At 72.4% G+C, this 111,568-nt stretch carries 105 protein-coding genes and 3 tRNA genes (2 of these 108 running past the window's edge); 42 read left to right on the top strand and 66 right to left on the bottom strand.

Annotated elements, in window-relative coordinates; genetic code table 11:
- Positions 1 to 677, bottom strand: partial view of a LacI family DNA-binding transcriptional regulator gene (locus tag ACWDXC_RS06235; RefSeq protein ID WP_449978621.1) — the 5' portion only. It extends 310 nt beyond the left edge of the window; the window shows 677 of its 987 coding nt (coding positions 1-677); the start codon lies at positions 675 to 677; its stop codon lies beyond the left edge, outside the window.
- Positions 678 to 761: 84 nt separating this feature from the next.
- Between ACWDXC_RS06235 and ACWDXC_RS06230 the strand changes: the two genes are divergently transcribed.
- Positions 762 to 1,622 (top strand): amidohydrolase, encoded by an 861-nt coding sequence (locus ACWDXC_RS06230; RefSeq protein ID WP_449978619.1) that lies wholly within the window; start codon positions 762 to 764, stop codon positions 1,620 to 1,622.
- Positions 1,619 to 2,137, top strand: coding sequence for a cysteine dioxygenase (locus ACWDXC_RS06225; protein WP_308125826.1), 519 nt, complete (start codon positions 1,619 to 1,621; stop codon positions 2,135 to 2,137). The genes ACWDXC_RS06230 and ACWDXC_RS06225 overlap by 4 nt, the downstream gene beginning before the upstream one ends.
- Here the strand turns inward: ACWDXC_RS06225 and ACWDXC_RS06220 are convergent.
- A complete protein-coding gene (locus ACWDXC_RS06220; protein ID WP_219506928.1) occupies positions 2,121 to 2,783 on the bottom strand; it encodes a (2Fe-2S)-binding protein in 663 nt (220 codons plus the stop codon). The genes ACWDXC_RS06225 and ACWDXC_RS06220 overlap by 17 nt on opposite strands.
- A 16-nt stretch (positions 2,784 to 2,799) precedes the next feature.
- Positions 2,800 to 3,966 carry a CynX/NimT family MFS transporter gene (locus ACWDXC_RS06215; RefSeq protein WP_449978614.1) on the bottom strand — a complete coding sequence of 389 codons (1,167 nt, stop codon included), beginning with the start codon at positions 3,964 to 3,966 and terminating at the stop codon, positions 2,800 to 2,802.
- Positions 3,967 to 4,034: 68 nt separating this feature from the next.
- Here ACWDXC_RS06215 and ACWDXC_RS06210 point away from each other — a divergent pair, with 68 nt between their 5' ends.
- A complete protein-coding gene (locus ACWDXC_RS06210; RefSeq protein WP_449978611.1) occupies positions 4,035 to 5,015 on the top strand; it encodes a LacI family DNA-binding transcriptional regulator in 981 nt (326 codons plus the stop codon).
- Here ACWDXC_RS06210 and ACWDXC_RS06205 read toward each other — a convergent pair.
- Together ACWDXC_RS06205 and ACWDXC_RS06200 are read right to left on the bottom strand one after the other, a co-directional pair.
- Positions 5,004 to 5,411: an ACT domain-containing protein gene (locus ACWDXC_RS06205; RefSeq protein ID WP_449978609.1), complete on the bottom strand. Its 408-nt coding sequence runs from the start codon at positions 5,409 to 5,411 to the stop codon at positions 5,004 to 5,006. The genes ACWDXC_RS06210 and ACWDXC_RS06205 overlap by 12 nt on opposite strands.
- A gap of 54 nt (positions 5,412 to 5,465) precedes the next feature.
- Complete coding sequence (locus ACWDXC_RS06200; RefSeq protein ID WP_449978607.1) at positions 5,466 to 7,244, bottom strand: MFS transporter; 1,779 nt, start codon at positions 7,242 to 7,244, stop codon at positions 5,466 to 5,468.
- A 117-nt stretch (positions 7,245 to 7,361) separates the two neighbouring features.
- Here ACWDXC_RS06200 and ACWDXC_RS06195 point away from each other — a divergent pair, with 117 nt between their 5' ends.
- The 9 genes from ACWDXC_RS06195 (at position 7,362) to ACWDXC_RS06155 (ending at position 17,205) form a co-directional block, all read left to right on the top strand.
- Positions 7,362 to 8,339, top strand: coding sequence for an ArsR family transcriptional regulator (locus ACWDXC_RS06195; protein ID WP_449978604.1), 978 nt, complete (start codon positions 7,362 to 7,364; stop codon positions 8,337 to 8,339).
- A gap of 80 nt (positions 8,340 to 8,419) precedes the next feature.
- A complete protein-coding gene (locus ACWDXC_RS06190) occupies positions 8,420 to 9,370 on the top strand; it encodes a sugar-binding transcriptional regulator (RefSeq protein WP_219506943.1) in 951 nt (316 codons plus the stop codon).
- A gap of 196 nt (positions 9,371 to 9,566) precedes the next feature.
- Positions 9,567 to 10,646, top strand: a complete 1,080-nt coding sequence (locus ACWDXC_RS06185) for an ABC transporter substrate-binding protein (RefSeq protein WP_449978601.1) — start codon at positions 9,567 to 9,569, stop codon at positions 10,644 to 10,646.
- Between the two features lie 9 nt (positions 10,647 to 10,655).
- Entirely contained in the window at positions 10,656 to 11,426 is a 771-nt protein-coding gene (locus ACWDXC_RS06180) for an ATP-binding cassette domain-containing protein (RefSeq protein WP_219506947.1), read from the top strand.
- On the top strand, positions 11,423 to 12,652 hold the full coding sequence (locus ACWDXC_RS06175; protein ID WP_449978598.1) for a sugar ABC transporter permease: 1,230 nt from the start codon (positions 11,423 to 11,425) through the stop codon (positions 12,650 to 12,652). The genes ACWDXC_RS06180 and ACWDXC_RS06175 overlap by 4 nt, the downstream gene beginning before the upstream one ends.
- The gene (locus ACWDXC_RS06170) at positions 12,652 to 14,121 is read left to right on the top strand and encodes an FGGY family carbohydrate kinase (RefSeq protein WP_449978596.1); all 1,470 of its coding nucleotides are present in this window, start codon (positions 12,652 to 12,654) and stop codon (positions 14,119 to 14,121) included. The genes ACWDXC_RS06175 and ACWDXC_RS06170 overlap by 1 nt, the downstream gene beginning before the upstream one ends.
- Positions 14,118 to 15,554 (top strand): FGGY-family carbohydrate kinase, encoded by a 1,437-nt coding sequence (locus ACWDXC_RS06165; protein WP_449978594.1) that lies wholly within the window; start codon positions 14,118 to 14,120, stop codon positions 15,552 to 15,554. The genes ACWDXC_RS06170 and ACWDXC_RS06165 overlap by 4 nt, the downstream gene beginning before the upstream one ends.
- On the top strand, positions 15,551 to 16,165 hold the full coding sequence (locus ACWDXC_RS06160) for a histidine phosphatase family protein (protein ID WP_219506953.1): 615 nt from the start codon (positions 15,551 to 15,553) through the stop codon (positions 16,163 to 16,165). The genes ACWDXC_RS06165 and ACWDXC_RS06160 overlap by 4 nt, the downstream gene beginning before the upstream one ends.
- Positions 16,162 to 17,205, top strand: a complete 1,044-nt coding sequence (locus ACWDXC_RS06155; protein ID WP_219506954.1) for a 2-hydroxyacid dehydrogenase — start codon at positions 16,162 to 16,164, stop codon at positions 17,203 to 17,205. The genes ACWDXC_RS06160 and ACWDXC_RS06155 overlap by 4 nt, the downstream gene beginning before the upstream one ends.
- On the opposite strand, the gene ACWDXC_RS06150 is transcribed toward ACWDXC_RS06155, so the two are convergent.
- The 3 genes from ACWDXC_RS06150 to ACWDXC_RS06140 form a co-directional block, all read right to left on the bottom strand.
- Positions 17,168 to 18,007: a carbohydrate ABC transporter permease gene (locus ACWDXC_RS06150; RefSeq protein ID WP_364176201.1), complete on the bottom strand. Its 840-nt coding sequence runs from the start codon at positions 18,005 to 18,007 to the stop codon at positions 17,168 to 17,170. The two genes, ACWDXC_RS06155 and ACWDXC_RS06150, sit on opposite strands and share 38 nt — an antisense overlap.
- The gene (locus ACWDXC_RS06145) at positions 18,004 to 18,876 is read right to left on the bottom strand and encodes a carbohydrate ABC transporter permease (protein WP_449979802.1); all 873 of its coding nucleotides are present in this window, start codon (positions 18,874 to 18,876) and stop codon (positions 18,004 to 18,006) included. Before ACWDXC_RS06145 ends, ACWDXC_RS06150 begins: the two co-directional genes overlap by 4 nt.
- Before the next feature lie 64 nt (positions 18,877 to 18,940).
- Complete coding sequence (locus ACWDXC_RS06140; protein WP_449978589.1) at positions 18,941 to 20,239, bottom strand: ABC transporter substrate-binding protein; 1,299 nt, start codon at positions 20,237 to 20,239, stop codon at positions 18,941 to 18,943.
- Between the two features lie 157 nt (positions 20,240 to 20,396).
- Here ACWDXC_RS06140 and ACWDXC_RS06135 point away from each other — a divergent pair, with 157 nt between their 5' ends.
- Positions 20,397 to 22,259, top strand: coding sequence for an ABC transporter ATP-binding protein (locus ACWDXC_RS06135; protein WP_449978587.1), 1,863 nt, complete (start codon positions 20,397 to 20,399; stop codon positions 22,257 to 22,259).
- Here ACWDXC_RS06135 and ACWDXC_RS06130 read toward each other — a convergent pair whose 3' ends face one another.
- The 3 genes from ACWDXC_RS06130 to ACWDXC_RS06120 form a co-directional block, all read right to left on the bottom strand.
- Positions 22,260 to 22,982 carry a CAP domain-containing protein gene (locus ACWDXC_RS06130; RefSeq protein WP_449978585.1) on the bottom strand — a complete coding sequence of 241 codons (723 nt, stop codon included), beginning with the start codon at positions 22,980 to 22,982 and terminating at the stop codon, positions 22,260 to 22,262.
- Positions 22,983 to 23,059: 77 nt separating this feature from the next.
- Positions 23,060 to 24,484 carry a peptidoglycan D,D-transpeptidase FtsI family protein gene (locus tag ACWDXC_RS06125; RefSeq protein ID WP_449978583.1) on the bottom strand — a complete coding sequence of 475 codons (1,425 nt, stop codon included), beginning with the start codon at positions 24,482 to 24,484 and terminating at the stop codon, positions 23,060 to 23,062.
- A gap of 37 nt (positions 24,485 to 24,521) precedes the next feature.
- Positions 24,522 to 24,881, bottom strand: coding sequence for a MerR family transcriptional regulator (locus ACWDXC_RS06120; RefSeq protein WP_219506967.1), 360 nt, complete (start codon positions 24,879 to 24,881; stop codon positions 24,522 to 24,524).
- A gap of 81 nt (positions 24,882 to 24,962) precedes the next feature.
- On the opposite strand from ACWDXC_RS06120, the gene ACWDXC_RS06115 reads away from it, so the two are divergent.
- Positions 24,963 to 25,883: an aldo/keto reductase gene (locus ACWDXC_RS06115; protein ID WP_449978580.1), complete on the top strand. Its 921-nt coding sequence runs from the start codon at positions 24,963 to 24,965 to the stop codon at positions 25,881 to 25,883.
- Here the strand turns inward: ACWDXC_RS06115 and ACWDXC_RS06110 are convergent, their stop codons facing one another.
- Positions 25,884 to 26,522 (bottom strand): TetR/AcrR family transcriptional regulator, encoded by a 639-nt coding sequence (locus ACWDXC_RS06110; protein WP_219506969.1) that lies wholly within the window; start codon positions 26,520 to 26,522, stop codon positions 25,884 to 25,886.
- Between the two features lie 73 nt (positions 26,523 to 26,595).
- On the opposite strand from ACWDXC_RS06110, the gene ACWDXC_RS06105 reads away from it, so the two are divergent.
- Positions 26,596 to 27,900 (top strand): GH1 family beta-glucosidase, encoded by a 1,305-nt coding sequence (locus tag ACWDXC_RS06105; protein ID WP_449978577.1) that lies wholly within the window; start codon positions 26,596 to 26,598, stop codon positions 27,898 to 27,900.
- On the opposite strand, the gene ACWDXC_RS06100 is transcribed toward ACWDXC_RS06105, so the two are convergent.
- A complete protein-coding gene (locus ACWDXC_RS06100) occupies positions 27,897 to 28,778 on the bottom strand; it encodes a coiled-coil domain-containing protein (RefSeq protein WP_449978574.1) in 882 nt (293 codons plus the stop codon). The genes ACWDXC_RS06105 and ACWDXC_RS06100 overlap by 4 nt on opposite strands.
- Before the next feature lie 200 nt (positions 28,779 to 28,978).
- Between ACWDXC_RS06100 and ACWDXC_RS06095 the strand changes: the two genes are divergently transcribed.
- On the top strand, positions 28,979 to 31,990 hold the full coding sequence (locus ACWDXC_RS06095; RefSeq protein ID WP_449978571.1) for a M14 family zinc carboxypeptidase: 3,012 nt from the start codon (positions 28,979 to 28,981) through the stop codon (positions 31,988 to 31,990).
- A 105-nt stretch (positions 31,991 to 32,095) separates the two neighbouring features.
- A complete protein-coding gene (locus tag ACWDXC_RS06090) occupies positions 32,096 to 33,529 on the top strand; it encodes an aldehyde dehydrogenase (protein WP_219506973.1) in 1,434 nt (477 codons plus the stop codon).
- A 153-nt stretch (positions 33,530 to 33,682) separates the two neighbouring features.
- Here the strand turns inward: ACWDXC_RS06090 and ACWDXC_RS06085 are convergent, their stop codons facing one another.
- The 4 genes from ACWDXC_RS06085 to ACWDXC_RS06070 all read right to left on the bottom strand — a co-directional run bounded on the left by ACWDXC_RS06085 (position 33,683) and on the right by ACWDXC_RS06070 (position 38,200).
- Positions 33,683 to 34,447, bottom strand: coding sequence for an alpha/beta hydrolase (locus ACWDXC_RS06085; protein WP_449978567.1), 765 nt, complete (start codon positions 34,445 to 34,447; stop codon positions 33,683 to 33,685).
- Between the two features lie 10 nt (positions 34,448 to 34,457).
- Positions 34,458 to 34,820 carry an AMP-binding protein gene (locus ACWDXC_RS06080; RefSeq protein WP_219506974.1) on the bottom strand — a complete coding sequence of 121 codons (363 nt, stop codon included), beginning with the start codon at positions 34,818 to 34,820 and terminating at the stop codon, positions 34,458 to 34,460.
- 58 nt (positions 34,821 to 34,878) lie between these two features.
- Positions 34,879 to 37,344 (bottom strand): ATP-binding protein, encoded by a 2,466-nt coding sequence (locus ACWDXC_RS06075; protein ID WP_449978564.1) that lies wholly within the window; start codon positions 37,342 to 37,344, stop codon positions 34,879 to 34,881.
- A 112-nt stretch (positions 37,345 to 37,456) separates the two neighbouring features.
- Entirely contained in the window at positions 37,457 to 38,200 is a 744-nt protein-coding gene (locus ACWDXC_RS06070; RefSeq protein ID WP_449978561.1) for an AMP-binding protein, read from the bottom strand.
- A 192-nt stretch (positions 38,201 to 38,392) separates the two neighbouring features.
- Between ACWDXC_RS06070 and typA the strand changes: the two genes are divergently transcribed.
- Together typA and ACWDXC_RS06060 are read left to right on the top strand one after the other, a co-directional pair.
- On the top strand, positions 38,393 to 40,243 hold the full coding sequence (gene typA / locus ACWDXC_RS06065; protein ID WP_219506987.1) for a translational GTPase TypA: 1,851 nt from the start codon (positions 38,393 to 38,395) through the stop codon (positions 40,241 to 40,243).
- 211 nt (positions 40,244 to 40,454) lie between these two features.
- Positions 40,455 to 42,977 (top strand): hypothetical protein, encoded by a 2,523-nt coding sequence (locus tag ACWDXC_RS06060; protein WP_449978557.1) that lies wholly within the window; start codon positions 40,455 to 40,457, stop codon positions 42,975 to 42,977.
- A gap of 433 nt (positions 42,978 to 43,410) precedes the next feature.
- On the opposite strand, the gene ACWDXC_RS06055 is transcribed toward ACWDXC_RS06060, so the two are convergent.
- The 3 genes from ACWDXC_RS06055 to ACWDXC_RS06045 form a co-directional block, all read right to left on the bottom strand.
- Positions 43,411 to 44,061, bottom strand: coding sequence for a DUF2461 domain-containing protein (locus ACWDXC_RS06055; protein ID WP_449978554.1), 651 nt, complete (start codon positions 44,059 to 44,061; stop codon positions 43,411 to 43,413).
- A gap of 31 nt (positions 44,062 to 44,092) precedes the next feature.
- Positions 44,093 to 44,860 (bottom strand): polysaccharide deacetylase family protein, encoded by a 768-nt coding sequence (locus tag ACWDXC_RS06050; protein ID WP_449978552.1) that lies wholly within the window; start codon positions 44,858 to 44,860, stop codon positions 44,093 to 44,095.
- Positions 44,861 to 45,066: 206 nt separating this feature from the next.
- A complete protein-coding gene (locus ACWDXC_RS06045) occupies positions 45,067 to 45,642 on the bottom strand; it encodes a helix-turn-helix domain-containing protein (protein ID WP_219506993.1) in 576 nt (191 codons plus the stop codon).
- Between the two features lie 93 nt (positions 45,643 to 45,735).
- Here ACWDXC_RS06045 and ACWDXC_RS06040 point away from each other — a divergent pair, with 93 nt between their 5' ends.
- Both ACWDXC_RS06040 and ACWDXC_RS06035 read left to right on the top strand, forming a co-directional pair.
- Positions 45,736 to 46,569: an EamA family transporter gene (locus ACWDXC_RS06040; protein ID WP_449978549.1), complete on the top strand. Its 834-nt coding sequence runs from the start codon at positions 45,736 to 45,738 to the stop codon at positions 46,567 to 46,569.
- A 27-nt stretch (positions 46,570 to 46,596) separates the two neighbouring features.
- On the top strand, positions 46,597 to 47,541 hold the full coding sequence (locus ACWDXC_RS06035) for an anti-sigma factor RsbA family regulatory protein (RefSeq protein WP_449978546.1): 945 nt from the start codon (positions 46,597 to 46,599) through the stop codon (positions 47,539 to 47,541).
- 3 nt (positions 47,542 to 47,544) lie between these two features.
- On the opposite strand, the gene ACWDXC_RS06030 is transcribed toward ACWDXC_RS06035, so the two are convergent.
- Positions 47,545 to 48,129 (bottom strand): sigma-70 family RNA polymerase sigma factor, encoded by a 585-nt coding sequence (locus ACWDXC_RS06030; RefSeq protein ID WP_449978543.1) that lies wholly within the window; start codon positions 48,127 to 48,129, stop codon positions 47,545 to 47,547.
- A 246-nt stretch (positions 48,130 to 48,375) separates the two neighbouring features.
- Here ACWDXC_RS06030 and ACWDXC_RS06025 point away from each other — a divergent pair, with 246 nt between their 5' ends.
- The gene (locus tag ACWDXC_RS06025; protein ID WP_449978540.1) at positions 48,376 to 49,449 is read left to right on the top strand and encodes a PLP-dependent cysteine synthase family protein; all 1,074 of its coding nucleotides are present in this window, start codon (positions 48,376 to 48,378) and stop codon (positions 49,447 to 49,449) included.
- Between the two features lie 4 nt (positions 49,450 to 49,453).
- On the opposite strand, the gene ACWDXC_RS06020 is transcribed toward ACWDXC_RS06025, so the two are convergent.
- A complete protein-coding gene (locus ACWDXC_RS06020; protein ID WP_449978537.1) occupies positions 49,454 to 50,419 on the bottom strand; it encodes an ABC transporter substrate-binding protein in 966 nt (321 codons plus the stop codon).
- 100 nt (positions 50,420 to 50,519) lie between these two features.
- Here ACWDXC_RS06020 and ACWDXC_RS06015 point away from each other — a divergent pair, with 100 nt between their 5' ends.
- From ACWDXC_RS06015 to ACWDXC_RS06005, 3 genes are read left to right on the top strand one after another with little or no spacing between them, the layout of a single operon-like run.
- Positions 50,520 to 51,554 (top strand): FecCD family ABC transporter permease, encoded by a 1,035-nt coding sequence (locus ACWDXC_RS06015; protein WP_449978534.1) that lies wholly within the window; start codon positions 50,520 to 50,522, stop codon positions 51,552 to 51,554.
- Positions 51,551 to 52,594 (top strand): FecCD family ABC transporter permease, encoded by a 1,044-nt coding sequence (locus ACWDXC_RS06010; protein ID WP_308125828.1) that lies wholly within the window; start codon positions 51,551 to 51,553, stop codon positions 52,592 to 52,594. The genes ACWDXC_RS06015 and ACWDXC_RS06010 overlap by 4 nt, the downstream gene beginning before the upstream one ends.
- Positions 52,591 to 53,382, top strand: coding sequence for an ABC transporter ATP-binding protein (locus ACWDXC_RS06005; protein WP_219507001.1), 792 nt, complete (start codon positions 52,591 to 52,593; stop codon positions 53,380 to 53,382). The genes ACWDXC_RS06010 and ACWDXC_RS06005 overlap by 4 nt, the downstream gene beginning before the upstream one ends.
- Positions 53,383 to 53,385: 3 nt before the next feature.
- Here ACWDXC_RS06005 and ACWDXC_RS06000 read toward each other — a convergent pair whose 3' ends face one another.
- The 6 genes from ACWDXC_RS06000 to ACWDXC_RS05975 form a co-directional block, all read right to left on the bottom strand.
- A complete protein-coding gene (locus tag ACWDXC_RS06000; protein WP_449978529.1) occupies positions 53,386 to 55,047 on the bottom strand; it encodes a tetratricopeptide repeat protein in 1,662 nt (553 codons plus the stop codon).
- Positions 55,048 to 55,298: 251 nt separating this feature from the next.
- Entirely contained in the window at positions 55,299 to 56,477 is a 1,179-nt protein-coding gene (ftsY, locus tag ACWDXC_RS05995) for a signal recognition particle-docking protein FtsY (protein WP_449978526.1), read from the bottom strand.
- A gap of 53 nt (positions 56,478 to 56,530) precedes the next feature.
- Entirely contained in the window at positions 56,531 to 60,214 is a 3,684-nt protein-coding gene (smc, locus tag ACWDXC_RS05990; protein WP_449978523.1) for a chromosome segregation protein SMC, read from the bottom strand.
- A gap of 174 nt (positions 60,215 to 60,388) precedes the next feature.
- Positions 60,389 to 60,583, bottom strand: a complete 195-nt coding sequence (locus tag ACWDXC_RS05985; protein ID WP_049556952.1) for a hypothetical protein — start codon at positions 60,581 to 60,583, stop codon at positions 60,389 to 60,391.
- Positions 60,584 to 60,773: 190 nt separating this feature from the next.
- Positions 60,774 to 61,049 (bottom strand): acylphosphatase, encoded by a 276-nt coding sequence (locus ACWDXC_RS05980; RefSeq protein WP_219507004.1) that lies wholly within the window; start codon positions 61,047 to 61,049, stop codon positions 60,774 to 60,776.
- An 18-nt stretch (positions 61,050 to 61,067) separates the two neighbouring features.
- Entirely contained in the window at positions 61,068 to 61,964 is an 897-nt protein-coding gene (locus ACWDXC_RS05975) for a LysR family transcriptional regulator (RefSeq protein ID WP_449978519.1), read from the bottom strand.
- Between the two features lie 89 nt (positions 61,965 to 62,053).
- Here ACWDXC_RS05975 and ACWDXC_RS05970 point away from each other — a divergent pair, with 89 nt between their 5' ends.
- On the top strand, positions 62,054 to 63,232 hold the full coding sequence (locus ACWDXC_RS05970) for an MFS transporter (protein WP_364176122.1): 1,179 nt from the start codon (positions 62,054 to 62,056) through the stop codon (positions 63,230 to 63,232).
- Here ACWDXC_RS05970 and ACWDXC_RS05965 read toward each other — a convergent pair.
- The 9 genes from ACWDXC_RS05965 to ACWDXC_RS05925 form a co-directional block, all read right to left on the bottom strand.
- Positions 63,185 to 64,705, bottom strand: a complete 1,521-nt coding sequence (locus ACWDXC_RS05965; RefSeq protein WP_449978515.1) for an N-acyl-D-amino-acid deacylase family protein — start codon at positions 64,703 to 64,705, stop codon at positions 63,185 to 63,187. The genes ACWDXC_RS05970 and ACWDXC_RS05965 overlap by 48 nt on opposite strands.
- A gap of 106 nt (positions 64,706 to 64,811) precedes the next feature.
- On the bottom strand, positions 64,812 to 65,657 hold the full coding sequence (mutM, locus tag ACWDXC_RS05960; RefSeq protein ID WP_449978512.1) for a bifunctional DNA-formamidopyrimidine glycosylase/DNA-(apurinic or apyrimidinic site) lyase: 846 nt from the start codon (positions 65,655 to 65,657) through the stop codon (positions 64,812 to 64,814).
- A gap of 1 nt (position 65,658) precedes the next feature.
- Positions 65,659 to 66,372, bottom strand: a complete 714-nt coding sequence (gene rnc, locus ACWDXC_RS05955; protein ID WP_364176469.1) for a ribonuclease III — start codon at positions 66,370 to 66,372, stop codon at positions 65,659 to 65,661.
- Positions 66,373 to 66,593: 221 nt separating this feature from the next.
- Positions 66,594 to 66,773 (bottom strand): 50S ribosomal protein L32, encoded by a 180-nt coding sequence (rpmF, locus tag ACWDXC_RS05950; protein WP_033409409.1) that lies wholly within the window; start codon positions 66,771 to 66,773, stop codon positions 66,594 to 66,596.
- Position 66,774: 1 nt separating this feature from the next.
- Positions 66,775 to 67,326, bottom strand: a complete 552-nt coding sequence (locus tag ACWDXC_RS05945; protein WP_219507014.1) for a YceD family protein — start codon at positions 67,324 to 67,326, stop codon at positions 66,775 to 66,777.
- 68 nt (positions 67,327 to 67,394) lie between these two features.
- Positions 67,395 to 67,871 carry a pantetheine-phosphate adenylyltransferase gene (gene coaD, locus ACWDXC_RS05940; RefSeq protein ID WP_219507015.1) on the bottom strand — a complete coding sequence of 159 codons (477 nt, stop codon included), beginning with the start codon at positions 67,869 to 67,871 and terminating at the stop codon, positions 67,395 to 67,397.
- A 14-nt stretch (positions 67,872 to 67,885) separates the two neighbouring features.
- Entirely contained in the window at positions 67,886 to 68,464 is a 579-nt protein-coding gene (gene rsmD / locus ACWDXC_RS05935; RefSeq protein WP_219507016.1) for a 16S rRNA (guanine(966)-N(2))-methyltransferase RsmD, read from the bottom strand.
- 674 nt (positions 68,465 to 69,138) lie between these two features.
- A complete protein-coding gene (recG, locus tag ACWDXC_RS05930) occupies positions 69,139 to 71,343 on the bottom strand; it encodes an ATP-dependent DNA helicase RecG (RefSeq protein ID WP_449978508.1) in 2,205 nt (734 codons plus the stop codon).
- A gap of 34 nt (positions 71,344 to 71,377) precedes the next feature.
- Positions 71,378 to 72,922: a DAK2 domain-containing protein gene (locus ACWDXC_RS05925; protein WP_449978505.1), complete on the bottom strand. Its 1,545-nt coding sequence runs from the start codon at positions 72,920 to 72,922 to the stop codon at positions 71,378 to 71,380.
- Between the two features lie 201 nt (positions 72,923 to 73,123).
- On the opposite strand from ACWDXC_RS05925, the gene rpmB reads away from it, so the two are divergent.
- Entirely contained in the window at positions 73,124 to 73,309 is a 186-nt protein-coding gene (gene rpmB / locus ACWDXC_RS05920; RefSeq protein ID WP_183656410.1) for a 50S ribosomal protein L28, read from the top strand.
- 123 nt (positions 73,310 to 73,432) lie between these two features.
- On the opposite strand, the gene thiD is transcribed toward rpmB, so the two are convergent.
- From thiD to ACWDXC_RS05905, 3 genes are all read right to left on the bottom strand, one after another.
- A complete protein-coding gene (gene thiD / locus ACWDXC_RS05915) occupies positions 73,433 to 74,245 on the bottom strand; it encodes a bifunctional hydroxymethylpyrimidine kinase/phosphomethylpyrimidine kinase (protein ID WP_357586928.1) in 813 nt (270 codons plus the stop codon).
- 8 nt (positions 74,246 to 74,253) lie between these two features.
- Positions 74,254 to 75,963 carry a hypothetical protein gene (locus tag ACWDXC_RS05910; RefSeq protein WP_449978501.1) on the bottom strand — a complete coding sequence of 570 codons (1,710 nt, stop codon included), beginning with the start codon at positions 75,961 to 75,963 and terminating at the stop codon, positions 74,254 to 74,256.
- Positions 75,964 to 76,089: 126 nt separating this feature from the next.
- The gene (locus ACWDXC_RS05905; protein ID WP_449979799.1) at positions 76,090 to 77,055 is read right to left on the bottom strand and encodes a thiamine-phosphate kinase; all 966 of its coding nucleotides are present in this window, start codon (positions 77,053 to 77,055) and stop codon (positions 76,090 to 76,092) included.
- A gap of 68 nt (positions 77,056 to 77,123) precedes the next feature.
- On the opposite strand from ACWDXC_RS05905, the gene ACWDXC_RS05900 reads away from it, so the two are divergent.
- Both ACWDXC_RS05900 and ACWDXC_RS05895 read left to right on the top strand, forming a co-directional pair.
- On the top strand, positions 77,124 to 77,357 hold the full coding sequence (locus tag ACWDXC_RS05900) for an Lrp/AsnC family transcriptional regulator (protein WP_449978498.1): 234 nt from the start codon (positions 77,124 to 77,126) through the stop codon (positions 77,355 to 77,357).
- A 13-nt stretch (positions 77,358 to 77,370) separates the two neighbouring features.
- A complete protein-coding gene (locus tag ACWDXC_RS05895) occupies positions 77,371 to 77,802 on the top strand; it encodes a DUF3515 family protein (RefSeq protein WP_219507022.1) in 432 nt (143 codons plus the stop codon).
- On the opposite strand, the gene ACWDXC_RS05890 is transcribed toward ACWDXC_RS05895, so the two are convergent.
- The 3 genes from ACWDXC_RS05890 to ACWDXC_RS05880 form a co-directional block, all read right to left on the bottom strand.
- On the bottom strand, positions 77,785 to 78,882 hold the full coding sequence (locus ACWDXC_RS05890) for a D-alanine--D-alanine ligase family protein (RefSeq protein WP_219507024.1): 1,098 nt from the start codon (positions 78,880 to 78,882) through the stop codon (positions 77,785 to 77,787). The genes ACWDXC_RS05895 and ACWDXC_RS05890 overlap by 18 nt on opposite strands.
- A gap of 61 nt (positions 78,883 to 78,943) precedes the next feature.
- Positions 78,944 to 79,954, bottom strand: a complete 1,011-nt coding sequence (locus ACWDXC_RS05885; RefSeq protein ID WP_449978493.1) for an NAD(P)H-dependent glycerol-3-phosphate dehydrogenase — start codon at positions 79,952 to 79,954, stop codon at positions 78,944 to 78,946.
- Positions 79,955 to 79,958: 4 nt separating this feature from the next.
- Positions 79,959 to 80,669, bottom strand: coding sequence for a lysophospholipid acyltransferase family protein (locus ACWDXC_RS05880; protein WP_449978490.1), 711 nt, complete (start codon positions 80,667 to 80,669; stop codon positions 79,959 to 79,961).
- Positions 80,670 to 80,748: 79 nt separating this feature from the next.
- Between ACWDXC_RS05880 and cofC the strand changes: the two genes are divergently transcribed.
- Positions 80,749 to 81,396: a 2-phospho-L-lactate guanylyltransferase gene (cofC, locus tag ACWDXC_RS05875; RefSeq protein ID WP_449978487.1), complete on the top strand. Its 648-nt coding sequence runs from the start codon at positions 80,749 to 80,751 to the stop codon at positions 81,394 to 81,396.
- Positions 81,397 to 81,406: 10 nt separating this feature from the next.
- Positions 81,407 to 81,607: a hypothetical protein gene (locus tag ACWDXC_RS05870; RefSeq protein ID WP_449978484.1), complete on the top strand. Its 201-nt coding sequence runs from the start codon at positions 81,407 to 81,409 to the stop codon at positions 81,605 to 81,607.
- Positions 81,608 to 81,658: 51 nt separating this feature from the next.
- Here ACWDXC_RS05870 and ACWDXC_RS05865 read toward each other — a convergent pair whose 3' ends face one another.
- The 4 genes from ACWDXC_RS05865 to leuC all read right to left on the bottom strand — a co-directional run bounded on the left by ACWDXC_RS05865 (position 81,659) and on the right by leuC (position 84,270).
- Positions 81,659 to 81,958: an HU family DNA-binding protein gene (locus tag ACWDXC_RS05865; RefSeq protein ID WP_219507033.1), complete on the bottom strand. Its 300-nt coding sequence runs from the start codon at positions 81,956 to 81,958 to the stop codon at positions 81,659 to 81,661.
- Between the two features lie 100 nt (positions 81,959 to 82,058).
- Positions 82,059 to 82,307 (bottom strand): SCO5555 family protein, encoded by a 249-nt coding sequence (locus ACWDXC_RS05860; protein ID WP_375071605.1) that lies wholly within the window; start codon positions 82,305 to 82,307, stop codon positions 82,059 to 82,061.
- Positions 82,286 to 82,873: a 3-isopropylmalate dehydratase small subunit gene (gene leuD, locus ACWDXC_RS05855; protein ID WP_449978479.1), complete on the bottom strand. Its 588-nt coding sequence runs from the start codon at positions 82,871 to 82,873 to the stop codon at positions 82,286 to 82,288. The genes ACWDXC_RS05860 and leuD overlap by 22 nt, the downstream gene beginning before the upstream one ends.
- A gap of 11 nt (positions 82,874 to 82,884) precedes the next feature.
- Complete coding sequence (gene leuC / locus ACWDXC_RS05850) at positions 82,885 to 84,270, bottom strand: 3-isopropylmalate dehydratase large subunit (RefSeq protein WP_449978476.1); 1,386 nt, start codon at positions 84,268 to 84,270, stop codon at positions 82,885 to 82,887.
- Between the two features lie 66 nt (positions 84,271 to 84,336).
- On the opposite strand from leuC, the gene ACWDXC_RS05845 reads away from it, so the two are divergent.
- Both ACWDXC_RS05845 and ACWDXC_RS05840 read left to right on the top strand, forming a co-directional pair.
- On the top strand, positions 84,337 to 85,053 hold the full coding sequence (locus ACWDXC_RS05845; protein WP_049556902.1) for an IclR family transcriptional regulator: 717 nt from the start codon (positions 84,337 to 84,339) through the stop codon (positions 85,051 to 85,053).
- A gap of 58 nt (positions 85,054 to 85,111) precedes the next feature.
- Entirely contained in the window at positions 85,112 to 86,818 is a 1,707-nt protein-coding gene (locus tag ACWDXC_RS05840; protein ID WP_219517255.1) for a hypothetical protein, read from the top strand.
- A gap of 112 nt (positions 86,819 to 86,930) precedes the next feature.
- Here ACWDXC_RS05840 and ACWDXC_RS05835 read toward each other — a convergent pair.
- The 4 genes from ACWDXC_RS05835 to ACWDXC_RS05820 form a co-directional block, all read right to left on the bottom strand.
- Positions 86,931 to 87,003: transfer RNA gene (locus ACWDXC_RS05835), tRNA-Glu, on the bottom strand.
- 18 nt (positions 87,004 to 87,021) lie between these two features.
- Positions 87,022 to 87,097, bottom strand: a tRNA-Glu gene (locus ACWDXC_RS05830).
- 76 nt (positions 87,098 to 87,173) lie between these two features.
- The gene (locus tag ACWDXC_RS05825) at positions 87,174 to 87,755 is read right to left on the bottom strand and encodes a hypothetical protein (RefSeq protein WP_364176079.1); all 582 of its coding nucleotides are present in this window, start codon (positions 87,753 to 87,755) and stop codon (positions 87,174 to 87,176) included.
- Positions 87,756 to 87,811: 56 nt separating this feature from the next.
- Positions 87,812 to 87,883 (bottom strand) — tRNA-Gln (locus ACWDXC_RS05820).
- 154 nt (positions 87,884 to 88,037) lie between these two features.
- Between ACWDXC_RS05820 and ACWDXC_RS05815 the strand changes: the two genes are divergently transcribed.
- Positions 88,038 to 90,005: a M3 family metallopeptidase gene (locus ACWDXC_RS05815; protein ID WP_449978471.1), complete on the top strand. Its 1,968-nt coding sequence runs from the start codon at positions 88,038 to 88,040 to the stop codon at positions 90,003 to 90,005.
- A 39-nt stretch (positions 90,006 to 90,044) separates the two neighbouring features.
- Here ACWDXC_RS05815 and ACWDXC_RS05810 read toward each other — a convergent pair whose 3' ends face one another.
- Positions 90,045 to 90,605: a PadR family transcriptional regulator gene (locus ACWDXC_RS05810; RefSeq protein WP_449978469.1), complete on the bottom strand. Its 561-nt coding sequence runs from the start codon at positions 90,603 to 90,605 to the stop codon at positions 90,045 to 90,047.
- A 54-nt stretch (positions 90,606 to 90,659) separates the two neighbouring features.
- On the opposite strand from ACWDXC_RS05810, the gene ACWDXC_RS05805 reads away from it, so the two are divergent.
- Positions 90,660 to 91,853, top strand: a complete 1,194-nt coding sequence (locus ACWDXC_RS05805) for an MATE family efflux transporter (RefSeq protein WP_449978466.1) — start codon at positions 90,660 to 90,662, stop codon at positions 91,851 to 91,853.
- Positions 91,854 to 91,895: 42 nt separating this feature from the next.
- Here ACWDXC_RS05805 and gltX read toward each other — a convergent pair whose 3' ends face one another.
- The gene (gene gltX, locus ACWDXC_RS05800; protein ID WP_364176067.1) at positions 91,896 to 93,269 is read right to left on the bottom strand and encodes a glutamate--tRNA ligase; all 1,374 of its coding nucleotides are present in this window, start codon (positions 93,267 to 93,269) and stop codon (positions 91,896 to 91,898) included.
- On the bottom strand, positions 93,262 to 94,038 hold the full coding sequence (locus ACWDXC_RS05795) for a fumarylacetoacetate hydrolase family protein (RefSeq protein WP_219517264.1): 777 nt from the start codon (positions 94,036 to 94,038) through the stop codon (positions 93,262 to 93,264). Before ACWDXC_RS05795 ends, gltX begins: the two co-directional genes overlap by 8 nt.
- A gap of 93 nt (positions 94,039 to 94,131) precedes the next feature.
- Here ACWDXC_RS05795 and ACWDXC_RS05790 point away from each other — a divergent pair, with 93 nt between their 5' ends.
- Positions 94,132 to 94,539: an antibiotic biosynthesis monooxygenase family protein gene (locus ACWDXC_RS05790; RefSeq protein WP_449978461.1), complete on the top strand. Its 408-nt coding sequence runs from the start codon at positions 94,132 to 94,134 to the stop codon at positions 94,537 to 94,539.
- 4 nt (positions 94,540 to 94,543) lie between these two features.
- On the opposite strand, the gene ACWDXC_RS05785 is transcribed toward ACWDXC_RS05790, so the two are convergent.
- Entirely contained in the window at positions 94,544 to 95,140 is a 597-nt protein-coding gene (locus ACWDXC_RS05785; RefSeq protein WP_449978458.1) for an HD domain-containing protein, read from the bottom strand.
- Between the two features lie 113 nt (positions 95,141 to 95,253).
- On the opposite strand from ACWDXC_RS05785, the gene ACWDXC_RS05780 reads away from it, so the two are divergent.
- Both ACWDXC_RS05780 and ACWDXC_RS05775 read left to right on the top strand, forming a co-directional pair.
- Positions 95,254 to 96,885: a heparinase II/III family protein gene (locus tag ACWDXC_RS05780; RefSeq protein ID WP_449978455.1), complete on the top strand. Its 1,632-nt coding sequence runs from the start codon at positions 95,254 to 95,256 to the stop codon at positions 96,883 to 96,885.
- 205 nt (positions 96,886 to 97,090) lie between these two features.
- Positions 97,091 to 97,519: a DoxX family protein gene (locus tag ACWDXC_RS05775; protein ID WP_219517272.1), complete on the top strand. Its 429-nt coding sequence runs from the start codon at positions 97,091 to 97,093 to the stop codon at positions 97,517 to 97,519.
- Here the strand turns inward: ACWDXC_RS05775 and cimA are convergent.
- Positions 97,516 to 99,093 (bottom strand): citramalate synthase, encoded by a 1,578-nt coding sequence (gene cimA / locus ACWDXC_RS05770; protein ID WP_449978451.1) that lies wholly within the window; start codon positions 99,091 to 99,093, stop codon positions 97,516 to 97,518. The genes ACWDXC_RS05775 and cimA overlap by 4 nt on opposite strands.
- Before the next feature lie 193 nt (positions 99,094 to 99,286).
- Positions 99,287 to 99,940 carry a DsbA family protein gene (locus ACWDXC_RS05765; RefSeq protein ID WP_219517276.1) on the bottom strand — a complete coding sequence of 218 codons (654 nt, stop codon included), beginning with the start codon at positions 99,938 to 99,940 and terminating at the stop codon, positions 99,287 to 99,289.
- 55 nt (positions 99,941 to 99,995) lie between these two features.
- On the opposite strand from ACWDXC_RS05765, the gene ACWDXC_RS05760 reads away from it, so the two are divergent.
- Positions 99,996 to 100,640, top strand: coding sequence for an O-methyltransferase (locus tag ACWDXC_RS05760; protein ID WP_449978447.1), 645 nt, complete (start codon positions 99,996 to 99,998; stop codon positions 100,638 to 100,640).
- Here ACWDXC_RS05760 and ACWDXC_RS05755 read toward each other — a convergent pair.
- From ACWDXC_RS05755 to ACWDXC_RS05740, 4 genes are all read right to left on the bottom strand, one after another.
- A complete protein-coding gene (locus ACWDXC_RS05755; RefSeq protein ID WP_449978444.1) occupies positions 100,618 to 101,496 on the bottom strand; it encodes a hypothetical protein in 879 nt (292 codons plus the stop codon). The two genes, ACWDXC_RS05760 and ACWDXC_RS05755, sit on opposite strands and share 23 nt — an antisense overlap.
- A 78-nt stretch (positions 101,497 to 101,574) precedes the next feature.
- Entirely contained in the window at positions 101,575 to 102,120 is a 546-nt protein-coding gene (locus tag ACWDXC_RS05750; protein ID WP_219517281.1) for a Uma2 family endonuclease, read from the bottom strand.
- An 88-nt stretch (positions 102,121 to 102,208) separates the two neighbouring features.
- Positions 102,209 to 104,545 (bottom strand): FtsX-like permease family protein, encoded by a 2,337-nt coding sequence (locus tag ACWDXC_RS05745; protein WP_449979797.1) that lies wholly within the window; start codon positions 104,543 to 104,545, stop codon positions 102,209 to 102,211.
- A complete protein-coding gene (locus ACWDXC_RS05740) occupies positions 104,545 to 105,276 on the bottom strand; it encodes an ABC transporter ATP-binding protein (RefSeq protein ID WP_357586905.1) in 732 nt (243 codons plus the stop codon). Before ACWDXC_RS05740 ends, ACWDXC_RS05745 begins: the two co-directional genes overlap by 1 nt.
- Positions 105,277 to 105,376: 100 nt before the next feature.
- On the opposite strand from ACWDXC_RS05740, the gene ACWDXC_RS05735 reads away from it, so the two are divergent.
- Positions 105,377 to 105,985, top strand: a complete 609-nt coding sequence (locus ACWDXC_RS05735) for a response regulator transcription factor (RefSeq protein WP_357586903.1) — start codon at positions 105,377 to 105,379, stop codon at positions 105,983 to 105,985.
- A 21-nt stretch (positions 105,986 to 106,006) separates the two neighbouring features.
- Here ACWDXC_RS05735 and ACWDXC_RS05730 read toward each other — a convergent pair whose 3' ends face one another.
- Entirely contained in the window at positions 106,007 to 107,995 is a 1,989-nt protein-coding gene (locus ACWDXC_RS05730) for a histidine kinase (protein WP_449978438.1), read from the bottom strand.
- 133 nt (positions 107,996 to 108,128) lie between these two features.
- Here ACWDXC_RS05730 and ACWDXC_RS05725 point away from each other — a divergent pair, with 133 nt between their 5' ends.
- Together ACWDXC_RS05725 and ACWDXC_RS05720 are read left to right on the top strand one after the other, a co-directional pair.
- The gene (locus tag ACWDXC_RS05725) at positions 108,129 to 109,022 is read left to right on the top strand and encodes a MerR family transcriptional regulator (RefSeq protein ID WP_449978435.1); all 894 of its coding nucleotides are present in this window, start codon (positions 108,129 to 108,131) and stop codon (positions 109,020 to 109,022) included.
- Between the two features lie 19 nt (positions 109,023 to 109,041).
- A complete protein-coding gene (locus ACWDXC_RS05720) occupies positions 109,042 to 109,641 on the top strand; it encodes a DUF4232 domain-containing protein (protein WP_449978432.1) in 600 nt (199 codons plus the stop codon).
- A 1-nt stretch (position 109,642) separates the two neighbouring features.
- Here ACWDXC_RS05720 and ACWDXC_RS05715 read toward each other — a convergent pair whose 3' ends face one another.
- The 4 genes from ACWDXC_RS05715 to ACWDXC_RS05700 all read right to left on the bottom strand — a co-directional run.
- Complete coding sequence (locus ACWDXC_RS05715; protein WP_449978429.1) at positions 109,643 to 109,828, bottom strand: hypothetical protein; 186 nt, start codon at positions 109,826 to 109,828, stop codon at positions 109,643 to 109,645.
- Positions 109,829 to 109,839: 11 nt separating this feature from the next.
- Complete coding sequence (locus tag ACWDXC_RS05710) at positions 109,840 to 110,091, bottom strand: hypothetical protein (protein ID WP_449978426.1); 252 nt, start codon at positions 110,089 to 110,091, stop codon at positions 109,840 to 109,842.
- A gap of 37 nt (positions 110,092 to 110,128) precedes the next feature.
- Positions 110,129 to 111,226: a branched-chain amino acid aminotransferase gene (locus ACWDXC_RS05705; RefSeq protein ID WP_364176034.1), complete on the bottom strand. Its 1,098-nt coding sequence runs from the start codon at positions 111,224 to 111,226 to the stop codon at positions 110,129 to 110,131.
- Positions 111,227 to 111,399: 173 nt separating this feature from the next.
- On the bottom strand, positions 111,400 to 111,568 hold the 3' end of the coding sequence (locus ACWDXC_RS05700) for a 3-isopropylmalate dehydrogenase (protein WP_449978422.1). It continues 878 nt past the right edge of the window; only the last 169 of its 1,047 coding nucleotides appear in the window; its start codon lies beyond the right edge, outside the window — the gene reads right to left on this strand; it ends in the stop codon at positions 111,400 to 111,402.

The raw sequence follows: 111,568 nt of genomic DNA, 5'->3' as shown, positions 1-111,568 counted from the left end.
GCGGCGGCGGTGGCGGCGGCCAGGTCGTGCGGTGCGGTGGCGACCTCGATGTCGAGGCCCAGCCGGTCGCCCTCGGCGGTGACGTGCACGTCGGCGGGGCGGTCGGGGGTGCTGGGCCGGGTCGGGGTGAGCACGCCGACGCGGCGGTGGCCGAGAGCGCGCAGGTGCTCCAGGGCGAGCGTGACGCCGCGCCGGTTGTCGAAGACGACCTCGCCGGCCGTGCCCGCCAGCGAGTCGCCGATCGCCACGACGGGCAGCGACTCGCACAGCTCGGGCCAGAACTCCGCCGCCGGGTCGAGCGGCTGCACGATCATGCCGTCGACGCGCTGGTCGCGGAGCTGCTGGGCGAGGGCGCGCTCGCGGCCCGGGTCGCCGACGGCGTCGAGGATGAGCGCGTAGCGGTCCTTCTCGCGCAGGCCGCGGCTGATGCCGACGGCCAGCGACTGCTGCCACAGGTCCTCCAGCGAGGCGCAGAGCAGCCCGATCATGCCGGTGCGACCGCTGGCCAGGGCCCTGGCGATGGGGTCGGCCTCGTAGCCGAGCCGGTCGGCGGCGGCGCGCACGCGCTGCATGGTCTCCTCGGAGACCTGGAGGCCGCGCAGTGCGTAGGAGACCGCGGCGGGCGACAGACCGGTCGCCTGGGCCACTTCCCGGAGCGTCGCTCGCTTGCGGGGCATCCTGACACCCTAAACGGTGCCGGTGACAGAAGCTCCCCTGATTTCATGTATTGTCAGTCGGAAATACAGGAAGGAGCCGTTCCGGTGAGCATCGACGTGCACCAGCATGTCTGGACGCCCGCGTTCGTCCGCGCGCTGCGCGCCCGCGCGACCCCGCCGCGCCTCGACGGCTGGACGCTGCTCCTGGACGGCGAGCCGCCCTACGAGGTGGATCCGGCGGTCCACGAGCATCGCGACACCACCGGCCTGGAGCTGGCGCTGGTCTCGCTGTCGAGCCCGCTCGGCATCGAGTCGCTGCCGCCCGGCGAGGCGTGGCCGCTGCTCGACGCCTACCACGAGGGCGCGCTGGCGCTGCCGCCGCCGTTCGGCGCCTGGGCCGCCACCTGCCACAGCGCCCCCGACCCCGACCGGCTGGCCGCCGACCTCGACCGCGGCTTCGCCGGCCTGCAGATCCCGGCCACCGCCGGGTTCGACGACGCCCTGCTGGAGGTCCTCACCGACCGCGACCTGCCGCTGTTCGTGCACCCGGGCCCCGCCCGCGGCCCGGCGGACGGGCCCGGCTGGTGGCCCGCGGTCGTCCCGTACGTGCAGCAGATGCACGCCGCCTGGCACCGCTTCCACGCCGAGGTACGGCCCCGGCACCCGCGCCTGCGGGTGTGTTTCGCGCTGCTCGCCGGCCTCGCCCCGCTGCACACCGAACGGCTCATCGCCCGGGGCGGCGGCGGCCGGGGCCTGGTCGACCCCGACAGCTACGTGGAGACCTCCTCCTACGGGCCGCGCGCCATCGACGCCGTGGTCCGCGAACTCGGCGTCGACGTCGTCGTCAACGGCTCAGACGCCCCCTACGGCACCGCGCCCGACCTCGGGCTGGGCGCGGCGGCCGCACATGCCGTCCATGTCACCAACCCGCGCCGCCTGCTCGGCGGAAAGGAGTCATCAACGTGAGCGAGCACCTCGGCACCCCGATCCCCGAACGCACCCTGGACCGGCGGGAGCTGCGCGACCTGGTCGACCGGCTGGCCGCCGACCCCGCCGGCTGGCAGGACCAGGTCGACTTCCCGGCCGACGGCCGCAGGCACTACGCCTCGCTCTACCGGGACGCGTACGTGGACGTGTGGCTGCTGTGCTGGCGGCCGGAGGACGACACGGGCTGGCACGACCACGACGTGTCCTCGGGCGCGGTGCACGTGGTGGAGGGCGCGCTGCTGGAGTGCAACCCGCGCATCGGCGGCGAGCACCTGGAGACCGTGGTGCCCGAGGGGCGCTCGTTCTCCTTCGGCCCCGACCACATCCACCGGCTCACCGGCGCGACCGAGCGCAGCGTCTCGATCCACGCCTACTCGCCGCCGCTGTGGCGGCTCGGCCAGTACTCGATCGACGACAGCGGCGTCATGCGGCGCGTCTCGGTCAGCTACGCCGACGAGCTGCGGCCCCTCGACGGCGTCAGCGCTGTGGCCTGAGCACGCAGCAGCTTCCGCAGGCCTCCACGTCCGGCAGCGTGATCCACAGGCAGCACGTCCTGCGGAAGTAGCCGTCACCGGCGGGCTCGACGAGCCCGTCGACCGGCTTGCCGATCTCCTTGAGCAGCCCCATGTAGTCGGCCCGCTCGATCTGCGTCAGCGGGTGCGCGATCGCCTCGGCGGTCGAGCCCCACAGCGTCCGCTCGCCCACCTTGGCCATCGCGCTGAGCGCCCGGACGAGCGGGCGCTGCGACTCGGCGAGCGCGCCGCCGATCGCGGCGGGCGCGGAGTCGCCCGAGGCCCAGGTCACGCCGGTGGCGGCGATCGTCACCCCGGCGTCGGACACCTTGAAGTACGTGTCGGCCAGCCGCATGATCGGCACCCGCCCGTCCAGCGCCCAGCCGAGCGCCATCGGCAGCGTGTGCCAGTAGCCGTAGGTCTTCCAGAACAGCGCCGCGCCGACGTGCCGTGGCGCGTTCCAGCGGGCCGCAGTCTGGTCGACCAGCTCGCCCAGCAGCGTGTGGGGCTCGCGGGCCAGCTCGGCGGCGGGGGTCCAGCTCTCGTCGGGATCGATGACCAGGCCCGGCTCGACACCGATCACGCCGCCGCGCGCGTCGGCCATCCGGGTGAGCACCTCGGTCAGCACGTTCGATCCCTTCGCCTTATAGGTAAGCCTTGCCTAAGGTATCAGGGCGTCCGGCGAACCAGCCAGCGACCAGTTGCAGCCCCACCATCGCCAGCCCGAACACCAGCGGCGCCGTCCACCCGCCCGACTCCTGCCGCAGCAGCCCGAACACCAGCGGCCCCACCGCCGCCAGCAGGTAGCCCGCCGACTGGGCCACGGCCGACAGCGCCGTCACCTCGGCCGGATCGGCCGGCCGCATCGCGATGATCAGCAGCGCCAGCGCGAACGACGCGCCCTGCCCCACCCCCAGCACGATCATCGACAGCCACGGCAACGTCGCCGGCGCCACCAGCACCGCCACGTAACCCGCCGCCGTCAGCAGCGTCGCCGCCATCACGTACGGCACCTGCGACGGCCGCCGCCCGGCCAGCACCGGCACCGCCAGCGTCGCGCCCACCTGCACCAGCGTCGTCAGGCTGAGCAGATAGCCGGCCTGGTCCGCGGGCAGCCCGGCGTCCAGGAAGATCTTCGGCAGCCAGGCCAGCATCACGTAGAAGGTGAGCGACTGCAGGCCCATCCAGGCGGTCACGTACCAGGTCACCCGGCTGCGCACCACGGCGCGGAACGGGCGCGGGCCCTGCCTCGGCGCCGCCCGCCCGCCGAACGCCTGCGGCAGCCACAGCAGCGCCGCCACCAGCGCGGGCACCGCCACCAGCGCCGACACGCCGCGCCAGCCGTAGCCGGTGACCTGCTCCAGCGGCACCACCAGCGCCGACGACGCGGCGGCCCCGCCCACGATGCCGGCGCTGTAGACGCCCGTCAGCAGGTTGACCCGGCCCGGGAAGTGCTGCTTGACGAGGCCCGGCATGGCGACGTTCATCACCGCGATGGCCGTGGCCGCGACGGCGGCGCCCGCGTACAGCACGAGCGGGCCGTCGAGGCCGCGCACCGCCACGCCGCCCGCCAGCACCAGCAGGCCCGCCAGCAGCGTGCGGTCCAGCCCGATCCGCCCGGCCAGCACCGGCGCCACCGGCCCGAACACGCCCAGGCACACCACCATGACCGTCGTGATGCCCCCGCCGCCCGCGGGCGTCAGGCCGGTGTCGGTCATGATCTCGTCGAGGAGGGGGGAGATGCCGGCGATGGCCGGGCGCAGGTTCAACGCGGCCAGCACGAGCCCGGCCACGAGGAGAGCAGCTCTCATAGCGGATCTACCTTCCCATATCCGTTGACAACGTTGTCTGCGCCGGATCGGTGCGGCAGTATCCAGTCGTGAGACCGACGATGAAGGACGTCGCCTCGGCGGCCGGCGTGGCCCTCAAGACCGTGTCCCGCGTGGTCAACGGCGAGCCCGGCGTCCACCCCGCCACCGCCGACCGCGTGCGCGCCGCCATCGACACGCTCGGCTACAGCCGCAACGAGAGCGCCCGCGTCCTGCGCCGGGGCCGCACCGCCACGATCGGGCTCGTCATCGAGGACGTCGCCGACCCGTTCTACTCCTCACTCGGCCGCGCCGTCGAAGACGTCTCCGCCGCCCACGGCTGCCTCCTGCTCAGCGGCTCCTCCAGCGAGGAACCCGCCAGAGAACGCGAGCTCGTGCGCACCTTCTGCGCCCGCCGCGTCGACGGGCTCATCATCGTCCCCGCCGGCTCCGACCACACCTACCTGCGGCCCGAACTCGACGCCGGCACCCCCGCCGTCTTCGCCGACCGGCCCCCCGGGCCCGGCGTGGACGCCGACACCGTGCTCAGCGACAACACCGGCGGCGCCGCCCTCGCCACCCGTCACCTGCTGGCCCACGGCCACACCAGGATCGCCTTCCTCGGCGACGACCCCGCCATCTTCACCGCCGACCGGCGGCTGCACGGCTACCGCGCCGCCCTCGGCGACCGCTACGACGAACGGCTCGTCGCCATGCGCGCCCCCGACCTCGATTCCGTACGGGCCGACCTGCGCCGCATGCTGGCCCTCGACCAGCCGCCCACGGCGGTGTTCACCGGCAACGGCCGCCTCACCGTCACCGCCCTGCGCGCCCTCGCCGGGCAGCCGATGGCGCTCGTCGGGTTCGACGACTTCGAGCTGGCCGACCTGCTCGTCCCCGGCGTGACCGTCGTCGCCCAGGACCCCGCCGGCATGGGCCGCACCGCGGCCGACCTGCTGTTCCGCCGCATGGCCGGTGACACCGGGCCCTCCGAGCACCCGCTGCTGCCCGTCCGCCTCATCCCCCGCGGCTCCGGCGAGCTAGTGCTGTGACCAGAAAGGTTCACGGGCCTGGCCGTCCCCCGTCTCCACGTGGTGTCCCGCCTCCTCCAGAGCGATGACGGCCTCCCGCTCGCTTCGCTCGGGAACCAGAACCAGGTCGGCGTCGAAGGTCGAGGCGACGAACACCGGAACCGCCGCCTCCGCCAGTGGCCTGACGACCGCCGCCAGCATTCCGGGAACGTCCAGGCCGTGGGCTGTGGCCCCACCGTAGAAACCGATCCACCGCTCCCCCGGCTCCAGAGGCTCGGCCGCACGGACCACGGTCAGCCCTTCCGGCCCGCGGACGAGCACGACCCAGTCGTCCCCGGGCGACGCCGGATGCGGCAGCCGTTCGATGACGAACACCGGGGAAACGATGCGCAGGCGCTGAGCCGTGGGTGCGTTCATGGACGCATGCCTACCACCTGTTCGGCCAGTGGCGCCCGGTGAGCGCGCACCAGTTCACCCGACCGGCGTCGCCACCCGGCGCGGCGGGCGCAGCGAACCCGCCAGGGCGAAGGCCACGGCCACACCCGCGGCGCCCGCGGCCACGATCGCCACCTGCGGCGAGAACACCTCGCCCAGCACCCCCACCAGCGCCGCGCCCGCCGCCTGACCCGTCATCAGACCCGCCGACAGCAGGCCGAACGCCTGACCGCGCACCTCCTCCGGGACCGCCTCCAGGAAGCGGCGCTGCAGGCCCAGCTGGTACGACAGGCCCGCCGCCGCCACCGCCGCCAGGACCGCCGCCCAGCCGGCACCCGGACCCGCCACGAACCCCAGCCACGGCACCCCGAGCAGCACCGCGAGCGGCAACGACAACCGCTCCCGCAGCGACGGCGCCGCGAACCTGCCCACGGCGAACTCCCCCACCGCCATGCCGCCGGCCGCCGCCGCCAGCACCACGCCCGCCTCCCCCTGGCCGCCCAGATACGGCACGATCATCGCCTCCGCCCCGGCCAGCCACAACGTCGGCACCCACGACGCCAGCAACAGCCCCCGCACCCGGGGATCGGCCACGAGCATCCGATTCACCCGCAACGTCTCCCCCACCGCCCCCGCCGAACCCCCACCGAAGCGGACCCGCCTTTCGGAGGCAACCCGCCCGCCCGAGGCGGCACGCCCCTCAGAGACAGCGGCCGGCCCCTCAGGAGTGGCTAGCCCCCCGAGAGTGGCTGGCTCCTCAGGGGCAGCCCTCTCCCCAGGGACGGCGGCCGGCCCCTCGGGCTCGGGGCGAACGCCGGAGGCGGCGTGTTCGGCGGACGCAGCGCCCACCCCGGAGGCGCCACCGCCCCCAGGGGCAGCCGACGCTTCGGGGTTCGTCCGCCCGTCGTGGGTGGCCCGCTCCCCGGGGACGGCGGCCGGCCCCTCGGGCTCGGGGCGAGCGGCGGAGACGGCCTGATCGTCGGACGCAACGCCCACCCGGGAGGGGGCGCCCCCGCCCTCCGGGGCGGCCGGCCCCTTGGGGGTGGCCCGCCCGCCGAGAATGGCCGGCTCCTCGGGGACGGCCCGCCCGTCGGAGGTGGCGCGCCCTCCAGGGGCGGCGGCCAGGCCCTTGGGCTTGAGGTGGGCGGGAGAGGTGGCGGGGTCGGCCGACGCGGCCCCGGAGAGGGTGACGGGCTCCGGGAGGAGGGTGCGGCGGGGGGTGTGGTGGGGGAGGCCGAGGCGGAGGATGAGGGCGGCGACGGCGGAGAGGCCTGCCGTGGCGGCGAGGGCCGTGTGGGGCCCGGCGGCGGCGAGGAAGGCGCCGCCGACGGCGAGGCCGGCGATCTGGGCCGAGGCGGAGGTGACGCCGAGGAGGGAGCGCCCGAGGACGAAGGCGTCGCCGGGCAGCACCTCGGGCAGCAGGGCGCTGCGCGCGGCGCCGAAGACGGGCGAGAACAGCCCGGTGACGAGGACGAGCGCGAGCATCGCCCAGACGGGCAGTCCGGCGTAGGCGAGCAGCAGGCAGACGACGACGCGGACGAGCTCGCCGGCGATCATGAGGCCGCGGGCGGGGAGCCGGTCGGCGAGGGAGAGCAGGAAGAGCCCGCCGAAGATGTAGGGCAGCCAGCCGGCCATGTAGGCGGCGGCGGACAGCCCGGGTGAGCCGGTCTGGGCGAAGACGAGCACGGACAGGGCGAGCATCTTGATGGAGTCGCCGGCCACGAGCAGCGCGAAGCTGCCGAACAGGACCCGGAACTCGCCTACCGCGAACACCTCCCGGAAGGTGGCACCGCGTTCGGTGGACTCGGTGGACAACGTACGACTCCTTCACAGGCTGGGGGCGGCCCCGAGGGAGGGTGGGGCCGCCGGGTTCGATGGTGGCGGCCGCCGGCGTGCGGAGGCGATGCTTTCGGATATAACCGAAAGGTGGGTGTGAGCATTGAGGTGACCCCGCAGGACGTGGCGGCGAGCAGGTTCGCGATCTCGCCGCTGATCGAGACGATGCACGCGCAGTGGGTGCTGAGCGGCCGGATCGGCCCGGGCCCGCATCGGCGCTGGCTGGAGCGGTGGCGGGGGGCGTACGAGGAGCTGGAGCGCAGGCATCCGGTGCTGGAGGCGATCCTGTACGTGGCGGCGAACAAGGGGCAGGCGAACGTGGACTTCGTGGCGCCGCCGCCGGCCGGGTTGAAGGTGCCGTTCGAGGCGGAGCTGGCGGCGGTGCGGGGGACGCCGGTGGAGCAGGCGCACGCGGAGATCACCCGGGTGCTGGCGGCGCGGGCGCCGGTGCCCGCGCCGGCGCGGGAGCTGCTGCTGGGCGGCGACGTGGTGCGGCTGGTGGCGGACGCGTTCGAGGAGTTGTGGAGCAGGATCGTCCGTCACAGCTGGCCGTTCTTCCACGCGATCCTGGAGCGCGACGTGGTGCAGCGGGCCGGGCGGCTGGCGACGTACGGCTGGGCGGCGGCGCTGGAGGACCTGAGCGCGCAGGTGCGCTGGCACGACGACGGGCACATCACGGTGCGCGTGTCGGGGCGGGAGCGGCATCGGCTGGGCGGCCGGGGGCTGCTGTTCGTGCCGTCGGTGTTCACCACGGGGGTGGGCGCGTACCTGGCGGAGGCGTGGCCGTACGCGCTGGTCTATCCGGCGCGCGGCACGGGCGTGGTGCCGCCGGCGGCGGACGGCGCGGGGCTGGTGGCGCTGATCGGCCGGACGCGGGCGCGGATCCTGGCGGAGCTGGCCACGCCGGCGACGACGACGCACCTGGCCGCGCTGCTCGGGCAGAGCGTGGGCGGGACGGGCGGGCACGTGGCGGCGTTGCGCGGCAGCGGCCTGATCACCGGCACCCGGACGGGGCGCAGTGTCCTGTATGCGCGGACCGCGCTGGGGGACGCCTTGATCGCGGGTTCCCTCTAACCTTTCCTCTGGAGAGCACGAAGGTATAGTCAAAGCGCATCCGTTCAGCAACAACGTTCACGATCCAGGGGGCGCGCGCCATGAACGACGACGCCGTACAGGAAGCCCGCTTCCCGCACGAGCTGATGTACGCGGCGGCGTCGCAGTACTACCTCCAGGACGCCACGCAGGCCGACATCGCCAAGCGGCTCGGGGTGAGCCGGGCGACGGTGAGCCGCCTGCTCACGGAGGCGCGCAAGCAGGGCATCGTGGAGATCCGCGTGCACCGGCCGGCCACGCTGGCCGAGGGCCCGCTGGCCGGCGAGGTGGCCGACGCGCTGCGGCTGCGGCGCGTCTACCTGGTGCCCCGGGTGAGCGGCCCGGCGCTGGGCCCGTGGCTGGCTCCGGGCCTGGCCAGGGCGCTGGCGGGGGCGGAGCTGAAGTCGGGCGACGTGGTGCTGGTGTCGTCGGGCAGCACGGTGTACGAGTGCGCCCGGGAGTCGCTGGGCCGCTATCCGGGCGTGACGATCGCGCCGGCGGTGGGCGGTCAGCAGGACCCCCAGCCGTGGTTCCAGACGAACGAGACGACCAGGCTGCTGGCCGAGCGGGTGGGCGGCGTGCCGAGCTACCTGTACGCGCCCGCGCTGCCGGGCCCCGAGCTGTTCTACTCGCTGCGGCACGAGCCGTCGGTGCGCCGGGTGATGGACCAGTGGGCGCACGCGAAGTGCGCGATCGTGGGCGTGGGGTCGCCGCCGCTGATGCGGCAGGTGGTGCCCGCGTTCGTGCCGCGTGACGCGCCAAGCCTGCGTGAGGCGGTCGGCGACGTGTGCTCGCGCTTCTACGACCGCGACGGTGAGCCGGTGGGCTATCCGGGCAGCGAGCGCCTGGTCGCGGCCGGTCTGGAGGAGCTTCGGCGCATCCCTCACTCGATCGCGGTCGCGGTGGGCGCGGAGAAGGTGCTGTCGATCGTCGCCGGGGCCAGGGGCGGCTACTTCAACCAGCTCGTCACCGACGCGCTCACGGCCGAGAGCCTGCTCGCCGCCACTCGCTGACCCTTCCTCCGGGTGAACCCCAGGTCACAGCCATGCCAATTCCGTGAACAGAATTGCTGGACAAATATTCTGAGCCGGGCTAGCGTGAGGCGCACCACAGGACGTGACCCTGCGTGAGGGGGCGTCCCTGGTCGCACTCGGGGGACGCGACGCAACGAAACCGTCCGTGAGGACGTAGCGAGTGAGGAATGATCCCGTGAACACAACCAAGATCCGGATCGCGGCCGTGGCGGTCCTCGCGACTTCCGCGCTCGCCGCGTGCGGCTCCGGCTCCACCGGCGGCGACGCGGGCAGCGGCGGCACCGGCGGCGTCGAGAACGCCAAGGTGGCCTTCCTCATGCCGGACCTCGCCTCCACCCGGTACGAGCTGCAGGACCGGCCGCTGTTCGAGGCCAAGGTCAAGGCCCTCTGCCCGACGTGCAGCGTCATCTACCAGAACGCCGACTCCGACGCGGCCAAGCAGCAGCAGCAGGCCAACTCCGCGCTCGCCCAGGGCGTCAAGGCGATCGTGATCGACCCGGTCGACTCCGCCGCCGCGGCCACCATCGTGAAGTCCGCGCAGTCGCAGGGCGTGCCGATCATCGCCTACGACCGGCCGATCCCGGCCACCCCGGCCGACTACTACATCTCCTTCGACAACGAGAAGATCGGCGCCATGATCGGCCAGTCGCTGGTCGACCACCTCAAGGCGGAGAAGGCCGAGGGCGGCCTGCTGCAGGTCAACGGCTCCCCCACGGACGCCGCCGCCGGCCTGATCAAGAAGGGCATCCACTCGGCCATCGACAACAGCGGCTTCAAGCTGCTGGCCGAGTACGACACCCCCGACTGGCAGCCGGAGAAGGCGCAGACCTGGGTCAGCGGCCAGATCACTCAGTTCGGCGACGACATCGCCGGCGTGGTCGCGGCCAACGACGGCACCGGCGGCGGCACGATCGCCGCGTTCAAGGCCGCGGGCAAGGACGTGCCGCCGGTGACGGGCAACGACGCCGAGGTGGCCGCCGCCCAGCGCATCATCAAGGGCGACCAGTACAACACGATCTCCAAGCCGATCAAGATCGTGGCGGAGGCCGCGGCGGACGTCGCGTTCAAGTTCATGAAGGGCGAGAAGCCGGCCGGTGAGGCGACGCTGTTCAACACGCCGTCGCAGCTGTTCACGCCGACCGTGGTGACGCGGGAGAACATCAAGGAAGTGCTGTTCGACAGCGGCATCATGAAGGCCGCCGACGTGTGCACGGCCGAGTACGCCGAGGGCTGCACCGAGCTCGGCATCAAGTAGGGGAGTCTCGTGAGCGTCCTGTCCCTGCGCGGGATCAGCAAGACCTTCGGCGCGGTCGCCGCGCTCACCGACATCGCGCTCGACGTCGCCGCCGGCGAGGTCGTGGCGGTGGTCGGCGACAACGGGGCCGGCAAGTCCACGCTGGTCAAGATCCTTTCCGGGGTGCACCCGCCGGACTCGGGGACGATCACGTTCGCCGGGCGGCAGGTCGAGATCCCCACCCCGGCGGCGGCCCACAAGCTGGGCATCGCCACCGTCTTCCAGGATCTCGCCCTGTGCGAGAACCTCAACGTGATCCAGAACCTGTTCCTGGGCCAGGAGATCCGACCGCTGCGGCTGAACGACGTGGCGATGGAGACCCGCTCGTGGGAGCTGCTCCGGCAGCTCTCGGCGAAGATCCCCAGCGTGCGGGTGCCGGTCGCGGCGCTGTCCGGCGGGCAGCGGCAGACGGTGGCGATCGCCAGGTCGCTGCTCGGCGACCCGAAGATCATCATCCTGGACGAGCCGACGGCCGCGCTGGGCGTGGCCCAGACGGCCGAGGTGCTCAACCTGGTCGAGCGGCTGCGCGAGAACGGCCTCGGCGTCATCATGATCAGCCACAACATGGCGGACGTGAAGGCCGTGGCCGACACGGTGGCGGTGCTCCGGCTCGGCCGCAACAACGGCGTCTTCCCCGTGAAGGACGTCTCCGCCGAGGACATCATCGCCGCGATCACCGGCGCCACCGACAACGTCGTGGCCCAGCGGGCCGCGCGCGGGCAGGAAGGACAGCAGCCGTGACGACGACCACCGACCGCCAGGACGAGCGGTTGCAGAGCCGCGACGGCCTGCGCGGCGCGCTCACCGACGTGGTCGAGCGCGCCCGCGGCGGCGACCTGGGCATGATCCCCGTGGTCGTCGGCCTGATCGTCATCTGGACCGTGCTGCAGATCCTCAACCCGGTCTTCCTGTCCAGCGCCAACCTGGTCAACCTCACGCTGGAGTCGGCCGCCGTCGGCGTGATCGCGCTCGGCATCGTCTGCGTGCTGCTCGTCGGCCAGATCGACCTGTCGGTCGGCTCGGTCAGCGGGCTGTCGGGCGCGGTCCTGGCGGTGCTGTTCGTCGTCAAGGGGCTGCCGGTCTGGCTGGCGATCCTCGCCGCCGTCGTGCTCGGCGCGGTGGTCGGCTGGCTGTACGCGCAGCTCTTCAACCGGTTCGGGGTGCCGAGCTTCGTCATCACGCTGGCCGGTCTGCTGGGCTTCCTCGGGCTCCAGCTGTACGTGCTCGGCACCAACGGGTCGATCAACCTGCCGTTCGACTCGGGTCTGGTGAGCTTCGCCCAGTTCTCGTTCGTGCCCGACTGGCTGTCCTACACGCTCGCGGTGGTCGCCTCGGCCGCCCTGTTCGTCAGCGGCTACCTGCACTCCAGGGAGCGGCGCAAGGCCGGGCTGTCGGCCAGGAGCGTCACGGCGCTCGCCGTGAGGAGCGCGGCGCTGCTGGTCGCGCTCGGGTTCGTGGTCTGGTACCTGGGCCAGACGCGCGGCGTCGGCTGGATGTTCGTCTTCTTCGTGGCGCTCGTGCTGGTCATGCACTACCTGCTGTCGCGGACGAAGTGGGGCAGGTCGGTCTACGCGGTCGGCGGCAACGTGGAGGCCGCGCGCCGCGCCGGCATCAACGTCAAGACCGTGTTCACCACGGTGTTCGTGCTCTGCTCGACGTTCGCGGCCGTGGGCGGCATCATGGCCGCCGCCCGGCTGGCCGCGGTCAACCCGAGCAGCGGCGGCGGCGACGTCAACCTCAACGCGATCGCCGCGGCGGTCATCGGCGGCACCAGCCTGTTCGGCGGCCGGGGCTCGGCCTTCGGCGCGCTGCTCGGCGTCGTCGTCATCCAGTCGATCTCCAGCGGCCTGACGCTGCTGAACCTCGACTCGTCCATCAGGTTCATGGTCACCGGGGCCGTCCTGCTGCTGGCGGTGGTCGTCGACTCCGTCTCGCGCAGGTCGAGGACCTCGCACGGCAGGGCGTGATGGCCGCCATCTGCGTCGACGCCGGCACCACGGTGATCAAGGCGGTCGGCTACGACGAGGCCGGAGCCGAGGCGGTCGTGGTCCGGCACGACACCACGGTGTCCCGGCCCGCGCCCGGCCACGCCGAGCAGGACATGGACGCGGTCTGGGACGCGGTCGCCCGCGCGGTGCGCGAGGTGGCCGCCCAGCTGGCCGGTCCGGTCCGGTTCGTCGCCGTGACCGCGCAGGGTGACGGCTGCTGGCTGGTCGACTCCTCGGGGGTGCCGACCGGCCCGGCCGTCCTGTGGAACGACGGCCGCGCCGCCGCCGTGGTCGACGGCTGGAACCGCGCCGGCCTGGCCGAGGCCGCCTTCCGGGTCAACGGCTCGTCGGCCGCCTCCGGGCTGCCGCACGCGATCCTGACCTGGCTGAAGGAGCACGACCCGGACCGGCTGGCCCGCTCGGCCGCGATGCTGACGTGCGGCGGCTGGATCTTCTCCCGGATGACCGGGGTGCGGGCCGCCGACGAGTCCGACGGCTCGGCCCCGTTCATGGACCTGCGGACCCGCCGCTACTCCCCCGAGCTGCTGGAGCTGTTCGGGCTCGGCTGGGCCGAGCGGCTGCTGCCGGAGCTGCGTGACGACTCCCGCCGCACGGCCCCGCTCACCGCGGGCGCGGCGTCGGCGCTCGGCGTGCCCGCCGGGACCCCGGTCGTCATGGCCCCGTACGACATCGCCGCCACCGCGATCGGCGCCGGGGCGGTGAGCGCCGGGCAGGCGTGCGCCATCCTCGGCACCACCCTCTGTGTGGAGAGCGTCGTCGAGCGGCCCGCCCTCGACGGCGATCCGGTCGGCATCACGATCGCGCTGCCCGGCGGCTACCTGCGGGCCTTCCCCACGTTCGCCGGGACCGAGGTCGTCCAGTGGGCCTGCCGCCTGCTCGGCCTGGACCACCCGGCCGAGCTGAGCGAGCTGGCCGAGCGGAGCGAGCCGGGCGCGCGCGGGCTGGCGCTCCAGCCGTACTTCTCCCCCGCCGGTGAGCGGGCCCCGTTCTCCGACCCGCTGGCCAGGGGCGCGTTCCTGGGGCTGTCCGTCGAGCACGGCCGCGAGGACGTGGCGCGGGCCGTCCTGGAAGGGCTCACGCTGGTCGTCCAGGACTGCCTGGCCGCCTCCGGCCCGCCGCCGCGCGAGCTGCGGGTGTGCGGCGGCGGCTCGGGCAGCGCGCTGTGGCTGCGGCTCATCGCCGACGTGACCGGCCTGCCGGTGCTGCGCCCGGCCGACACCGAGGTCGGCGCGAGGGGCGCCTTCCTGGTCGGCCTCGCCGCCACGGGCGCCGACCTGAAGACGGCCGCCGACCGGCACGTACGCCTGCGCCCGGCCGTCGAGCCGCAGCCCGGCCCGTACGAGCACGCCTACCGCGACTTCCTCGCGCTGCGCGAGACCACCGCCGGAACGTGGCCGCTGCTGGCCGGGATGCGAGGCCGTCCATGAGCGTCCACCTGGGCATCGACCTCGGCACGCAGAGCGTGCGCGCGATGGCGGTCGACGGGACCGGGCGGGTGCTCGGCGCGGCGAGCCGCCCCCTGACCAGCCGCCGCGACGGCCCCCGCCACGAGCAGGACCCCGAGGAGTGGTGGCACGCGCTCGCCGGGGCCGCCCGCGAGGCCCTGGACGGCGTGACCGGGCCGGTGGCGGGCCTCGCCGTGGACGCCACGTCTGGAACGCTCCTGCTGACGGACGGCGCCGGCGCGCCTGTGACCCCGGCGCTCATGTACGACGACCGCCGCGCCGCCTCCTTCGCCGACCGGGTCAACGAGGCGGGCTCGGCCGTCTGGGAACGCCTCGGCTACCGGCGCATGCAGCCGAACTGGGCGCTGCCGAAGCTCCTGTGGCTGCTGGAGTCGCAGCCGGCGGGCGGCTTCCTGGCCCACCAGAGCGACTTCGTCAACCGCCGCCTCACCGGCGGCCCCGTCGCCACCGACCTGAGCAACGCGCTCAAGACGGGCGTCGACCTGATCGAGGAGCGCTGGCCGTACGAGGTGCTCGACGAGCTGGGGGTGCCCGCCGGGATGCTGCCCGAGGTGGTGCGGCCCGGCACCCGTATCGGCACGGTGTGCGCCGAGGCCGCCCGCGTCACGGGCATCCCCGAGGGCACGCCGGTGATCGCCGGGACCACCGACGGCTGCGCCGCCCAGCTCGGCGCCGGCGCCCTGACGCCGGGGAGCTGGAACTCGGTGCTGGGCACCACCCTGGTGCTCAAGGGCGTGACCCGTGACCTCATCCACGACCCGCTCGGCGTCGTCTACTCGCACCGCGCGCCCGACGGCTCCTGGCTGCCGGGCGGCGCGTCGAGCACCGGCGCCGGGGTGCTGGCCCGCGACCTGCCCGGCCGCGACCTCGACGCGCTCGGCGAGCAGGCCCAGGCCCGCTACGGCGGGCGGGGCGGCCCGCCGATCACGTATCCGCTGGTGTCGCGGGGCGAGCGGTTCCCGTTCGCGGCGGCCGGGGCCGAGGGCTTCACGCTGGGCGAGCCCGCCGACGACGTCGACCGTTACGCCGCGATCCTGCTCGGCGCGGCGTTCGTGGAGCGGCTCTGCTTCGACTACCTGGACCTGCTCGGCGCCCCCGTGGACGGCGAGATCATCCTGACCGGCGGCGCGACGCGGAGCGCGTACTGGAACCGGCTGCGCGCGGACGTGCTGGGCCGGCCCGTGACGCTGCGCGAGAACGCCGAGCCCGCCCTCGGCATGGCCGTGCTGGCGGCGGGCGCGCGGGCGGGCGGGATGGTCCGCACCCGCGCGGTGATCGAGCCGTCCGGGGCCGATCACCGTGAGCCGTACCTGCGGTTCGTCGCCGAGCTGGAGAACCGGGGCTGGCTGCCGTCGCAGGCCGCCGCCCACGCGCGTGAGAGGAGCGCCCGATGACGGACCTGGTGCTGGTGCGCCACGGCGAGACCGTGTGGCACGCCGAGAACCGCTACGCCGGCGTCAGCGACGTCGAGCTGACCCCGCGCGGCCACGAGCAGGCCGAGCGGCTGGCCCGCTGGGCGCGCACCGCCGGGCTGGACGCCGTGTGGGCCTCGAACCTGAGCCGCGCCCGCATCACCGCCGCCGGGAGCGCCGAGGCGGCGGCCGTGGAGCTGCGGGTGGACGAGCGCCTGCGCGAGCTCGACTTCGGCAAGGGCGAGGGGCTGACCGCCGAGGAGATGCGCGAGCGTTTCCCCGGGGCCCGCGCCGCCTTCGAGGCCGACCCGGGCGCGAACCCGCTGCCCGGCGGGGAGCGGCCCGGCGACGCCGCCGACCGGTTCACCGCCGCGCTCCGCGACATCGCCGCCGACCGGCCCGGCGGCCGGGTGCTGGTGGTCGCGCACACGACCGCGATCAGGATCGCGCTGTGCCGGCTGATCGGCGTGCCGCTCGGCGAGTACCGGCGGCTGTTCCCGCGCCTGGACAACTGCGCGCTCACCGAGCTGCGGCTGCGCGGCGAGCAGGTCGCGATCCTGAAGTACAACTCCCCGATTGGAGCTCTGCGTTGACCATCCGAGTCCTGGCCGCCGGTGACCATTTCGTCCGCAACGACCTGCTCATCGACGCGTTGCGCCGCGAGGTCCCCGGCGAGGTGCTGACCGGCGAGCTCACGCTGCCGTGGCCCGTGGTGCCCTTCGGCCGGGTGGGCGAGGTCGACGAGGCGTCGGACGTGGAGGACGAGCTGATCGAGGCGCTGCAGGGCGTCGAGGCGTGCGTCACCCAGATGGCGCCGCTCACCCGGCGCGTCCTCGACGCCTGCCCCGACCTGCGGCTGTTCGCGGTGAGCCGGGGCGGCCCGGTGAACGCGAACCTGGCTGCCGCCACCGAGGCGGGCGTGGCGGTGACGTTCGCGCCGGGCCGCAACGCCGTCGCCACCGCCGAGCACACGCTGGCCATGCTGCTGGCCGCCACCCGGCGCGTCCCGCAGACGCACGCCGACCTGGCCGGGGGCGTGTGGCGCGGCGACTACTACGTCTACGACAACGTCGGCCCGGAGCTGGAGGGCAGCACGGTCGGCCTGGTCGGCTACGGCGCGATCGGCCGCCGGGTGGCCCGGATGCTGGCGGGGTTCGGCGCCGAGGTGCTGGTCTTCGACCCGTACGTGGACGTGCCCGGCCGGGTGGAGCTGGACGAGCTGCTGTCGCGGTCGCGGTTCGTGTCGCTGCACGCCCGCGCCACCCCGGAGACGGCCGGCATGATCGGCGCCGCCGAGATCGCCCGCATGCCGGCCGGGTCGGTGCTGGTCAACTGCGCGCGCGGGGCGCTGCTCGACTACGACGCGCTGTGTGACGCGCTGGAGTCGGGTCACCTGTTCGGCGCGGCGATGGACGTCTTCCCCGAGGAGCCCATCCCCGCCGGGTCCCGGCTGCTGACCGCGCCGAACCTGGTGATGACGCCGCACCTGGCCGGGGCGAGCAAGGAGACGGCCGCGAAGGCCGCCTCCATCGTCGCCGCCGACGTGGCCCGCTACGTGCGCGGCGAGCCCCTGCTGCACTGCGCCAACCCGGCCGTCACCCTTTCAGCGCGCCAGCCATCAGGCCGCGCATGAAGAAGCGGCCCAGCAGCACGTAGATGAGCATGGTCGGGATCGAGGCCAGGATCGCCGCGGCCATCTGCTGGCTGTAGGGGGTGGCCTGGGCGCCGGCGATGTTGTTCAGCATCACCGTGGTCGGCCAGCTCGTCGGCCCGGTGAGGAACACGGCGAACAGGAAGTCGTTCCACAGCGAGGTGAACTGCCAGATGATCACCACGGCGATCGCCGGGCCGGACACCGGCAGCACCACCGACCAGTACGCGCGCAGCATCCCGGCCCCGTCGACCCGTGACGCCTCGATCAGCTCGTCCGGGATCGTCACGTAGTAGTTGCGGAAGATCAGCGTGCAGATCGGGATGCCGTACACCACGTGCGCGAGCACCAGGCCGGGGATGCCGCCGTAGAAGACGCCCTGGAGCCCGGTCAGCTCGTTCAGTCCGACCAGGAGCTGCACCAGCGGGATCATCACCCCCTGGTACGGGATGAACATGCCGAACAGGAACAGCGTGAACAGCACGTCCGCGCCGGGGAAGCGCCACTTGGACAGCACGTAGCCGTTCATGGAGCCGAGCGCGCACGACAGGATCGAGCCGGGCACCGCGAGCAGCACGCTGTTCCACAGCCCGGGGGCGAGCTTCTCCCACGCCACGCCCCACGCCTCGAACGTCCAGGTCTCCGGCAGGTTCCACGCCTGGCCGGGATCCGCCTCGGTCAGCGGCTTGAAGCTGGTGACCAGCAGCACGTAGATGGGGACCAGGAAGACCACCACGAACGCGATCAGCAGGACGAGCCGCACCCAGGAGCCCGCGTGCCTCATGAGCGCCTCTCCTTGCGGACGGACCAGATCAGGTACGGGATCACGAACACGGCGACGCTGAGCACGATGTACGAGGCGATGGTGGCGCCCTTGGCCGGGTCGTGGGAGTCGAACACCGCCACCCACATGAACACGGCGGGCACGTCCGTGACGATCTGCTTGCCGGAGACCGCGACGATCAGGTCGAACACCTTGAGCGAGATGTGGCCGAGGATGATCAGCGCGGACAGCGTCACCGGGCGCAGCAGGGGCAGCACGACGTGCCGGTAGACGCCCCACTCGGTGGCGCCGTCGACCCGCGCGGCCTCCCGCAGCTCCTCGGGGACGCCGCGGAACCCGGCGAGAAACAGTGCCATGACATATCCGGACATCTGCCAGACGGCCGGCAGCGCCATCGCCGCCATGCCCCACTCCTGGTTCCGGAACCACTCCCACTGCGGCAACCCCACCGCGTCGAACAGCCGGTTCAGCCCGACCGCCCGCTCGTCCATGCCCGAGTTCATCAGCCACCGCCACACGATGCCGGTGGCGACGAACGACACGGCCATCGGGAACAGGTAGATCGCCCGGAACGTCCCCTCGCCCCAGATGCCCTTCTCCATCAGGAACGCCAGGAACCAGCCCAGCACCAGCGCCCCGGCCACGAACACGACCGTGAACACGATCGCGTGGTTCACCGACAGATGCCACCTGGCCTGATCCCAGATGTCGATGAAGTTCCGCAGCCCGACGAAGCTGCCCTCGGACACCTCGTCGTGCTGGTCCGTCATGGCCAGCCGGAAGTTCCAGCCCAGCAGGCCGTACACGAACACGCCGATCGCCACGATCGACGGCGTGACCAGGAGCAGCCCCGGGAGCCAGGCGCGCACCCGTCTCAACGATTGCCTCCCTCTCCGAAGGGGGTACGGCGGGCGGGCCCGCCGTACCCGCCGATCACTGGGCGTTCGCCGTCGCGGCGGCGGCCAGGCCCTTCTGCAGCTCGGCCACGTCCTGGGTGCCGATGAACAGCCCGACCGCCTCGTTGATGGCGGCCAGCCACGGCTGGTTCACCGCGACGCCGTGCTGGATGGAGCCGGCCAGCTTGTTGCCCGACCAGTCCTTCAGCGCGTCGGCCAGGTAGTCGGTGTAGAGCGACTGGTCGGCGTCCTTGCGGGCGGGGATGGAGCCCTTCTTCGGGTTGAAGGCGTCCTGCCCCTCCTTGCTGGCCGCGACCTTCAGCCAGGCGACGGCCCCGTCACGGTTCTTGGCGCCCTTGGGCAGGGTGAAGCTGTCCGACAGCCACAGGTAGGTGCCCTCGGTGCCGGGCGCGGGCGCCCAGTCGAAGTCCGTCTTCGACGTCTTGCCGAGGCCGCCGTCCGGCGGGTTGTGGAAGTAGCCGTACGCCCAGTCGCCCATGATGTTGAACGCGGCCTCGCCGTCGGCCACCTGCTTGGCCGCGGGCTGCCAGTCGTCCTGGGGGCTGCCCGCGTACGACATGATCGTCTTGAAGTTCTCCAGCGCCTTGGCCACCTGGGGGCTGTTCCAGTCGGCGCCCGGCTTGAACAGCGCGTTGTAGGCGTCGGTGCCGAGCGAGCCGAGCAGCACGCTCTCCAGCAGGTGGGTGACCGTCCACTCCGAGCCGATCGACAGCGGGATCTTGCCCGTGGCCTTGACCTTCTCCAGGGCGGCGACGAACTCCTCGATCGTCTTGGGCGCGCCCGCGACGCCCGCCTCCTTCAGCACCGACGGGTTGAACCACAGCACGTTGGACCGGTGGATGTTCACCGGCACCGAGTAGATCTTGCCGTCGACGCTGATCTGCTCGACGAGCTGCGCCGGGAAGGCGTCGGCGAGCTTGAGCTCGTCGTAGAGGAAGTTGAGCTCCTCCAGGTCACCGGCCTTGATGTAGCCCTGCAGCTCGGCGCCCGCGTGCCCCTGGAACGTGTCGGGCGGCGTGTCGGCCTGCAGCTTCGAGGCGAGCAGCGCCTTGGCCTTGTCGCCGGAGCCGCCCGCGACCGCGGCGTCGAAGAACGTCAGGTTCGGATTCTGCTGCTCGAAGATCTCGCGCATCGCCTTCAGGCCGTCGGCCTCACCCGGCCCGGTCCACCAGGAGAACACCTCGACCTGCTGCTTGCCGCCACCGCTGCCGCCGCTCGCGGCCGGCTCGGCCGGGGAGCCGCCACCGCCGCACGCCGACAGCCCGAGCAGGCCCGCCAAAGTGATCGCGACGGTCGCCGTCCACCGTCGTCTCATCGCACACCATCCCTTCGAGAAAACCCCCGAGCTGGTGACTTGACAACGTTGTCAGTAGGGCCATCAACGCACTTTGCCCACTTCTGCGTCAAGGAGTGCACGGATAACAGGTCCGCATACCACGAGAACTGTCAGTGCCCGCGGGCACACTCCAGGTATGGCCGACGAGCCCCTCGAACTGGGCGAGATCTCCCTCTCCGACTGGCACGCTCACAACGACACGATGGCCGACGTGGGGTTCCTCGTCATCGCGAGGCGGCTTCCCTCACTCGTCCGCCAGGCCATGAGCATGGCCTGGCGCGCCAGCCCCCGCGACACCGTCGCCACGGTCGGGCTCAGCCTGCTCGGCGGCGTCTTCACCGCCTTCGGCCTGCTGGCCACCACCGGGGTGCTCAACGCGCTGTTCAGCGAGGGGCCCACCCCCGACCGGGTGATCGCCGCGCTGCCCAGCCTGGCCCTGGTCGCCGCGATGGCGACGCTGCGCACCTCCGTCCAGGCCGGCGCGGGCTGGGCGCAGTCACGCCTCGACCCGCAGGTGACCCGGCTGACCGAGGAGCGGCTCTACGGCCTGACCAGCCGCGTCGAGCTCGTCGCCTACGACGACCCCGACTTCCACGACGCGCTCCAGCGGGCCCGCAGCCGGGGCGTCCAGATGGCCGACATGGTGGTGACCTCCGCCATCAACGTGGTCACGGCCGCCGTCGGCATCGCCGCCGTCGCGGGCGTGCTCGGCGTGCTCCACCCGGTGCTGCTGCCCCTGCTCCTGCTCGCCGTGCTGCCCGACGCCTGGGCCGCCGTGCGCAGCGCCCGGATGCGCTACACGGCGATGTTCTCGCTCATCCCCGCCATCCGCCGCAAGTGGATCATCGCCGAGCTGCTGGCCGACCGCGACCCCGCCGCCGAGGTCCGCTCGTTCACCATGCGCGGCTTCCTGCTGCGCATGTACGACGCCGTCGCCAAGGCCGAGCAGGACGTGCTGCTCGGCCTGGCCAGGCGGCAGACCGTCGCCAGGCTCGTCGGCGAGGCGCTGGGCGGCCTCGGCAGCGCCCTCGTCTACGTGGCGCTCGGCGTGCTGCTCGCGATCGCCGCGATCCCGCTCGCCGTCGCCGGCACCGCCGTGCTGGCCATCAGGTCCGGCCAGAGCTCGCTGGCCAACCTGATGTACGCCACCAACCGGCTCTACGAGGAGGGCCTCTACTTCACCGACTTCCTGGAGTTCTGCGACTCGGCCGAGCGCTGGCTGCCCGGCGCCGCCCGCACGACGGCCCCCGAGCGCTTCGAGCGCATCAGCGCCGTGGACGTCACGTTCACCTACCCGGGCTCCGACGAGCCCGCTCTGCGCGGCGTGTCGGTCGAGGTCAAGCGCGGCGAGGTGATCGCCTTCGTCGGCGAGAACGGCTCCGGCAAGACCACCCTCGCCAAGATCCTGTCCGGCCTGTACGAGCCCGACACGGGCAGCGTGCTGTGGGACGACGTCGACCTGAGCACGGTCAGCCCGGAGGACCTGCGGCTGCGCACCGCGGTGATCGCCCAGGACCACACCCGCTGGCCGCTCGCCGCCCGCTACAACATCACGATGGGCACCGACAAGGGCCAGGACGCCCTCGACGCGGCGGCGGCGGTCGCCGGGGCCGACGAGGTCGTCGCCGGCCTCCCCCACGGCTACCGCACCCTGCTCGACCGGCGCTTCAAGGACGGCCACGAGCTGTCCGGCGGCCAGTGGCAGCGCATCGCCGTGGCACGCGGATTTCATCGCGACGCCTGCCTGCTGATCTGCGACGAGCCGACGGCGGCCCTCGACGCCCGCGCCGAGCACGCCCTGTTCGAGCGCATCCGGGGCCACTCCGACGGCCGCACGGTCCTGCTCATCACCCACCGCCTGGCCAGCGTCCGCTACGCCGACCGCATCTACGTGCTCGACCACGGCCGCGTCACCGAGGAGGGCGACCACGCCACGCTGATGGCGCTCAACGGGCTCTACGCCGAGCTCTACACCCTCCAGGCGTCCGCCTACCAGTGATCAGTGGCTGGCGAACGCCTGCGTCCAGTGGCCGCCGGCGAAGCCGACGCCGATGTGGGTGTAGGCGCAGGTGAGGATGTTGGCCTTGTGGCCGGGGCTGTCCATCCACCCGGACATGACCTCGGCCGCCGTGCGCTGACCGGCCGCGATGTTCTCGCCCCAGGAGCCGATCGGCGCGAAGCCGGCGTCGCGGATGCGGTCCTCGGGCCCGTCGCCGTCGGGGGCCTCGTGGTCGAAGAAGCCGCGGGCGGCCATGTCCTTGGAGTGGGCCAGCGCCGCCGCCCGGAGTTCGGGGTCGTGCTTGAGCGGCTTGCATCCGGCCTTGGCCCGGGCCGCGTTGGTGAGCTTGACCACCCCGTTCTCGGCGGCCGTGCCCACGGCGCCCCCGGTGCCCACGGTGGCGCGCTGCTCGGCGCGGGCCGGGGTCCGGGTCCGGGTGGGGGTCGGCTTGGGCTTGGGGCTGCTGGTCGTGCGGGCGGGCTTCGGGGTCGGCTTCGGGGTGACCGGCTTGCTCTTCGTGGGAGTGGGAGTCGGGGTGGGGGTGGGCGTCGGGGTCGGGGTGGGGGCCGGCGCAGGGGAGGTGGTGGTCGCCGCGGCGACGATCTCGGTCGCGGGGCGGCGGTCGGGCGCGGGGGCTCGGGTGGCGAGGATGACGGCCAGCCCGGCGACGGTGCCCACGATGACGGCGAGGGTGGCGAACAGGAGCTTGCGGGCTGTGGTCATTGATCACACAATGGGGGTTTTGGTCCAATAACTAGCACAATGTCGGAGTTTATCCAGATTTACGGTGACGGCAATGGCTAGGACAGCACCGCCTGCATGATCGTGCGGGCGATGGGCGCCGCCGGGCCGGGACGTTCCAGCACCACCCCCACCGCCACCTCCGGCGCCCCCGCCGGGGCGAACGCCGTGAACAGCGCCGGACCGCCCGGCCCCGCCGACTTGGCCGCCACCGAGATCCCCGGGATGGCCGCCGCCGTGCCCGGCCCGCCCGGCCTGGTGATCGTGGTCATCATGGCCGTGAGCTGCCCGGCCAGCTCGGGGGCCAGCGTCGTGCGGTACGGCGCCGGCGCGGCCCGCCGGATGACCGAGCCGTCCCGCAGCCGCACCTCCTCCACCAGGTACGGGCGCATCAGCGTGCCGTCGTTGGCCACGGCCGCCGACAGCATGGCGACCATGAGCGGCGTGACGCGCCCGCCCGGCCCGCCGATGGCCGCCAGGGCGGTGTGGGACCGGTCCGCGGCGCCGTCGAACGAGCTGGGCGTCACGGGCAGCGGGATCGTCAGCTCCGGGGCGTTGAAGCCGAACGCGTCCGCCTGGTCCCGCAGCGTGTCCTGGCCGAGTTGCAGGCCGATCCCGGCGAAGGCCGTGTCGCAGGAGCCCTGGAAGGCGCGGGCCAGCGTCGGCCGGGCGTCGCGGCCGCACGGCCTGCCGTCGACGTTGTGCACGTACCGGGTCGTTCCGGGCAGGCGCAGCCTGGCGGGGCCGGGCAGCTCGGTGGCGGGCCCGTACTCGCCGGTGGCCAGCGCGGCGGCGGTCGTGACCAGCTTGAACGCCGAGCCGGCCGGATAGGTCTCGGCGGTCGCCCGGTTCAGCAGCGGGCTGCCGGGCGCGCGGCTCAGCCGCCGCTCGACGCGCGCCAGCGCGGCGGCGTCGAACGTGGCGAAGGCGTTCGGGTCGTAGGACGGGTAGCTGGCCAGGGCGAGGACGGCGCCGGTCGCCGGGTTGATCGCGACGGCGGCGCCGGGCGTGCCGGCGGCCCGCAGGCTCTGGTAGGCGGCCCACTGGGCCCGGTCGCTGATCGTCAGGCGGACGTCGGCGGCCTGCTCGGTGCCGATCCTGACCAGCGACTGCATCTTGACCTTGGCGTCGGTGCCCGACAGCGCCGCCTCCAGCGCCCGCTCGACGCCGGTCGCCGGCCCCGCCGTGAGGTGCCCGGTCACGGGCGCGAACATCTCCCCGTGCGGGTAGAAGCGGCGATAGCGGTACGGCCCGCCGTCCGTCTCCCGGCTGGTGGCCACCACGGTGCCGTCGAAGCTGAGGATCGCGCCGCGCGGCTCGTCGAACCGGGCGATGCGGGCCCGCTCGTTGCGCGGGTCGGCGTTGAGCGACCTGGACGAGAACGCCTGGACGAAGGTCAGGTGCGCCAGCAACGCGAACAGCATCCCCGCGCAGATCCGTGCCACGCGGCGCAGCGTGCCGTTGATCCTTCTCGCCCTGGTCATGGATTCCGGTTTTAGCAACCGGAGATCCAAGCCCCGGCTAGAGGACGCTGCGGTAGTAGGAAATCTTGTCGCTGACGTAGCGCTTGCGCTCGATCAGGTTGCCGATCTGCGCCTCGACGCGGCGATCGTGCTCTTCGAGAAGCGCGATGCGGTCGGCGATCGTGTGGTCGCCGGCGCGGACCAGCTCGGCGAAGCGCAGCATCTCGGCGATCGGCATGCCGGTGTCGCGCAGGCAGCGGATGGTGCCGAGCCAGCCGACGTCCTCCTGGCTGAACCTGCGCTGCCCGGCCGCGTTGCGCTCGACCGGTTCGAGCAGCCCGATCTTCTCGTAGTAGCGCAGAGTGTCGAGGGAGAAACCGGTCTCCTCGACCACTTCGGCGGGGGTGTAGACGCTCACGGGAGCCAAGCATTGCACCTGGAGTGGGCTCCAGGTCAACCATTTGACATGGAGTCCACTCCAGGTCGCACAGTTCGGTCCATGAACATCGCACTCGGCACGATTCCGTTCGGCACCAGCGTCAGCCGTGAGGACACCTTCGCCATCCTGGACCGCTTCGTCGAGGCGGGCGGCAGCATGCTCGACACGGCCAACAACTACCCGTTCTGGGTCGAGGGCCGCACCGGGGACGAGAGCGAGCAGACCATCGGGGCCTGGCTCGCCGCCCGGGGCAACCGCGACCAGGTGTTCCTGAGCACGAAGGTCGGCGCCCGGCCGACGGTGCCCGGTGACGTCACGCTGGACTCGGCGGAGGGCCTGTCGGCGCCGGCCGTACGGGCGGGCGTCGAGGGCAGCCTGCGCCGCCTCGGCACCGACCACGTGGACCTCTACTGGGCGCACATCGAGGACCGGTCGGTGCCGCTGGAGGAGACCCTGGGCGCGTTCGACGAGCTGCACCGCCAGGGCAAGATCGGCAAGGTGGGCGCGAGCAACCTGCCGGCCTGGCGGCTGGAGCGGGCCAGGAACGTCTCGGCCGCGCACGGCTGGCTCCCCTACACGCACCTGCAACTGCGCCACACCTACCTGCGCCCGCGCCCGTACACGCGCCCGGCCGAGACCGGCCACCGCGTGACGGGCGACGAGCACCTGGAGTACGCGCGGGAGGCCGGGGTGACGCTGTGGGCGTACAACACGCTGATGTTCGGCGCCTACACCCGCGCGGACCGGCCGATCCCGGAGATCTACGACCACCCGGGCACCACGCGGCGGCTGGCCGTGCTGCGCGAGGTGGCGGGCGAGCTCGGCGCGACGCCGAACCAGGTCGTGCTGGCCTGGCTGATGGCCGGCGGGCACGTGCCGATCGTGGGCGTGAGCACGATGGCGCAGCTGGAGGAGGCGATCGGCGCGGCCGACGTCAAGCTCGACGACGAGCTGCGCCGCCGCCTGGACGAGGCCGTCTGATCACGGCAGATGGTCGGCCAGGTAGCGGCGGACGAGCTGCTTGCACTCGGCGATCAGGTCGGGGTCGCCGTCGGGGTGCGCCCGGAAGGCCAGCTTGAGGACCGCGTCGCAGGCCTCGACCGCGACCAGCAGCGCCCGGTCGAGGCCCGGCCCCCGGGGGGCGCCGAGCAGGTCGACGGTGAGGGCGCGCAGGCGGTCGGCGACGATCGCGTTGTTCTCCAGCGCGGCGTCGAGCGTGTGGTTGGCGCCGTCGGAGGCGTGGCCGCCGGGCGCGGCCAGCGCCTCGCCGAAGTCGACCACGCCGAACCCGGGCGTCGTGCGTTTCATCGCCACGAACTCGTCGATGGCCAGCTCGACCAGGTCGGTCCAGTGGCCGAGCTCGGCCTCGGCGATCCGCTCGGTCACCCGGCCCAGGAACGCCTCCAGGTTGCGCAGGGCCAGCGCCCGCACGAGCCCCTGCTTGTCGGGGAAGAACTGGTAGAACGTGCCGATCGGCACCTCGGCGCGGCGGGCGACCTCCTTGGTGGTGACGGCGTCGTAGCCGACCTCGTCGAGCAGGAGCGCACACTCGTCGAGCATCCGCTCCACCCGCTCCGCGCTGCGACGCTGGGCGGGGCGGCGGCGCAAGGTACTCGTCATGCCCTCATCTTGGCCCATTACCAACAAGTAGAGGTTAACATGAGCCCGACTCGCGAAACTTGAGGAGCACGGCATGTTCCTGTGGGGCACGGCGACGGCGGCGTACCAGATCGAAGGCGCGGCGGACGAGGACGGCCGGGGCCCGTCCATCTGGGACACCTTCTCCCACGAGCCCGGCCGCACCCGCGACGGGCACACCGGCGACGTGGCCTGCGACCACTACCACCGCTGGCCCGAGGACGTCGCGCTGATGTCGGAGCTCGGGGTCGGCGCCTACCGCTTCTCCATCGCCTGGCCGCGCGTCCAGCCCTCCGGCGCCGGCCCGGCCAACCCCAAGGGTCTCGACTTCTACGAACGCCTGGTCGACGCCCTGCTCGCGGCCGGGATCACGCCGGTGCCGACGCTGTTCCACTGGGACCTGCCGCAGGCCGCCCAGGACCGCGGCGGCTGGCTGAACCGCGACACCGCGCACCGCTTCGCCGACTACGCCGCCCTCGTCGCCGGCCGGCTGGCCGACCGCGTGCCGATGTGGATCACGCTCAACGAGCCGTTCGTGCACATGGCGTACGGCCACGCCCTCGGCCTCCACGCGCCCGGCCAGGCCCTGCTCCTCGACGCGATGCCCGTGGCCCACCACCAGCTCCTCGCCCACGGCCTGGCCACGGCGGCGCTGCGCGCGGCGGGCGCCGGGCAGGTCCTGCTCACCAACAACTGCACGCCCGTGTGGGCCGCCTCCGACGCGGCCGAGGACGTGGCCGCCGCCGAGGCGTACGACATCCTGCACAACCGCCTGTTCAACGACCCCGTCCTCACGGGCGCCTACCCCGACCTGTCCGCGTACGGGGCGAAGGAGCTCGGCTTCGTCCGCGACGGGGACCTCGCCGTGATCGCCGCGCCGCTCGACGGGCTCGGCGTCAACTACTACAACCCCACCCGCATCGCCGCCCCCGCCGGGCCCGGCCTGCCCTTCACCGACGCCGGCGTCACCGGCCACCCCACCACCGCCTTCGGCTGGCCCGTCGTCCCCGACGGCCTGCGCGAGCTCCTCACCGGCCTGCTCGCCCGCTACGGCGACGCCCTGCCGCCCGTCTACGTCACCGAGAACGGCTGCTCCCAGCCCGACGTCCCCGGCCCCGACGGCACCGTGGACGACCAGGACCGCATCGCCTACCTCGACCGGCACATCGCCGCCGTCCACGCGGCCCGGCGCGAGGGCGTCGACGTGCGCGGCTACTTCGTCTGGTCACTGCTGGACAACTTCGAGTGGGCCGAGGGCTACCACCAGCGCTTCGGCCTGGTCCACGTCGACTTCGCCACCGGCCGCCGCACCCCCAAGGCCTCCTACCACTGGCTCAGGGCCCACCTGGCGACGCTCTAGAAGACCGAGACGTGGACGTGGTCGTAGTGGTTGGCGGTGACGCCGCCACGGTCGGACATCATGTCCCACCCACCGCCTGAGCGGATGTCGTAGTAGCGCTGCTTCCAGATGATGTACATGACGCCGAGCCGCGAACCGTTCTTGATCAGGTAGTTGGCCAGCGCGTCACCCCGATCGGACTCCAGCCCGGAGGCCATTCCGCGCGAGATCATGAAGTCGCAGGCCCGCCCCTTGCCGTGCTCGCCCGGGTCACCGGGGCGCAGGCAGCCGACGCCGTACGGCATGGGGAAGTTCTGCATCACGTCGGCCCGTACGGAGATCATGCGGGGAGTCAGGCCCTCACCGCCGCCGGGCTGCTGGAAGCCGTACTTGGCGAGGAGGCGGTCGAGCTCGGCGCGCCGGCTCTTGATCGCCTTGATCTCCTTCTGCATCTTCTTGATCTTGTCGTTGGCCGCGAGCTTCGCCTTCTGGGAGTCGGCGATGAGCTTCTGCACGTGGGCGACCTGGCCGGCGCGGACCTGGGCCATGAAGTTCATGTTGGCGGCGTGGCCGAGCGTCTTGTACGGGTCGACCTGGGTGGCGAAGAGCTGGGTGCCGTCGATGGGGCCGAGCATGTAGCTCGTCTGGGCGATGGCGGCGAGCTTGCCCTGGGCGTCGGCGAGCCGCTTCTGCAGGTGGCCGGAGGTGTCGAGGGCCTTCTTGGCCTGGACCTTGATCTCTTCGAGGCTCTGGATGGAGCCGCGGTAGCGGTTGTTGAGCGCGGCGGCTTCCTTGGTCAGCTTGCGCAGCTGGGCGGGGGTCGGATCGGCGGAAACCGGCTGCGGGGTGAGCAGGGCGGCAAGGACCACGGCGAACACGGCGAAGCGCCCGGTCTTCACGCCACGACCTCCCCTCGTAGACGGTCGAGACTATAGAAGATGATCTTCAAGCCTGTCACCTGAACAGTGGAACTCGTGCCTCATTGACCCCCCAAGTGCCCATATGTCCGATATAAGCGGTATATAAAGTTGGGCCTTGCCGAGAGCGTGAACCCGGATTGAGATGGCGGTCGAACTCGTCTCTGCGAAGGGGCAGACCCGTGTCTCGATCACTCACCATCGTCTCAGCCGTCATCATCGGCTTAGCCACGTCCATGGTCGCCCTGGAAGCCCAGGCGGCCGTGGACCCGCTGCCGCCCGGCGACAGGATCGAGCTCTACCAGCTCGACAGCCCGCCGGGCACCGCCCAGGCCCTCCGGGAGCAGGGCTTCGACGTCGTCCAGCAGGAGATCAAGGACGGTCGGGAGCACGTCGAACTGACCGCCGCCCAGGCCGACCTGGCCGGGCTGAAGAAGCTCGGCCTCAAGCCCGAGCCGGTGCGCAACCCCCAGGGTCAGACCCAGCTGGAGGCCGCCAGGACCCAGGCGGCCGGCGGCTACACCGTCTTCAGGTCGTACTCCGAGCCCGGCGGCATCGCCGACCAGCTCAGGGCCATCGCCGACGCCAACAAGGACGTCGTGAAGCTCCAGTCGATCGGCAAGACCGTCCGGGGCCAGGACATCCTCGCCGCCAAGGTCAGCACGATGGCCCGGCTGCTGCCCGACGGGATCAAGCCCGCCTCGCTGTTCTCCGCCACCCAGCACGCCCGCGAGTGGATCGCCACCGAGGTGGACATGCGGCTGCTCAAGCACGTGGTGGCACACAAGGGCGAGCTGCGCGACCTGCTGAACAGGACAGAGCTGTGGTTCGTGCCGGTGGCCAACCCCGACGGGTACGACTTCACCTTCACCGAGGGCAACCGGCTGTGGCGCAAGAACCTGCGTGACGTGAACGGGGACGGGCAGATCACGCTGGGCGACGGCGTGGACCCCAACCGCAACTTCCCCACGAACTTCCACTACGACGAGGAGGGCTCCTCCTCCATCCCGAGCAGCGAGACCTACCGGGGCGCCGGCCCGGCCAGCGAGCCGGAGACCAGGGCCATGGACGGGCTGATGCGGCGCGTCCGGTTCGAGACGCAGCTCAACTACCACTCCTTCGGGCCGCTGCTGCTCTACCCGAGCGGCTTCCAGATCGCCACGGAGACGGCCGACAACCCGATCTACGAGGCGCTGACCGGCACCGACGACCGGCCTGCGGTGCCCGGCTTCGACCCTGACCTGGGCGCCGAGCTCTACACGACGAACGGCGACACCAACGACCACGCGCACCGCCAGTACGGCACGCTGTCGTGGACCCCGGAGCTCAACGAGGGCTGCGACGGCTGCGGCTTCGTCTTCCCCGACGACGAGGCGCTGGTGCAGGCCGAGTTCGAGCGCAACCTGCCGTTCGCGCTCGACGTGGCGCGCTCGGCCGTCAACCCGGTGGAGCCGGTCACCCACCTGGGCAACAGGACGCCGGACTTCGTCGTGGACGCCTTCGGCACCAGCCACGGCCGCACCCAGGCCGTCCAGGTCAACGCCAAGCGCAAGCTCGGCCCGGTCTTCCTCAACTACCGGGTCAACGGGGGCCGTACGAAGACCGTCCTGACGCGTGAGTGGCGCGGCGGCGAGCGCTACGGCGACGGCTACGACCGCTACTACCACCGGATGCGCGGCACGGTCACGGGCACCCGGCCGGGCGACAAGGTGGAGGTCTGGTTCAGCGCGTTCGGCAAGAAGAGCGACGCGTTTACGTACGAGGTGGCCGCGGACATCGGCGGCAAGGTGCTGGTGCTGGCGGCCGAGGACGTGACGGGGATCAGCCCGGCGCAGGGCGTGACCGAGGCCAAGTACGCCGACGAGTACGCCAAGGCGCTCGACGAGGCGGGTTACAGCTCCGACGTGTACGACATGGACAGGAACGACCGGAAGGCGCCGCACCCGCTGGGCGTGCTGAGCCACTACGACGCGGTCGTCTGGGAGACCGGCGACGACATCATCCCGCGCAGCGTGGGCCAGGCCCCCGGCACCACTTCCAAGGCGGGCGTGGACGTCGAGCTGGCCGTGCGCGACTATCTGAACGAGGGCGGCAAGCTGCTGCACGCGGGCAAGTACCCGTCCTACGCGGCCAACGCCAACGGGTCCTACTACTACCAGCCCGACCAGCCGGCGCGGCCGGAGTGCGGCGAGCCGAGCGACCCGCCGTGCATCCCGGTGTTCAACGACTTCCAGCAGTACTGGCTGGGCGCGTACGTGTTCTTCGACAACGCGGGCAGCGACGCGGCCGGGCAGCCGTTCGCGCTGGGCGGGACCGGCGGCCGGTTCGAGGGCTTCTCCGCCACGCTGGAGCCGGACGTGCACACGAACTCGTTCGTGGCCACCTCGGCGATCCTGCCGCCGGACCAGTTCCCGCTGTTCGCCAGCTCGGCGCCGGTCAAGTGGGTGCGGCCCGGCGGCCCGTTCGACCCGCACACCGGCTCGTGGGACGTCTACAGCGGCATCGCCGACGTGTCGTGGAAGCGGCTGACCAGGACCTTCGACCTGACCGGCAGGAGCAGCGGCGAGCTGACGTTCTGGACCTCCTACGACACCGAGTCCGCCTGGGACCACCTCATGGTGGAGGCCAGGACGGCGGGCGGCGACGACTGGACGACGCTGCCCGACGCCAACGGGCACACCACGCAGGCGACCGGCAGCAGCTGCCAGTCGGGCTGGAGCGACATCCACCCGCACGTCCTGCGCTACCAGGGTCCGCAGTGCGAGTCGACCGGCACGTCCGGCTCCTGGAACGCGGCCTCCGGCAACTCGGGCGGCTGGCAGCAGTGGAAGATCGACCTGACCCCGTACGCGGGCAAGACGGTCGAGCTGTCGATCTCGTACGTGAGCGACTGGGGCACCCAGGGCGCCGGCGTGTTCCTCGACGACGCCACGGTGACGCTGGACGGGGCGACGGCCGAGGAGACCTCGTTCGAGTCGGACCTGGGCGGCTGGACCGTGGCCGGGCCGCCGGAGGGCAGCGCGCCGTCGATCAACAACTGGTTCCGCACCGACCAGGTCTTCGAGGAGGGCGCGGGCATCGTCACGAAGGACACCGTCTACCTGGGGTTCGGCGCTGAGAGCGTGGTCGATCAGGCCGCGCGGGCCGACCTGGTGAAGCGGTCGATGCAGCACCTGCTGGGCAGCCGGCGCTGACCGCGGCGAGGGGCGCGGCGCGCGGTGCCGCGCCCCTCTTGCGCGCCCGGACAGAACATGGTTCGGTCGAGAGCATCACCACCGGTCAAGCAGGAGGCACACGACATGCGCCGGCACGACAAGCTGTTCATCGGGGGCGAATGGGTGGCCCCGGCGGGCACCGGGACGATCGACGTCATCTCCCCCCACACCGAGGAGGTCGTCGGCCAGGTCCCCGACGGCACGGCCGAGGACGTGAACCGGGCCGTCGCCGCCGCCCGGGAGGCGTTCGACCACGGGCCGTGGCCCCGCCTGAGCTTCGCCGAACGCGCCGAGGCGATCGGCAGGCTGGCCGAGATCTACACCGCCCGGCAGGGCGAGCTGGCCGCGCTCATCACCGAGGAGATGGGCTCGCCGATCACGTTCTCCAACCTCGCCCAGGCGCCGCAGCCGCTCGCAATGCTGCAGTACTACGCCGAGTACGGCCGCACGTTCGAGCAGGAGGAGCAGCGGCCCGGCCTGTTCGGGCCGGTCACCGTGCGGCGCGAGCCGGTGGGCGTGGTGGCGGCCGTGGTGCCGTGGAACGTCCCGCAGTTCGTCACCATGACCAAGGTCGCGCCCGCGCTGCTCGCCGGGTGCGCGATCGTGCTCAAGCCCGCCCCCGAGACGCCGCTGGACGCCTACCTGCTGGCCGAGATGGTCCAGGAGGCCGGCATCCCGGCGGGCGTGCTCAACATCGTGCCCGCCGGCCGCGAGGTCAGCGAGCACCTGGTGTCCCACCCGGGCGTGGACAAGGTGGCGTTCACCGGGTCCACCGCGGCGGGCCGCCGCATCGCCTCGATCTGCGGCGAGCAGCTCAAGCGCGTCAGCCTGGAGCTGGGCGGCAAGTCGGCGGCCATCGTGCTGGACGACGCCGACCTGCCCTCGTCGATGGGCATGCTGGCGATCGCCTCGCTGATGAACAACGGCCAGGCGTGCGTGGCGCAGACCCGCATCCTGGCCTCGCGCAACCGCTACGACGAGGTCGTGGAGGCGGTGGCCGGCATGGTCACCTCCCAGGCCGTCGGCGACCCCGCCGACCCGGCCACCGGCATCGGCCCGCTGGTCGCCCGGCGGCAGCAGGAGCGCGTCGAGGGCTACATCAGGGCGGGCATGGAGGAAGGCGCCAAGGTCGTCGTCGGCGGCCTGGACCGGCCCTACGATCGCGGCTGGTACGTGGCGCCGACCGTCTTCGCCGGCGTCTCCAACGACATGCGCATCGCCCGTGAGGAGATCTTCGGCCCGGTCCTGGCGGTGATCCCGTACGAGGACGAGGCCGACGCCATCAGGATCGCCAACGACAGCGACTACGGCCTGGCCGGGACGGTCTGGACCGCCGACGCCGACCACGGCATGGAGGTGGCCCGCCAGGTCCGCACCGGGACGTACGGCGTCAACTGCTACATGATCGAGCCGAACGTGCCCTTCGGCGGCTACAAGGCGAGCGGCGTCGGCCGCGAGCTCGGCCCCGAGGGGCTGGCCGGCTATCTGGAGCACAAGACGATCGCGCGGCTCGGCTGACGACGCCGGTGGTGGCCCAGCGAGCCCCCGCAACGCTGGGCCACCGACCGACTACTAGAAGTATGTCCCAGTCCACCACCGGCGGCGGTTTCCTTCCCCAGGGACTTTCTCCTGGCGGATTCTTACCTTCCGCCCTAGGTAGACGCTTATTACTCAGGAAAAGTTGGAAGAGATCCACTTTCCGATGCGACGGATGAGTTCGGGGGTCGCCGCGGACTCCGCGTGGCCGAAGCCGGGCTCGATCCAGAGCTCCTTCGGCTCCCGCGCGCCCTCGTGGAGCTGGTGCGCGTGGTCCAGCGGGAAGAACGCGTCGGCGTCGCCGTGCACGACCAGCAGCGGCACCGGCGAGATCAGCGCCGCGGCCTCGTGCGGCGGCATCGGCAGCGGGTCCCACCGGCCGCTGGAGATCCTGGTCCGCTTCGCCATCCGCGCCGCCCACCGGCCCACCGGCCGCTCGATGGCCCAGTGCACCTGCCGCATCGGCCGGGTGCCCCGGTAGTACCAGCGCGCCGGGCCGCTCACCGCCACCACCGCGTCCACGCCGCCGCGCAGCCCCGCGTGCCGCACGGCCACCGCCGCGCCCATGGAGAACCCCACCACGGCGATCCGCCGGTAGCCGATCACCCGGGCGTGCCGCACGGCGGCGTCCACGTCGAGGATCTCCAGGTCCCCCACCGTGCTCCGGCCGCCGGAGCGCCCGTGGCCGCGGAAGTCGAAGGCCACCACCCCGCCGGTCTCGCTCAGCACGTGCACGATGCGGCGCGCCGTGCGCTCCCGCCACGACCCGGTGAACCCGTGGGCCACCACAATGCCGATCTCCTGGCCGATCTCCTTACCGGTGGGCGCCGTGTGCGCGGCGTCGATCCGGACGCCGTCCTCGGTCCTGAGCATGACGGGGAAGTGGGGCGCGAAAGGCATGCACCCGAGCTTAGAACGGGCCGTCACGCAGGTCGGCGACGCCCAGCACGACCCGTACGCGCGACTCGTCTGCCGCCTCCCTGACCGCGACCAGATCCGTGATCAGGACGCGGGCGCGGCTGGCCCGGATCCGGTCGCGCAGCAGGCCGGGCTCCAGGTCCGGCGACACCGGCCAGGCGATCCCGCCCGCGGCGATCACCGCGTCGGCCGCCACCAGCAGGTCAGGGCCCACCGGCAGGCAGACGAGGACCGTGTCGCCCGCGCGCACCCCGCGCCGCCGCAGCACGACGGCCGCCGCCGCCGACCTCTCGTCGAGCTGCCGTTCGGTGATGGTCCGGCCGGTGCCGGGATCGACCATGACGATGCGCTCCATACGGGCCAACGTTAGGCAGGCCACTCCCCCGGATACATGGGGCGGAATATGCAGATCCCTATGCAGAAGGCTGCTCGGCCGCCCAAACGGCGATCTGCGCGCGGGAGGTGTAGCCGAGTTTCTCCATGATGTTGGCGATGTGCCGCGCCACCGTCGCCGGGCTGATCACCAGTTCCTCGGCGATCGCCCGGTTGGACAGGCCGCCGGTGAGCAGCCCGGCGATCTCCCGCTCGCGGGCGGTCAGCGGCGAGTGACCGACCGGCAGCGCCGCGACGAGCGGGCCGGCGGCCGACGGGGTGATCGCCAGTGGCATCGCGCCCGGCGGGGCGGGCGGGCCCGGGTCCGCCTCGGGGGGCCGGACGCCCTCCAGGACGAGCCGCGCGGCGTCGTCGGGGCTCATCCGCCCGCCCCGCGCCCACAGCGCGGTCGTGCGGCCCTCGCCGAGCTTGGCGCGGGCGCGGGCCACCAGCTCCTCGATCCGGGCCGTGCCCGACCGCTGCCCGATCGACGCGCGCAGCGCGGCGGCCGCCGCCGCGGCAGGCACCGCGCTCTCCAGGTCGCCCTCGGCCTCGGCCAGCACCGACAGCCCGACCAGGCAGCGGGCCACCCCCTGGCGCTGGCCGGTGCGCCTGCTCAGCTCCAGGCTGGCCGCCAGCCGCTCGCGCGCCGTCGCGAACTCCCCCAGCAGCGCCGCCACCCGCCCGATCCTGGCCAGCACGCGCGCCAGGTCGACGCCGCCGCCCAGCTCGTCCAGCCAGGGCACGGCCAGCTCGTAGCGGGCCTTGGCGGTCGCCAGGTCGCCACGCGCCTCGGCCACCGCGCCGAGCTGGGTGGCGGCCCTGGCCATGATCCACCGGTGGCCGTGCTCGCACGCCCTGGCCAGCGCCTCGTCACCGTGCCGCTGCGCCTCGCGCAACCGGCCACGGACCAGCGCGACCGCCGACAGGCCCGCCAGCCCGGCCGCCTGGTTCCACGTGTCTCCGGCCGCCGTGGCCAGCGCCAGGCCGAGCTCGGCGTGGTGAGCGGCCTCGCCCGCCCGGCCCATGCGCAGCAGCACCATGACGAGCAGGCTGTGCATGACGCACCGCTGGAAGCCCTCGTCCAGGTCCTCCAGGCTGCGCAGCGCGTACTCCAGCGAGCGGCCCAGCTCGTCCCTGGCCTCCAGGCCGTAGGCGAGGAACCCGTCGGCCTGGGCGACGCGGCCGGGCGTCACGCCGCTCAGGTCGAGGGACAGCAGCCGCTCGATCCAGCCGACGATCTCCAGCGGGTTGCCGCTGACCGGCAGCAGCCCCGTACTGGTCGAGCAGAGCCGCAGCGCCCGGTCGACGTCGCCGGACTCGGCGGCCCAGTCGAGCGCGGCCCGCTGGTCGTCGAGCAGGCCGCGGCTGCGCGTCAGCGCCTCAAGCCGGCGCGGCCACGGCACGCCGGGCTCGACCAGCTCGGTGGCGAAGTAGCGCTCCTGCAGCTCGCACAGCACGGCCAGGTGGCGCTCGCGCAGCACGTCGTGCTCGCCGGCCTCCCGCAGCAGCCCGGCCGCGTAGTGGCGGATGGTGGCCAGCAGGCGGTAGTGGCTGCGCGACTCGTCGCAGAGCACCAGCGACTTGTCCACCAGCGCGCCCAGCAGGTCGACCAGCTCGGACCCGGCGATCGGCGGGCCGCCGCACACCTGTTCGGCCAGGTCCAGGTCGAACGGCCCGGCGAACACCGACAGCCTGCGCAGCAGCACCTGCTCGCGCTCCGACAGCAGGTCGTAGCTCCACTCGACGGCCGCCAGCAGCGTGCGCTGGCGGGCCGGGGCGGTGCGCTCGCCGGTCGTGAGCAGCGAGAACCGGTCGTGGACGCGGTCGGCGATCTGGCCGGGGCTGAGCAGGCTGGTGCGGGCCGCCGCCAGCTCCAGCGCCAGCGGCAGCCCGTCGAGCTCCCGGCACAGCCGTACGACGTCGGGCAGGCTGCCGTCGTCCAGCCGGGTGCCCGCGGCGGCGGCCCGGTCCAGGAAGAGCCGCACCGACTCGGCCCGCGCCTCCGCGCCCTCGGGCAGGTCGAGCGGCGGCACCCGCCAGACGAGCTCGCCCGCGATGCGCAGCGGCTCGCGGCTGGTGGCCAGGATCGCCAGGTCGTCCCAGGAGGCCAGCAGCGCGGCGGCCACCTCGGCGCACTCGTCGATCAGGTGCTCGCAGTTGTCGAGCACGAGCAGGCAGCGCCCGTCGCGCAGCCGGGCGGCGACGGTGCCCAGCAGCGGCCTGCCGCGCTCCTCACGCACGCCCAGCGCGCGGGCGATCTCGCGCACGACCAGCTCGGGCCGGCTGATCCTGGCCAGCTCGGCCAGCCACACGCCCTCCGGGTAGGCGGGCGCGCACTGCGCCGCCACCCGCAGCGCCAGCCGGGTCTTGCCGATGCCGCCGATGCCGCACAGCGTCACCAGGCGGGCGTCTCCGACGAGCCGGCACAGCTCGCCGATGTCGCGCTCGCGGCCGACGAAGCTGTTGGGCTCCGCCGGGAGGTTGTGCCGGGGGGCTTCTCGCATGTGGTCACCCTGCGTCGCGGAAGGATCACACTCTCCCACAGTGTGACACTTTCCACGCGACGAGCCAGCTTTCCAGGGGATGGCCGGGCCTTCTAGGGGCTGAGGGAGTCCGCTAGGGGATGAGGGAGTCGACCAGCGCCCGTTCGTCCAGCACCCGCAGCGACGGCTCGCCCAGGAGGCGCTTGGCCAGGTCGTGGGGGGCGACGGCGAGCGTGGCGCGGCGCTCCTGGGCCAGCACCCGGCAGCCGATCAGCGTCGGCTCGTGGGCGACCACGACGTGCGCGCCCACCATCAGCGCCAGGTCGAGCAGCCGCAGCCCGGTGAACACGTCGCTGACCGCCGCCAGCACCACGTCGCTGCTTCTCACGCTCAGCCGGGCGGGCAGCACGCGCAGGTCGCGGCCCAGCTCGGTGTGGTCGAACACCCGGCCGCCCAGCGCCAGCGCCGGCCCCGCCAGCGGCCCGAACTCCAGCTCGCCGTGCCCGCGCAGCTCGCCGAACGGCGCAGCCCCCGGCTCGGCCCGCACCGCGAAGACCCGCTGCACTCCCGCCGCGGCGGCGGCGTCGGCCGGACCCTGGCCGATCATGAGCCGCGCGTCGGCGGAGGCGTCGAGCGAGGCGATGCCGCCCGCCCAGGCGACGCCGTGGACGGCGACGGGGAGCGACGCCCCGACGGGCAGGCGCACCAGCACGCGCTCGCCGCGCCGCAGTCCGTGGCGATGCAGACCGGCCGCCACCTGCTTGACCCGGCTCGCGAAGATCGCGTAAGACAGCACCTCACCGCTGCGGACGTCGCTCACGGCCGGCCGGTCACCTCGCCTCGGCGCCGCCCCCATCACCAGTTCAGACCAGGTCATGCGGTCAATGTAGGGACCCCGGCGGGCTTCGCCATGCGCACAAATGTGCAACACCATATGTATGTCGCGGCATCACCATGTGTACGCCCGCCCGTCAGGTGGTCCTGCTCTTGCCATTCGAGGGGATCAACTAGACTTATAAGGTCGCGACATCGCGCGGCCGCCTCCACGAACACAGAGCGAGACCTCATCATGCCTTTGAACAGCCGCGACGACCTGCGGAACATCGCGATCATCGCGCACGTCGACCATGGCAAGACCACGCTCGTCGACGCCATGCTCTGGCAGTCCGGGGCATTCCGCGCGAATCAGGATGTCGATGACCGCGTCATGGACTCCAACGACCTCGAACGCGAGAAGGGCATCACCATTCTCGCGAAGAACACCGCCGTCCAGCACGGCGGGATGACCATCAACATCATCGACACGCCGGGCCACGCCGACTTCGGCGGCGAGGTCGAGCGCGGCCTGTCGATGGTCGACGGCGTGGTGCTGCTGGTCGACGCCTCCGAGGGGCCGCTGCCGCAGACCCGGTTCGTGCTGCGCAAGGCGCTGTCGGCCAAGATGCCGGTCATCCTGTGCATCAACAAGGTCGACCGGCCCGACGCGCGCATCAAGGAGGTCGTGGACGAGGTCTACGAGCTCTTCATGGACCTCGACGCGACCGAGGACCAGATCGACTTCCCGATCGTGTACGCCTCCGCGAAGGCGGGGCGGGCGTCGCTGGCGCGTCCCGAGGACGGCGGCATGCCCGACTCCACCGACCTCGAGCCGCTGTTCGACATCATCAAGTCGACGATCCCGGCGCCCACCTACGACCCGGCCGCGCCGCTGCAGGCGCACGTCACCAACCTCGACGCGTCCTCCTACCTGGGCCGCATCGCGCTGTGCCGGATCCACCAGGGCGTGATGCGCAAGGGTCAGCAGGTGGCCTGGTGCCGCACCGACGGCTCGATCCAGAAGGTCAAGATCACCGAGCTGCTGATGACCGAGGCGCTGGAGCGCAAGCCCGCCGAGGAGGCCGGGCCCGGCGACATCATCGCCATCGCGGGCATCCCGGAGATCATGATCGGTGAGACGCTGGCCGACCCCGACGACCCGCGCCCGCTCCCGCTCATCACCGTCGACGAGCCGGCCATCTCGATGACCATCGGCACCAACACCTCGCCGCTCGTCGGCAAGGTCAAGGGCTCGAAGGTCACCGCCCGCATGGTCAAGGACCGCCTGGAGAAGGAGCTCGTCGGCAACGTCTCCCTGCGCGTGCTGCCCACCGAGCGGCCCGATGCCTGGGAGGTGCAGGGCCGTGGCGAGCTGGCGCTGGCCATCCTGGTCGAGCAGATGCGCCGCGAGGGCTACGAGCTGACCGTCGGCAAGCCGCAGGTCGTCACCAAGGTCATCGACGGCAAGGTGCACGAGCCGGTCGAGCGTCTGACCGTCGACTGCCCCGAGGACTACCTCGGCGCGGTCACCCAGCTCCTGGCCGTCCGCAAGGGCCGCATGGAGCACATGACCAACCACGGCACCGGCTGGATCCGGATGGAGTTCGTGGTGCCGGCGCGCGGCCTGATCGGGTTCCGCACCGAGTTCCTCACCGAGACGCGCGGCACCGGCCTGGTGCACCACGTGTTCGACTCCTACGAGCCGTGGTTCGGCGAGCTGCGCACGCGCAACAACGGCTCGCTGGTGGCCGACCGGTCCGGCCCCGTCACCGCGTTCGCGATGCTCAACCTCCAGGAGCGGGGCACGCTGTTCGTGTCGCCGACCACCGAGGTCTACGAGGGCATGATCGTCGGCGAGAACTCGCGCTCCGACGACATGGACGTGAACATCACCAAGGAGAAGAAGCTCACCAACATGCGCTCCTCCACGAGCGAGGAGACGGAGAAGGTGATCCCGCCGCGCGTCCTGTCGCTGGAGCAGGCGCTGGAGTTCATCCGCGAGGACGAGTGCGTGGAAATCACCCCCGACGCGGTCCGTATCCGCAAGGTGGTGCTCGACGCCGCGACCCGTGGCCGTGCCGCGGCCCGCGCCAAGCGCGCTTGACAGTCGCATTGACTTCGGGCTTGACCGGCCCGGGACATGGGGAAACATTGATTTCCCCATGAAATCTCTCTAGCTAACCACGTCGGTTGACTAGAGAGATTTCTCATTTGGGCGGGACAAATACGGACCTTTGTCAAGACCGAAGCAGCTGTAATCACACCGTTACCGTATGAGATGGAACATCCGGCCAACCGCGTGAATCATCCAAACTGTGGAGAGGATCCGGGCGGTCATCGCGTTCGGGCTGGCCGCGATTTCGGTCGGGGCCGTTGCCTGGTGCACGGTGGTGGCCGGCCCCGTACCCGGGCTTGAGCCGCCGCTCTCCACAGCGGCGACCGACCCGTGGGACCTGTCCGCCGCCGCGCCCGCCGTCGAACGCGGCCGGCAGGCCGCCACCGAGGTGATCCTCGCCAGAGCCGGCCCCGACGACCTCGGCCCCGTCCCCGAAGGCCGGCTCGACGAACGCCGCCGGCAGCTCAAGGTCACGATCACGCACCGGCTCCAGATGGACGAGTCCGACACCCTCGCCGAGACGCTGCGCCGCGGCGACGGCTTCCCCCAGGACATGCAGCGCTTCACCGACGACGGATTCGGCGCGATCAAGGTCAGCGGCACCACGCTGACGCCCGCCCGCCGCCTGGCCCCCGTCCTCACCACCGCCGGCGGCCGCACCACCGTCCGCTTCACCGTCACCCTGCTCCGGCAGGTCGAACCCGGCGAACTGGTGCAGATCGACTTCAACGCGCCCACCGCCCGGCCCCTGCTCATCGTCTACCGCAAGGTCACCGTGCTGCCCGGCGACTGGACCGTGGCCCGCGCCGTGTCGATCAGGCCCGACCGTGAGGAGGCCAAGCGGCTGGAGTTCACCGTCGGCCTCTACCCCGTCAGCCTCACCCTCGCCCAGGACTCCTACGGCTTCCCCGACGTGCCCGAAGAGGACGACTTCTCCTGGGAGACCGCGCTCGGCCTGCTCACCGCCGTCGTGCTCGCCGGCATGCTGCTGCGGGCGCTCGGCACCGGCTGGTGGCTGCGCCCGCCCAACCGCGAGCTCGTCGCCGGGCTCGCGCTCTGCGCCCCCCTGCTGATCGTGCCCGTCCTCGCCGGAGGCTGGACGGTGCCCGCGTACGTGATCCTCTTCGGCGTCGTGCCCGCGCTCGCCGTCCGCCACGCCAGCCGCATCCTGCCCACCAGCCCCCGCTGGACGTCCCACGACGTCCTCGGCGCCACCGGCGTCGGCGTGCTCGTCGCGATCGGCATGCTCTCCTGGTCCTACCTGTACGGCCAGCTCCCCGGCCACACCCTGCTGGCCGGCGGCGCCCTCGCGGCGGTCACGGCCGCCGGATCTGCCGTGGCGTTCAGCGTCGACCTCGGCGTACGCATCGTCATCATCCGCCTCGCCGCGCTCGCCGCCGGCGCCGCCATCGGACTGCTGGCACTGGCCCTGTGGGTCAAGGCCATGATCACCGGCGCCTACCCGCCCGACAGCGTCAGGCTCGTCCTCGCCTTCGGCTGGGCGCTCATCCCCGTCGCCGCCGTCGCCGTCGCCACCAAACGCTGGACCCGCGGCGCCGTCGTCGTCGCCGTCGTCGTCAGCCTCCTCGTCCAGGGCTGGCCCACCGAATGGCTCGACGCCGGATCGTGGAGCCGCGCCGTGCCCGGACAGCGGGTCCCCAGCATCGGCGACCTCCAGCTCACCCCGCTCGTCCGCGGCGTCATGGGGCTGCTCCTGCTCGGCTTCCTGCTGCTCGTGCTCCGCCTCAAACGGCTCGGCGCCACGGTCGAGGGCGCCGCCTCCCACACCGCGCAGGCCACCGTCATCATCTGCCTCATGGTCGTCTACCTGACGCCCCGCGGCAGCGCCACCATCGCCGACATCAACGTGCCGCTGCCCATGCTCTCCATCACCTCCCTCATCGCCTGGGTGACCGCCCTCTGGCTGCTCGACCGGCCCCACCCCTCCATCGTCGAACCCGCCGACCAGGCCGCGCACCGCCACCTCATCCGCACCGCGCTCCACCGGCGCCTCCTGCTCGTCGCCGAACAGGAGCTCTACCGGATCGGCCGCGGCAAACTCGGCAACGGCGACCTGTCCATGGACGACTTCGACCAGCAGCGCCGCGCCCTCGAAACCGCCCTCCACCGCCACGGCGGCCACCCCGAGACCGCCTTCGCCACCTCCGCCGGATGCACCCCCTGGCACAACGGCGTCCACGCCTTCGTCGTCAGCCTCCTGCTCAGCCTGCCGTTCCTGTTCGTGTACGGGCTGCCGACCGGGCTCGACCTGAGCAGCTTCGTCTTCGAGGCCCGGTCGCTGATCGCGTTGCCCGCCTACGGGTTCGTGTTCGGCTACTTCTACTCGCGGGTGCGCGGCACCCAGCCCATGACCAAGGCCCTCCACCTCATGGCCGCCGCCCTCGTCACCGAGCTGTCCGGCTACCTGTCGGCCCTGGTCGAACCCGACATCGGGCCCGACGCCAAGCTCCAGGTCGTGGCCATCGTCGTGGGCGAGGTCGCGCTGGTGTGCATCGGGCTGGGGCTCTACTGGGAGTGGCGGCTCATGCACCTCGCCGGGGAGCCGTGGGGGCGCGTCCGCAACATCCGCAGCCTCCGCAGCCTGGCGACGCCGCTGCTGGCCATCGTCATCGCCGCCGTCACCACGGCCGCCACCCAGGCAGCCGGCCAGACCGTCGACCGCATCCTCCGCGGCGACCAGGAAACCTCCCAACGCCCCTGAGCCCGGGCGACCGTCTCCCGAGGGCTCTCCTTCAGACCCGACGCTTCCCGGGAGGCGGGGCCCTCCCGACCCAACCGGCGTACGGGGGCACGCGCCGCCGCCTGCCCCGCCCGGGAGGCGCGGGCCTCCCCAGACCCGCCCCCTCCCCGGAGGCGTGGGCCAGGCGCGCGTGGGAGGCGGCGCTTCCCCAGAGGGTGCCCCTGGCGACCCCGACGGCGTGCGGCGCGCCGCCTCCCCAGACCCGCGTGCCCCCACCCCGAAGGCGCGGGGCGGGCGCGGGAGGGGCCGGCCCCCGGTGGGGCTGCCTGGCCCCTGGCGACCCGACGGCGTGCGGTGCGCTGCCTCCCCTGACCCGCGTGCCCCGCAGGCCAGGCGCGCGAGAGGCCGCCCTCGCTGGGGGCGTTGCCGCATCGGGGTGTCCGTGCGGCTGGGGTCAGCGGCGGGGGAGGGTGGTGGTGTGGACGTGGGCGCAGAGCCAGTCGACCAGGGGGCCGAAGGCGCGCCAGGAGCGCTGGACGTGCCCCAGGACGTCGGCCGTGTGGATCCAGGGCTCGGGGTCGTGGCGGCGGCCGGCGTAGAGGGTCCGGTGGCGCAGGAGGTCGATGCGGGGGTGGTCGGCCGGGTAGTCGCGCGGCCGGGTCTTGAGCCGGTCGCCGCCGATCTCGTAGCCTCCGGCGCGCAGGGTTTCGACGATGCCGTCGAGGGGCTTGCCGGTCAGGGGCTCGGCGACGGCGGCGCGGTAGCGGGCGAGCTGGTCGGCGGCCTGGGAGTAGAGGCCGCCGGCGACGAAGAGCCCGGCGGCGCTGATCTCGACGTAGAGGCCGATGGCGGGCAGGAGGTCGACGAAGGCGCCCTGGTGGACCTTGTAGGGCGTCTTGTCCTTGGAGAAGCGCACGTCACGGTAGGGCCGGAACAGGTGCGCCTCGCCGAACTCGGGCCCGAGCTCCTCCACGAGCGCCAGCATGGGGGCCCGTACGGCCTCTTCGTAGAGCGCCTTGTGCCGGGTGAAGTAGGTCTTCGAATTGTCCGCCTCCAGCCCCTCGTAGAAGAGAAAAGCCTCGTCGGGGAAGCCGGTGAAACCCATGTGACCAGCCTCCCATGCGGCACCGACGGTTTCAGCGGCGGCGTAGCTGCTCGTACCTGCGGCCGGGGCGCAGCCGGTCGCCGTACAGTTCGGTCACGGTCACGAACGAGTAGCCGCGGTGGTCGAGGGTGTCGAGCAGCCGGGGCACGGCCTTGACGGTCGTGGGGTGGATGTCGTGCATGAGCACGATGGACCCGGGCCGTACGTGGGCGCCGCGTTTGGCGACGAGGGCGGGCACCCGGTCGCGCCAGTCGAAGGTGTCGACGTTCCAGAGGATCTGGGCGAGCCCGCGTCGGCGGGTCTGTTCGGCGACGGCGCGGTCGGTCGCCCCGTACGGCGGTCGCATGACGCGCATGCGCACGCCGGTGATGCGCCGGACCAGGTCGCCGGTGTGGCCGATCTCGTGGGCGAGCCGCTGCCCGGACAGGCCGGTGAGCATGGGGTGGCTCCAGGAGTGGTTGCCCAGTTCGTGGCCTTCGGCGACGATGCGGCGTACGGTGGCGGCTCCGTGTGCGGCGGCGACCATCTGGCCGACGACGAAGAACGTGGCTTTGGCGCCTTTCTCCCGCAGGATGTCGAGGAGCCTGCCGGTGTGTTCGCCGGGCCCGTCGTCGAAGGTGAGGGCGACGCACTTGTCGTGGGTGCAGTCGGGCTGTCTGGGCCAGGCGGGCTGCATGGCCTCCAGCCGTTTGACGAGCGATTCGGGGGCGACGGCGAGCGACGGCGGCGCGGGGACGGCTTCGGGGGGTTTGGGGGCGGGGGCGGCGTCACATCCGGCCCCCGCTGGAAGAACCGCCAAGGCCAGCAAAACCACGCAAGCCCGCATATATCCCCCCGAAACCACCGGAACGGAGGGTTACCAAAACACCCGGCCCAGATCCCCCCGCACGTCCTCAGCCAGGTCGTCCCACCAGGATCGGATATCAGCCCGTAGTTCCTGGTAGCGACGCGCCACCCTTATGCCACATCCAGCCGGATCGGTGCCCAGATGGCGACGTTTCGGCGTCACTGGTCTCCCACGTCGCGCGGCTCGGCCACGACCATGACGAACCTGAGCTCCCGATCGCCCTGGTTGGAGTAGCGGTGGGGGCGGTCGGCGGTGAAGAGCACCGCGCCGTCGGCCACGATGACGTGGTCGCGGCTGTGCACGGTCAGCGTCAGCTCGCCCTCCAGCACGGTCAGCATCTCGCGGGTGCCCGCCGGGTGCGCGTCGCCGTCGTGGTGCTCGCCGGGGGCCAGCCGCCAGTCCCACAGCTCCAGGATCATCGGCGAGTCGGCGCCCACGAGCAGCTTGGCCCGCACGTCGCCCTGGTGGAAGGTCACGGCGTCGGCCGGCTCGACGATCCGCACCATCGGCACGTCGCCCACCTCGACGAGCCTGGCCACGGTCACGCCGAGCGCGGAGGCGATCCGGGTCAGCGTGGACACGCTCGGGTTGGTGCGGCCCTGCTCGACCTGGACCAGCATGCCGCGGCTGACGCCTGACCTGGCGGCCAGCGCGTCGAGCGTGAGCCCCCGATGGGTGCGCTGGGCGCGCACGTTGGTGGCGATCGCCTGGTTGATCATCTCAGGATCCTGCACGAGTGCAGTGTAGTGGAAAGGATTTGCACTGTGGTGCACTCTATGTGTTGTACTAGACGTCCACTCCATTGAACTTTCGCAGGAAGGCAAGACGTGACCGCGGTGATCCTGGCGACCGCCTGCGCGGTGGTGTACGGCACGGCCGACTTCTTCGGCGGGCTGGCCACGCGACGCTCGCGCGTGCTGTCCGTCGTCGTGCTCTCCCAGGTGGCGGGCCTGGCGCTCGTGCTGGTGCTGCTCCCGGCGCTGCCCGGCCTGCTCAGCGGCGGCGCGCTGGCCTGGGGCCTGGCGGCGGGGCTGTCGGGGGCGGCGGGCCTGGTGCTCTTCTACCGCTCGCTGGCCACCGGCGTGATGTCCGTGGTGGCGCCCACGACCGCGGTCACGTCGGCGGCCCTGCCCGTGGCGTTCGGGCTGGCGACCGGCGAGCGCCCGGAGGTGCTGGCGCTGGCGGGCATCGCGCTGGCGCTCGGCTCGGTGGTGCTCATCAGCCAGGAGCGGACGGCGGGCGGGAAGGGCTCGTCCGCCGCGGTGCTGACGTCGCTGGCGGCCGGCGCCGGGTTCGGCGGCTTCTACATCCTGCTCGCGATGGCCCCGCACGAGGCCGGGTTGTGGCCGCTGGTGGGCGCTCGGGCCTCGTCGATCGCGGTGGTGGTCCTGCTCGCGCTGGCGCTGCGGCGGACGCTGCGGCCCAGCTCGGGCTCGCTCGGCGTGATCGTCGCCGCCGGGGTGCTCGACATGGCCGCCAACGTGCTCTACCTGCTGGCCAAGCAGCACGGCCTGCTCAGCCTGGTGGCGGTGCTCGTCTCGCTCTACCCGGCCAGCACGCTCCTGCTGGCCAGGCAGGTGCTCGGGGAGCGGCTGCGGGCGATCCAGCTCACCGGCGTGGCATGCGCGCTGGGTGCGGTCGCGCTCATAGCCGTTGCGTAGCCGCCACGCCCTTGTTACGTTTCGCCCGTGCCCCACGACCGGGCCCCCTCCTCCGGCGAGCCGTCGCAGCACGTGGCCGTGCCGTACGGCTCCGATGAGGGTTTTCTCGACCTGGCCGTCCCGCGCGTCCGGAAGGCGCTGGCCGGCGGCAGGCGGGTGCTGGTCGTCACCCGCCCGGCGCTGCTGTCGCTGCTGGCCGAGGCCCTGGGCGACGACTGGCGCGAGGTCGACCGCCGCGACTCCGGCTCCTGGTACGACCATCCGCAGCGCACGCTGGCGAGCTGCTACGACTACGCGCACGGCAGGCCCACGCTGCTGGTCGGCGAGCCGGTCTGGGCGGGTCTGGGCGAGATCGAGACGCGCGAGTGGATCCGCTACGAGTCGGTGCTCAACACCGCGCTGTCCGGCGTCCCCACCCGCGCGCTCTGCTTCTACGACGTGCGTACGGCGCCCGCGGACGTGCTGCGTCACGCGGAGACGACCCACCCGGTGATCCTCGGCCCCGGCGGCGAGCGGCCCAGCCCGCGCTACGTCAGGCCGGACGAGCTGGTGCTCAACGGCGACCGCGGCCCTCTCCCGGAGCCGACCGGCCGGGTGCGCTCGGTGCCGTTCACCGCCGACCGGCTCAAGGAGCTCAGGCACGAGGTGGCGGGCTACGCCGGGGCCGCCGGCATGGACCGCGACCTGGTCGCCTCGCTGGTGCTGAGCGTGTCGGAGATCGCCGCCAACAGCGTCGAGCACGGGCCGGGCCACGGCCTGATCAGGATGTGGAGGGGCGGCAGGGGCGTCGTCTGTGAGATCAGCGACCCCGGCGGCCCGCTGGAGGACCCCTTGCCCGGCTATATACCACCAGAGCCCGGATCCCTGCGGGGATACGGGCTCTGGATCAGTCGTCAGCTCTGCGACCTCGTCGAGCTGCGGGCGGACGACGGGATGCTCCGCGTCCGCCTGCACATGCGGCTGCGCCCCTGAGGGTCAGGCCGCGCGCTGGGCGGGCAGCCGCACGGCCCCCTCCTCGCGCACGTAGTCCTCCAGCATGCCGCGGAGCTGGCGACGGCCCCGGTGCAGCCGGGACATGACGGTGCCGATGGGCGTGCCCATCCGGTCGGCGATCTCCTTGTACGGGAAGCCTTCGACGTCGGCGAGGTAGACGGCGACCCGGAAGTCCTCGGGCAGCGAGCGCAGCGCGTTCATCACCACGTTGTCGGGCAGCCGGTCGAGCGCCTCGTTCTCGGCCGAGCGCAGACCCGTCGAGGTGTGGGACTCGGCGGCGTGCAACTGCCAGTCCTCGATGTCCTCGGCCGCCGACAACTTCGGTGAACGCTGCTTCTTGCGATATTCGTTGATGAAGTTGTTGGTGAGGATCCGGTGCAGCCAGGCCTTGAGGTTGGTGCCCTCACGGAACTGGTGATAGGAGGTGTAGGCCTTGGCCACGGTCTCCTGCACGAGGTCCTCGGCGTCGGCGGTGTTGCGGGTCAGACGCATGGCGGAGGCGAACAGCTGCGACGTGACGGGCACGACGTCGCGCTCGAACCAGTCCTGACGCTGCTCATCGGTCATGGTGATCAATTCATTCCCCCTTGCGCTATCCCCCGTCGGCATCCAGCCGTCTGACAGCGATTCCATGCTCCCAGGCCCCTCGTAAGGGCCGCGTTAGGGCTTCCGCACTGGTCAGCGGGGTGAACAGTCCATCTGCTCGCGGCGTGCGTCATCACGTCCACGGCCGGACAGATTTCATAATCATAACACTATCCCCTCAATTTTCCGCAAAGTGTGGCCAGCTTCACATGGGATAGCGTATGGGCCATGGAATACCTGGACCGGCATGACTCGGGGACTCGGTCGTGGGTGGCGGAGGCCATCCGCAAGGTGGAGGCCGACGCCAACCGTAGTTGCGATACTCACCTGCACGTCTTTCCGCTGCCCTCGCACTGGGGGGTAAACCTCTATCTGAAAGACGAGTCGGTGCACCCCACCGGTTCACTGAAACACCGGCTGGCTCGCTCACTTTTCCTGTACGGGCTGGCGAACGGCTGGATCGGCCCCCGCACCACCATCGTCGAGGCGTCCAGCGGCTCCACCGCCGTGAGCGAGGCGTACTTCGCCCGGCTGCTCGGCCTGCCGTTCATCGCGGTCATGCCCGCGTCCACGTCGCCGGAGAAGATCCACCTGATCGAGTTCCACGGCGGCAAGTGCCATCTGGTCAGCGACCCCGGCACGATCTACGCCGAGTCCCGGCGGCTGGCGGCCGAGACCGGCGGCCACTTCATGGACCAGTTCACCTACGCCGAGCGGGCCACCGACTGGCGCGGCAACAACAACATCGCCGAGTCGATCTACAACCAGATGGCGATGGAGCCGTACCCGGAGCCCGCCTGGATCGTGGTCGGCGCGGGCACCGGCGGCACCTCCTCGACGATCGGCCGCTACATCCGCTACCGATGTCACGCCACCCGGCTGGCCGTCGTCGACCCGGAGGGCTCGGCGTTCTACCCGAGCTGGGTGTCGGGCGACGGCGCGGCCACCGCGCCCGGCTCGCGCATCGAGGGCATCGGGCGGCCGCGCGTCGAGCCGTCGTTCCAGCCGACGGTCATCGACCGGATGGTCGCCGTGCCCGACGCCCGCTCGATCGCGGCCATGCACTGGGTGCGCGAGGTCACCGGCCGCGACGTGGGCGGCTCCAGCGGGACCAACGTGGCCGCCTGCGTGGAGCTCATCAGGGAGATGCGCGAGGCCGGTGAGCGGGGCAGCGTCGTCACGCTGATCTGCGACAGCGGCGACCGCTACCGGGGCACGTACGGCGACCCCGCGTGGCTGGCCGGCCAGGGCCTCGACATCGAGCCCCACCTGGCCGACCTGCGCGCGTTCCTGCCCAGCTAGGCCGTCACGCCTTGGCCGGGTCCACCTTGAAGAAGCCGGCCAGGTCGTCGAGCATGCTGTGAGCGCCCTGGAGCCCCACGGCGCTCATCCACGTCAGGTCGCTGACCTCGTGCTTGACGCCCTTGAGCTTGCCCCACAGCGGGTTTCCGGTGAACTTGGCCTTGGGCCCGTCGGCCGTCGGGTCCGGGTAGGTGGCGACGAAGATGTGGTCGGCGTCCACGTCCGCGATCCGCTCCTCGCTGATCTCCACCATGATCGTCTCCGTGGTGCTCGGCTGGCCCTCCGGGCGGGGGAAGCCGACGTCCTTCAGCACCAGGCCGGAGTAGGAGTTCTCCACGTAGAGGCGGGCGGTGGGCTCACCGGCGAACCGCACGACCGAGACCGTCGGCAGCTTCCCGTCCTTCTCCTTGATCGCGGCGCCGATCTTGCCGGCGCGGTCCTCGTACTCCTTGATCCTGGTGTCGGCGAGGTCCTCCTTGCCGAGGGCCTGCCCGACGAGGCGCAGGTTGTCCTTCCAGATGGCGCCGGTCGTCTCGCTGAAGACGGTCGGGGCGATCTTGGAGAGCTTGTCGTACAGGGCCTCGTGGCGGACCTTGGCCGAGACGATCAGGTCGGGCTTGAGCGCCATGACCTTCTCCAGGCTCGGCTGCTCCAGCGTGCCGACGGAGGTGGCCTCCTTGCCGTACTCCGCCAGGGCCGGCCCCAGGTAGTCGGGCAGCTTGTCGTCGATGGCCCGGTAGGTGGTGTAGCCCACCACGGGCGTCTCCAGCGTGAGCACGGCGTCGACGAAGCTCTGGTCGAGCGCGACGACCCGCTTGGGCTGGGTGGGGATGACGGTCTCGCCCATCGCGTGCTTGATGGTGCGGAACGGCTCGGCGGCCTTCTGCGTGGTGGCCGCAGGCTCGCTCGCACCGCAGGCGGCCAGCCCGGCCACCAGGACGGCGCCCACCAGCGCGCGCAACGATCTCATCGGAACCCTTTCGACGATCAAGTAAGGCAAACCTAAATTAGGTTAGCCCTGCCTAAGCTGGCATACTGCACCAGGGTCAGGCAACTTCGGAGGAGGACGGGTGAGTGCGACCGCCGTGGCGCCGCGCCTGCACGGCATCCGTCACCGCCGGATCACCGTCCTCGCCGTCCTGGCGGCGGCCGTGCTCGCCGGGGTGGTGCTGAGCATCACGATCGGCTCCCGGTCCGTGGCGCCGCTCGACGCCTGGCACGCGCTGACCGCCCCTGCCGACACCGAGAGCGACATCATCATCCGCTCCCTGCGCGTGCCCAGGACCGCGCTCGGCGTGCTGTCCGGGCTCGCGCTCGGCGTCGCGGGCGCGCTCATGCAGGGCCACACCCGCAACCCGCTCGCCGACCCCGGCCTGCTCGGCGTCACCCAGGGCGCGGCGTTCGCCATGGTGGCCTCGATCATGTGGCTGGGCGCCTCCAGCCTGCTCGCCTACATCTGGTTCGGCCTGGCCGGCGCGCTCGTCGCCAGCGTCGGCGTGTTCGCCCTCGGCATGGTCGGCGGGCGCGGCGGGCCGACCCCCGTGACGCTCGCCCTGGCGGGCACCGCCGTCAGCGCTTTCCTGTACGCCCTCACCTCGGCCCTCGTGCTGCTGGACGAGCAGGCGATGGACGTCTTCCGGTTCTGGCAGGCGGGCTCGATCGCCGCGCGCGGCCCCGACGTGGTCTGGCAGGTGCTGCCGTTCATCGCCGCCGGGCTGGTGCTGGCCATGATCAACGCGCCCGGCCTCAACGCGCTGTCGCTGGGCGAGGACGTCGCCCGCAGCCTCGGCCAGCACATCGCCCTGACCCGCACCGTCGGCGTCGCCGCCGTCACCCTGCTGTCCGGCGCCGCCGTGGCCGCCTGCGGCGCGCTCGCGTTCGTCGGGCTCATCGTCCCGCACCTGGCCAGGGCGCTGTCCGGCACCGACCACCGCTGGCTGATCCCGTACTCGGGGCTGCTCGGAGCCGCGCTGGTGCTCCTCGCCGACGTCGTCGGCCGGGTCGTGGCGCCGCCCGGCGAGCTGGAGGTCGGCGTGGTGCTCGCGCTCATCGGCGCCCCCTTCTTCGTCGCGCTCGTCCGGCGCAGGAAGCCGGTGCGCCTGTGACCTCGATCCCGCTGCGCCTCGGCGGCCTGTCGTGGCGGATCAGGCCGCGCGGCGTGGTCGTGACGACCGCCGGGCTGGCGCTGCTCGCCCTGCTCATGGCGCTGAGCATGCGCATGGGCGACATCGAGCTGACGGTCGCCCAGGTGCTCGCCGCCACCTTCGACCCGGCCGACCCGGCCCACTTCGTCATCATGGAGCTGCGCCTGCCCCGCGCGCTCACCGGGGCGCTGGTCGGCGCGGCCCTCGCGCTGTCCGGCGCGATCATCCAGTCCATCGCCCGCAACCCGCTCGCCAGCCCGGAGATCCTCGGCGTCACCAACGGCGCCTCCGTGCTCGTCGTCGCCGGGGTCGTCGCCAGCGGCAGCGCCTACGGCGGCACCAGCGGCCTGCTCACCAGCCTCGGCGTCCCCGCGCTCGCCCTGCTCGGCGGCCTGATCGGCGCCGTCATCGTCTACGGGCTCGCCTGGCGGCGCGGCCTCGACGGCTACCGCCTGGTCCTCGTCGGCATCGGCGTGGCCGCCGTGTTCACCAACGTGAAGTTCTGGCTGCTCACCGTCGGCGACGTCAACGACACCGGCCGCGCGATGGTGTGGATCAGCGGCTCGCTCCACGGCCGGGGCTGGGAGCACGTCCAGCCCGTGGCCGTCGCGCTGGCCGTGCTCGTGCCCCTGGCCCTGACCGGCACCCGGTCGCTGAACGCGCTGCGGTTCGGCGACGACACGGTGACCGCGCTCGGCCTCCGCATGAACCGCGCCCGCGCCGCCATGATCCTGGCCGCCGTGCTGCTCGCCGCCGTGGCCACCGCCTCGGCCGGGCCCATCGCGTTCGTGGCGCTGGCCGCGCCGCAGATCGCGCTGCGCCTCACCAGGTCGGCCCAGCCGCCGCTGCTGTCGTCGGCCGCCGTGGGCGCGGTGCTCATCACCGCCGCCGACCTGCTCGCCCGCACCCTGTTCGCGCCGGTCGAACTGCCGGTCGGCGTCGTCACCGCCGTCCTCGGCGCCCCGTACCTGATCCACCTCATCTGGAGGGCGAGGAAATGAGGCTCCAGGCCGCCGCCGTCAAGCTCGGCTACGGCGACCGCACCATCGTCGACGGCCTCGACCTCGGCATCGAGGCGGGCACCGTGACCACGATCATCGGCCCCAACGGGTGCGGCAAGTCCACCCTGCTGCGCGCCCTGGGCCGCCTGCTCAAGCCGCAGGGCGGCGAGGTGCTGCTCGACGGCAAGCGCATCGACCGCATCCCCACCCGCGAGGTGGCCAAGGTCCTCGGCGTGCTCCCCCAGGCGCCGACCGCGCCCGAAGGGCTGACCGTCGCCGACCTGGTCGCCCGGGGCAGGCACCCGCACCAGACCTGGTACCGCCAGTGGTCGACGGACGACGAGTCGGCGGTGGCCGAGGCGCTGACCATGACGGGCCTGGCCGACCTGGCCGAACGGCCGCTGGACGAGCTGTCCGGCGGGCAGCGGCAGCGGGCGTGGATCTCGATGGCGCTGGCCCAGGGCACCGACCTGCTGCTGCTCGACGAGCCGACGACGTTCCTGGACCTGGCCCACCAGGTCGAGGTGCTGGAGCTGGTCCGGCGGCTGCACCACGCTTCGGGCCGGACCATCGTCATGGTCCTGCACGACCTCAACCTGGCCGCCCGCTACGCCGACCGCCTGGTGGCGATGCGCGGCGGCCGGGTGATCGCCGCCGGGGAGCCGCACGAGGTGCTCACCGAGGAGCTGCTGCGCGAGGTGTTCGAGCTGGACGCCAAGGTCATCCCGGACCCGGTGGCGGGCACCCCGCTCGTCGTCCCGATCGGCACCCACCGCCAGTCCTCCTGAGCGTCACTCCCCGGCCAGCGCCCGCTCGATGTCCTCGTCGCCCGGCGCCAGCTCCCTGGCCCGCAGCAGGTCCTGCCTGGCCTGCTCGGCCCGGCCCGCCGCCCGGTGCGCCACCGCCCGGTTGAACAGCAGCTCGGCCGTCTCGCCGAGCTCCAGCGCCCGGGTGAGGTCGGCGACCGCTTGATGGTGCTCGCCGCGCTCGAACGCCAGCTCCCCGCGCCCCGCCCACGCGGCCGCCAGCCCGGGATCGGCCGCCAGCGCCTTGTCGTAGGCCGCCAGCGCCTCCTCCGGCCTGCCCCGCGCCGCCTCCACCTGCCCGAGCACGGCCAGCAGGTGCGCGTTGCCCGGGTCGGCCGCCAGCCCGCGCGCCACGTCGGCCTGCGCCGCCTCGTACTCCCCCAGCCCGGCCAGGATGCCCGCCCGGTTCACGTACGCGGGACCGAACCCCGGGTCCAGCTCCAGCGCGTGGTCCAGGTCGGCGCGTGCCCCGGCGAGGTCGCCCGCCGCGAAGCGGATCTCCGCCCGGTTGTAGTACGGCTCCGGGAACGGCGGCCCGAGCCGCATCGCGCTCTCGTAGTCGGCCAGCGCCTCGGCGACGCGGCCCAGCTTGTGCAGCAGGTTGCCCCGGTCCAGGTAGTAGTCCGGGTAGCCGGGGTCCATCGCGATCGCCGTGCCGTAGCCGATCAGCGCCTCGTCGGTGCGCCCCGCCTGCGCCATGAGCTGCGCCCGGTTGGCGTGCAGCACCAGCCGGTGGATCGGGTGGGCCGGGGCGAGCTCCCGCTCCCCCAGCGCCAGCGCCTCCTCCACCAGCTCCAGCGCCTGCGCGAACCGGCCCAGCCGCACCGACACCAGCGCCTTGCCGTTCAGGTCGAAGCCCAGGTGGAACGCCCGCTCCCGGGGATCGGCCAGGCTGCCCGCCAGCGCCACCGCCCGGTCGATCCACTCCATCGCCTCGGCCGGGTCGCGCCGGGCCGGATCGTGGTGCCTGACGAGCAGCATCGCGGTCGCGTACGCCGCCGTGGCGAGGTTCTTGGGGTCGTGGCCGACCCGGCGGGCCAGGTCCAGCAGGTCGCGGGCCTCGTCCTCGCGTTCGAGCGCGGCCAGCGCGGTCGTGGTGCGGTGCAGCAGCGTCCACCACTCGTCGCCGCCTTCCGGCAGCCCGGGCAGCAGCGCGGCCCCGGCCTCGGCCATCGCGTGGTGGAAGCCCTCGTTGCGGTAGCGGTCGAGCTCCGGCCCGAGCCGGTGGACGGGCCCCGGATGCGGCGGCCCGTGCTCCTCGCGGACCACGGTGAGCGCCGGCACCCGCCGCTCCAACACCGCCAGCAACTCGATATCGGTCGGGTCCGCTTCGGCGACGTTGACCACCCGCAGCTTCAGCGGCCCCGCCGCCTCCAGATGATCGCGTACGAACTCCGCCACCCCGTTCGCCAGCCGGAGCGTGCGCAGGGGCGCCGGGATGAGGATCCGCTCCTCCTGCGGCAGCCGGTCGGCCAGCGAGGACCGTCTGACCGGCAGGTTCAGCATGGGCGCGACGGCCCTGAGCTCTATGTCGTGGGCGGCGGCCAGCTCCGGCGCCGCTCCTGGAACCAGCGCCGCGGCCAGCCCGGCCGCCATGGTGTAGGGGCCGAGCAGGCCGCGGTGCGCGTCAAGCGTGATCTCGTGCAATTTCCCCGTCCGCCAAGAGAATGGGCCGGCGCATCCACCGCAATGCGCCGGCCCTCTGCCATGGAGGAGGTTAGGCCGCGTGCTTCGGAGTCGCCGCTCCGGTCAGCTTGACGGTGCCCGGCTTGTGAACCACAACCTTCTTCATGTGCACTCATTCCAGGTCAAACGAAAAGGACCGCTCAATATCAACACGAAAGCGGTCAAACAACAAGGGATGACCTGGTAAGGGAAATTTCCTAGGGGTTTAAGGATCAATCGCCCAGGATGGCGTCGACGAACACCTCTGGGTCGAAGGGGGCCAAATCATCCGGACCCTCGCCCAACCCGACCAGCTTGACCGGGACACCCAGCTCCCGCTGGACCGAGATGACGATGCCGCCCTTGGCCGTGCCGTCGAGCTTCGTCAGCGCGATGCCCGTGATGTTGACCACCTCGGCGAACACCTGCGCCTGCCGCATCCCGTTCTGGCCCGTGGTGGCGTCGAGGACGAGCAGCACCTCGTCGACCGTGGCCTTCTTCTCGATGACGCGCTTGACCTTGCCCAGCTCGTCCATCAGGCCGGTCTTGGTGTGCAGGCGGCCCGCCGTGTCGACGATGACCACGTCGGCCTGCTCCTCGATGCCCCGGGCGGTCGCGTCGAAGGCCACCGAGGCCGGGTCGCCGCCCTCGGGACCGCGCACCACGTCGGCGCCGACCCGGTCGCCCCACGTCTGGAGCTGGTCGGCGGCGGCGGCGCGGAACGTGTCGGCCGCGCCGAGCACGACCTTCTTGCCGTCGCCGACGAGCGAACGGGCGAGCTTGCCGGTGGTGGTGGTCTTGCCGGTGCCGTTGACGCCCACGACCAGCACCACGGCCGGCCGCTCGCCGTGCTTGGCGGTGTGGAGGGTGCGGTCGAGGTCGGGGTTGACCTGGATGAGAAGCTGCTCACGCAGCAGCGCCCGCACCTCCTGCGGCGACCGGCTGCCGAGCACCTTGACCTTGGTGCGCAGCTCCTCGACCATGACCTGGGTCGGCGCGACGCCGACGTCGGCCGTGATCAGGCGCTCCTCGATCTCGTCCCACACCTCGTCGTCGAGCCGGTCACGCGACAGCAGCTCCAGCAGGCCGCGGCCGAGCGCGCTCTGCGACCTGGCCAGCCGCGAGCGCAGCCGCACCATGCGTCCCTCGGACGGCGGCGGCACCTCCACGGGCGGCGCCACGACGGCGGGCTCGGCGGGCTTGGCCGGAGGCGGCAGCGTGGTGGTGGCGCCTTCGGCCTCGTCGGCCGAGGCGGGGCGCGGCTCCGTCTCCTCCGGGAGCGGCGGCGCCTCCGGAGGCTTGACGGGCGGCGGGGCCGCCTTGCCGCCCGGCCGGAAGATCAGGAAGAGGCCGCCTGCCGCCACGAGGGCGACAAGCACCACGATCACTATGACGCCGAGGTAACCATCCACAAGATGTCAGTTTTCCAGATCGTCCGGCATGCTCATGCCCAAGGCCACGCCAATCACGCCGTTTCGCGCTCGCGAAGCCGCTGGCTGACGACCTGGGTGACGCCGTCGCCGCGCATCGACACGCCGTAGAGGGCGTCGGCGATCTCCATCGTGCGCTTGTTGTGCGTGATGACGATCAGCTGCGAGCTCTGCCGCAGCTCCTCGAACAGCGTCAGCAGCCGCTGGGTGTTGGTGTCGTCGAGCGCGGCCTCGACCTCGTCCATGACGTAGAACGGCGACGGCCTGGCCTTGAAGATGGAGATCAGGAACGCGACCGCCGTCAGCGACCGCTCGCCGCCCGACAGCAGCGACAGCCGCTTGACCTTCTTGCCCGGCGGCCGCGCCTCCACCTCGATGCCGGTGGTCAGCATGTCGTCGGGGTCGGTCAGCACGAGCCGCCCGTCACCGCCCGGGAACACCCGGCCGAAGATCTGCTCGAACTCGCGCGCCACGTCCTCGTACGCCGACGAGAACATCAGCTGCACCCGGTCGTCGACCTCCTTGACCACGGTCAGCAGGTCGCGCCGGGTCTTCTTCAGGTCCTCCAGCTGCGAGGTCAGGAACGCGTGGCGCTCCTCCAGCGCCGCGAACTCCTCCAGGGCCAGCGGGTTGACCTTGCCGAGCTGGTTCATCTGGCGCTCGGCGGCGCGGGCCCGCTTCTCCTGCTCCTCACGCACGTACGGGACGGGCGGGTCGCCCGGCACTGGGGCGTCGGGGCCGTACTCGGCGAGCAGCGTGTCGGCCTCGACGCCGAACTCGTCCATGGCCCGCTGCTCCAGCTGCTCCAGCCGGAGGCGCTGCTCGGTGCGGGCCACCTCGCTGCCGTGGACCCGGTTGACCAGCTTGTCGAGCTCCTGGCTGAGCTCGCGCACGTGCAGGCGTACCTGCTTGAGCTCGGCGTCGACGGCGACGCGGGCGAGGTCGGCCTCGTCGCGCTCGCGGGCGGCGAGCTGGATGGAGGCCGCGAGGCTCGTCAGGACGCGCTTGGCGCCCTCGGCGACCGCCTGGGCCAGGACGGCCTGCTCACGGCGGCGGGCGCGCTGTGCGGCGGCCTGGGCGCGTTCCTGGCGCTCGCGGGCGGCGGCGCGGATGAGGCCGTCGGCGCGGCCCTCGACGCCCTTGACCCGCTCCTCGGCGGTGCGGACCTGGAGGCGGGTCTCGACCTCGCGCTGCCGGGCGCTCTCGCAATCGGCGGCGAGCTCGTCGCGGGCCTCGGTGGTGGGCTCGGTCTCCAGCTCCTGGGAGTATTCGGCCTCGGCCAGCCGGATCTCCAGCTCGGCCAGCTCCTCCAGGCCGTCGGCGCGGGCCTCGCGGGCGGCGGCGACGCTCTGGCCGAGCCGTTCGGCCTCGGCGCGGGCGGCCTCGGCCGCGGCCTCCAGCTGGGCCAGCCGCTTGGCGGCGGCGGCGTCGCGCTGGTCGGCCTCCCGCTGGCGGGCCCTGACCTGGTCGAGCGTGCCCTGCGCGGAGCTGACCCCGGCCTGGGCGGCGCTGACCGCGCTCTGGGCCTCGGCGACGTGCGCCTGGGCGGCCTCGAACGCGGCCTGGGCGGCCTGCTCGGCGGCGGCCGCCTCGGTCAGCGCGGCGGCGGTCTCCTCGGCCCGGGTCCTGGCGTCGGCCAGGTCGGCGACGGCGTCGTCGAGCGCGGCGCGGACCTGGAGCACGGACGTGCCGCCCTCGGAGCCGCCGCCGGCGACGTGCGCGCCGACGAGGTCGCCCCCGACGGTGACGGCGCGCAGGGCGGGGTCGGCCTCGACCACCCGCCGCGCGGTCTCCAGGTCGTCGACCACGACGACCCCGCCCAGCACGTGATCGAGGGACGCGCGCAGCCGGTCGGGCACGCTGACCAGCTCGGCCGCCCACCGCCCGCCGCCGGGCGCGCCGCCCGGCGAGCCGGGCCCGGCGCCGTCGCGGGAGCCGGCGACCAGGAGGGTCGCCTGGCCCGCCTCCTTGACGCGCAGCAGCTCCAGCGCCTCGACGGCAGTGCCGAGCGACGTGACGGCGATGGCCTCGGCGACCGGCCCGAGCACGGCGGCGACGGCCACCTCGGCCCCGGGCGTCACCTGGAGTGACGCCGCGAGCGGCCCGAGCACGCCGGCCAGGTCGGCCTCCAGCAGGGCCGCGCCGCCGTCGCCCTTGGCCAGGCCCAGCTCCAGGGCGTCGCACCGGGCCTGGAGCGCGGCGACGGCCCGCTGCGCGTCCTGGTCGGCGGCGCGGGCGGTGCCGACGCCCGACTTCGCGGCCTGGAGGGCGGCGCGGGGCGCGTCGAGCGCGGCCTTGGCCTCCTCGACGGCGGCGCGGGCCGCGTCGGCGGCCAGCTTGGCCTCCTCGACCAGCGCCTGCGCGGTGGCGAGCTCCTCGGCCAGCGCCGGGTCGGGGGCGGGCTCGTCGAGCCGCTGCGCCTCCAGGTCCTCGCGGGCGCGCCGCTCGCGCTCGGCCGCGTCGGCGACCGCCCGCTCCAGCCGGCCGATCTCCTCCTCGGCCGCCCGTGACCTGCTCCGTACGGAGTCGACCTCGCCGCGGAGCTTGGCCAGCCCCTCGCGGCGGTCGGCGGCGGCCCTGGCGGCCATCGCCAGCCGGCGCTCCTCGGCGGCCAGCTCGGCCTCGGCGGCGGTGCGGCGTTCGACGGCGTCGTCGAGCAGCTCGCGGGCCTGCTCCAGCTCGGCCTGGAGGATCAGCTCCTGCTCGCGCGCCTCGGCGGCCTCGCGCTCCAGCTCTTCGGGCTCGCGGCCGCGGCGTTCGATGGAGGCGGCGTCGACGGCGTGGCGGTGGCGTTCGGCGGCGAGCTGGGCCAGGCCGGTGATGCGCTCGCGCAGCGACGACAGCCGGAAGTAGGTCTCCTGGGCGGCGCTCAGCCGGGGCTGCGCCTCGGCCTCGGCGGCCTCCAGCAGGGCCTCGCGCTGCTGACCCTCGGCCAGCCCGGCCTCGACCTGGGCCCGCCTGGCGAGGATCGCGGCCTCGTCGGCGGCCTCGCGCTCCAGCGTGGCGCGCAGGATGCCGACGTCGTCGGCCAGCAGCCGCAGCCGGGCGTCACGCAGGTCGGCCTGGATGACGGCGGCCTTGCGGGCGATCTCCGCCTGGCGGCCGAGCGGCTTGAGCTGGCGGCGCAGCTCGGTGGCGAGGTCCTGGACGCGCGTCAGGTTGGCCTGCATCGCGTCGAGCTTGCGCAGCGCCTTCTCCTTGCGCTTGCGGTGCTTGAGGACGCCCGCGGCCTCCTCGATGAAGGCGCGGCGGTCCTCGGGACCGGCGTGGAGGACGGCGTCGAGCTGGCCCTGGCCGACGATGACGTGCATCTCCCTGCCGATGCCGGAGTCGGACAGCAGCTCCTGGATGTCGAGCAGGCGGCAGGTGTCACCGTTGATCGCGTACTCGCTCTGGCCGGACCGGAACATCAGCCGGCTGATCGTGACCTCGGTGTAGTCGATCGGCAGGGCGCCGTCGGTGTTGTCGATGGTCAGCGTCACCTCGGCGCGGCCGAGGGGCGGCCGGGAGGAGGTGCCGGCGAAGATGACGTCCTCCATCTTGCCGCCGCGCAGCGACTTGGCGCTGTGCTCGCCCATGACCCAGGCCAGGGCGTCGACGACGTTGGACTTGCCGGAGCCGTTGGGGCCGACGACGCAGGTGATGCCGGGCTCGAAGCGGAGGGCGGTGGCCGAGGCGAAGGACTTGAATCCGCGCAGCGTGAGGGTCTTCAGGTACAAAGCGCGGACCCCCTACTCCTGGACGGAACTCCGGGAAAGCCTACTGGCCCCGGCTGCCCGTCGCTGGCGGGCGCAGTCAGGAGGTGAGGAGGGTCTAACGCAAAACAACGGTCCCGCGAAAAATAACAAGGGACGCCTCGGTGAGACGTCCCTGATCTTGCGCTCCGATCACTCTCAGGTGAGTGCCGGCTCGCGCTCCTGCATGCGGCTGATTGCCTCATCGCGGGTTTGCGCCGCAAGAGCGTCATTCTGGGCCTGGAGTCGGATGAGTTCTGCCTCCAGGTCACGGATCCGCTGCTGCAATCGCCGCATCTCCGAGACCATTCGAGGGTCAGGACCGCCGACGTGGCCGAGTAGAGCCTTCGCCATGGTAAAGGGTCCTCCACGCTGAGTGACCAGACTGGTTCGCGCACTTCTATTCCGCGGGAGGGGTGCGCGTGGTACCTAACAAGAGTCGCACCGGCCGTGTGGGCGGTCAAGTCGAACGCACCGCTCTGCCCTACCGACAGGCACTCCCGACATATAACTATACCCTATTTGAGCCGTTTAACGAAACGGGTCACCGCTCCACAAATCCGCCCAAGCTACCTCGGGGTTCGCTCCAGCGTTCCACTACTCCATCCACCCTGCCCGGCGTGTCGCAACCTCTGAGCAGGTCGAGGAGCTTGACGCACGACTCGCGCGGCCCCTCGGCGACGACCTCGACCCGGCCGTCGTCGGTGTTCCTGGCCCAGCCGGTCAGGCCCAGCTCCAGCGCCCTGGCCCTGGTCCACCAGCGGAACCCCACCCCTTGCACCCTGCCCCGCACCCAGGCGGTCATACGCGCGTCGTCCATGATTCCTCCCTGCTGACGTCAGGCTGCCACGAGCCTCAGCGCGTGACCGGCCGCCGCCCGCGCGAACGCCCTGATCGCCGCGGTCTCCGCCGCTTTGACCCAGGCCAGGCCGAGCACTGACGGCGGCAGCCCGGTGACCGGCACGAAGCTCACGTCGGGCCGCCTGTGGTGGGCCGCCGTCGGGGTGCAGAACAGCATGCCGCCCCGGCCGAGCGCCACCTGGGTCAGGCCCTCCTGGCTGGTGGCCACCGTACCTGCCTGGGGAATCGGCTGTCCGGAAGGGGTCACGCTGGGTGCCGCCCGCTCGCGCCATCCGCGCGGCGCGGGCCCGTCCAGCCCGATCAGCGGCACGCCGGCCAGCTCCTCCGCGCCGATGCTGACCCGCCCGGCCAGCGGATGGCCGGCGGGCAGCCCGAGGTGGTAGGGGACGCGGTTCAGGGCCTCGCCGGTCGCCAGGTCGGGCTCGTCCACCGGCAGCAGCGTGAACGCGACGTCGACCTGCCCGGCCCGCAGCCTGCCGAACGGGTCGGACAGCGGGATCTCCACCAGCTCGACCGACGAGCCGGGATGCCCGCTCTCGAACGCCAGCACGCTGCCCGTGACCACGTCCGTCGGCGTGGCCAGGAACCCCACCCTGAGCACGCCCGTGACCTCCCGCGCCGCGGCCTTGGCCCGGCTCACGGCGCTCGCCAGCCCGGCGTAGGCGGGCCTCAGGTCGGCCAGGAACCGCTCGCCGAGCGGCGTGAGCCGCACCCTCCTGCTGGTGCGCTCGAAGAGCCTGCCGCCGATCCTGGTCTCCAGGGCGCGCATGAGCTGGCTCACCCGCCCCGGCGACAGGTAGAGGCGCTCGGCCGTGCGCGCGAAGTGCAGCTCCTCGCTCAGCACGACGAAGCACTCCAGCTCCCTGAACTCCATCCCCGCCTCCAGCATCGCTTAGCCTGCCTAAACCAAGGCTTCGCCGTTCGTCATTGTTCCCCACGCGTGCCGCCGCGAGGCTGAGCGGCATGACGACGACTGACGCACCCGCCGCCGCTCCGGCGCGCTGGCTCGCCGTGACCTCGGTCGCGGCGGGCACCTTCACCCTCGTGACCAGCGAGATGCTGCCCGTCGGCCTGCTGACCGAGATCGCCGCGTCGCTCGGCGTGTCGGACGGCACGGCCGGGCTGATGATGACGGCCCCCGGGCTGGTGGCCGCCGCCTCGGCGCCCGTGCTGGCGTTCACCACCCGGCGGCTGGACCGGCGGATCATGCTGCTGGCGTTGATGGCGTTGCTGGCGGCGGGCAACCTGATGGGCGCGCTCGCGCCGAACTACCCGGTGATGCTGGCGGCCCGGGTGCTGACCGGGGTGAGCATCGGCGGGTTCTGGGCCATCGCGGCCGGGCTGGGCCCGCGCCTGGTGCCGGAACGGGCGGTCGGCCGGGCCACCTCCGTCATCCTGTCCGGCGTGGCGGTGGCCTCGGTGCTGGGGGTGCCCGCGGCGACGTTCGTGTCGTCGTTCGCGGGATGGCGCACGGCGTTCGCCGCCATGGGCGCCGGCGCGCTCGTCCTGCTCGCGCTGCTGGCCGCCACGCTGCCGCCGCTGCCGGGGACCGACAGCCGCAGCGCGCTGTCCGGCGCGTTCTCGGGTCCGCTCAGGCTCGTCCTCGTGCTGACCGTCCTGATCGTGGCCGGCCACTTCGCCGCCTACACCTACGTGCGGCCGTTCATGGAGCAGGTCACGCACGCCGGCCCGGTGCTGGTCGGCGTCGCGCTCCTGCTGTACGGCGCGGCGGGCGTGGCGGGCAACTTCGCCGCCGGCGCGCGGGCCGCCAGGAACCCGGCGGCGGTCCTGATCACGCTGGTCGCGCTCATGGTCGCGGGCATGGCGGCGCTGCCGCTGATCGGCCTGCCGCTGGCCGTGCTCGTCGTCTGGGGTCTCGGCTACGGCGGCGTGGGCGTCACCCTGCAGCTGTGGATCATGCGGGCCGGCGGCGGCGAGCTGGGCACGGCGCTGTTCGTCGGCGCGTTCAACGTCTCCATCGCGCTCGGCGCGCTCGCCGGCGGCCGGGTGGCCGACGGCGTCTCGGTGACCGCCGTGATGTGGCTGGGCGCGGCGCTGACCGCGCTGGCGGCCGTCCTCATCGCCGTACGGGGCTCACGGGCGCAGCAGCCGGCCGTGACGCCCGCCGGTGAACACGCCTGACTCGACCGCCACCCGGCCCTCCAGCAGGACGTGCACGATGCCCGTCGGCCGGGCGGCCGGCTCGGCGTACGTCCCGGCGTGGCCCACGCTCTCCGGGTCGAACACGCACACGTCCGCGTACGCCCCCGGCACCAGGCAGCCCCGCCCGCGCAGCCCGAACTGGGCGGCGTTGGCCGAGGTCATCTTGCGCACCGCCTCCGCCCAGCCGACCACCCCGCGCTCGCGCACGTACACCCCGAGGAACCGGGGGAAGCACCCCCACGTGCGGGGATGCTCCAGCCCGGCCGGGGCGCCGTTGTCGGAGCCGATGCCGATCAGCGGGTCGGCCATGATCTCGGTCACGTCGGCCTCGGCCATCATCTCGACGACCATCTCGGCGGCCGGATCGGCCGACACCAGATCGCACAGCGTCTCCCAGGCGTCGCCGGAGGCGGCCACGTCCGCGAGCGTGCGGCCGGCGTACCCCGGCTCGGCGTGCGAGGTGATCAGCACGCCCTCGGGGACGGCGTCGCGCCAGAGCCCGGAGCCCGAGCCGCCCGCCTCGGCGCGGGCCCGCAGCCGGGCCCGCTCGCCGGGCGAGGCGAGCGTGTCGCGCACGCCGCCGCCGGCCAGCGCGGCCGGCGGCAGCAGCGCCGCCAGGACGGTGGAACCCGCCGTGTAGGGGTACTGGTCGCCGCGCACGTCCACGCCCGCCAGGCGGGCCTCGCGCAGCTTGCCGAGCAGCATCCCCGCCCCGCCGTGGTTGGCGCGGCCGGCGACCTTGCAGTGGGACACCTGAAGGCGCACCCGCGCCCGCCGGGCGATCTCGACGGCCTCGTCCAGCGCCTGCCCCAGCGCCGACCCCTCGTCGCGCAGATGAGTCGTGTACGGGACGCCGTAGCGGTGCGCGACCCTGGCCAGGGCCACCAGCTCGTCGGTGTCGCCGTAGCTGCCCGGCGGGTAGATGAGGCCGCTCGACAGCCCGCACGCGCCCGCCTCGAACGCCTCGGCGGCCAGCTCGCACATCCGCTCCAGGTCGCCGGGCCGCAGCTCCGGCTCGAACCCGGCCACCGCGCCGCGCAGCGTCGAGTGTCCGACCAGCGTGGCCACGTGGTTGGTCGGCCCGGCGTCCGCCACGGCCGCCAGGTAGCCGGCGAACGTCCAGTCGGGCACCCCGTCCCCGGTCAGCTCCTCCAGCCGGGAGGCGTCCGGGGCGTAGGAGAAGCCGCAGTTGCCGTTGATCTCCGTCGTCACGCCCTGGAGCAGCTTGAACGGCTGCGCCCGCGGCATGAGCGGCACCAGGTCGGAGTGCGCGTGCGGATCGACGAACCCGGGCGCGACCGCGAGCCCCGTCACGTCCAGCACCCGGCGGGCGGCGCCCAGGTCACGGCCGACGGCCACCACCCTGCCGCCCTCGACGGCGACGTCCGCGGTCACGGCCGCGGAGCCCAGCCCGTCGTACACCGAACCACCGCGCAACAGCAGATCCACCATGAGACCCACCCAACACCGTCAGGGCCGCCTCGCGCTTGGTGTCAGCGGCCCAACACCGGGCCCGAGGTTGGTCCGCTGCGACGATGATCGGGGCCACGCTCTCGGATCAGCGCGGCCGCCGCTGGCACCTCGGGCAGGAGTAGGACGACCGGTTCATGAACGGCTCACGCCTGATCGGGGCGCCGCAGCGCGAGCAGGGCTGGTCCTGCCTGCCGTACACCTCCAGTGAGCGGTCGAAGTAGCCGCTCTCGCCGTTGACGTTCACGTACAGGCTGTCGAAGGACGTGCCGCCCTGCTGGAGCGCGGCGCCCATCACCTCGCGCACCGCGGCCACCAGCTCGGCGACCTTGGGCCGGGTGAGCGTCTGCGCGGGCCGCGCCCAGTGCAGCCGGGCCAGCCACAGCGCCTCGTCGGCGTAGATGTTGCCGACGCCGCTGATCAGCGACTGGTCGAGCAGCGCCCGCTTGATCTCCGTCTTCTTCGCGCGCAACGCCGCCGTGAAGGCGGCCTCGTCGAACGACTCCTCGAACGGGTCGGGCGCGATGTGCGCGATCGGCTCGGGCACCCCGCCCACCAGCGTGGTGAGCATCACGTGCCCGAACGTCCGCTGGTCGACGAAGCGCAGGTCGGAGCCGCCGTCGGCGAACCTGAGCCGCACCCGCAGATGCTTCTCCGGCGGCGCGTCCGGATCGACCACCAGCAACTGGCCGCTCATGCCCAGATGCGCCAGCAGCGCCTCCTCAGGCCCCGACAGCGGCAGCCACAGGTATTTGCCGCGCCGCTCGGCCGACTTGACCAGCCGCCCGCGCAGCCGCGCCGCGAACTCGTCGGCGCCCGGCAGATGACGCCGGATCGCTCGCGGGTGCAGCACCTCGGCGGAGGCGATCTCACGGCCGGTCACCCACTCCGCCAGACCGCGGCGGACGACCTCGACCTCGGGAAGCTCGGGCAACCTAGCCCGCCGGCTGGCTCTCGCGCTGCTCGCGGCGGGCCCGGATCCGGGTCCACGCCGCCTCGGCCGCCTGCTGCTCGGCCTCCTTCTTGCTGCGCCCGCTGCCCTCGCCGTAGGGCTCGCCGCCCACCCGCACCACGGCGGTGAACGACTTGGCGTGGTCGGGGCCGCTCTCCTCGACGTGGTATTCGGGCACGCCCAGCGCCTCGGAGGCGGTCAGCTCCTGCAGCGAGGTCTTCCAGTCGAGCCCGGCGCCCAGCGACGCCGAACGCACGATCAGCGGGTCGAACAGCACGTGCACGACCCGGAACGCCTCGTCCAGCCCCTTGTCGACGTAGACGGCGCCGATCAGCGCCTCCAGCGTGTCGGCCAGGATCGAGGACTTGTCACGGCCCCCGGTGCCCTCCTCGCCCCGGCCCAGCCGCAGGAACCGGCCCAGGCCCAGGCCACGCGCCACGTCGGCGAGCGCGCGCATGTTGACCACCGCCGCCCGCAGCTTGGCCAGCTGGCCCTCGGGCAGATCGGGGTGATTGCGGTAGAGCGTGTCGGTGACCACCAGGCCCAGCACCGAGTCGCCGAGGAACTCCAGGCGCTCGTTGGTGGGCAGGCCGCCGTTCTCGTACGCGTAGGAGCGGTGCGTCAGCGCCCGCTCCAGGATGTCGGAGTCCAGGCCGACCGCCAGGACCCGCTCCAGCTCTTCTCTGGCGACCTCCACGGCCACCGGCTTAGGACCTGCGCCCACGTGCTTTCCTCCTCGGAACATCTTCACCAGGCACGACGGCTGCGGAAGATGCCCGAAAACGTGGTGGGCGTCGGGGGGAACAGGCCCCGGCGTCCACCACGACCGCGGGCGAAACCGTAACCGCACGCATCTGAGACGGTAACGCCGACCGGGGCACAATGGCACCCGGTCGGCATCACGTCAACTCAGCGAGATCAGGCAGACGGCTCGATGACCTGACGGCGGTTGTAGGTGCCGCAGGTGGGGCACGCGATGTGCGGCTGCTTCGGCGAACGGCACTGCGGGCAGCTCACCAGGGCGACAGCAGTCGTCTTCCACTGGGAGCGACGGGCGCGGGTGTTGCTCCGCGACATCTTTCGCTTCGGGACGGCCACGTCACTTCTCCTGATCGTTATCGTTCTCGGTAACCAGACCTTGCAACGACGCCCAGCGGGCGTCGATCTTCTCGTGCCGGTGATCGTCGCCGGCCTCGGCCAGCTTGATCCCGCACTCCGTGCAGAGCCCCGGGCAGTCCTCGCGGCAGACGGGGCTCAACGGCAGTGCGAGCACCACCGCGTCACGGAACGTCGGCTCGAGGTCGAGCAGCTCTCCGTCGAGCAGCGAGTCGTCCTCCGAGGCGTCCTCGTCGGAGTAGAAGAACAGCTCCTGCAGGTCGACCTCGATCTCCGAGGTCAACGGGTCAAGGCACCGCGCGCACTCCCCGGCGAGCGGGGCCTGCGCCGTGCCCGAGACGAGCACGCCTTCCATCACTGCTTCGAGCCGGAGGTCCAGCTCGACTTCGGCGTCCTTGGGAACGCCGATCATGTCGACGCCGAGATCCGCCGGAGCCGGAAGGGTCAGGGTGATCTCTCGCATCGTGCCCGGCCGCTTTCCCAGGTCGTGAGTGGAGATCACCCAAGGGGAGCGGGGGTTGAGGTGCTGAGTCATCCTGCTCTCGCTAGGCATGGCGATAACGCCGTCGTACAAGGCCGAAATGAAAGGATACCAGGTCGCCGTCAGCCTCTGAGCCGCTCGACGAGCAGCTTGTGCACCAGGTCCGGCACCAGGCCGGACACGTCTCCGCCATAACGGGCGATCTCCTTCACCCGGCTCGACGACAGGAACGAGTATTCGGGGTTCGTCGGCATGAACAGCGTCTCCACGCCCGACAGCCGGTAGTTGAGCTGGGCCATCTGCAACTCGTAGTCGAAGTCGCTGACCACCCGGATGCCCTTGACGATCGCCGGGATGTCGTTCTGCTTGCAGAAGTCGACGAGCAGACCGTGGAACTTCCTGACCTTGACGTTCGCGTATTCCTTGGTGACGGTCTGCAGGATGTCGATCCGCTCGTCGACCGTGAACAGGCTGCTCTTCTCGACATTGATCAGTACGGCCACCGTCACCTCGTCGTACAGCCGGGCGGCCCGGCCGATGATGTCGAGATGACCGTTGGTGATGGGGTCGAACGACCCCGGGCAGACAACGCGGCGCAACACGCCTCCCAGGTCTACGGGTGGTCTACGGTTTCCCCGGCGGCGCGACCGTACCAAACGGACGCTTCACCATATCGACGGACCCTCTCCTCAACGTACCCGTCAGGCCACATCAGGGCCTTCCCCCTGCTTTCCCTCTCGAAAGCCACCAAAGCCCCCGGGACCAGCCACCCGTTGTCCCGCAGCGCCACCAGCACCCGCCCCACCTCGTCATCCGACACCGCGTACGGCGGATCCGCGAACACGATGTCGAACGGCTCCTCCCCCGCCCTGGCCAGCACCCGCTCCACCCGATCGGCCACCACCCGCGCCCCGGCCAGACCCAGCGACGCCACGTTCGACCTGATGACCCGCACCGCCTTCGGGTCCGACTCCACCAGCACCGCCTCGGCCGCCCCCCGCGACAGCGCCTCCAGCCCCACCGCCCCCGACCCGGCGTACAGATCCATCACCCGCGCCCCGTCGAGCCCGTACAGCGAGTCGAGCGTCAAGAAGACGCCTTCCCTGGCCCTGTCGCTGGTCGGCCTCGTCCCGCGCCCCGGCGGCGTCTCCAACCGGCGCCCACCCGCGCTCCCCGCGATGATCCGAGTCATGCGCCCCATTGTTCCGCATGTCCGCCCAGGTCAAGAGTGGACAAGTGTCTGCCTCGACTGCGCAAGGGTGATTCACATCGGGGGGCCCAGTGAGCAAGATGAGTCCTGCGGCCTTCGAGGTGACCCACATGAAGGCCGACCGGCGTGATCGTGAGCCCTTCCGCACGCCGGTTCCCTCGGCACCTGACCCGAGGGTGGGCCCAGCCGGGGACGGCATTCGGGGGGAGGCCGTCCCCGCGGCTGGGCCCTGGGCACCCCCTCCCCACACACCTGACGGCGCCGTCCGCCGGTGCCTCACCCTTGGCCTTCCGCGCCGTACGCGCCCCTCAGCCCGTGGCCCCATCGCGCTGGCTCCAGCCGCCCCGCCTCCCCGACCCTTCCGCGCCGTACGCCTTGCGCCGACCTCCGCCGTACGCCCCTCTCGCCGCACCGGCGCCGGGGGGGTGGCCTCCCGCAGGAAGCCGCCCTCCCCTCCCAATGCGCACGCCCCCGCCCGACAGGCCCCAGCCCCGTCCGCTCCGTACGCCTGCGCCGACCTCCGCCGTACGCCCCCTCGCCGCACCGGCGCCCGGGGGGTGACCACCGCAGGGAGCCGTCCCCCCTCCCCTCCCAACGCGCACGCCCCTCCCGGCAGGCCCCAGCCCCCGCCCGCGCCGTACGCCCCCTCGGCGGGGTTAGGTCTTTTCCAGGTATTCGGCGCGTTCGTCGGCCAGGAGGCGGTCGATCTCGGCGCGGAGGCCGGGGTGGGTGGTGAGGGCGGGGTCGGCGGCGAGGAGGGCGGCGGCCTCGTCGCGGGCGGTGGCGATGACGTCCTCGTCGCGCAGCAGCTGCAGCATCTTGAGCGACGACCGTTTGCCCGACTGGGCGGCGCCGAGGACGTCGCCCTCGCGGCGCTGTTCCAGGTCGACGCGCGAGAGCTCGAACCCGTCGAGGGTCGCGGCGACGGCGTCGAGGCGGGCGCGGGCGGGGGTGTTCTCCGGGAAGTCGGACACCAGCAGGCACAGCCCGGGCAGCCCGCCCCGCCCGACGCGCCCGCGGAGCTGGTGGAGCTGGGAGACGCCGAACCGGTCGGCGTCCATGATGATCATCACGGACGAGTTGGGCACGTCGACGCCGACCTCGATCACCGTGGTCGCCACCAGGATGTCGATCTCGCCCCGGCTGAACGACCGCATGATGGCGTCCTTCTCCTCGGGCGGCAGCTTGCCGTGGAGGACGGCCACGCGCAGGTCGTGGAAGGGCCCTTCGGACAGCATCTCGGCCACCTCCAGGACGGCCAGCGGCGGCCGGCGCTCCTCGTCGGCGGAGGCGGAGCCGGAGTTGGAGTCGGAGGCGGTGGGGGCCAGGTCGCCCTCGTCGCCCTCCAGGTCGCCGATGCGGGGGCAGACGATGTACGCCTGCCGGCCGAGGGCGACCTCTTCGCGGACCCGGGCCCAGGTGCGTTCGAGGTAGTGGGGCTTCTCGGCGGCGGGGACGACGTGGGTGGTGATGGGCGCCCGCCCGGAGGGGAGCTGGGAGAGCGTGGAGACTTCCAGGTCGCCGAAGACGGTCATGGCGACCGTGCGCGGGATGGGGGTGGCGGTCATGACGAGGACGTGGGGCCGGGCGTCGCCGGCCTTCTCGCGGAGCGCGTCGCGCTGCTCGACGCCGAAGCGGTGCTGCTCGTCGACGACCACGAGGCCGAGGTCGGCGAACTGGACGTGCTCCTGGAGCAGGGCGTGGGTGCCGACGACGATCCCGGCGGTGCCGGAGGCGGCGTCGAGCAGGGCCGCGCGCCGGGCGGCGGCTCCCATCGAGCCGGTGAGCAGGGTGACGGCGGTGCCGCCGAACATGCCGCCCTGCGCCAGGTCGCCCAGCATGCCGCTGATGGAGCGGTGGTGCTGCTGGGCGAGCACCTCGGTCGGGGCGAGCAGCACGGCCTGGCCGCCCGCGTCGACGACCTGGAGCATGGCGCGCAGCGCGACGACGGTCTTGCCGGCGCCGACCTCGCCCTGGAGCAGCCGGTGCATGGGGTGCTCCAGCGCCAGGTCGGCGGCGATCTCCTCGCCGACGGCCGCCTGCCCCTCGGTGAGCGAGAACGGCAGCCGCGCGTCGAAGTCGGCCAGCAGGCCGCCGTCGCGGCGCGGGCGCGGCTTGGCCGGCCACGCGGTGGCCGCCTGCCTGCGCTGCAGCAGCACGGCCTGGAGCAGGAACGCCTCGTCGAACTTCAGCCGCTTGCGGGCCCGCTGCACGTCACCGAAGTCCTTCGGCCGGTGGATCGCCGTCAGCGCGTCGTCGAGGCCCGGCAGCGCGTGGCGGGCGCGCAGGTCGGCGGGCAGCGGGTCGTCGAGCGGGCCGAGCGTGTCGAGCATCATGCCGATGGCCCGCCGGATCGCCCACGGGGTGAGGTCCTTGCCCGCCGGGTAGATGGGCACCGGCGCCGCCGCGAAGTCCTCGGCGCTCGCCTCGCCCTCCTCGAACAGCTCGAACTCGGGGTGGGCGAGCTGCCAGCGCGGTTTGCCCCGCGCCCCGAACAGCCCCACCTTGCCGGCGAACATGCCGCGCCTGCCCGGTTTGAGCCGCGACTCGGCCACGTGGGAGCCCTTGCCGAAGAACGACAGGTAGATCTTGCTGCCGCTGCCGTCGACGACCTCGACCTCCAGCCAGGTGCCGCCGCGGTTGCGCATCGGCTTGCGCATCAGCCGGGTGACCTCGCCCACCACGGTCACGTGCTCGTCGACCTCCAGGGCGTCGAGCGAGGTCAGCTCGCCGCGCTCGGCATAGCGCCGGGGGTAGTGGCGCAGCAGGTCGCCGACCGTCTCCAGGCCGAGCACGGTGTGCAGCAGCTTGGCGGTCTTCGGGTCGAGCGCCTTCGTCAGAGGCTCGTCGAAACGGCTCACGCCACCTAGTTCTACCGCTTGCGGCCGACAGGAATCACTCGACGCCGATGAGCAGCGGGTAGCCGTCCTGCTCCCCCTGGTAGACGACGAGGTCGACGTCGGGCCGTACGCGCGAGAGATGCCCGGCCACGTGGTCGGCGAGCAGGGCCGGGGCGCGGGCGCCCGTGACGAGGGTTACCAGCTCGCCGCCGCCTGCCACCATCCGGTCCACGACGAGCGTGGCGACGCCGTCGAGCGTGTCGCCGATCACGGCCACGTCGCCGTCGATCAGCCCGAGCACGTCGCCGGGGCGGCACAGGCCGGCGCTGGTGACGGCCTCCTGGTCGGCCAGCGCGAGGTGGCCGTGGCGGGTGTGGCCGGCGGCGTCGGTCATGGCGACCACGTCGTCGTCGAAGCGCCGCAGCGGGTCGTGCACGGCGAGCGCGGCCAGGCCCTGCACGGTCGCCCTGGTCGGCAGCACGCTCACCGCGACGCCGTCCTCGCGGGCGATCTCGGCGGCGGCGGAGGCGACGGCTCCGGCAGCCTCGTCGTTCGGGAGCACGACGACCTCGTCCCCGGCCTGCCGGATGGCGGCGAGCATGGCGGGCAGGGCCGGCCTGCCGCCGGGCTCGCGCCGGACGACGACCGCGCCGCACTCCTCGAACAGCGCCGCGATCCCGTCGCCCGCGGCGACGGCCACCACGCCCCGGCCGGGTCCGGCCCGGTGGGTGCGCTCGGCCAGGTAGGTGATCCTGATGCGGTGGGGGCGGCCGGCCCGCAGCCCGGCCTCGACCGCCGGGCCCGCCTCGCCGACGTGCACGTGGACGTTCCACAGCCCCTCGCCGCCGACCACGACGAGCGACTCGCCCATGGCGTCGAGCTCCGTACGCAGCCGGGCGACGGCCTCGTCGTCGGCGTCGAGCAGGTACATGACCTCGTAGCCCGCGCCCACCTCGGTCATCGGCGACACCCGGGCGGTCGGTCCGGGCACCTCGTAGCGCTCCCGGTGGACGCCGGTGATCACCGCGGCGAGCGTCTCCAGCACGATCGCCAGCCCGGCGCCGCCCGCGTCGACGACGCCGCTGCGGGCCAGCACGTCGAGCTGGTCGGGGGTACGGCGCAGCGCCGCGCGGGCGGCCTCGGCGGCGCGGCGCGCGACCTCGCCGGGCCCGCTCCGCAGGTCCTGTACGGCCTGCGCGGCGGCGGCCAGCACGCTCAGCACCGTGCCGTCGACGGGCCTGGCGACGCTCTGCCTGGCGAGCGCGGCGGCCCTGGCCAGCCCGGCACGCAGGTCGGAGCCGTCCTTCAGCACCTCGGCCAGCCCGCGCAGCGCCTGGCTGACGATGACCCCGGAATTGCCGCGCGCCCCGACCAGCGCCCCGTAGGAGAGCGTCTGCCACACGACCTCGGCGCCCACGTCGTCGGGCAGCGACTCGACCGCCTCGGCCGCCGACAGCATCGTCAGGTGCAGGTTCGTGCCGGTGTCGCCGTCGGCCACCGGGAACACGTTGAGCGCGTCGAGCTCGCCCCTGGCCCTGCCGAGCGCGTCCGCGGCCAGCCGGGCCCAGCGTCGCACCGCGGGCGGGTCGAGATCCTCCATGTGCGCGCTCCGGCCTCCCCGCGTGCGCTACCGTTAATCGAGGAGAATATCGCCGTGTCCGGCGTCGTCCAGTGGTGATCGAGTTCGCCGTGGTGGTGCGGATCGGATATTCTCGTCTGGCTGGCCGGTTGTCCCGGCATGCCCTCCGCCCGACGAACATCAGCGGACCGGGCTACATCGACTGTTTTAAGGAGCGATACCGTGGCTTCCGTCTGCGATGTCTGCCGCAAGGGGCCGACCTTCGGCAACAACGTGTCCCACTCTCACCGCCGCACCCGCCGTCGTTGGAACCCCAACATCCAGACGGTTCGCGCGGTCGTCGGCGGCACGCCGAAGAAGATGAACGTGTGCACCTCGTGCATCAAGGCGGGCAAGGTCACCCGCTAACCCACGCTCTGACGAAGGCCCGCCGCTCACCCGAGCGGCGGGCCTTCGTCGTGCCCACCGAGCGGCAAGGCCCGCCGAACGGCGAAGGCCGCTGGACGCCACAGGCCCGCCGTACGGGCTCGGTCATCGCTGGGTGCGCTGCTGCCAGGCGTGGTCGACCGGGCCGATGCCCGCGCCCAGGGGGAAGCCGTGGGCGATGGCGCCCGTCACGTACGCCTTGGCCTTGGCGACGGCGCCCGGCACGTCCTCGCCCAGGGCCAGGTGGGAGGCGATGGCGGAGGCGAGCGTGCAGCCGGTGCCGTGGGTGTGGCGGTTGTCGTGGCGTTCGGCGGTGAAGCGGTGCTCGGCCGCGCCGTCGGTGAGGAGGTCGACGGGCCGGCCGGGCAGGTGGCCGCCCTTGACCAGCACCCAGGTGGGCCCGAGCTCCAGGATGGCGTCGGCGGCCCGGCGCAGGTCGTCCTCGTCCTCGACCTTGACGCTGGTGAGCTGTTCCACCTCCCACAGGTTGGGGGTGACGACGGTGGCGACCGGCAGCAGGCGCGTCCTGAGCGTCTCGACGGCCTCGGGGGCGAGCAGGGAGTCGCCGTGCTTGGACACGCCGACCGGGTCGACGACGAGCGGCGCGGGGTAGCCGGCCAGCTTCTCCGCGACCAGCTCGACCAGGGCGGGCGAGGCCAGCATGCCGGTCTTGACGGCCTGGGCGCCGATGTCGCCGAGCACCGAGTCGAGCTGCGCCCGCACCGCCTCGGGAGGCAGCTCCCAGTAGCCCTGGACGCCGATGGAGTTCTGCGCGGTGACCGCGGCGATCACGCTCATGCCGTGCACGCCCTGGGCCAGCATGGTCTTCAGATCGGCCTGGATGCCCGCACCGCCGCCGGAGTCGGATCCGGCGACGGTCAGCACGCGTGGGGGAGTCGAAACCGTCATATCCCCCATCCAACCACTTAGCTGACGGAACACTCCCCGCCGACCATGCCGCAGCTACGCGGCTGGCCCGCCTTGCCGAGGGCCTTGACGGTGATCTCGCTGGAGTCGCCGGACGCGATCGTCGCCGGCAGGTCCACGATCAGCAGGTTCCCGTCCTGCGTCCAGGTGGCGCCGTCGACATCCGTGACGCGGCCCCGTACGGGCAGCGACAGCGTGAGGGCGGTCAGCGGGCCGGCGGAGGAGTTGCGGACGTTCACGGCGGCGGTGTAGCCGGTGAGGCCCTGCTTGACCACGTCGAAGTCGACCCGCACGGAGGAGCCGCCGGCCGCGAGCTGGGTGGTGGCCGTCGGGGCCGGCTGGGTGGTGCTGTCCTGCCTGGGCCGGCCGTCGGCGTCACCCAGCGGGGACGTCTCCTCGCTGGGCGTCTCGGTCGGGATCTCCTCGATGATCTCGTCGACCGGCTCCTCCACAGGCTCCTGGGCCTGCTTGGACTTGGTCTTGGTCGGCTTGGGGGTCGGCGACGGGGTGCGGCGCGGCTGGACCGGGGCGTTCGTGGCCTTCGGCGCCGGCGGGTCGGCCGCCTCGCTCTCCTTCTCCGTCGGCTCGTCCTCCACCGGCTCCTCGGCGGGGTCCGCCACGGGCTCGGTGTCCTCGGCCGGGGGCTCGGACACGGCCGGGCCCGGCTGGTTGCTCGCCTGGACGGCTGCGCAGGCGCCGCCGGGGCAGTCGGCCGCGCCGCCGGAGCTCATCAGCTTGACGCCCGCCACGGTGCCGCCGAGCACGATGGCGACGGCCGCCACGGAGAGCAGGGCCAGCTTGCCCCTGCCGCCGGACGGGGCGTCGTACGGGTCCTTGGGCGGCTTGCGGCGGCCACGGCGCGAGCTGGGCTCCGGCTCGGCGGGCTGCTCGCCGTCCGACGACCAGCCGGAGCCGAGGAAGCCGCTCTCGGCCTCGGCCCACGCGGGGGTGGGCGCGGCCATCGTCGGCTCGCCTGCCACCTTGACGTCGCCCGGCTCGGGCGGGCCTGCGGTGACGGGCGGGTCGAACCTCGCCGTACGGTCGTCAGGGAAGGGATTGAACGCGCCGGTCCGCTCCGCCGGGCCCTCGTCGAACGCCTCCCCGCCGGCGAACCCGCCGGGCCGGGCGTACGGGTTCGGGTGGTCGCCGCCCACGGGCTCGAACGACCCCGTCTGCGGCCCCTGGTCGAACGGATTGGGGACCGGGACCTGCGGGTTCAGCGGAGGGTCCGGCTCGAACGGGTTCGGCTGCTTGGCCTGGCCGAAGGGGTCCGACGGCGGGCCGAAGACGGCCGTGCTGTCGTGCGGGGCCGGGTCGAAGACGCTGGGCCGGGACGGCGGCTGCGCGGCGGCCTCGGGGACGTCGTCCCAGGAGGCCGGGCGGGCGAAGGCGCCCGTGACCTCGAAGGGCTGGTCAGCCGGCGGGACCGGGCGTCCGGGCTCCGGCCGGGGCGACGCGGCGAAGGCGCCGGTGACCTCGAACGGGTCGGACTGCGGCACGGCTGAGGACGGGGCGTCGTCCCGCTGGGGCATGGGTGACCACTGGCCCGTCACCTCGACCTGGTCGGGCAGTGACGGCCAGCCTGGCTCGGACGGCTTGCCCTCCGAGCCCCAGAAGGACTCGGGCTGCTCGTCGTGCGAACCCCAGAAGGCGCTGGTTTCCCCCCGTTCGTCCCCATCTTCGGATCCACCGGTGCCGTGGCGGCCCATGACAGCCCTCTCTGCCGGTTACAGTTGGCCGCCAATCTTCATAACACCTTTACTACGCCTTTGTCCCAACATTCCCCGCAGTCACGCCGGAAATCCGGAAAATACTACGCAAATCGGGCTAGTTGGTCACCTAAAGTGATCCCATCCGCCGGGCCCGGTCTCACGCCCCGTGACCCCGACGCCCTCCCCCTCGACCACCCGCCCCACGACCTGCCAGGAGGCGGGAAGCCGCACGTCAGGAGGGAACGTGGCGGCCAGGGCGTGGTCCTCGCCGCCGGTGAGCACCCAGTCGAGCGGATCGGCGCCCAGCTCCTTGGCCGCCGCGGCCACCGGCTCCGCCACCGGGAGCGCCCCCGGGTCCAGCTCGACGCGCACCCCGCTGGCCACGGCCACGTGGCCCAGGTCCTGCAGCAGCCCGTCGCTCACGTCCAGCATGGCGCTCGCGCCCAGCCGAGCCGCCTCCGGCCCGCACGCGTAGGGCGGGCTGGGCCGCCGGTGACCGGCCACCACGTCGCCCCAGCGCGGCTCCCGTTCGGCCTGCTCGCCGCCGGTGGCGCGGCCCGCCTCCAGCAGGGCCAGCCCGGCCGCCGAATAGCCCAGGCGCCCCGCCACGGCCACCACGTGCCCGGGCCGGGCGGCGGCGCGGGTCACCGGCGCGCGACCCTGGAGGTCGCCCAGCGCCGTCACCCCGATGACGACCAGGTCGCAGCGGGTGACGTCGCCCCCGGCCACACTGGCCCCCACCAGGGCGCACTCCTCGCGGAAGCCGTCGGTGAGGCCGTCGAGCCAGGTGAGGGGCAGGTCGGCGGGCATCCCGAGCCCGACCACGATGGAGGTGGGCACCGCGCCCATGGCGGCCACGTCGGCCAGGTTCTGGGCCGCGGCCTTGCGGCCGACGTCGTAGCCGCTGGACCAATGGCGGCGGAAGTGCCTACCCTCGATCAGCAGATCCGTAGAGACCACGACGCGCCCGTCCGGCGCGCCGACCATCGCGGCGTCGTCGCCCGGCCCCAGCAGCACCGCGGCGCCCTGAGGCAGGCGCGCGGCGATGCGGGCCACAACTCCGAACTCGCCGAGTTCACCGACTGTGATGACGCACCTCCTGACGCTCACAGGGTACGGTGGCCCTTCGGCGTGATCCAATCGCCTGGGAGGACGTAATGGTGCAGGCCTACATCCTTATTCAGACCGAGGTCGGCAAGGCGGCGGCGGTGGCCCACGAGATCTCCGGCATCACCGGGGTGACTCAGGCGGAAGACGTGACGGGCCCCTACGACGTGATCGTGCGCGCCGAGGCTCGCAACGTCGACGAGCTGGGCAAGCTCGTCGTGGCCCAAGTTCAGGCCGTGGAGGGCATCACGCGTACCCTTACGTGTCCGATCGTCCATATCTGAGGTAGATCTTTCCATGCGTACGGCCCCCGTCCTGCTTGTCCTGCTCGCACTGGCCGGATGCGGTGGCGCCGTCCAGGTCGAACCGCCCAAGCCCGAGGGTGAGGCGGTGGCGGCCTGCGACCGGCTGGCCGGCCTGCTGCCCGCCAAGATCGGGGCCGACGGGCGCACGGAGTCCACGCCCGCCTCCCCGTACGTCGCGGTGTGGGGGCCGGGCACGGTCGCGCTGCGCTGCGGCGTGCCCAGGCCGGCCAGGATGGCGCCCACCGACCAGCTCCAGGAGATCAACGGGGTGGGCTGGTTCGCCGATCCCGAACGGCCCACCCTGTTCACCGCCGTCGCCGCCCCGCTCTACGTGGAGGTCACGGTCGGCGGCTCGCACGTGGCCCCCGAGGTGCTCGCCGAGCTGTCGGGCCCGATCGGCCAGGTGTCAGCGCAGCCCCGGTGACCGGTTGAGCGCGAGCTGCACGAGCCGGTCGACCAGCGCCGGGTAGGGCAGCCCGGAGGCGGCCCAGAGCTGCGGCGCCACCGACAGCGCGGTGAAGCCCGGCATGGTGTTGATCTCGTTGAGCACCAGCCGCCCGTCGGGCGTGTAGAAGAAGTCCACCCGCGCCAGCCCCTCGCACTCCAGCGCCTCGAACGCGCGCACCGCCATCGCGCGCAGCTCCTCGGCCGCCTCGGCCGGGATGTCGGCGGGCACGGTGAGCGACATCTGGTCGGGGTAGTACTTGGCCTCGAAGTCGAAGAACTCCTGGCCGCCCTCGACCCTGACCTCGCCGGGCGCCGACGCGGCGGGCGGGTCGTCGCCGAGCGACTCCAGCACCGCGCACTCGACCTCGCGCCCGGTCATGGCCTCCTCGATGAGGACCTTGGGATCGTGCTGCCTGGCGAACTCCACGGCCCGCTCCAGCTCGGCCCGGTCATGCGCCTTGGAGATGCCCTGCGAGGACCCGGCCCTGGCCGGCTTGACGAACACCGGCCAGCCGAGCTGCTCCTCGGCCTCCTTCACCACCCGGTCGCGGTCGAGCCGCCAGTCACGGTCGCGGACCACCACGTAGCGGCCGATCGGCAGCCCGGCGGCGGCCAGGACCGTCTTCATGTAGCCCTTGTCCATGCCGACCGCGCTGGCCAGCACGCCGGAGCCGACGTAGCGGACCCCGGCCATCTCCAGCAGCCCCTGGATGGTGCCGTCCTCGGCGAACGGCCCGTGCATGACGGGGAACACCACGTCGACCGAGCCCAGCTCGACCGGGATGCTGCCCGGGTCGTAGGCCACGAGGGAGCTGCCGCCCGAGGGCAGCGCGAGCGCCGCGCCGGTGGTCTCGACGGCGGGCAGCTCGCCTTCCTCGATCTGGAAGCGCTGATCGGCCGAGGCCAGCACCCACCTGCCGTCCTGGGCGATCCCGATGGGGATCACCTCGTACTTGCTCCTGTCGATCGCCTCCAGCACGCTGCCCGCCCCCATCAGGGACACGGCATGCTCGGAATTGCGACCTCCGAAAACGACGGCGACGCGTGGCTTGCTCATGAGGTCCGAATCTACCGGCGCGCTCCGCCCACAGCGAGTCAAGCACGCGTGTTTCGGGACATCAGACGCCGTAACGCTCGGGTTTGGGTGAGCGCGACATGAGCAGCATCCCCGCCTCCGCAGGCGACATGCCGTCGTGGACGACGCCGACGACGACTTCGGTGATCGGCATCTCCACGTCGTGTTTCCTGGCCAGCTCCAGCACCGACTCGCAGGACTTGACGCCCTCGGCGGTCTGCCGGGTGGCGGCGACGACCTCCTCCAGCGTCATGCCGCGCCCCAGGTTCTCGCCGAAGGTGCGGTTGCGTGACAGCGACGAGGTGCAGGTGGCGACCAGGTCTCCCATGCCGGCCAGCCCGGCGAACGTGTGCGGGTCGGCGCCGAGCGCGGCGCCGAGGCGGGAGATCTCGGCCAGGCCCCGGGTCATCAGCAGCGCGCCCACGTTGTCGCCCATGCCCATGCCCGCGGCCACGCCGACGGCCAGCGCGATCACGTTCTTGACGGCGCCGCCGAGCTCCACGCCCACCACGTCGGTGTTGGTGTAGGGGCGGAACCACGGCGGCAGGTGGCACGCCTTCTGCAGCCGGTCGGCGACGCCCTCGTCGGCGCAGGCGACCACGGCGGCAGCGGGCTGGCGCTGGGCGATCTCCTTGGCCAGGTTGGGCCCGGAGACGACCGCCACCCGCTCCGGCGGCACCCCGGCGACCTCGCGGATCACCTCGCTCATCCGCTTGGTGGTGCCGAGCTCGATGCCCTTCATGAGGCTGACCAGCACCGCGTCACGCGGGATGTGCTCGCGCCAGGCGGTCAGGTTGGCCCGCAGCGTCTGCGAGGGCACGGCCAGCACCACGAAGTCGGCCCCGTCGAGCGCCTCGGCGACATCGGTGGTGGCGCGCAGCGAGGTGGGCAGCGCGACGCCGGGCAGGTAGTCGGCGTTCATGTGGGTGCGGTCGATCGCCTCGACCACCTCGGGGCGGCGCCCGTACAGGACGGTCTTGTTGCCGGCCTCGGCGAGGATCATCGCGAACGTGGTCCCCCAGGAGCCGGTGCCGAACACGGCGGCCTTGGTCATCTCGTCACCGTCCGGCGGGGTCGTAGGGAGTCTCGGGTGCCTTCTCGCCGCGCAGCTCGGCGAGCTGGGCGGTGAGCGCGGCCATGATGTCGGCCGTGGCCTCGCGCAGCACGTCGGCGTGCGGCGGCCGGCCGGCGTAGCGCGACAGGTCGACCGGGGGGCCGACCAGCACGCGGAACGTCTTGCGGGGGAAGAGCCTGGGCCGCTTCTGGCCGTAGGGCAGCAGCTCGTGGGCGCCCCAGTGGGCGATGGGGATCACCTGGACGCCGCTCTCCAGGGCCAGCCGGGCGGCGCCGGTCTTGCCCACCATCGGCCACAGGCGAGGATCGCGGGTGCAGGTGCCCTCGGGGTAGAACAGGATCGCGCCGCCGTCCCTGAGCCGCTGCTCCGACTCCCGCAGCGACCTGGCGGCGTCGGCGCTGCCCCGGTAGACGGGGATGGCGCGCAGCGAGCGCACCGCGTGGCCCAGCAGCGGCACCTTGAACAGCGCCGCCTTCGCCAGGATGATCGGCCAGCGGCCGTTGTTGTAGAGGAAGTGCGACAGCAGCACCGGATCGGCCCACGACAGGTGATTGGCCACGATGATCACGCCTCCCGTGCGCGGGAGCCGGTCGCCGCGGCGCCAGTCTTTCTTGACCAGGAGCCACGAGAGCGGTTTCACGATCACGACGGCCAGGGTTTCCCAGAAACGCGACGGTCGCGTGACGCGGCTCATGGTCTCCTCCAACACCTCTGGTATGCGCACAAGTCTCCCGGTTGGCCGCCAGGGATGTCGAGGCGCGATGCTTAAGCCTATGAGCATCCGCTGGTCGCTGGTCATTCCGGTGAAGACCCTGGTAGCGGCGAAGACCCGGCTGGCCGCCGCCACGGGCCCGCACCGCACGCGGCTGGCCGTCGCGGTCGCCTGCGACACCGTCACTGCCGCTCTCGCCTGCCCGGCGGTCGCCAGGGTAATCGTGGTGACGGCCGACCCGGCCGCCGCGGGGCCGCTGGCCGGGCTCGGCGCCGACGTGGTGCACGACCCGGACCGGGGGCTCAACACGGCGCTGCGCACCGGCGCGGCGCACGCGGTGCGGCTGGCGCCCGGCGACCCCGTCGGAGCGCTCCAGGCCGACCTGCCGGCGCTGCGCCCGGCGGAGCTGGCGATCGCGCTGGGGGCCGCCGCCGAGTTCGACCAGGCGTTCGTGCCCGACGCGCTCGACGTCGGCACCACCTTCTACGGCGTACGGCCCGGCAGGCCCTTCCGGCCCCGGTTCGGCGGCGAGTCACGGGCCAAGCACCTGGCGGGCGGGGCCAAGGAGCTGACCCCCGAGGGCATCGACTCGCTCCGGCGCGACGTCGACACGCCGGACGACCTGCGCGCCGCCATGACGCTCGGCCTGGGCGCCCACACGGCGGCGGTGGTGGCCGAGCTGTGGCCCGACGGCGGTGACCAGGTCTAGGCTGGGAAGCATGCAGGGGACGGTGCGCAGCTTCGACGAGGCCACCCGGTCCGGCTCGGTCTTCCTCGACGACGGGACCGTGCTGGCCTTCCCCGCCCGTGCCTTCGACGCCGGGCCGCTGCTGCTGTTGCGCACCGGCCAGCGGGTCAACTTCACGGTGTCCGGCGGCGAGATCAGCTACATCACGCTGTCGACCTTCCCGCTGCCGTGAAAAGGCCCGGACCCCCGCAAGGGGAGCCCGGGCCTTTCGCCGCTGTGGTGCCTACTTCTTCTTTGCGGCCTTCTTGCCGCCCTCGTTCACCAGATCCTTGAAGTCCGAACCGGGGCGGAACTTGGGCGCCCAGCTCTCCGCCACCTTGATCTCGGCGCCGGTCGAAGGGTTCCTGGCCGTCCTGGCCGGCTTGTGCACCATCTCGAAGGCGCCGAAGCCCGTGATCGAGACCTTGTCGCCGTTGGCCACTGCCTTCTGGACGGCGTCGATGACCGCGTTGACGGCCTCTGTCGCCGTCTTCCTGTCGCCGACGCGATCCGCGATGGCGTCGACGAGTTCCCGCTTGTTCATGAAAGTTTCTGCTCCCCCAGTTACGGCTCGGGGTTCCAGCTCACGAGTCTGACGTAGAAACCCCTTACGCGCTCGAAAGTAGGCGGGATCGGGGGGGAACTCAATCACCCGGCGTGTTTTCGTCCTCGCGTGGCGTGTCGGCGGCCTCGTCGAGAACGGCCAGGAAGTTGTCCAGGCGGGCGGCCGCGCGGCCGGGATCGAGCTTGGCCTGGTCGCAGATGGACAGGTAGTGGCGCGCCAGCCGCTCGCGGTCGGCGCGGTCGGTCAGGGGCAGCATGCGGACGCGGCGGTGCGCTTCGCGCAACCGCCGCGCCAGCTCGTCGTCGTCTAGACGGTGGTCGGCAGCCATGGCTGCCGACCATTCTCGTACGTGGCGATGTCGTCGGCGTGACGCAGGGTCAGCCCGATGTCGTCCAGGCCCTCCATGAGCCGCCAGCGGGTGTAGTCGTCGATCTCGAAGGCGACGGTCTCGCCGGCCCAGCGGACCTGGCGCTCGGCCAGGTCGACGGTCACCTGGAGGCCCGGGTCGGCCTCGACGGCGTCCTGCAGCGCCTCGACCTTGTCGCCCGGGAGCACGACCGGCAGCAGCCCCATCTTGGTGGAGTTGTTGCGGAAGATGTCGCCGAACCGGGCGGCGATCACGACGCGGAACCCGTACTGCTGGAGCGCCCACACGGCGTGCTCGCGCGAGGAGCCGGTGCCGAAGTCGGGGCCGGAGACCAGGACGGACGCGCCCGAGTAGGCGGGGTCGTTGAGGACGAAGGCCGGGTCCTCGCGCCAGGCGGCGAACAGGCCCTTCTCGAACCCGGTGCGGCTGACCTGCTTGAGCCAGACGGCCGGGATGATCTGGTCGGTGTCGACGTTGCTGCGGCGCAGCGGCACCGCCGTACCGGTGTGGGTGGTGAAGGCTTCCATCGGTGGGTCTCCTAGAGGTCGGCGGGGGCGGTCAGGCGGCCGGTGACGGCGGTCGCGGCGGCGACCTGCGGCGACACCAGATGGGTGCGGCCACCCTTGCCCTGGCGGCCCTCGAAGTTGCGGTTGGAGGTGGAGGCGCTGCGCTCGCCCGGCTGGAGGGTGTCGGGGTTCATGCCAAGGCACATGGAGCAGCCGGCCTCGCGCCACTCGGCGCCGGCGGCCTTGAACACCTCGTGCAGGCCCTCCTCCTCGGCCTGGCGCTTGACCAGCATCGAGCCGGGGACGATGAGCGTGCGCGTCCGGACCTGGCGGCCGCGCAGGATCTCGGCGGCCGAGCGCAGGTCCTCGATGCGGCCGTTGGTGCACGAGCCGACGAAGACGGTGTCGACCTCGATGTCGCGCAGCGGGGTGCCGGCGGTCAGGCCCATGTATTCGAGGGCGCGCTCGGCGGCCGAGCGGGCGACCGGGTCGGCGAAGCTCTCCGGGGCGGGGACGCTGCCGCTCAGCGGCAGGCCCTGGCCGGGGTTCGTGCCCCAGGTGACGTACGGCGTCAGCGTCGAGGCGTCGATCTCGACGACCTTGTCGAAGACGGCGTCGTCGTCGCTCCTGAGCGTCTTCCAGTAGGCGACGGCCTGGTCCCACGCCTCGCCCGACGGCGCGTGCGGGCGGCCCTCGAGGTAGGCGAACGTGGTCTCGTCGGGCGCGATCAGGCCGGCCCTGGCGCCCGCCTCGATGGACATGTTGCACACCGTCATGCGGCCCTCCATGGAGAGCTTGCGCACGGCCTCGCCGCGGTACTCGACGATGTAGCCCTGGCCGCCGCCGGTGCCGATCTTGGCGATGATGGCCAGGATCAGGTCCTTGGCGGTGACGCCGACGGGCAGCTCGCCGGAGACCTCGATGGCCATCGTCTTGGGCCGGTAGGCGGGCAGCGTCTGGGTGGCCAGCACGTGCTCGACCTCGGAGGTGCCGATGCCGAACGCGATGCCGCCGAACGCGCCGTGGGTGGAGGTGTGGGAGTCGCCGCACACGATCGTCATGCCGGGCTGCGTCAGGCCGAACTGCGGGCCGATGATGTGGACCACGCCCTGGCCGGCGTCGCCCATCGGGTGGAGCCGCAGGCCGAACTCGGCGGCGTTCTTGCGCAGGGTCTCGACCTGCGTCTTGGACACCGGGTCGGAGATCGGGCCGAGGACGGTCGGCACGTTGTGGTCCTCGGTGGCGATGGTGAGATCGGGCCTTCGCACGGTCCGGCCGGCGAGACGGAGACCGTCGAACGCCTGCGGGCTGGTCACCTCGTGGATGAGGTGCAGGTCGATGTAGAGCAGGTCGGGCTCGCCGTCGGCGCGGCGCACGACGTGCTGCTCCCAGACCTTCTCGGCCAGTGTGCGGCCCATGGGATCTCCTCCTTGAGACAGACCTCCGACTTGCCTTCTCATATGTCGAGACGGCAGTATCGGTGTATGGACAACTCTAGCGGAGTCGGAGTACTGGACAAGGCCGTTCTGGTGCTCAACGCCCTCGAAGCCGGACCGGCGTCACTGGCGCAGCTCGTCCAGGCCACCGGCCTGGCCCGCCCCACGGCCCACCGGCTGGCCGTCGCCCTTGAGCACCACCGCATCGTGACCCGTGACACGCAGGGCAGGTTCGTGCTCGGCCCCAGGCTTTCGGAGTTGTCCACGGCCGCCGGCGAGGACCGCCTGCTCGCGGTCGCCGCGCCCGTGCTCATGCAGCTGAGGGACCTGACCGGCGAGAGCGCGCAACTCTACCGGCGGCAGGGCGACGAGCGGGTGTGCGTGGCCGCCGCCGAGCGCTCCAGCGGCCTGCGCGACACCGTGCCCGTCGGCTCGGCGCTGCCGATGACCGCCGGGTCGGCGGCCCAGATCCTGCTGGCCTGGGAGGAGCCCGATCGGCTGCACCGGGGGCTGCGCGGCGCCAAGTTCACCGCCGCCACCCTCGCCTCCGTGCGGCGCCGGGGGTGGGCCCACAGCGTGGGAGAGCGCGAGCAGGGTGTGGCGAGCGTCTCAGCCGCCATAAGGGGCAGCGGCGGCAAGGTGATCGCGGCGGTCAGCGTGTCGGGTCCCATCGAGCGCCTGACCCGCGCCCCGGGGCGGCTGCACGCGGTGCCGGTGATGGCCGCGGCCGAGCGCATCACGGAGGCCATGCGACGCACGTCATGATCCGCCAAAGCCGGTATTTAGGGAGCCGAGTGCGTCGCTGGCGCACTAGCCTGAGTGCGTGACAGATCGCATCGAGGTAGCCGCCACTGAGCTGCGACCCCTGCTCGAAGAGTTCATCTTGTGGGCACGGACCAACGCGCCCGACAGCGACCCCGAGCTCGTGGGGCCCGCCGCACTGTGGCACCGTCTCGCCTTCTCGCAGGACCTCGGCACGTGGAAGCGCGCCGACCTGCGCAACCTGCTGCTCGATCGCATGCCGAAGGTCGTCGACGACCCCGACGCGGCCGCCGACGGCATGCTCCCCGCCGTCGACGCCTACCTGACCTTCCTGTCGAGCACCGGCAGGCTGGCCAAGGGCTCCGACAGCCTCGCCGATCTGCAGGCCGAGCTCGACGACGTGGAGGACGACTTCGTCGAGCTGATGGAAGACCTGATCGAGGACGTCGAGGACGAGGACGAGACGGGCGACCTCGGCGACTTCGAGCCCTTCGCCGACGATCTGGCCGACCTGCCCACGATCAGGCTGCGGCCCGACGCCGAGCTGGCCGCCGCCGCGCGCGCGGTGCCGCTCATCGCCAAGGCCCGTGACCTGGCCCTGTGGGTCGGCTCCGGCCGCCGCGTCGGCGAGGACACGCTGCTGTCCGACGCCGAGGTCGAGGAGGCGCTGGCCGCCGTCGGCCTGCCCAGGCCGGAGACCGAGGGCGCGCTCGCCGAGGCCGTGCCCGACCTGTGGAACCTGTGGAACCTCGCCGTCGACCTGGAGTTCCTGGAGCCGGGCGAGGGCAACACGGTGGCCGTGCAGGACGACACCGCCGAGTGGCCGTTCGACGACGACGAGGACGTGCTCGACGCCTGGATGCTCGGCCTCCACTCCGTCGACTACGGCGACCCCGAGCTGGCCGACGAGGACCTCACCATGGCCCTGGCCGGCCTCACCCGGGGCCTGCTGGTCAGGCTGCTGCTCGCGGGCGGCTCACGCGATCTGGCCGGGCTGCGGCGCGAGCTGGCCGAGGCCGCCGCCGAGATCGACGAGCTGGGCGCCCAGGCGTGGCACGAGGCGGGCGACCCGCTCGCCCCCGCGCTCACCTGGCTGGCCGGCTACGGCATGACGGAGGTCTCCGGCGACACCGTCAGCCTCACGCCGCTCGGCACCGAGGGCGTCGTCCACCTGCTCGACGACTCCGACATCGAGATCGACGCCCGGCCCGCCATCGAGTCGATGAGCGCGCACGAGCTGCTGGTCCTCAGCGCCGAGCTGCCCGAGGAGGAGGCCGACGCGGAGTTCGCCGCCTGGATGCGGCTGCGCGAGCCCGCCAAGGCCGCCGAGGAGCTGCTGGAGGCCGCCGCCAAGGACGGCGACGACGCGCTCATCCGGGTGCAGGCGGCCAGCGTCGTCGGCACGCTCGGCGAGGCCGCCGTGCCCGCCTGGCAGGCCGCGCTCGACGAGGTGTCGCTGCGCCCCTACGCGGCCACGCACCTGAGCCAGCTCGGCGTGGAGGGCGCCCCCGAGCCCACCCCTGACGACACCAACTGGCTGATCCTCGACATGTGGACCATCTCGGCCGGGCTGGGGCGGCAGGAGTTCGTGGGCAGCCTGCGCGACATCGGGCCGGAGCTGCTCAACAACCTGCTGGACGTGGTGTGGAAGATCCCGCACGCGCACGTGGAGGAGCTGCTGGACCTGATCTCCCAGGTGCATCCGGACAAGCAGATCGCCAAGGCGGCCCGGCGGGCGCTGTTCAAGGCCCGCTCCGCCGCGCAGTAGTCCGCCGCACAGTAGGAAGCGCGCCTCCCGCACCGGGGGGCGCGCTTTCGCGTCTCATTGCGTAAAACGAAAAGACCCGGCGCCAGATGGGCCGGGTCTTCAGGTGAAGGCGTAGTCCCGACCGGATTCGAACCGGCGCTACCGCCTTGAGAGGGCGGCGTCCTGGGCCACTAGACGACGGGACCTTCATGAGCTTGTGACAGTGGTAGTCCCGACCGGATTCGAACCGGCGCTACCGCCTTGAGAGGGCGGCGTCCTGGGCCACTAGACGACGGGACCCTGTCCACAAGCTGGTGCCGGGCCTCCCCGGCAACGGACGTAACTCTACCGCACGGCGAGGAGCACAACCAAACCGCTATCGGGCCATCAGATCGGGCCTGCGCTGTCGTACCAGCTCACCCATCGGCCCGCGCTCCCACAGCGGGTCGATCGCGCCGAGCGGGATGCCGAGCCACTGCAGCCCGGACTCGGGGTGGACGGGCACCCGGGCCAGGTGGTCGCGCATCCAGCCGGGGACGCGGCCCGGCAGCACCCGCGAGCCCCAGCCGACGAGGCCGATCGTGCGCATCTCCCCGGCGCGCACCCGGACGCCGCCGGGACGGCCGATCACCCTGCGGCCGGCCATCGGGCTCTCCACCACGTCGACGCGCTCGATGTCGGCCCACGCCAGCCGCAGGCGGAAGCCGTACGAGTCGGACAGCTCGACGCCCTGCGGCGAGAAGCGCACCACGGTGCCGTCGACCATCCGCCGGTATTTGACCGCGAGCACGCCGACGAGCGCGGCCGTGGCCGCGGCGGCGACGAGGACGCCGAGGAGCGTGCTCCGGGTGAGGATCGCGCCCAGCGCCAGGCAGACCGGGAAGAAGAGCGCGAGCGGCATCAGGAAGGGGGCGGCGAACGCGTAGAAGGAACCGCGACGCATGCGGAACTCGGTCATGCAAACAAGAAAGCGGATGTTTCTGATCGAAACATCCGCACTGTCACTGCACTGTGCTGGGGTACCAGGACTCGAACCTAGACTAACTGAACCAGAATCAGTCGTGCTGCCAATTACACCATACCCCACCGCGGCGGACCCCCTGCGGGGCGCGCTCGGCGATGTCCGAAAGAATAGCCCAGCTCGGGGGGTAAGACCAAAACGAATACGCGGCGGGGTCCGGCACCGGCCGTGACGTGCCAAGCTGATGGGGACAAATCACCACGTGGAGGAGCCTCAGCGTTGGCCGAGAACCCGTTCTTCGCCCCAAGCACCCTGCCCTATCAGCTGCCGCCCTTCGCGGAGATCCGGGAGGAGCACTACCTGCCCGCGTTCGAGCGGGGGATGGCCGAGCAGCTGGCCGAGGTGGCGGCCATCGCGTCCGCCGAGGAGCCGCCCACGTTCGACAACACGGTCGCCGCGCTGGAGAGGTCCGGGCGCGTCCTGAACCGGGTGGCGACGGTCTTCTACTCGATGGCGTCCTCCAACACCTCCGACGCGCTGATGGAGATCGAGAAGCGCATCTCGCCTGAGCTGGCCAGGCACAGCGACGCGATCCGCCTCGACCGGGCGCTGTGGGACCGGCTCAAGCGGGTCACGACCGACGACCCGGAGGAGGCGTGGCTGCTGGAGAAGTACCGCGACGACTTCGTCCGCGCCGGCGCCGACCTGTCGGAGCCGGAGCAGGAGCGGCTGCGGGCGCTCAACGAGGAGCTGTCGACGCTGTCGACGGAGTTCTCGCAGAACCTGCTCAAGGCCTCCACCGAGTCGGCCCTGGTCGTCGACGACGCCAAGGAGCTCGACGGGCTCGACGAGGCCACGATCAGGTCGCTGCGCCAGGACGGCCGTTACGTGCTGCCGCTGCTCAACTTCACCAACCAGCCCGCGCTGGCCCAGTTCACCGACCGCGACGTGCGCCGCCGCCTGTACGAGCTGAGCGTCGAGCGGGCGCCCGGCAACCGCGCGATCGCGATCCGGATGGCGAGCCTGCGCGCCGAGCGCGCCGCGCTGCTCGGCTTCCCCAGCCACGCCGCGTACGTGGTCGCCGACGAGACGGCCAAGACCGTGGAGGCCGTCGAGGAGATGCTCTCCCAGCTCGTCGGCCCGGCCGTGCGCAACGCCCGCGAGGAGGCCGAGGCGCTGGCGGAGCAGGCCGGGTTCGCGATCGAGCCGTGGGACTGGTCCTACTACGCCGAGAAGGTGCGCCGGGCCCGCTACGACCTCGACGCCGACGCCATGCGCCCCTACTTCGAGCTGGACCGCGTCTTCCGCGACGGCATCTTCCGGGCCGCCGAGCTGCTGTACGGGCTGAGCTTCGCCGACCGGCCCGACCTGCACGGCTACCACGAGGACGTGCGCGTCTTCGAGGTGTCCGACGAGGGCGGCGAGGCACTCGGCCTGTTCCTGCTGGACCCGTACGCCAGGGCCAACAAGCGCGGCGGCGCGTGGATGAACAACCTGGTCGACCAGTCGTTCCTGTTCGGCGAGAAGCCGGTCGTGATGAACAACCTGAACGTCACCAAGCCCGCCGAAGGGCCGACGCTGCTGACGTACGAGGAGGTCAACACGGCCTTCCACGAGTTCGGGCACGCGCTGCACGGGCTGTTCTCCGAGGTGCGCTACCCGAGGGTGTCGGGCACCAACGTGCCGCGTGACTTCGTCGAGTATCCGTCGCAGGTCAACGAGATGTGGGTGACCTGGCCGGAGATCCTCGAAAGCTACGCCCGCCACCACGAGACCGGCGAGCCGATGCCGGCCGAGCTGGTGGCCAAGCTGAAGGCGGCCGAGCGGTTCAACCAGGGCTTCAAGACCGTGGAGTATCTGGCCGCGACGCTGCTCGACTGGGCCTGGCACAAGCTGGCCCCGGGCGAGGAGGTGACCGACGCCGAGGCGTTCGAGGCGGCGGCGCTGGAGGCGGCCGGCATCGCGTTCCCGCTGGTGCGGCCGCGTTACCGGACCAACTACTTCGCGCACGTCTTCTCGGGCGGCTACAGCGCGGGCTACTACTCCTACATCTGGAGCGAGGTGCTCGACGCCGAGAGCGTGGAGTGGTTCAAGGAGAACGGCGGGCTCAAGCGGGCCAACGGCGACCACTTCCGGCGGGAGCTGCTGTCGAAGGGCGGCAGCGTCGACGCGCTGACCGCGTTCCGCAACTTCCGGGGCCGCGAGCCGGGCATCCGCCCGCTGCTGGAGCGCCGCGGCCTGGTGTGACCCGGCCCGGGGTCACCAGGGTCACCGGGGTCACCAGTGTCATCGCGCGGGGTCGTCGCGGGGAGTTTCGAGCTCCGCGATGGCCTCGCGCAGCCATGTCCGCTCGGCCTCGCTGGAGGCTCGGGCGACGATCAGCATGCCGCGCCGGTACGGGTCGTGCTCGTCCTTGATCCGCACCGGCGCGCCCCCCTCGTGGAAGAAGCTCGCCGGGGCCTCCAGGAACGCCAGCCTGCGCCGTAGCACCCCGGCCCGCTCGGCCCGGTCGCGCAGGGCTGACAGGAACGTCAGCAGGCCGAAGAACCGGGTCTGGTCGCTGATGTCGAGGTCGCTGGGCTCGCGCAGGCGCCTCAGCAGCTCCTCGCGGCCCGCCGGGGTGAGCGTGAGGACCTGGCGGCGGGCGGCGTGCGTGCCGGCCTCCTCGTGCCGCTCGACGAGGCCCTTGGACTCCAGCCGGGCGATCGCCGGATAGAGGGCGCCGTCGCTGACCGGGCGCAGGTGGCCGGTCAGCGCGGCGATCCTGGCCTTGAGCTCGTAGCCGTGCATGGGGCGCTCGCCGAGGAACCCCAGGATGGACAGGGTCAGGTCACCGCCGCTTGCCATGGGATGCATCGTAACGCTATACCTCTAATCGAGATATTACGATTCGAGGTATGCGTGTTCAGGCTGGCGACGCCCATCTACGTGGAACTGCTCACGGCCGTCGTGGCGGTGGGGCTCATCGACCTGCTCTGGGTGTCCGGGCTCGGCGAGGACGCCATCGCCACGGTGACCATCGCCACGACCGCCGAGACCCTGGCCTACGGGATCTTCCTGGCCGTGCCGACGGGCGTGACCGTGCTCGTCGGGCGGCGCGACGGGCACGCCCCGCTGGCGCCCGTCGTCAGGACCGGGTGGGTGCTGTGGGCGGGACTCTCCGTGCCCATCACGGCAGCCGGGCTCTGGCTGGCGGGCGGGGAGGCGTACTTCCTCCTCGCCTTCGCCGGATGGCCCGTCTACTTCGCCCAGACGGTCGTGGACGGGGTGCTCAAGGGCCGGGGCGACACCAGGCGGCCGATGCGCCACGCGCTGCTGTGCAACGCGCTGGTCGTCGCGCTGGACCCGCTGTTCATCCACGGGCTCGGCCTCGGCGTCGAGGGCGCCGCCCTGGCAACCGTGCTCGCCCGCGCCATCACCCTGGCGGCCTCCTTCCCCGCCCTGCGCAGCCCTGAAGCGAGCACGAAAGCGAGCACGGAAGCGAGCACGGAGCCCGGGGCTGGGTTGCTCGTGGGGGCGGTGGTGCGCACCGGGCTTCCCATGTCCGGGGACTTCCTGGCGCGGGCGCTCGTGGGCATGGTGCTCGTCGACCTCGTCGCCGGCTTCGGCACCGCCGAGCTGGCCGGGTACGGGGTCGGGCAGAAGGTGATGCTGGCCGGGGTGATGGCGTTCTACGCGCTCCGCCAGGCCACGATGATCCGCACCGCCCGGGGCGAGCACACCGGGTCGCCCCTGCTCGCCGGGCTGGCCACGGGCGCCGTGGTGGCGGCGGTGCTCAACGTGGCCGCCGAGCCGGTCGCCGCGCTGTTCGCCGCCGACCCGGGGCCCGCCGTGGGATTCCTGCGCTGGATGACGCTCTATCTGGTGCCGTTCGGCGGGCTGATCGCCGTGGGCGGCGTGCTGCAGGCCACCGGGAGAGGCGGCCGGCTGCTCGCCGCCACCCTGGCGGGCTTCGCCGTCCAGCTGCCCCTCGCGTACGCGCTGAGCGTCTGGCTGGGCGTCACCGGGGTGTGGCTGTCGATGGCCGCCGGCGCGACCCTCAGCCTCACCGCCGCCGTACTCCCCCGCACCACGCGGGCGGGCGGACCGCGGTGACCGGCCCGAGGGGCCCCGGCCGGTGGCCGGGGCGGCGGCGGGTCAGCCGTCGAGGCGGCTGAGGGCGGCGCGGAGGCGTTCCTGGGAGCGCTCGCGGCCGAGGACCTCGATGGACTCGAACAGCGGCAGCCCCACCGTGCGGCCGGTGACGGCGACGCGGACCGGAGCCTGGGCCTTGCCGAGCTTGAGGCCGTGGGCGGCGCCGACCTCCTCCAGCGCGACCTTGAGCGACTCGGGGTCCCAGCTCACGGTGTCGAGCCGCTCCAGGTAGCCGGAGAGGATCTCGCGCGGCGAGTTCTTCATCGCCTTGTCCCAGGACGCCTGGTCGAAGACCGGCTCCGGCAGGAAGAGGAAGTCGACGTTCTGCCGGATCTCCGACAGCACGCCGATGCGGGTCTGGGCGAGCGCGGCGACCTTGCTGAACCGCTCGCGGTCCCAGGACGGGTCGAGGTAGGGCAGGCACCGCTCCTCGAACGTCTCGATGGGCAGCGCCCGGATGTACTCGCCGTTGAAGGCGCGCAGCTTCTTCTCGTCGAAGAAGGCGCTGGAGGAGTTGACGTCCTCCAGCCGGAACAGCGGCACCATCTCCGACCAGGGCATGATCTCGCGGTCGTCGCCGGGCCCCCAGCCGAGCAGCATGAGGTAGTTGACCATCGCCTCGGCCAGGTAGCCCTCGGCGCGGTAGTCCTCCAGGGCGACCTTGTCGCGGCGCTTGGACAGCTTCTTGCGCTGCTCGTTGACGATCACCGGCAGGTGGGCCCACACGGGCGGGACCGCGCCGAGCGCCGGCCACAGGAGCTGCTGCTTGGCGGCGTTGCCCAGGTGCTCCTCGCCGCGCACGACGTGGGTGATGCCCTGGGTGATGTCGTCGACCGCGTTGGCGAGCACGTACAGAGGCGAGCCGTCGGTGCGGGCGATGACGAAGTCTTCCTGGGCGTCGTTGGGGAACTCGACCCGGCCCCGGACCAGGTCCTCGACGACGGTGACGCCCTCGTCGGGCGTGCGGAAGCGAACGGCGCCCTCGGTGAGGCCGCGCTCGCGGCAGTGGCCGTCGTAGCCCTTGTGCTCGGAGCCGGTGCGGGCGACGAGCTGCTCGCGGGTGCAGTCGCAGTGGTAGGCGCCGCCGCCGGCCAGGAGCTTGGCGACGGCCTCGCGGTGCTGCGGCTCGTAGGCCGACTGGAAGTACGGGCCTTCGAAGACGGGGTTGGTGCCGTTGATGCCGATCCAGTCGAGGGCGGAGATGATGCCCTCGGTCCACTCCGGCCGGTTCCTCGTGGCGTCGGTGTCCTCGATGCGCAGCACGAAGCGGCCGCCCGTCTGCTCGGCCAGCGCCCAGTTGAACAGCGCCGTGCGGGCGCCGCCGACGTGGAACATGCCGGTTGGGGACGGGGCGAAGCGCACCCGTAGATCAGTCACGAGAGACCACCTTGTTCGTCAGAGTGCCGATGCCTTCGATCCCGACGCTGACCTCGTCGCCGATCTCCAGCGGGCCGACTCCGGCCGGGGTGCCGGTCAGGATCACGTCGCCGGGGATCAGCGTCATGACCGCGCTGACGTAGGCGACGAGGGCGGGGATGTCATGGATGAGCTGGCTGGTGCGGCCGCTCTGCCGCATCTCGCCGTTGACCGTCGTGGTCAGCGCCAGGTCGGCGGGGTCCAGGTCGGTCTGGATCCACGGGCCGATCGGGCAGAACGTGTCAAACCCCTTGGCCCGGGTGAACTGCACGTCCTTCTTCTGCAGGTCGCGCGCGGTGACGTCGTTGGCGCAGGTGTAGCCGAAGATGACGTCCTTGACGCGCTCGGCGGGCACCTCGCGGCACAGCCGGCCGATGACCACGGCGAGCTCGCCTTCGAAGTCGACGCGGTGCGAGAGCGTGGTCGGGTAGGCGATCGCCTCGCCGTGGCCGATCACGGAGGTGGACGGCTTCATGAAGATGAGCGGCTCGTCGGGCACCTCGTTGCCCATCTCCCGGGCGTGCTCGGCGTAGTTGCGGCCGATGGCGACGACCTTGCTCGGCAGCATCGGGGCGAGCAGCCGCACCTGGGAGAGCGGGAAGCGTTCGCCGGTGAACTGGACCTGGCCGAACGGGTGACCGGAGATCGCGGAGACGAACTCCTCGCCCGGACCGCCTTCGACCACGCCGAACGAGACGCCTTCACCTGTGGAGAACCTCGCTATACGCACCTGACAAGGCTATCGCCGCCACCGGTGCGGGTCCGCCCGGTACCGGGGCGGGGCGTGGTTTGCTTGGTGGACCAACTTTGCCGAGGAGCTGACATGCCTTCCGTCGTGAAGATCAACGTGCTGACCGTGCCCGCCGAGATGCGGGAGCAGCTGGAGCAGCGGTTCGCCAACCGGGCCGGGATGGTCGAGTCGGCCGATGGGTTCGAGTGGTTCGAGCTGCTGCGGCCGGTCGACGGCACCGACCAGTATCTGGTCTACACCCGCTGGCGCAGCGAGGAGGACTTCCAGCGCTGGCAGGAGAGCCAGGCGTTCCAGCGCGGCCATGCCCAGGCCAGGGCCGAGGCCGAGGGTCAGGGCCCTGCCCAGGGTCAGGGACCCGGCCAGGGCCACGGGCACGGTCAGGGACCCGGCCAGGGCCACGGGCACGGTCAGGGGCCGGCCGCGTCGGGGTCGCAGCTGTGGTCGTTCGAGGTCGTCCAGAGCGCCACCCCCAAGTCCTGAAATTTCACCTGTCGAGCGGGTTCGCGGCGATGCGCTGGGCGATGCCCGCCCGCACGAACCCGCCCGCGAAACTGTCCGGCTTGCGCGCCCCCTGGTCCGCGATGCAGGCGGCGAACTCCCCGGCGATCTCCAGCCTCGGGTAGCGCCGCAGCACCTCCTGCCGCACGCCGCCGGGGATCCGGTCGGTGTTCCTGCCGGAGATGTCCATGCCGGTCGACAGCTCCAGCAGGTGCCCCTCCGGGTCCTGCTCGACCGACACCTCGGCCCACATGTGCCGGACGATCACCTCGGCCGCCCGCTGCCTGCGCTCCTCCGGCCAGCCGGCGCCGGCGCAGAACGCCCAGGCCACGTGCCCGCCCGCCTCCTCGTACGGCACGGTGTGGCTGTCGAACTCGGCGGCGAGCCCGATGTCGTGCAGCATCGCCGACACCCACAGCAGCTCGGCGTCGAACGCGATGCCGTGCTCCGGCGCGTACGCGGCGGCCCACAGGTAGGCCCGGATCGAATGGTTGAGCAGCGACGGCGTGTGGTAGCGGGTGGCCACCTCCAGCGCGGCGCGGCAGACGGACGTGTCGGGGATCACCAGGTCGTCGTATCGCATGGCAGAAGCATGGCGCATCGAGCCGCTAACGATCGCGGGGGCCAACTTGACCTTGAGTTCGCCGGTCGGACAGCATGTGGCGCCCCCGTCTTTCGGTCCGGAAGGAATCTGGCGTGCGCCGCCTCGCGATCCCCCTTGCTCTCACGCTCCTGCTCAGCGGGACGGTGAGCCCGGCGCGGGCCGAAGCCCCGGTCAAGCGGACCGCCCAGTGCCAGGGCGACTGGCTGCCGGGCACCCCCACCGCCGCCGACGTGATGGCCGGCGAGATCTCCCTGGTGGGCCTGCCCGCGTTCAAGCTCGGCAAGAAGATCAACTGGGCGGCGAGCCCGTACAGGAACCGGTCCTGGGAGTACGTGTTCCAGTCGCTGCGCTGGATGGGCACGCTCGTCGTCGAGTACGAGCGGACCGGCGAGGAGCGCTACCTGCGGCGCGCCGAGGAGATCACCAAGGACTGGGTGGCCCACAACAAGCTGGGCGCGCGGGGCACCAAGGCGTACGTGTGGAAGGACCACCCGGTGTCGCTGCGCACGCAGCCGCTGGTGTGCCTGAGCATGCACGTCAAGGACGCGTGGCTGAAGGAGAGCCTGGCCACCCACGCCAAGCTGCTGTCCGACGCGCGGCTCTACAAGAAGGGCCACAACCACGGCATCGACCAGGACATCGCGCTGCTGGCGATCGGCTGCCGCTACGACCGGCGCGACTGGGCCGACCTGGCGGTCAAGCGCCTGCGGGGCACGGTCAGGCTCGACGTCGACTCGCAGGGCGCGCTCATGGAGCAGGCGCCGCGTTACGCCGTCTACGTCCACAACCGGCTGCAGGTCGCGATGGAGGGCATGCGCTCGTGCGGCCGCAAGGTGCCGGGCGACATCAGCGAGCGGACCCACGCGCTGAAGGACTTCATCGCCCACTCCACCCAGCCCAACGGCTACATGGTGCCGATCGGCGACGGCAGCGCCGAGACCGAGCCGAAGATGGACGCGGGCACGCCCAAGCAGGAGGTCAGGACCTACAACGCGGGTTACGTGTTCGGCCGGACGGCCTGGGGCAAGCCGGAGTCGGCTTTCTACTCGATCCGGTTCGGCCCCGGCATGAAGTGGCACGGCCACGAGGACCATCTGGGCGTCACCTATTACGCGCACGGCCGTGACATCCTGGTCGACGCGGGATTCCACTCCTACGAGAAGAACTCCTACCGTTACTGGACCCTCTCGCCGCAGGCGCACAACGTCCCGACCGTGGTGGGCGAGCGTTTCCGCCCGCGTACGGCCAGCAAACTCACCAAGACGAAGTACGGCTCCGGCCGCCAGTCGTTCCGCCTTTCCGACAAGGCCTACGGCGTGACCCGCACCCGTTCGGTCCTGGTCAACCACGGCGACGACCTGATGGCGGTGCTGGACGAGGCGTCGGGCGGCAAGAAGGTGCAGAGCCTGTGGCGGTTCGACGACGCGTTCAAGCTCGTGTCCAACCGGGGCGGCCGGGTGGTGCTGAGTGACGGCAAGTTCAAGGTGACGCTGGTCCAGCTCTCCTCGTGCAAGCCGGTCGGCGGGCAGAAGGTGCAGCGCGGGGGCAAGCTGGGCTGGATGTCGCCCACCTACCTGGCCAAGCAGCGGACCAACGTGGTGGTGTCGCCGGCGGCCAGGTCGCTGCTGACGATCGTGGTGCCGGGCACCGGCTCGCCGAAGGTGTCGTGCTCGGGGGGCAAGGTCACGGTCGACGGGGTGAGCTTCGCCGCCGGCCTCTTCTGACGGAACAATGTTTCGTTATTGATTTCATCGCGAATATCCAGGTCACCCACAGTTCCCGGCGCTCTTCGGACGCCGGGAATTGACATTTCAACGACCGCACTACACCCTAATGGGAACTGCGCCAATGGGGTCGCGAAAACTTTACTCACCGGTTTTCCTATTTCCTGCATTCACCCCGCAGGAGCGGCATTCGGAAGGTGATCCCATGCACCCCCTAGACCGGTTCGCCCAGCCCGTGCTCGCGCTCTTCCGCATCGTCACCGGATTCCTCTTCAGCATTCACGGCGTTACATCGCTGTTCGGCGTGATGGGAGGCAATCGCGGAACCGGCCAGGCCGTCGCCTTCATGGCGTGGCCGAGCTGGTGGGCGGCGCTCATCGAGCTCGTCTGCGGCCTGCTGGTGATGAGCGGCCTGTTCAGCCGCGTCGCCGCCACGCTCGCCTCGGGCACGATGGCCTACGCGTACTTCATGGTCCACCAGCCCGCCGACCTGCTGCCGTTGCGCAACGGCGGCGAGCTGGCGGCGATGTACTGCTGGGCGTTCCTGCTCATCGCCGTCCTGGGCCCGGGAGCCTGGGCCCTGGACAACCTGCTCGGACGCCGCCGCCAGCACCTGATCGCGGTGCGGTCCTAGTCGGTCTCGTGGCCGGCCCTGAGCAGGCCGTACGTGACCGCCTGCTCCAGGGCCTGCCAGGAGGCGTCGATGATGTTCTCGGCCACGCCGACGGTCGCCCATTCGGCGGTGTCGTCGCTCGAGGTGATGAGCACCCGGGTGATGGCGCCCGTGCCGTGGGTGCCTTCGAGGATCCGCACCTTGTAGTCGACCAGCTCCAGCCTGGCCAGCTCGGGGTAGAGCTTCTCCAGCGCCTGGCGGACCGCCTTGTCCAGGGCGTTGACCGGGCCGTTGCCCTCGCCGGTGGCGACGATCCGCTCGCCCTTGGCGTGGAGCTTGACCGTGGCCTCGCTGACCAGCTCGCCGCCCTTGGTGCGCTCGACGATCACCCGCCACGACTCGACCTCGAAGTGGCGGCGCCGCTCGCCGTGGACGGTGTCGCGCAGCAGCAGCTCGAAGGAGGCGTCGGCCGCCTCGAACGTGAACCCCTTGGACTCCAGGTCCTTGACCCGCTCGACGAGCGTCTTGGTGTCGGCCGCGCCGAGCTCGTAGCCCAGCTCGCGGCCCTTGAGCTCGACCGAGGCCCGCCCGGCCATGTCGGAGACCAGCATCCGCATGTCGTTGCCCACCTGGGCGGGGTCGATGTGCTGGTAGAGGTTGGGGTCGACCTTGATGGCGCTGGCGTGCAGCCCCGCCTTGTGCGCGAAGGCGGAGGCCCCGACGTAGGGGGCGTGGGAGTTGGGCGTGACGTTGGTGACCTCGGTGATCGCGTGGGCGATGCGGGTCATGTCGGCGAGCGCCTCCGGCGGCACCAGGTCGAAGCCGCGCTTGAGCTGGAGGTTGGCCACGACGGTGAACAGGTTGGCGTTGCCGGAGCGCTCGCCGTAGCCGTTGGCGCAGCCCTGCACGTGGGTGGCGCCGGCCCTGACGGCGGCCAGCGTGTTGGCGACGGCGCAGCCGGTGTCGTCGTGGCAGTGGATGCCGACCCGGGCGCTGGTCTGCACGGCGGCGTGCACGACCTCGGCGAGCTCGTCGGGCAGCATGCCGCCGTTGGTGTCGCACAGGGCGATGACGTCGGCGCCCGCCTCGGCGGCGGTGCGGATGACCTCCAGCGCGTAGGCTGGGTTGGACGTGTAGCCGTCGAAGAAGTGCTCGGCGTCGAGGAAGACTCGCTGTCCCTCCGCACGAAGGTGAGAGACCGTGTCGCGGATCATCGCGAGGTTCTCCTGGAGAGTCGTGCGGAGGGCCAGCTCCACGTGCCGGTCGTGACTCTTGGCGACAAGGGTCACGACCGGCGCGCCGGATTCGCGCAGAGCGGCCACCAACGGGTCGTCGGCTGCCTTCACCCCGGCTCGGCGGGTCGCACCGAACGCGGCGAGCTGCGCGTGCTTCAGGTCGAGCTCTGTTTGAGCGCGCCTGAAGAACTCTGTGTCCTTGGGGTTGGCGCCCGGCCAGCCCCCTTCGATGAAGCCGACGCCCAGGCCGTCCAGGTGCCGCGCGATGCTGATCTTGTCGGCGACGGTGAGGTTGAGCCCCTCCTGCTGTGCGCCGTCACGCAGCGTCGTGTCGTAGACGTGGAAGCGGTCGTCGGCCATGGTTCTTCTTTCTGATGGAGGTCTGGAAAACAAAAAGACCCCTCACGGACGTGAGAGGTCTGCGCGCTGGCGTTGTCCCTGTGTCAGCCAGCGCGCCTGCCGATAATGAGCAGACCGTAGAACATGGTGCTTGTGAGTGTGCCACACCCACTCACCATCTGGCACATCGATCTCATCCTGTGGGACGGTGTCGTCAGACGGTCACCCCGGTGCCGCCCGTGATGGCCTGCTCCAGCGCGGCCGGGTCGAACGCCTCGTTGCCCAGCACCCGGCCGTTCAGCACCACGGTGGGCGTGCCCTCGATGCGGATCTTGGCGCTCGCGGCCACGTGGGAGTCCGCGTACGCCTGCGAGGTCACGCACTCGCCGACGGCCGTCGCCCCGGCCGTGCTCGCGGCCTTGGCCAGCTCCTCCACGGTGAACCCGGACGCGATGCCGTGAGGCGCCGGCTGCATGGCGTAGAGGGCGTCGCGGAAGGCCAGCCAGTTGGCCTCGGGCACGCAGCGGGCGGCCGCGGCGGCCCGGATGGAGTTGGAGCGCATCGGCTCCTGCTGGAAGATCGTCACCGGGTGGAAGACGACCTTGACCCGGCCCTCCCTGGCCAGCCGCTGGATGGTGGCGTCGACCCGGCTGTGCAGCTCCTTGCAGACGGGGCAGTCGAAGTCCTCGTACAGGTCGAGCACGGGGGCGTCGCCGCCCTTGTCGGCCAGCACCATGGAGCCGTCGGGCTGGCGCATCAGCCGCACCTCGCCGGAGGCCGACGACCGGCCGGGCCCTGACACCGTCACCACCGCGATCACGGCCAGCGTCACGCAGGCGACCACCACTGCCGCCACCCTCTTCATCATCCGCCCGACCCTACCTGACCCGGCCGCGAGCCCTTCCGGGTGGTAAACAAGATCCATGAAGGCATACGTCCTGACCTCGCAGGTCGCGCAGTACATCCTCGACCACTCCACCCCGCCCGACCCGCTGCTGCGCGAGCTGGCGGCCGAGACCGCGGAGCTGACGGGCGACGACGCGGGGATGCAGATCTCCGCCGACCAGGGCACGTTCCTGACGATGATCACCCAGCTCGTCGCGCCCCGGGTGGCGGTCGAGGTGGGGACGTTCACCGGCTACTCGTCGGTGTGCATCGCGCGCGGCCTGTCGGGCGGGCGGCTGCACTGCTTCGACGTGAGCGAGGAGTGGACCTCCGTCGCCCGCCGCTACTGGAAGCGGGCCGGGGTGGCCGACCGGGTGACGCTCACGCTGGGCCCGGCCGTGGAGACGCTGGCCGGCTTCGACGAGCCGATCGACCTGGCGTTCCTCGACGCCGACAAGCCCAGCTACCCCCGCTACTACGAGCTGCTGGTCGACCGGCTGCGGCCGGGCGGGCTGCTGATGGTGGACAACACGCTGCGGCGCGGGCACGTGGCCGACCCGGCGCACGACGACGCCCCGACGGCGCTGATGCGCGAGTTCAACGACCTGGTCCGGGAGGACCCCCGGGTGACCGTGCTCATGCTGCCGGTCGCCGACGGCCTCACGCTGGTGCGAAAGCTCTGACGCAGGGCGGCTTCGTCATGATCGTGTACGAGGCGGCCGCGACGAGCAGGCCGATCCCCCACACCGTGTAGCCGGGGATCACGGTCAGCGTCCACCAGAGCGGCTGCCCCGTGCCCTCGGTCAGCATCATGCTGAACCCCGCTATCCCGAAATATCCGGTAAGTCCGCCGCCGACCAGGAACGCGGGCACCAGCACCACCCACCGAGGCACCTCCCGCCCGGCCACTCCCGGCACCCAGCCCGGCCAGATCCGCCCCCACCGGTGCACCAGCGCCATCGGCAGCAGCGTCCCGGCCAGCGCGTACAGCGTCAGGAAGATCGGCCCCGCCGGGTCGCCCGTCGCCCACGGCCAGTCGGCGAGCTGCCCGGCGATCCGCGCGACGGCCCCCGCCACCGCCGCGTACGCCGCCACGTACGCCCAGCGCGGGGACGGGTCCGTACGGGACTCCGGGCTGCTGCCGTGGGAGCGCCCGCAGGCCGGGCAGGCGCCGGCGACGAGCCGCCGGGCGGCGACCGCGCGCAGCATGGTCAGCACCCCGGCCGCCACGCCCGCGCCCCGGACGAGGAAGCCGGGCACGTCCAGCGGCTCACCGAACAGCAGGCCCACCAGGTCCAGCGCGAACAGGAAGCAGTAGCCGACCAGCCCCGCCCCGGCCGTCCAGCCGAGCGCCACGGCGGCCCGGCCCGCCGGGAGCAGGCAGGCCGTCGTGGCCAGCGCCGCCAGCACGATCGGCGGCCACTCCCCCGGCACGAACGACTCGCCGAACCTCCCGAACTCGGGAGCCCCGGCCACCAGCCACCACACGTGCACCGCACCGTAGGCGGCGGTCCAGGCCGCCGCGAGCCGCTTCGCCATGCCGTCGAGTCTGCGGGCCGGGGCCCCGCCGCCGACTCCCCCGCCGCGGGGAGCCGCCTCCCCCGCGCCGGGGACCGCTCAGACGTCGAGCAGCTTGCCGGTGTCGAGCGTGCAGTCCCACGGCGCGGGCAGGCGCAGGGCCACGCCCACCGGCTCCACCGTCACCTGCGTGTAGCCGCTCACCTCGGGCGCGCTGTGCAGCTTGACCATCCGCTGGAACGGGTCGACCACCAGGTAGAGCGGCACCCCCGCCGGGGCGTAGCTCATCGGCTTGACGACGTGGTCGTCGTAGGCGTTACCCGCGGCCACCACGTCGACGAGCAGCATCGTGCTGTGGCCGTGGACCGCCTCGTCGGTCTCCATCACCGGGTTCGGCGGCACCACCGTCAGGTCGGGCACGTAGCGGTCGGCCTCGGGGCCGATGAACACGCTGATGTTGGGCCACACCTCCCAGCCGCGCTCGGCTACGGCGGGCAGCAGCTGGAAGAGCGCCTGGGCGATGATCGTGTTGTGCTGCCAGGTGCCGGGCTCGTTGACCACGATGCGACCGCCCACCATCTCGATGCGCAGCTCGGGGAACAGGTCGCGCACCGTGCGGTATCGCTCTTCGACCGGCCTGATCATGCCTTTTCCCTCACCTGAGTGTGATCGCTTCCTGGCAGAGCGTATTGCGCGCAGGCCGGGACAGTCTCGGGAAACGGTGAAGTACGTCTCACTCCCGGGCGGCCAGCGCCTCGGCCGGACGGGCCCGCAGCGCGAACCTGGCCGGGACCGCGGTGGCGGCCAGCGCCAGCGCGACGGTGGCGGCGACGACGCCCAGGTAGCCGAGCGGCTGCGGGTAGGGCGTGGCCGATCCCGTCATCCCGGCGCCGAACGCGGCCAGCGTCAGCAGCGAGATCCCGGTGCCGAGCGTCACGGCCAGCGCGGCGGCGACCGCCGTCTCCGTGCGCAGCATCCCCAGGATCTGCCGCCGCGTGGTGCCGACCATGCGGAGCAGCGCCAGCTCGCGGCTTCTGGCCGAGGTGGACATGGCCAGCGTGTTGACCACGGCGATGGCGCAGAAGCCGATGATCAGGCCCATCGCGACGTACGTGACGGCCGCGTTGGAGGTGCCGGCCTCCGCCGCCTCGGCCCGGTCGCGCACGGCCACGCCGGGCAGGGCGCGCTCCAGCGCGGCACGTTCGCCACCGGAGACCAGGACGGTGGCGCGGGGGTCGTCCACGTGCGCGGCGACCAGCTCGTGGGGCAGCGTCAGGTCGGCGAAGCCGAGGCCGCGCGCGTAGACGGCCGCGATCCGGACCGTGGCGGGGGTGCCGTCGCCGAGCGTCAGGGCGAGCCGGTCGCCGACGCCGACGCCGAGCCGGTCGGCCGCGGTGCGGCTGACCGCCGCCGACGTGCCGCCGAAGCCGTCCAGCGAGCCCGCCGTCACGCCGAGGTCCATGGTGCGGTCCAGGCCCTCGGGCGTGACCGCCTGCACGCCGTACTTCTCCAGCTCGATCCGGGCGGTGGTGCGCAGCACCTCCGTGGCCGCGCGCACGCCGGGCACCTTGCGGGCGGCCTCGGCGGACGCGCCGGGGTCGAGCACGTGGTCGGCGGTGATGCCGGCGTTCAGCTCCCGCTGCGCGGCGTGCCCGAGCGTGGCGGGGGAGAACAGGATGGTGCTCGTCATCGCGGTCATGAGGGTGAGCGGCCCGATCACCGCGGCGAGCCGCCCGGTGCCGGCGCGCAGGTTGCGGTGCGCCAGGTAGCCGCCGGCGCCGGGCACGCGCAGCGGCAGCGCCGTGACCGCGCGGGCGAGCGCCGGGCCGAGCAGGATCACCGCGACCGTCCAGACCAGCGCGGTCAGCATGGAGACCGGGCTGGAGGCCGCCTCGACGGACAGGTTCGCCAGCAGGATCGTCAGCGCCACGGCGCCCGCGAGGACGAGCACGCCGGCGACCGTCCGCGCCCGGGGCAGCCCGGCAGCGGCCAGCGCCGCCTCGCTCAGCGCCTCCACCGGCCTGATCCTGGCGACGCGGCGGGCCGACACGCGGGCGGCGGTCCACGCCGCGGCCAGAGTGGCGAGCAGCGCGGCGAGCGCCGGGAACGGGCTGACGACGAGCGCCAGGTTCTCCGGCACGGCGCCGAGCTCGACGAAGCGCTCACGCAGCCAGAGCCCCAGCAGGATCCCGCCACCCGCGCCGATCGTCCCGGCGACCACGCTGATCGTCAGCGCCTCGCCGCCGATGAGCTTCCTGATCTGCCGGGGCGTGGCCGCGACGGCGCGCAGCATGGCCAGCTCGCGCCGGCGCTGCTGGATGGAGAGCGCGAACGTGCCGGCCACCACGAGGATCGCCACGAGCAGCGAGGTGCCGCCGAGCGCGCCGCCGAGGCTGATCAGCTTGACCCTGGCGTTCTCCGCGTCGAGGAACTCCACGGTGCCGCGCGCGTCGCCGGTGTAGGCGAGCGCGCCGTCGACCTTGACGTCCACCCGGGGGAAGACGCCGATCGCGGTGACGAGGCCGTCGCGCCCGGCCAGGCGGCGGGCCTCGGCCGTGCTGAAGAAGATCGTGTCCTGGCTGGGCAGCGCCTGCGCGGTGACGCCGACGACCCGGTATCCGGGGATCTTCGCCGTACGGTGCCGGGCGTCCACGACGACCTCGCCGGCGGCGCGCGGCGGGCGGCCGCTCGCCAGCGTGAACGGGGTGAGCGCGGCCGACTCCCAGCCGTGCGCGGTGAACCCGGCGAACGGGAACGTCACCTCCGTCACGACCTTCGTCACGCCCGGCGCCCGCCTGACCTCGCCGGCGATCCTCTCGGGGATCCAGCGGCGCTCGGCGAGCGGTTTCGCCTTCGTCTTGCCGTTCGCCTTGGTGTGCCGGGCGTACTGGTCGCCGGCCAGGACGACGGGGGCGCCCGCGTAGCGATCCGGCGCCACCGCACCCCGCAGGCCCGTCTCCAGCAGCATGCCGCAGGCCGTCACCAGCGCCGCCGCGCACAGCAGCGCCACGAACGCGCCCGCGAACCCGGCCCTGCGGTGCCCGATGGTCCGCCACGCGAAGGAGATCATCACGTCCACGCCCCCAGCCTGGTCATCCGCTCGGCGACCTTGTCGGCGGCCGGGGCGCTCATCGAGTCCACGATCCGGCCGTCCGCCAGGAACAGCACGGTGTCGGCGTACGAGGCGGCCACCGGGTCGTGGGTGACCATCACCACGGTCTGGCCGAGCCCGGAGACGACCTCGCGCAGCAGGACCAGCACGTCGCGTGCGGTCATGGTGTCGAGCGCCCCCGTGGGCTCGTCACCGAACACCACCTCGGGCCTGGTGACCAGCGCCCTGGCGATCGCCACGCGCTGCTGCTGCCCGCCGGAGAGCTGGGCGGGACGGTGCCCGGCGCGCCCGTCGAGCCCGACCCGGCGCACGATCTCCGCCAGCCAGGCCGGGTCCGGCCTGACGCCCGCCAGGGTGAGCGGGAGCGTGATGTTCTCGGTCACGGTGAGGGAGGCGACCAGGTTGAACGCCTGGAAGACGAAGCCCACGCGCTTCCGGCGCAGCTCGGTCAGCTGGGTCTCGTTCATGCCGGCCAGCTCGGTGCCGCCGAGCCGGACCGACCCCGAGGTGGGCAGGTCCAGGCCGGCGGCGCAGTGCAGGAACGTGCTCTTGCCCGAGCCGGAAGGACCCATGATCGCGGTGAACGTGCCCGCCGGGATGCCCACCGACACCTCGCGCAGCGCGGCCACCGCGCCGTGTCCCTTGCCGTACACCTTGCTCACGGCGTTCAGCCGCACGACTTCTGTCATGGGAACCAGCCTGCTGATCTGGGCTTTCCCGGACCAGAGAGCCGATCATCACCCGGGCATGACGTCATCATGATCCGGACATACTGGTAGACATACCCTCGTGATTCGCATACTCCTGGCCGAGGACCAGCACGTGATCCGGGAAGCGCTCGTGACGCTGCTGGGCCTGGAAGCCGACATCGACGTCGTCGCGGCGGTCGAGTCGGGCGAGGCGGCCGTCGCCGCCGCCGTCGAGCACCGGCCGGACGTGGCCGTGCTCGACATCGACATGCCAGGGGCGATGGACGGCCTCGACGCCGCCGCCGAACTGCGCACCCGGGCGCCCGGCTGCCGCACGCTCATGCTCACCGCGCACGGCAAGCCGGGACACCTGCGGCGGGCGCTCGCCTCGCAGGTGGACGGGTTCGTGCTGAAGACGGCGCCGCCGGACGAGCTGACCGCGGCGATCAGGAAGGTGACGCGGGGGGAGCGCGTCCTGGACCCCTCGCTCGCCGTCACCGCCTGGAACCTGGCCGACAACCCGCTCACCCCGCGCGAGGCCGACGTGCTGCGGCTGGCCGCGGGCGGCGCCGAGGCCACGGAGATCGCCGCCGAGCTGTTCCTGAGCGCGGGGACGGTGCGCAACTACCTGACGGCGATCGTCACCAAGCTCAACGCCCGCAACCGCACCGACGCCGCCCGCATCGCCGCCGAAGCCGGCTGGATCTAGAGGCCCCCGGCGGGGGCGGCTCTATCGAGCAGGGGCCGGGGTCAGGGCCGGGGCGGGGATCGTGGCGGTCAGTTCGAACCAGCCGCCCTCGCCGCAGACGGCCAGGCGCCCGTCCAGCTCGGACAGGCGGGTGGTGAGGTTGCCGATCCCGGCCGAACCACGCCGCCCCTCCGAGGCGCGCGTCCCGTCATTGCGGACGCTCAGCCGTACGACGCCGTCGCCGGCCGCGGTGGTGATCGAGCAGCGGCTCGCCGCGCTGTGGCGCAGCACGTTGGTCACGGCCTCCCGCAGCACGGCGCCGAGCACGTGCTCCACCTCCGGATCGAGGCCGGGATGGCGGAGGTCGAGCGTGGCGGCGACCCCCGCGGCGGCCAGCACCGAACGCGCCGACTCCGCCTCGGCGGCCAGCGAGAGCCGCCCGTGCTCGCCCGAGACGGTCGCGAGGTCCGCCGTCGCCCGCTCGGTCATCGCCGCCACGTCGGCGAGCTCCTTACGGGCGCGTTCGGGGTCGAGGCGACGGGCGAGCTCGCACTTCAGCAGGATCGCGGCCAGCGTGTGCCCGAGCAGGTCATGCAGGTCGCGGGCGGCGCGCAGCCGTTCCTCGACCACGGCGGCGCGGGCCAGGCCGTCCCTGGACTCGCGCAGCTCCCTGGTGAGCCGGGCCAGCGTGAGCAGCCCGTACATGACCAGGCCGGTCACGACCGTGCTGATGGCGTAGTTCACGGTCAGCGGGACCGGCAGGCGGAGCAGGACGCCGGCGGCCGTGACGACCGCGACGATCACGGCGGTGAGCGGCAGCGCCACCGCCCACCGGAACGCCAGCAGGACCGGACCGGCCAGGAAACCGGCCACGCCCAGCCACGCCTGCCCGAACAGCGGGATCGGCGCGAACGTCAGCACCGCCATGATCACCAGCGCCGTCCTGTGGCGTCCCTCGATCGAGCGGAGCTGCATGACGATGATGACCAGCAGCAGCGGCGCGGGCCAGAACGAGCCCGCGAGCAGCAGCGCCTTGGCCGAGAAGCCGACCATGACGGTCGCCAGCAGCGCCGTCGCCACCGGCGCGTCGGCGGCGGGCGGGGCGGGCGCGCGAGTGGCGGGCAGCGTGGCCTCGACGACCAGCTTGGAGTCCGGTGCCAGGCCGACCGTGAGCGTGCCTCCGGCCGCCTCGACCTGCGCGGGCAGCTCGCCCAGCCGGTCGTCGCCCGCGGTGCGCGCACCGTCGTCACAGACGCGCAGCCGTACCGAGTCCGCGACGGCGACGGTCTCGATCAGGCAGGTCGTGGCCGAGCGCCGGCGTACGACGTCGGTCACGGCCTCGCGCAGCACGGCCGCGAGCAGCGCGCCCGCCGGGCCGAGCGGTTCGGCGTGGCTCATGCGCACCTCGGGGACGATGCCGGCGGCGGCGAGCATGGCCTTGGCCGTGGTGACCTCCGGGGCCAGCGACATCGCACGGTAGCCGGCCGCCGCGGCCCGCGCGTCGGCCAGCGCGCGCCGGGCCGTCTCCACGTCAGGGGCGCCGGCCGCGGCGCTGCGGGCGATGGCGGCCAGTGCCTCGCCCAGGCCGCGGCTGAGCTCGGCGGCGATGCGCAGCCGTTCCTCGGCCGCGGCGGTCAGGGCCAGGGACAGGCGGGCGGCGTTCACCTCGTCGATCCGGTCGACCATGATGGTGAGGCCGCGGACGAGCAAGCAGATCAGCACCATGCTGATCAGCGGGTCGACGGGGCCGATGAGGGCCGCGACCCCGACGACGCCCAGCGCGAGCGGCCACAGCCTGGTCAGGAGCAGCGACCCGCCGACGAAGCCGAGAATCCCGACCGACGTGCCGTACAGCAGCACCGAGCCGCAGGTCACCACGGTCTGCGCGGCGAGCACCCACCACGTCCGGCGCCTGACGAACGCCACCTGGAGGGGGAAGGCGAGCAGCGCCAGCGGCGAGCCGGCCACCACGTAGACGCTGGTGAGTCCCGCGAACACCACGGTGACGATGGCCATTGCCCGCTTCTGCACCCACGCAGCCTACGAGACACGCGCCCGCCCGCCCGCGGCGGCCACCACGCGCGCTGCGCACCCCGGCCCGGCGTGATCTCATCATGAACCGGACAATTGACTCTCCAGCAGGGGGAGACGCGAAGGTGGGGGCATGGACGGCACGCTCTACTCGATCGGCGACCTGGCCCGGCGCACCGGGCTGACGGTCAAGACCATCAGGTTCTACTCCGACCAGGGCATCGTGCCGCCCGCCGACCGCGGCCCCACCGGCTACCGCCGCTACGACGCCGCCGCCGTCGCCCGCCTCGATCTCGTACGGACGCTGCGCGAGCTGGGTGTGGGCCTGGCGACCATCCGCAGGGTCGTGGACCGGGAGGTCACACTCGCCGAGGTCGCCGCGGCCCACGCCGAGGCGCTGAGCGTGCAGATCCGCACGCTCAGGCAGCGCCGGGCGGTGCTCACGGCGGTGGCCAGGCAGGGCTCGACCCCTGAGGAGATGGATCTCATGCACAAGCTGGCCAGACTGTCCGAGGAGGAGCGCCGGGAGCTGATCGGCGGCTTCCTGGACGCGGTGTTCGACGGGCTGGTGGTCGACGGGCTGGAGCTCGACGGCCCCAGGCGCTCGATGACGCCCGAGCTGCCCGACGACCCCACGGCCGAGCAGGTCGAGGCCTGGGTGCGGCTGGCCGAGCTGTCCCGCGACCCGGACTTCCGCGCCTCGATGCGCCGGCTGGCCGAGGACCACCGGGACGACGGCCTCGGCCTGCGACCCGGCCCGGTCGAGGCGGCCCGCGCCCGCGCCGGGGCGCCTCCGTCGGCGGCCGACGTGGCGGCGGTGGCGGGCGAGTACGCGCGGGCGCTCGGCGTCCCCGACGACGCCGCGCTGCGGCGCCGCCTCCTCTCCCGCCTGGAGGCCGCCGCCGACCCTCGCCGCGAGCTCTACCTGGACCTGCTCGCCGTGATCAACGGCTGGCCGGCCCCGGAGCCGCTCGCCCCGGCTCTCACCCCGTTCGTCGAGGCGCTGCGCGGGCGGCCCGGCCCCTGAGGTGCGCCAGGATGGTGGAGTGAGAATCTCGTACGTCCTGGTCGTGGCGGCGCTGGCGGTGGCCGGGTGCGGCACGCGGACGGCCGGCGCGGCGGGGTCCCCGCCGGCTCCGCCCCGGCACACCGTCCAGGCCACGCCGATCCCGCCCCTGGACTCCGAGCGCGCGGCGCCGGCCAGGAGCCGGTGTCCCCGGTCGGGGCTGCGGCTCACCGCCGAGCCGGCGAACGCGGCGATGGGCCTGCGGGCACAGACGCTGATCCTCACCAACTGCGGCAAGCGGGTGCGCCAGGTCAGCGGCTACCCGAAGGTGCGGCTGCTGGACACGGCCGGCGACCCGCTGAAGGTGCGCCTCGACCGGGGCGCCCAGGAAATCACCACGGCCGTCGCGGACCCGGGGCCGGAGACGGTGACGTTGCGGCCCGGCCGATCGGCGCACTTCAGCCTGGCCTGGCGCAACACGTACACGGACACGAGCCGCCGGTCCGAGGTCGGGGCCACGACCGGGGCGACGGTGGTCGTCACCGCCGCCGGAACCCGGCTCACCGTGGACACGCCCGTGGACCTCGGCTCGACGGGCGTCCTCGGCGTCACCGCGTGGACCTCCCCCAAGGGGGGCTGACTCAGGCCAGCCAGCGGCCGTCGCGCATCAGGTCGCGGCCCTTCAGCTCGTTCACCTCGCGCCACGCCTGGATCCGCTGCGGGCGGACGCGGAAGAAGGGGTAGGGCTCGCCGATCTCGCGCGGGTCGAAGCCGGTCTTGGCGGCGAACGCGTCACCGACCTCGGCCGTGATCTCGGTGATCTCCACGGTGCCGTCGATCAGGACGACGTCCGCGTCAGCCCCAGCCCCAGCCGGACCAGCCCGGTGGCCGCCAGGTTACGGCCGGTGGGGCTGGCGGCCGGGGTCGACAGCAGCAGGCTGGAGCCGTCCCACAGGAAGGACAGCGGCACCAGGAACGGCGCCCCCTTCTCCGGGTCGGCCGTCGCCACCCACGTGTCGACGTCGGACTCCAGCCGGCGCAGCGTGTCCTGCTTGCGCTGCTCGAACGTGCGGGGGTCGGGCAGGGTCATGCGGTGTGCTCCTGGAGGATCGGGGTGGCGGCCACGGCTAGAGGATCTTGTGGACCCAGTCGTGCGTGTCGGGGCGGGCGCCGTACTGGATGCCCACCAGCTCCTCGCGGATGCGCATCGTCACCGGCCCCGGGGTCCCGTCGCCGACGGTCCAGGCGCGGTCGGCGCCCTTGACGGAGCCGACGGGCGTGACGACGGCGGCCGTGCCGCAGGCGAACACCTCGGTGAGCTCGCCGGACTCGCACCCGGCCTGCCACTCGTCGGTGCTGATCAGCCGCTCCTCGGCCTCCAGGCCGAGCTCGTCGGCCAGGCCGAGGATGGAGTCGCGGGTGATCCCGGGCAGGAGGGTGCCGGTGAGTGCGGGGGTGACGAGCTTGTCGCCGAAGACGAAGAACAGGTTCATCCCGCCCATCTCCTCCACGTAGCGGTGCTCGTGGGCGTCGAGCCAGACGACCTGGTCGCAGCCCTGCGCGACGGCCTCCCGCTGGGCCACGAACGCGGCCGCGTAGTTGCCGCCGCACTTGGCGAAGCCGGTGCCCCCGGGAGCGGCGCGGGTGTACTCGGTGGACAGCCACACCGAGACCGGCTTGATGCCCCCGGTGAAGTAGGAGGCCGCGGGCGAGGCGATCACCAGGTACTTGTACGTCTTGGACGGGTAGTTCACGCCGAGCCCGACCTGGGTGGCGATGATGAACGGCCGCAGGTAGAGGCTGTGCCCCTCGGTGGTGGGCACCCAGTCGCGGTCGGTCTGGACCAGGAGCTCCAGCGACTCGACGAACGTCTCCTCGGGCAGCTCGGGCATGGCCATGCGGGCGGCGGACCGGTTGAACCGGCTCGCGTTGGCATAGGGCCGGAAGGTCACCACGGACCCGTTGACCTGCCGGTAGGCCTTGAGCCCCTCGAACAGCTCCTGCGCGTAGTGGAAGACGGACGTGGCCGGGTCGAGGCTGAGCGGCCCGTACGGCTGGAGGCGGGCGTCGTGCCAGCCGCGGCCCTCGGTGTAGTCGATCGAGATCATGTGGTCGGTGAAGACCTGGCCGAATCCCGGGTTCGCCAGTACCTGCTCGCGCTCGGCCGCGGTGCGAGCGTGGTCGGATAGCTGCACGTCGAAGCTGAGCTTCTGAGCGATGGTCATGACGCGGGTCCTTCTCTCTGCGATTCCTGCGGGTGCTGCCGCGAAACGGCAGTCCGTACTTCCTATTGTCTCGCTATTTGGGATGGCAAGGGGGTGACGCCCGTTTGGACATGAAAAAGCGCCTGGCGGGTCCTCGTTCGGGACCGCCAGGCGCTGCTGAGCAGGGGCGGCCCCTAGCTCGATACGCGCGCGGTGATGTCGTCACCGATCTCGTGCGTGGTGCGTCCGGCCCAGCCGGTCAGGCGCTCGACGATGTCGTCGGCGACGGCCTGCTCGATCCTGGCCGCCTCGGTGCTGAGGCCGAGGTGGTCGAGGAGCATGGCGACCGACAGGATCGTGGCG

The organism is Nonomuraea sp. NPDC003214 (genome assembly GCF_053590035.1).
This window is presented reverse-complemented; position numbering and strand designations above follow the sequence as displayed.

Bases quoted from the DNA above. Each gene is read 5' to 3' on its own strand.
- ACWDXC_RS05985 (WP_049556952.1), bottom strand. From the start codon at position 60,583: ATGGCGAAGGCTCTACTCGGCCACGTCGGCGGTCCTGACCCTCGAATG.
- ACWDXC_RS06070 (WP_449978561.1), bottom strand. From the start codon at position 38,200: ATGACCTGGTCTGAACTGGTGATGGGGGCGGCGCCGAGGCGAGGTGAC.
- ACWDXC_RS06025 (WP_449978540.1), top strand. From the start codon at position 48,376: ATGGAATACCTGGACCGGCATGACTCGGGGACTCGGTCGTGGGTGGCG.
- rsmD (WP_219507016.1), bottom strand. From the start codon at position 68,464: ATGACTCGGATCATCGCGGGGAGCGCGGGTGGGCGCCGGTTGGAGACG.
- ACWDXC_RS06165 (WP_449978594.1), top strand. From the start codon at position 14,118: ATGAGCGTCCACCTGGGCATCGACCTCGGCACGCAGAGCGTGCGCGCG.
- ACWDXC_RS05765 (WP_219517276.1), bottom strand. From the start codon at position 99,940: ATGATGAAGAGGGTGGCGGCAGTGGTGGTCGCCTGCGTGACGCTGGCC.
- ACWDXC_RS06135 (WP_449978587.1), top strand. From the start codon at position 20,397: ATGGCCGACGAGCCCCTCGAACTGGGCGAGATCTCCCTCTCCGACTGG.
- ACWDXC_RS05975 (WP_449978519.1), bottom strand. From the start codon at position 61,964: ATGGAGTTCAGGGAGCTGGAGTGCTTCGTCGTGCTGAGCGAGGAGCTG.
- ACWDXC_RS05825 (WP_364176079.1), bottom strand. From the start codon at position 87,755: ATGACCGAGTTCCGCATGCGTCGCGGTTCCTTCTACGCGTTCGCCGCC.
- ACWDXC_RS06205 (WP_449978609.1), bottom strand. From the start codon at position 5,411: ATGAACGCACCCACGGCTCAGCGCCTGCGCATCGTTTCCCCGGTGTTC.
- ACWDXC_RS05965 (WP_449978515.1), bottom strand. From the start codon at position 64,705: ATGGTGGATCTGCTGTTGCGCGGTGGTTCGGTGTACGACGGGCTGGGC.
- ACWDXC_RS06130 (WP_449978585.1), bottom strand. From the start codon at position 22,982: ATGACCACAGCCCGCAAGCTCCTGTTCGCCACCCTCGCCGTCATCGTG.
- ACWDXC_RS06020 (WP_449978537.1), bottom strand. From the start codon at position 50,419: ATGAGATCGTTGCGCGCGCTGGTGGGCGCCGTCCTGGTGGCCGGGCTG.
- ACWDXC_RS05895 (WP_219507022.1), top strand. From the start codon at position 77,371: ATGCGTACGGCCCCCGTCCTGCTTGTCCTGCTCGCACTGGCCGGATGC.
- ACWDXC_RS06090 (WP_219506973.1), top strand. From the start codon at position 32,096: ATGCGCCGGCACGACAAGCTGTTCATCGGGGGCGAATGGGTGGCCCCG.
- ACWDXC_RS05775 (WP_219517272.1), top strand. From the start codon at position 97,091: ATGCACCCCCTAGACCGGTTCGCCCAGCCCGTGCTCGCGCTCTTCCGC.
- leuC (WP_449978476.1), bottom strand. From the start codon at position 84,270: ATGGGCCGCACACTGGCCGAGAAGGTCTGGGAGCAGCACGTCGTGCGC.
- ACWDXC_RS06125 (WP_449978583.1), bottom strand. From the start codon at position 24,484: ATGACCAGGGCGAGAAGGATCAACGGCACGCTGCGCCGCGTGGCACGG.
- ACWDXC_RS06140 (WP_449978589.1), bottom strand. From the start codon at position 20,239: ATGAGACGACGGTGGACGGCGACCGTCGCGATCACTTTGGCGGGCCTG.
- ACWDXC_RS06215 (WP_449978614.1), bottom strand. From the start codon at position 3,966: ATGAGAGCTGCTCTCCTCGTGGCCGGGCTCGTGCTGGCCGCGTTGAAC.
- ACWDXC_RS05925 (WP_449978505.1), bottom strand. From the start codon at position 72,922: ATGGAGGATCTCGACCCGCCCGCGGTGCGACGCTGGGCCCGGCTGGCC.
- thiD (WP_357586928.1), bottom strand. From the start codon at position 74,245: ATGGGGGATATGACGGTTTCGACTCCCCCACGCGTGCTGACCGTCGCC.
- ACWDXC_RS05705 (WP_364176034.1), bottom strand. From the start codon at position 111,226: ATGACCATCGCTCAGAAGCTCAGCTTCGACGTGCAGCTATCCGACCAC.
- ACWDXC_RS05900 (WP_449978498.1), top strand. From the start codon at position 77,124: ATGGTGCAGGCCTACATCCTTATTCAGACCGAGGTCGGCAAGGCGGCG.
- ACWDXC_RS06115 (WP_449978580.1), top strand. From the start codon at position 24,963: ATGAACATCGCACTCGGCACGATTCCGTTCGGCACCAGCGTCAGCCGT.
- ACWDXC_RS05750 (WP_219517281.1), bottom strand. From the start codon at position 102,120: ATGATCAGGCCGGTCGAAGAGCGATACCGCACGGTGCGCGACCTGTTC.
- ACWDXC_RS05785 (WP_449978458.1), bottom strand. From the start codon at position 95,140: ATGCGATACGACGACCTGGTGATCCCCGACACGTCCGTCTGCCGCGCC.
- ACWDXC_RS05870 (WP_449978484.1), top strand. From the start codon at position 81,407: ATGCAGGGGACGGTGCGCAGCTTCGACGAGGCCACCCGGTCCGGCTCG.
- typA (WP_219506987.1), top strand. From the start codon at position 38,393: ATGCCTTTGAACAGCCGCGACGACCTGCGGAACATCGCGATCATCGCG.
- ACWDXC_RS06005 (WP_219507001.1), top strand. From the start codon at position 52,591: ATGAGGCTCCAGGCCGCCGCCGTCAAGCTCGGCTACGGCGACCGCACC.
- ACWDXC_RS05890 (WP_219507024.1), bottom strand. From the start codon at position 78,882: ATGAGCAAGCCACGCGTCGCCGTCGTTTTCGGAGGTCGCAATTCCGAG.
- ACWDXC_RS05880 (WP_449978490.1), bottom strand. From the start codon at position 80,669: ATGAGCCGCGTCACGCGACCGTCGCGTTTCTGGGAAACCCTGGCCGTC.
- ACWDXC_RS05725 (WP_449978435.1), top strand. From the start codon at position 108,129: ATGGACGGCACGCTCTACTCGATCGGCGACCTGGCCCGGCGCACCGGG.
- cimA (WP_449978451.1), bottom strand. From the start codon at position 99,093: ATGGCCGACGACCGCTTCCACGTCTACGACACGACGCTGCGTGACGGC.
- ACWDXC_RS06085 (WP_449978567.1), bottom strand. From the start codon at position 34,447: ATGCCTTTCGCGCCCCACTTCCCCGTCATGCTCAGGACCGAGGACGGC.
- ACWDXC_RS06150 (WP_364176201.1), bottom strand. From the start codon at position 18,007: ATGAGGCACGCGGGCTCCTGGGTGCGGCTCGTCCTGCTGATCGCGTTC.
- ACWDXC_RS06170 (WP_449978596.1), top strand. From the start codon at position 12,652: ATGGCCGCCATCTGCGTCGACGCCGGCACCACGGTGATCAAGGCGGTC.
- ACWDXC_RS05745 (WP_449979797.1), bottom strand. From the start codon at position 104,545: ATGATCTCCTTCGCGTGGCGGACCATCGGGCACCGCAGGGCCGGGTTC.
- ACWDXC_RS05740 (WP_357586905.1), bottom strand. From the start codon at position 105,276: ATGACAGAAGTCGTGCGGCTGAACGCCGTGAGCAAGGTGTACGGCAAG.
- ACWDXC_RS05755 (WP_449978444.1), bottom strand. From the start codon at position 101,496: ATGGCGAAGCGGCTCGCGGCGGCCTGGACCGCCGCCTACGGTGCGGTG.
- ACWDXC_RS05980 (WP_219507004.1), bottom strand. From the start codon at position 61,049: ATGGACGACGCGCGTATGACCGCCTGGGTGCGGGGCAGGGTGCAAGGG.
- ACWDXC_RS05945 (WP_219507014.1), bottom strand. From the start codon at position 67,326: ATGACTCAGCACCTCAACCCCCGCTCCCCTTGGGTGATCTCCACTCAC.
- ACWDXC_RS05790 (WP_449978461.1), top strand. From the start codon at position 94,132: ATGCCTTCCGTCGTGAAGATCAACGTGCTGACCGTGCCCGCCGAGATG.
- ACWDXC_RS06075 (WP_449978564.1), bottom strand. From the start codon at position 37,344: ATGCGAGAAGCCCCCCGGCACAACCTCCCGGCGGAGCCCAACAGCTTC.
- ACWDXC_RS05885 (WP_449978493.1), bottom strand. From the start codon at position 79,954: ATGACCAAGGCCGCCGTGTTCGGCACCGGCTCCTGGGGGACCACGTTC.
- ACWDXC_RS06055 (WP_449978554.1), bottom strand. From the start codon at position 44,061: ATGGGTTTCACCGGCTTCCCCGACGAGGCTTTTCTCTTCTACGAGGGG.
- ACWDXC_RS06190 (WP_219506943.1), top strand. From the start codon at position 8,420: ATGAACGACGACGCCGTACAGGAAGCCCGCTTCCCGCACGAGCTGATG.
- ACWDXC_RS05860 (WP_375071605.1), bottom strand. From the start codon at position 82,307: ATGGCTGCCGACCACCGTCTAGACGACGACGAGCTGGCGCGGCGGTTG.
- ACWDXC_RS05845 (WP_049556902.1), top strand. From the start codon at position 84,337: ATGGACAACTCTAGCGGAGTCGGAGTACTGGACAAGGCCGTTCTGGTG.
- ACWDXC_RS05710 (WP_449978426.1), bottom strand. From the start codon at position 110,091: ATGACCCTGCCCGACCCCCGCACGTTCGAGCAGCGCAAGCAGGACACG.
- ACWDXC_RS06030 (WP_449978543.1), bottom strand. From the start codon at position 48,129: ATGACCGATGAGCAGCGTCAGGACTGGTTCGAGCGCGACGTCGTGCCC.
- leuD (WP_449978479.1), bottom strand. From the start codon at position 82,873: ATGGAAGCCTTCACCACCCACACCGGTACGGCGGTGCCGCTGCGCCGC.
- ACWDXC_RS05970 (WP_364176122.1), top strand. From the start codon at position 62,054: ATGACGACGACTGACGCACCCGCCGCCGCTCCGGCGCGCTGGCTCGCC.
- ACWDXC_RS06080 (WP_219506974.1), bottom strand. From the start codon at position 34,820: ATGGAGCGCATCGTCATGGTCGATCCCGGCACCGGCCGGACCATCACC.
- ACWDXC_RS06105 (WP_449978577.1), top strand. From the start codon at position 26,596: ATGTTCCTGTGGGGCACGGCGACGGCGGCGTACCAGATCGAAGGCGCG.
- ACWDXC_RS05810 (WP_449978469.1), bottom strand. From the start codon at position 90,605: ATGGCAAGCGGCGGTGACCTGACCCTGTCCATCCTGGGGTTCCTCGGC.
- cofC (WP_449978487.1), top strand. From the start codon at position 80,749: ATGAGCATCCGCTGGTCGCTGGTCATTCCGGTGAAGACCCTGGTAGCG.
- ACWDXC_RS06110 (WP_219506969.1), bottom strand. From the start codon at position 26,522: ATGACGAGTACCTTGCGCCGCCGCCCCGCCCAGCGTCGCAGCGCGGAG.
- ACWDXC_RS05910 (WP_449978501.1), bottom strand. From the start codon at position 75,963: ATGGGCCGCCACGGCACCGGTGGATCCGAAGATGGGGACGAACGGGGG.
- ACWDXC_RS05865 (WP_219507033.1), bottom strand. From the start codon at position 81,958: ATGAACAAGCGGGAACTCGTCGACGCCATCGCGGATCGCGTCGGCGAC.
- ACWDXC_RS06160 (WP_219506953.1), top strand. From the start codon at position 15,551: ATGACGGACCTGGTGCTGGTGCGCCACGGCGAGACCGTGTGGCACGCC.
- ACWDXC_RS05760 (WP_449978447.1), top strand. From the start codon at position 99,996: ATGAAGGCATACGTCCTGACCTCGCAGGTCGCGCAGTACATCCTCGAC.